Below are 115,343 nucleotides of genomic sequence, written 5' to 3' on the forward strand. Positions count from 1 at the left end.
AGATCTTCGTTAAGAACGGTCTCGTCACCTGGGAAATGCAGCAGACCGACTACCCACGTACTCGCCCGGATATGCCGAACCACGAACCGCGCGGCTGTCCGCGTGGCGCGAGCTACTCCTGGTATTTGTACAGCGCCAACCGCCTGAAATACCCGCTGATGCGCAAACGCCTGATGAAAATGTGGCGCGAAGCGAAAGTGCAGCACAGCGATCCGGTTGATGCCTGGGCCTCCATTATTGAAGACGCGGATAAAGCGAAAAGCTTCAAGCAGGCACGCGGCCGCGGCGGCTTTGTGCGCTCCTCGTGGAAAGAAGTTAACGAGCTGATTGCCGCTTCCAACGTCTATACCGTTAAAACCTACGGTCCGGATCGCGTGGCAGGCTTCTCGCCGATCCCGGCGATGTCGATGGTCTCTTACGCCTCCGGCGCGCGCTACCTGTCGCTGATCGGCGGCACCTGTCTGAGCTTCTACGACTGGTACTGTGACTTACCGCCTGCGTCGCCGCAGACCTGGGGTGAGCAGACCGACGTGCCGGAATCTGCCGACTGGTATAACTCCAGCTATATCATCGCCTGGGGCTCTAACGTTCCGCAGACCCGTACCCCTGACGCCCACTTCTTTACCGAAGTGCGTTACAAAGGCACCAAAACCGTTGCCATTACCCCGGACTACGCCGAAATCGCCAAACTGTGCGACCTGTGGCTGGCCCCGAAACAGGGTACCGATGCCGCAATGGCGCTGGCGATGGGCCACGTGATGCTGCGTGAGTTCCACCTCGATAAGCCAAGCCAGTACTTCACCGACTACGTGCGCAAATACACCGACATGCCAATGCTGGTGATGCTGGAAGAGCGCGACGGTTACTACGCGGCAGGCCGTATGCTGCGTGCAGCGGACCTGGTGGATGCCCTGGGTCAGGAAAACAACCCGGAATGGAAAACCGTTGCCTGTAACAGCAACGGCGACATCGTTGCGCCGAATGGCTCAATCGGCTTCCGCTGGGGTGAGAAAGGCAAATGGAACCTCGAACAGCGTGACGGTACCTCCGGTGATGAGACTGAACTGCGCCTGAGCATGCTCGGCAGCCAGGACGACATCGCCGACGTCGGCTTCCCGTACTTCGGCGGCGAAGGCTCCGAGCACTTCAACAAAGTGGCGCTGGAAAACGTGCTGATGCACAAGCTGCCGGTGAAACGCCTGCAGCTGGCCGACGGTTCTACTGCGCTGGTGACCACCGTTTACGATCTGACGCTGGCCAACTACGGCCTGGAGCGCGGCCTGAACGATGAAAACTGCGCCACCAGCTATGATGATGTGAAAGCGTACACCCCCGCATGGGCAGAGCAGATCACCGGCGTACCGCGCGCCCATATCATCCGTACCGCGCGCGAATTTGCGGATAACGCGGATAAGACGCATGGTCGTTCAATGATCATCGTCGGTGCCGGTCTGAACCACTGGTTCCACCTGGATATGAACTATCGCGGGCTGATTAACATGCTGATCTTCTGCGGCTGCGTCGGTCAGAGCGGCGGCGGCTGGGCACACTATGTTGGCCAGGAAAAACTGCGTCCACAGACCGGCTGGCAGCCGCTGGCGTTTGGCCTTGACTGGCAGCGTCCGGCGCGTCACATGAACAGCACCTCCTATTTCTACAACCACTCCAGCCAGTGGCGTTACGAGACCGTCACCGCACAGGAACTGCTGTCGCCAATGGCGGATAAATCCCGCTACACCGGCCATCTGTTGGATTTCAACGTGCGTGCTGAACGCATGGGCTGGCTGCCGTCTGCACCACAGCTGGGCACTAACCCACTGCGTATCGCAGAGGCTGCGGCCAAAGCAGGTATGTCGCCTGTGGATTACACCGTCAAATCCCTGAAAGACGGCTCTATTCGCTTTGCGGCGGAGCAGCCGGAAAACGGCAAAAACCACCCGCGTAACCTCTTTATCTGGCGCTCTAACCTGCTGGGTTCATCCGGTAAAGGCCACGAGTACATGCTGAAGTACCTGCTCGGGACTGAGCACGGTATTCAGGGTAAAGATCTCGGCCAGCAGGGCGGCGTGAAGCCGGAAGAAGTCGAGTGGGTAGATAACGGTCTCGACGGCAAACTGGATCTGGTGGTGACGCTGGACTTCCGTCTGTCGAGCACCTGTCTCTACTCCGATATCGTGCTGCCAACCGCGACCTGGTACGAGAAAGACGACATGAATACCTCGGACATGCATCCGTTTATTCATCCGCTGTCTGCTGCCGTTGACCCGGCGTGGGAATCGAAAAGCGACTGGGATATCTACAAAGATATCGCGAAGAAATTCTCCGAAGTCTGCGTCGGCCACCTTGGCGTTGAAACTGACGTGGTGACGCTGCCAATCCAGCACGACTCTGCGGCCGAACTGGCCCAGCCGCTGGACGTGAAGGACTGGAAAAAAGGCGAATGCGACCTGATCCCAGGCGTTACCGCACCGCACATTATTCCGGTTGAGCGCGACTATCCGGCGACCTGGGAGCGCTTTACCTCTATCGGTCCACTGCTGGAGAAAATCGGTAATGGCGGGAAGGGCATCTCCTGGAACACCCAGAGCGAGATGGACCTGCTGCGTAAGCTGAACTACACCAAAGCGGACGGCCCGGCGAAAGGTCAGCCGATGCTGAATACCGCCATCGACGCAGCAGAGATGATCCTGACCCTTGCCCCGGAAACTAACGGCCAGGTGTCGGTAAAAGCATGGGCAGCGCTGAGTGAATTCACCGGTCGCGACCATACCCATCTGGCGCTGAACAAAGAAGACGAGAAGATCCGCTTCCGCGATATTCAGGCCCAGCCGCGCAAAATCATCTCCAGCCCGACCTGGTCAGGCCTGGAAGATGAACACGTTTCTTATAACGCCGGTTACACCAACGTTCACGAGCTGATCCCATGGCGTACCCTGTCCGGTCGTCAGTCCCTGTATCAGGATCACCAGTGGATGCGCGACTTCGGCGAAAGCCTGCTGGTCTACCGTCCACCAATCGACACCCGTTCTGTGCAAGCGGTGATGGGCAAGAAATCGAACGGTAATCCGGAGAAGGCGCTGAACTTCCTGACGCCGCACCAGAAATGGGGCATTCACTCCACCTACAGCGACAACCTGCTGATGCTGACGTTGTCCCGTGGCGGCCCGATTGTGTGGATGAGCGAAGCGGATGCGAAGGATCTGGGTATCGAAGATAACGACTGGATCGAAGTGTTTAACAGTAACGGTGCTCTGACGGCGCGTGTGGTTGTCAGCCAGCGTGTGCCAGCCGGGATGACCATGATGTACCACGCGCAGGAACGTATCGTAAACCTGCCGGGCTCAGAAATCACCGAACAGCGTGGCGGTATTCACAACTCCGTGACCCGTATTACGCCAAAACCGACCCATATGATCGGCGGCTACGCGCAGCTGGCCTATAGCTTTAACTATTACGGCACCGTCGGCTCTAACCGCGATGAGTTCGTGGTGGTACGTAAGATGAAGAATATTAACTGGTTAGACGGCGAAGGTAATGACCAGGTACAGGAGAGCGTAAAATGAAAATTCGTTCACAAGTCGGCATGGTGCTGAATCTGGATAAGTGCATCGGCTGTCATACCTGCTCAGTCACCTGTAAAAACGTCTGGACCAGCCGTGAAGGTATGGAATATGCGTGGTTCAACAACGTTGAGAGCAAGCCAGGTGTAGGCTTCCCGAACGACTGGGAAAACCAGGAGAAGTGGAAGGGCGGCTGGATCCGTAAGATCAACGGCAAACTGGTGCCGCGCATGGGTAACAAAGCGCTGCTGCTGGGTAAAATCTTCGCTAACCCGCATCTGCCGGGCATCGACGATTACTACGAGCCGTTTGACTTCGACTACCAGAACCTGCACAACGCACCGGAAAGCAAACACCAGCCGATCGCCCGTCCGCGCTCGCTGATCACCGGTCAGCGGATGGACAAAATTACCAGCGGTCCTAACTGGGAAGAGATTCTGGGCGGCGAGTTTGAAAAACGCGCCAAAGACCAGAACTTCCAGAATATGCAGAAGGCGATGTACGGTCAGTTCGAAAACACCTTCATGATGTATATGCCGCGCCTGTGCGAACACTGCCTGAACCCGGCATGTGTGGCGACCTGCCCGAGCGGTGCCATCTATAAGCGTGAAGAAGACGGCATCGTGCTGATCGACCAGGACAAGTGCCGCGGCTGGCGCATGTGCATTACCGGTTGCCCGTACAAAAAGATCTACTTTAACTGGAAGAGCGGCAAGTCCGAGAAGTGCATCTTCTGCTATCCGCGTATCGAAGCCGGTATGCCAACCGTCTGTTCCGAAAGCTGCGTGGGCCGTATCCGCTACCTCGGCGTGCTGCTGTACGACGCAGACGCGATTGAGACTGCGGCAAGCACCGAGAACGAGAAAGATCTTTATCAGCGTCAGCTGGAGGTGTTCCTCGATCCGAACGATCCAAAAGTGATTGAGCAGGCGCTGGCCGATGGCGTTCCGCAGAGCGTAATTGACGCCGCCCAGCAGTCGCCGGTCTACAAAATGGCGATGGACTGGAAGCTGGCGCTGCCGCTGCACCCGGAATACCGCACCCTGCCAATGGTCTGGTATGTGCCACCTCTGTCACCGATTCAGTCCGCAGCCGATGCGGGTGAACTGGGCAGCAACGGCATTCTGCCGGACGTGGACAGCCTGCGTATCCCGGTTCAGTACCTGGCGAACCTGCTCACCGCAGGCGACACCCAGCCGGTACTGCTGGCGTTGAAACGTATGCTGGCGATGCGCCACTTCAAACGTGCGGAAACCGTTGACGGCGTCATCGACACCCGCGCGCTGGAAGAAGTGGGCCTGAGCGAAGCTCAGGCGCAGGAGATGTACCGTTACCTGGCGATTGCCAACTACGAAGATCGTTTCGTGGTGCCAAGCAGCCACCGTGAGCAGGCGCGTGAAGCCTTCCCGGAAAAAAGCGGTTGCGGCTTCACCTTCGGTGACGGTTGCCACGGTTCAGACAGCAAATTCAACCTGTTCAACAGCCGTCGCATTGACGCGATGGATGTGACCAGCAAAACGGAGCCGCACCAATGATTGAACTTGTCATTGTTTCGCGTCTGCTCGAGTACCCGGATGCTGCGCTTGTGCAGCATCAACAGGAACTTTTCGATGCACTCGCGTCATCTGAAAACCTGGATAAAGAGGATGCCCAGATGCTGGGCGTTTTCCTCCGCGACCTGTTAGCCCGCGATCTGCTGGATGCGCAGTCTGACTACAGCCAGCTGTTTGACCGCGGCCGCGCCACCTCACTGCTGCTGTTTGAGCACGTGCATGGTGAATCCCGCGACCGGGGCCAGGCGATGGTCGACCTGATGAACCAGTATGAGCAGCAAGGCCTGCAGCTCGACAGCCGCGAACTGCCGGATCATCTGCCGCTGTATCTGGAGTATCTGGCGCAGCTGCCAAAAGACGAAGCGCTGGGCGGTCTGCAGGATATCGCCCCGATTCTGGCGTTGCTTAGTGCGCGTCTGCAACAGCGTGAAAGCCGCTACGCGGTGCTGTTCGATCTGCTGGTGAAACTCGCCAAAGCGGCCATCGACAGTGAGAAAGTGGCGGCGAAAATCGCGGATGAAGCCCGCGATGACACGCCGCAGGCGCTGGATGCGGTCTGGGAAGAAGAGCAGGTTAAGTTCTTTGCCGACGAGAGCTGCGGCGAGTCGGAGATCTCCGCTCACCAGCGTCGTTTTGCCGGAGCCGTTGCCCCGCAATATTTGAATATCTCTAACGGAGGACAGCAATAATGCACTTCCTGAATATGTTCTTCTTTGATATCTACCCGTACATTGCGGGCTCGGTATTCCTCGTCGGCAGCTGGCTGCGCTATGACTACGGTCAGTACACCTGGCGCGCAGGCTCCAGCCAGATGCTGGATCGTAAAGGGATGAACCTGGCGTCCAACCTGTTCCACATCGGGATTCTGGGTATTTTCGCCGGGCACTTCCTCGGGATGCTGACCCCGCACTGGATGTATGAATCCTTCCTGCCGATGGACGTGAAGCAGAAGATGGCGATGATCATGGGCGGTGCCAGCGGCGTGATGTGCCTCGTCGGCGGCCTGCTGCTGCTGAAGCGTCGTCTGTTCAGCCCGCGCGTGCGTGCGACCACCACCGGGGCTGATATTCTGATCCTCACCCTGCTGATGGTGCAGTGTGCGCTGGGTCTGCTGACCATTCCGTTCTCCGCTCAACATATGGACGGCAGCGAAATGCTGAAGCTGGTAGGGTGGGCGCAGTCCGTGGTCACTTTCCACGGCGGCGCGTCAGCGCATCTGGACGGCGTAGCGTTTATCTTCCGCATGCACCTGGTGCTTGGGATGACGCTGTTCCTGCTGTTCCCGTTCTCCCGCCTGGTGCATATCTGGAGCGCGCCGGTGGAGTACCTGACGCGCAAATACCAGATTGTGCGTGCGCGTCGCTAAGTTACGCTTGTTTGATTCCAACCCCGCCTTCGCGGGGTTTTTTTTCGCCCCAGCCCAGGTTGTTGCCCGCCGCGGCGAACAGGATCAGCAGGCCGCCTGCAAACTGGGTGGCATTGAGCGAATGGCCAAACACCAGGTTATCGACAATTAGCGCAATTACCGGATAGATAAATGACAGGGAGCCGGTAATGGGCGTCGGCAGTTTCTGAATCGCACTGTACAGCAGCTGATACATGATGCCGGTGTGGACAATGCCCAGCGTCAGCAGGATCCCCCACGGAAAGTCGGCGGAGAAGACCGGCCTGTGCGCCAGCGGCAGCAGCATCACGATCCCGGTCAGCACCTGAATAAAGGCAATATGCTGTGGGGCCAGAGATTTTAGCTGGCGAGTAATAATGGCGGTTAACGCATAGAAGAACGCAGCACCGAGGGCGAGGGCAATTCCGGTCAGCCAGCCGTCAGCGTGCCCCTGCGTCAGCTCGCTGGAGAGTAAAATCACCACCCCGGCAAACGCCAGCGCCAGCCAACCCCATTTCACCACACTGACCCGTTCCCCCAGCAGCATCCCCATCAGCACCAGCATAAACGGCTGGGTGTTATAGACCACCGTGGAGAGGCCGATAGAGATGCGCTCGAAGGCGGCGAACAGCAGCAGCCAGTTGATCACCAGCGCCACGCCGCCCAGCACGGCTAATCCCAGCGTCACGCGGGTAAGCGGGCTAAAGGGCTGTTTGCTCAGGCGGATAAAGATGAAGAGCGCGATGGCGCCAATCAGACAGCGCCAGAACACGACGTCGGTCACCGGCAGGCCGGAGAGCAACACAAAGGCCCCAATGGAGCCAGAAATCAGCATCGCCAGACACATCTGCCAGACGCCTTGTTGAAGTTCACGCATCACACACCTCCTGATTAATGCCCATTATTGTCGAAAAATCCTGTCTGGTTTTACAGGGCTGATCTAAGGTAACAGATGTCTTTGGCTTTTATAAATTAGGTGAATGTGATGGATTACCTTATCGATGAGATCGACCGGCAGATTTTGGCCTGCCTGGTGGAGGATGCGCGGATGTCTTTGAAGGTGCTGAGCAGCCGGGTGGGACTTACCTCGCCCAGCACGGCAGAGCGTTTAAAAAGGCTGGAGGAGCGGGGCGTTATTCAGGGATACAGCGCCCGGGTAAACCTGGCGGCGTTAGGTTACACCCTGCAGGCACTGGTCCGCGTGCGGCCATTGCCGGGTTTATTACATAAGGTGGATAGCTACATCCAGGCGATGCCGGAGTGTATTGAGAGCGACAAAGTGACCGGGGAGGACTGTTTCGTTATTCGGCTGGTGGTGCGATCTATTGAGCAACTGGATACGTTGCTGGACGGGCTGGCAGAGCATGCCCAGTGCAATACGTCGATAGTAAAGAGTTCGCCGGTGAAGCGCCGGTTGCCACCGATGTAGTGGGTGTTGTTCCCGCATGGGCAGAATATGAGCAATTGCGGCTGTTTGAAAGTAGGTATTCTAATGAAGTGATGGTGGTGGGGGAAGGATCACTCGGCTGCGCCTCGCCCTTCGGGTCGTTGCCTGCGGCAACGCTTTCTCGCTACGCTCGAATCGAACCTTGGTCGAAGCTTCTCATCCTTCCCGCATGGGCAGAATATGAGGAAAACAGGTTCTATATATGAGTGTGCCAGTCAGAAGTGATGGTGGTGGGGGAAGGATTCGAACCTTCGAAGTCGATGACGGCAGATTTACAGTCTGCTCCCTTTGGCCGCTCGGGAACCCCACCACGGGGTAATGCTTTTACTGGCCTGCTTCCTTGGGGGAAGCGGGGCGCATCATATCAAATGACGCGCCCCTGTAAAGACTTCCTTTGCGAAAATGAATCGTTTGCCTGAATTTTATCCGGAAAGATGTAAAGCTAATCAATTCATTGCGTGAAGGATTAAAGAATAATCGTTCTGTTACCGTAGACGAAGACGCGCTGCGCAAGGACCTGATACAGCGCACGGCTAAGGACGTTTTTCTCGACGTCGCGCCCGGCACGCATCATGTCTTCCGCTGTGTAGGTATGATCGACATGAATCACGTCCTGCATGATGATCGGGCCTTCATCCAGATTGTCATTCACGTAGTGCGCCGTTGCACCGATGATCTTCACGCCGCGCTCGTACGCCTGGTGATAAGGGCGTGCACCGATAAACGCCGGTAAGAACGAGTGGTGAATATTGATGATTTTATTCGGGAAGCGGGAGACGAATGTCGGCGTGAGAACGCGCATGTATTTTGCCAGTACCACATAATCCGGGTTATGAGCTTCGATAGCCTGCGCCATCAACGTGTCGTGCTCTTCGCGGGTATGACCTTCGTGGCTGACCAGCTCAAATGGAATATCGAAACGTTCAACCAGCGTGCGCAGGGTATCGTGATTACCAATAACGGCGGCAATGTCCACATCCAGACCGCCATAGTTGGCTTTCATCAGCAGATCGCCAAGGCAGTGCGCCTCTTTGGTGACCAGAATCACCACCCGACGACGACCGGCTGGTGTCAGCTCACGCACAGAACCTTCCGGCAGCGCGCCGTCCAGGTCGGCCAGCAGCGTCGCATCGTTGAAAATGCCTTCCAGCTCGGTGCGCATAAAGAAGCGGCCGGTGCGGTGATCAACAAACTCGTTGTTCTGCACAATGTTCAGTTCATGCTTGTAGCAAATATTGGTAATACGGGCGATAAGCCCTTTCTGATCGGGACAAATGGTGCGCAGCACTTTGCGTTGTGTTGATTGCATTGCCGGGAAATCCTGTTAGGTGTTTGCTGGAACGGTGTTTGTCAGGCGCTATTGCCCGCAACACTTTTTAAATTTTTTACCTGAACCGCAGGGGCAGGGGTCATTACGACCAAACTGCGGACGAGTACCGTCAATATAGTACCACTGTCCGCCCTCCTTTAAGAAACGGGAGCGCTCGATTATCGCACCGGCTTTGCCTTGTTCCATAAAGCGCGCGACAAAGCTGACGAACCCTTCGTTCTCATCGCGTCCTGGTGCCGTTTCATATTGGGTCAATCCTGCCCAGGTCGTATTGACGAAACCGGCTTCAATTTCCTGACGAAAATCAGCGGCGTGGCACGACGGATGCCAGGTCTTAATAAGGTAGTCTGCGTCACGCGTCACAAAAGCAGCATATCGGGAGCGCATAAGGGATGACGGGTCCGGCACTACCTGCTCGCCAGTAAGATATCGCTGACAACATAGGCTATACTCGAGTGCGCTACCGCAGGGACAGAGTTGAGACACGATACTCTCTTTCCTGAAACGTAAAATGAATGATGGGGTAGCACCATGTTAACTGAGCGGTTGCAATGACGCTATGCCAGGAATCCAGGGGACGTTAAAAAGGGCTAATGAGAAAGGTTAAAATTGGACTGGCATTGGGCTCAGGTGCAGCCCGGGGCTGGTCGCACATCGGTGTTATTAACGCCTTACAACGTCTTGGTATCGAAATTGATATTGTCGCAGGGTGTTCAATCGGGTCGCTGGTCGGCGCTGCCTATTCCTGCGGCAAACTTCCCGAGCTGGAAACCTGGGTGCGATCCTTCAGCTACTGGGATGTTCTGCGCTTGATGGACTTCTCCTGGCAACGCGGCGGGCTGTTGCGCGGTGAGCGCGTCTTTAACCGCTTCCGCCAGGTGATGCCCCTGTCCGAATTTTCCAGCTGCCAGATGCCCTTTGGCGCCGTTGCCACTAACCTCAGTACCGGCCGCGAACTTTGGTTCACCGAAGGCGATCTCCATCTTGCCGTTCGCGCTTCATGCAGCATGCCAGGCTTAATGGCCCCGGTTCCCCATAACGGCTACTGGCTGGTCGACGGCGGCGTCGTCAATCCTATTCCCGTCTCGCTTACCCGTGCAATGGGCGCCGATATCGTAATTGCTGTCGATTTGCAGCATGACGCCCATCTGATGCAGCACGATCTCATGCCAGTAAATACCCATTCAGAAGATGCCGGGCTTGATGAACTCGCCTGGCATGAACGCCTGCGCGAGCGGATCAGCCGGGCCACGGCGCGCAAGCTGGTCGCTGCGCCGACCGCCCTGGAAATCATGACCACCTCGATTCAGGTTCTGGAAAACCGCCTGAAGCGTAATCGGATGGCGGGTGACCCGCCGGATATTTTGATCCAACCTTTTTGTCCGCAAATTTCAACGCTTGATTTCCACCGTGCAGAAGCGGCTATTTCCGCAGGCGCGCAGGCTGTCGAAAAGAAAATGGATGAATTGTTACCTTTGGTGCGGGCTACTGCCTGAGCACCGTTTTTGAAGACTTCAGCAAAATCTGACAGGCGCTAGTACCGATAGCATGCCACTATTTATTTACTGTCAGCCCCGGGAGAGACCATGACGCAGCCATTAGCCGGAAAACAAATTTTGATTGTCGAAGACGAGCCTGTTTTCCGCTCGCTACTGGATTCATGGCTGTCATCGTTGGGGGCAACAACTTCGCTGGCCAATGATGGCCTCGAGGCGCTGGAGAAACTCGCCAGAATCACCCCTGATCTGATGATCTGCGACATTGCGATGCCGCGCATGAATGGTCTGAAACTGGTGGAGCATTTGCGCAATGCCGGCGATCAGATCCCGATTCTGATTATCTCCGCCACCGAAAATATGGCCGATATCGCCAAAGCGCTGCGCCTGGGGGTGCAGGATGTTCTGCTTAAGCCGGTGAAAGATCTTAATCGCCTGCGTGAAACCGTGCTGGCTTGCCTGTATCCCAATATGTTCAACTCGCGCGTTGAGGAAGAGGAGCGTCTCTTCCAGGACTGGGATGCGTTAGTCAATAATCCCTCTGCTGCGGCAAAGCTGCTGCAGGAGTTGCAGCCGCCGGTTCAGCAGACCCTCTCCGATTGCCGGATTAATTACCGCCAACTGGTGGCGGCAGATCAGTCCGGTCTGGTGCTGGATATCGCGCCGTTATCCGATCATGATTTGGCCTTTTATTGTCTGGATGTCACCCGCGCGGGCGATAATGGCGTCCTGGCGGCGTTATTACTGCGCGCGCTGTTTAATGGCTTACTCCAGGAGCAACTTTCTCACCAGGGTCAGCGTCTGCCGGAGTTAGGCAGTTTACTTAAACAGGTTAATCAGTTACTGCGCCAGGCAAATTTACCGGGTCAATTTCCCCTCTTGGTGGGTTATTACCACAGCGGTTTAAAAAACCTGGTGCTGGTGTCGGCCGGACTCAATGCCACCCTTAATACCGGCGAACATCATATACAGGTGAGTAACGGCGTTCCGTTAGGGACGTTGGGTAATACTTATCTCAATCAAATAAGCCACCGCTGCCCCTCCTGGCAATGCCAAATTTGGGGGGCAGGCGGGCGGCTGCGCTTAATGTTGTCCACGGAATAATCAGTTGGAATTTAAACGGTAGATAGCTTTACCGTCGTTTCGAAGGCAGTGCTACTATCACTGCCAGTTTCAGTCGTATTTATCCTAATTAAACGGTAGCGCGTCCTTTTCAGACCCGGACTTCATCCTGAGACTGATATACTAAACGCGTTATTAATGCAGACTAAAGTTCAAAACGTGAACAGTTCAGGAGAGTTTCAATGGCTGCCCTAAATTCGAAAGTGACAAAGGCCGTTATCCCGGTAGCAGGATTAGGAACCAGGATGTTGCCCGCAACCAAGGCAATTCCGAAAGAGATGCTGCCGCTCGTTGATAAGCCATTAATCCAGTATGTCGTCAACGAATGTATTGCCGCTGGCATTACGGAAATTGTGCTGGTAACGCATTCATCCAAAAACTCTATCGAAAACCATTTCGATACCAGTTTCGAACTGGAAGCGATGCTGGAAAAACGCGTTAAGCGTCAACTTCTGCAGGAAGTGCAATCTATTTGCCCACCGCACGTGACTATTATGCAGGTTCGCCAGGGTCTGGCAAAAGGCCTGGGTCACGCCGTGCTGTGCGCGCATCCGGTTGTGGGTAATGAACCTGTCGCGGTTATTTTACCTGACGTTATTCTCGACGAATTTGAATCAGATTTGTCCCAGGATAACCTGGCCGATATGATTAAACGCTTCGATGACACCGGCAGCAGCCAGATTATGGTTGAACCGGTAGAAGACGTTACCGCCTACGGCGTAGTCGATTGCAAAGGCGTTGGCATGAACCCGGGTGACAGCGTGCCAATGGTTGGCGTGGTCGAGAAGCCTAAAGCCGACGTAGCCCCGTCTAATCTGGCCGTGGTAGGCCGCTATGTCCTGAGCGCAGAGATTTGGCCGCTGCTGGCAAAAACCCCTCCAGGCGCTGGCGATGAAATCCAGCTGACTGATGCTATCGACATGCTGATCGAAAAAGAGACCGTTGAAGCCTACCACATGAAAGGTAAGAGCCACGACTGCGGTAATAAACTCGGTTACATGCAGGCATTCGTTGAATATGGTGTTCGCCACCAGACGCTGGGTGAAGAATTTAAAGTGTGGCTGAAAGAGACGCTGGACATTAAAAACTAAGCCTCTGTTCAGGCGTTAAACGAAACCGGTGAAGCCTTGCGACGCCGGTTTTTTTATGGTTGTGGAACACCATGCGCTCAAGGGTAAAGGCAGATACAGGGTGGGAGGAGAGGTAATATGACAGTATGTAACGGAATGTCACACTGTATAAAATGCAGGCATAAAAAATCCCGCATTAAGCGGGATTTTTCAGTAAATATTCTGGTTTATTCCTGGATCAGGAAATCGTCCAGTTGTTTACCTTGCTCGTCCATCGCTTTTTTGATAACAGCGGGGGTACGGCCCTGGCCGGTCCAGGTTTTAGATTCGCCGTTCTCGTCGATGTAGCTATATTTAGCCGGACGTGCAGCGCGTTTAGCTTTAGCACCGGTTTTAGCGGCAGCCATGCTGTTCAGCAATTCGTTAGGATCAATACCATCAGCGATCAGCATTTCACGATATTGCTGCAGTTTACGCGTACGCTCTTCAACTTCAGCAGCAGCGGCGTTTTCTTCTTCACGGCGCTCATTAACGACAACTTCTAATTTTTCCAGCATTTCTTCAAGCGTTTCGAGAGTACATTCTCTTGCCTGTGCACGAAGAGTACGGATGTTGTTCAGAATTTTAAGTGCTTCGCTCATTGTAGTAATCTCAAACTTATATTGTGGGGTTTGTTGAGGTAATAATAGAGGCTTAAATTGATATGTGCAATAGGTCAGAATGTAAGGAATTCAAAAATTCCTTAATATCGGGGGCTATTATTAATATCACTAACTTAAATTCAGCCGCGTTAAAGCCCATTTTGTTATCAAAAGATGCGCTGTTAACCGGTCGGTGAACTCTTTTTTTCGGACAATTTTCTTCAGAAATATAGTTGCCCAGGATAAATATCAACCTTTTGTATTAGGTCGCTTAACAAGGTTGCCCGTCGAAATTGTTAATTATTATTGAATGAATCCCGGCGTTGCTACTGCAATAAAAAAACATATTTTTCCGCAACTTACCGCGTCTATAACCTCATGGCGTTTCACTTTTCGGTTACCATTCATCATCGCCAACGGTATATCCAGGCGACAACCTAACCGTACCGGAACCGCCATACGCCGCGCGCTAGCGCAGATGACCAGACAAAATATGGTACAATGGCGCATCGGGAATAATACACATTGATTAGGGTTTTACGGCCAATGGCACAACTTTATTTCTACTATTCAGCAATGAACGCCGGTAAGTCGACCGCACTACTGCAATCGTCCTACAATTACCAGGAAAGGGGGATGCGTACCGTGGTGTACACCGCTGAAATTGACGACCGTTTCGGGGCCGGGAAGGTGAGTTCCCGAATTGGCCTCTCGTCGCCGGCAAAACTCTTTAATCCGCAGACTAACCTGCTGGACGAAATTCGCGCCGACGTGGCCGCTGGAGAAGTGCATTGCGTGCTGGTGGATGAATGCCAGTTTTTGACGCGCGAGCAGGTACATGAGCTTTCCGACGTGGTCGATGAACTCGATATCCCCGTGCTCTGCTATGGCCTGCGTACCGATTTTCGCGGCGAGCTATTTATTGGCAGCCAGTATTTACTGGCCTGGTCGGACAAACTGGTGGAATTAAAAACTATCTGTTTCTGCGGGCGTAAGGCAAGCATGGTACTGCGCCTCGATCATGCCGGTAAACCTTATGCAGAAGGCGAGCAGGTGGTGATTGGCGGCAATGAACGCTATATATCGGTCTGTCGTAAGCATTATAAAGAGGCGCTGGTGGTGGGCTCTCTGACCACCATTCAGGAAGCGTATCGTCGCTAGCGGCTTTATTCCTGCTACTGCGCAGCAGACATAATACAACCCGCCTCTCGGTGCTGAGGAATCCCCAGTAATGGGCGAGTACAAAAGAGAGGCACAGCGTTTAGTGAACGACTGAATGCGCTAACACACCCAATGAGATCATCTCTGGCCTGCGCCACCCTTCAGCATGATACCCCACTGATATTTTCAAATATTATTTCTCTTTCTTCGGCGCTTAACCTGCTAAGTGATTGCTGAGGACAAACCAGAATATCCCCTGCCTGCCTGGCGCGTGCTGAATATGCTTAATGCGAGGGGGGCATTTATCTTCATAAAAAAGGGCCTAAAAAACGAAAACACCCTTTCCAGGATGAGGAAGGTGAACGTTTTGGTCTTAGGGACCGTCACTGCAGAATGGAAGGAGGGATAAGTAGCTGAGTGTGCTGACGACGGGGGCTATCACTTCTGACAATAACGGAGAATGTCTTGCGACATTCTCCGTTAATTTTTACGCGAACGGTACTGAGTACCATCTTTACCCACCTTGCCAGCACCCACAGAAAGAGGGTGCTGGCTTATTAGCGCTGATGTTGTGAGGATCTCTCAGCGCCGGAGTGGGTTTTATATTTGCTGTTAATTAAGCGCTTTTCTTCGCTTTCTTATCAGCCTTAACGAGGGTATCTACAGCGGCAGGCGTGGTGACGCCTTCGCTGAATTCACGGCCGTAGTAAGTATCCAGCAGGATCTGTTTCAGTTCGGCAATCAGTGGGTAGCGCGGGTTCGCACCAGTACACTGGTCATCGAAAGCATCTTCAGACAGCTTGTCAACGTGCGCCAGGAAGTCAGCTTCCTGAACACCGGCTTCGCGGATAGATTTTGGAATACCCAGTTCAGCTTTAATGCTGTCCAGCCATGCCAGCAGTTTTTCAATCTTCGCAGCAGTGCGGTCACCAGGAGCGCTCAGGCCCAGGTGGTCAGCGATTTCTGCATAACGACGACGTGCCTGCGGGCGGTCGTACTGGCTGAATGCGGTCTGCTTGGTCGGGTTGTCGTTGGCGTTATAACGGATAACGTTGCTGATCAACAGGGCGTTCGCCAGACCGTGAGGAATATGGAACTGAGAGCCCAGTTTGTGCGCCATTGAGTGACACACACCGAGGAAGGCGTTAGCAAACGCGATACCTGCGATGGTGGCGGCACTGTGTACGCGCTCACGGGCAACCGGGTTTTTAGAGCCTTCGTTGTAAGACGCTGGCAGGTTTTCCTTCAGCAGTTTCAGTGCCTGCAGAGCCTGACCGTCAGAGAATTCAGATGCCAGTACAGAAACGTAAGCTTCCAGGGCGTGCGTTACTGCATCCAGACCACCGAACGCACACAGAGACTTCGGCATCTCCATGACGAGGTTGGCGTCAACGATAGCGACGTCTGGAGTCAGTGCGTAGTCAGCCAGTGGATATTTCTGGCCTGTTGCATCGTCGGTCACAACGGCAAACGGAGTCACTTCAGAACCGGTACCGGAAGTGGTGGTGACGGCGATCATTTTCGCTTTCACGCCCATTTTCGGGAATTTATAGATACGCTTACGGATGTCCATAAAGCGCAGCGCCAGCTCTTCGAAGTGCGTTTCAGGGTGCTCGTACATAACCCACATGATTTTGGCTGCATCCATTGGGGAGCCGCCGCCCAGCGCGATGATTACGTCTGGTTTGAAGGATTTGGCCAGTTCTGCACCTTTGCGAACAATGGTCAGAGTCGGGTCAGCTTCAACTTCGAAGAACACTTCGGTTTCCACGCCACCTGCTTTCAGAACAGAGGTGATCTGGTCTGCGTAGCCGTTGTTGAACAGGAAACGGTCGGTCACGATCAGCGCACGTTTGTGGCCATCGGTAATCACTTCATCCAGCGCGATTGGCAGGGAGCCACGGCGGAAGTAGATAGATTTCGGAAGTTTGTGCCACAACATGTTTTCAGCTCGCTTAGCAACGGTTTTCTTGTTGATCAGGTGCTTAGGACCAACGTTCTCAGAGATGGAGTTACCACCCCATGAACCACAACCCAGAGTCAGGGAAGGCGCGAGTTTAAAGTTATACAGGTCACCGATACCACCCTGGGACGCCGGGGTGTTGATCAGGATACGGGCCGTTTTCATCATCTGACCGAAGTGGGCCACACGTTCCGGCTGGTTGTCCTGGTCGGTGTACAGGCAAGAGGTATGACCGATACCGCCCATGGCAACCAGTTTCTCTGCTTTGATAACCGCGTCGTCAAAATCTTTCGCACGGTACATCGCAAGCGTAGGAGACAGTTTTTCGTGAGCAAACGGCTCGCTTTCGTCAACGACTTTCACTTCACCAATCAGGATCTTAGTGGTCGCTGGAACGGTAAAGCCTGCCAGTTCGGCGATTTTGTATGCTGGCTGACCGACGATGGCGGCATTCAGTGCGCCATTTTTCAGGATGATGTCCTGAACCGCTTTCAGCTCTTTACCTTGCAGCATGTAGCCGCCGTGGCTGGCGAAACGTTCGCGAACCGCGTCGTAGACAGAATCAACAACAACAACGGACTGCTCGGAAGCACAAATGACGCCGTTGTCGAAGGTTTTAGACATCAGAACAGAGGCAACGGCGCGTTTGATATCGGCGGTTTCGTCGATAACAACCGGGGTGTTACCTGCACCCACACCGATAGCCGGTTTACCGGAGCTATACGCTGCTTTAACCATGCCTGGACCGCCGGTCGCGAGGATCAGGTTAATGTCAGGGTGGTGCATCAGTGCGTTAGACAGTTCCACGGAAGGTTGATCGATCCAGCCGATCAGATCTTTCGGCGCGCCAGCGGCGATAGCTGCCTGCAGAACGATATCTGCTGCTTTGTTGGTCGCATCTTTAGCACGTGGATGTGGAGAGAAAATGATTGCGTTGCGGGTCTTCAGGCTAATCAGTGATTTGAAGATCGCAGTAGACGTTGGGTTGGTGGTCGGTACGATACCGCAGATGATGCCGATAGGCTCTGCAATAGTGATAGTACCAAAAGTGTCATCTTCAGACAGGACACCACATGTCTTCTCATCTTTATAGGCGTTGTAGATATACTCAGAAGCAAAGTGGTTTTTGATCACTTTATCTTCTACGATACCCATACCGGATTCGGCAACGGCCATTTTAGCGAGAGGGATACGAGCATCTGCAGCGGCCAGAGCGGCGGCGCGGAAGATTTTATCAACCTGTTCTTGGGTGAAATTGGCATATTCACGCTGGGCTTTTTTTACGCGCTCTACAAGTGCGTTAAGTTCAGCGACATTAGTAACAGCCATAATGCTCTCCTGGATAATGTTAAACTCTTTTAGTAAATCAGCTGCACGATACGGAAACAGTATAGACAGCGCTATTGCCACTTGCGTAACTTACATCAAAACAAGGCGTTAACGTAAAATCGTCCCCCTGATTTACTAAAAGAGCCTCCCATCAGAATCCTGCCTTCAGAAACTGAATCTCCGTGGTGGCGTAATCAAGATTACTCACTTCTGAGTATGGAAAACATGATCTGCATCAATTTATCCATAAGCTGATACCTTTCAGCAGGGGTATTTTGGCTTGTCATATCAAATGTTAAATAATTGCAAAATCAATTGAACCACAACAAACCATTATGTACACAAATATTTTACAGCAATGAGGCCTATGATTTAGCAATATTGTGGTGAAGTATGCCGTCAAAAAGCGTATCTTCTGCGCGGTTATTGGGGTGCTTCTTTTTACATTCAGTCTCGCTTATCGCCGGAGCTAACAGTGAGTTCTTCGCTCTTTGATTTTCCAACCTATTTCAAGTTTTTTATTGGTCTGTTTGCCCTGGTCAACCCAGTGGGCATTATCCCCGTCTTCATCAGTATGACCAGCTATCAGACGGCCCTCGCCAGAAATAAAACTAACCTGACGGCAAACCTGTCGGTAGCGATCATCCTCCTGACGTCGCTCTATCTTGGCGATTCCATATTGCAGATTTTTGGCATCTCGATTGATTCGTTCAGAATTGCAGGTGGGATCCTGGTGGTGACCATCGCAATGTCGATGATCAGCGGCAAGCTGGGTGAAGATAAACAGAACAAACAAGAAAAATCAGAAACCGCCGTTCGTGAAAGCATCGGCGTAGTGCCGTTGGCGTTACCGCTGATGGCCGGGCCAGGGGCAATCAGTTCCACCATCGTCTGGGGAACGCGTTACCACAGTATAATGCACCTGATCGGCTTCTCGGTGGCGATTGCGCTGTTTGCATTCTGCTGTTGGGGCGTATTCCGTATTGCCCCCTGGCTTGTCCGCCTGCTGGGGCAGACCGGCATTAACGTTATTACCCGTATCATGGGTCTACTGCTGATGGCGCTGGGCATTGAATTTATTGTGACCGGGCTCAAATCAATATTTCCGGGTTTATTAGCCTAATCCTTTCATATGAAAAAACGGAGCCTCTGGCTCCGTTTCTTTTGTCATTATCAGCAAATCATATAATGAAAGTTGAAAATCGCTTCAACCATAATAAATTTTACTAATAATTTTGTTTTCTTAACTTTCAATAGCTTGCCTTGTACTGACGTAACGCGCTGTACACATTCCGTGCAGCGAGACTGTTATTTTAATCACACGATACTCTGGGGCTTGCTGAGAGATTAATGAAATGATATTAGTTAATTGATGAATCATATAGACGAATGTGCTAAATAATAGACAGTTGTTAATTTTTTGTACACACAGCCTGTCACCAGCAGAACCGCACAGTCTTCGGCGCAAAAAATTTCACCATCTCATTGAATACTGGCGATTTTGTCCGTATTTAATGCGCGGCAGGGTAGCCCACAGCGTCACGTTCTCTTCCGTAAAAGAGAATTAGTTAACAAATTTGCAAAATGTATTGGCACCGGGGAAAGTCATTTGATACTTTCCGGCCGTATAATTTCTGCAGAAATTATGAAGATGAGAACTTTTTGCATTTGAGGTTCTGGTCTTAATAGAACATACGCGCCTCGACAGGGGAGGCGCGTCACGAATCGACGTAAGACGGCCAGACGAGCCGTTGGTAAAAATAAAGTCGGTGATAGCAAGAAGTAAAAAAAACGCCTGACGGCTGCATAAACTCCTACGTTGTCAGGAAACCCCAAAGGGGAATTAAACAGACTGGTAAATAACCAGTAATTATAAAGAGTGGAGTATCAACACAATGTCCATCATCACAAAAAAAAGTTTGGTAGCAGCGGGAATCTTAACTGCGCTCATCGCAGGTAACGTTGCAATGGCTGCAGACGTTCCTGCTGGCGTTCAGCTGGCTGAGAAGCAAACGCTGGTACGTAACAACGGTGCGGAAGTGCAGTCCCTCGATCCGCACAAAATTGAAGGCGTACCGGAATCCAACATCAACCGCGATCTGTTCGAAGGTCTGCTGGTATCTGACGTCGACGGCCACCCGGTTGCTGGCGTTGCCGAAAAATGGGAAAACAAAGACGGCAAAGTCTGGACTTTCCACCTGCGCAAAGACGCAAAATGGTCTGACGGCTCCCCGGTTACCGCACACGATTTCGTATATAGCTGGCAGCGCCTGGCCGATCCAAATACGGCCTCTCCCTATGCGAGCTATCTGCAGTACGGTCATATTGCCAATATCGATGACATCATCACGGGCAAAAAGCCGATTACTGATCTCGGCGTAAAAGCGATTGATGACAATACATTCGAAGTTACCCTGAGCGAACCTGTTCCGTATTTCTACAAACTGCTGGTTCACCCGTCCGTCTCCCCGGTTCCAAAAGCGGTGATTGAGAAATTTGGCGAGAAGTGGACTCAGCCTGCCAACATCGTTACCAACGGCGCGTACAAGCTCAAATCCTGGGTTGTTAACGAACGTATCGACCTGGAGCGTAATACCAACTACTGGGATAACGCGAAAACCGTTATCAACCAGGTAACCTACCTGCCAATTTCTTCTGAAGTGACTGACGTTAACCGCTATCGTAGCGGTGAGATCGACATGACCTATAACAACATGCCGATCGAACTGTTCCAGAAGCTGAAAAAAGAGATCCCGACGGAAGTGCATGTTGACCCGTACCTGTGTACTTACTACTACGAAATCAACAACCAGAAAGCGCCATTTAATGATGTTCGCGTGCGTACCGCCCTGAAGCTGGCGCTGGACCGCGATATCATCGTCAACAAAGTGAAAAACCAGGGCGATCTGCCAGCATACAGCTACACCCCGCCATACACCGATGGTGCAAAACTGACCCAGCCAGAGTGGTTCGGCTGGTCGCAGGAAAAACGTAACGAAGAAGCGAAGAAACTGCTGGCCGAAGCCGGTTATACCGCTGAGAAGCCGTTGACCTTTAACCTGCTGTACAACACCTCCGATCTGCATAAAAAACTGGCTATCGCGGTCTCTTCTATCTGGAAGAAAAACCTGGGTGCCAACGTGAAGCTGGAAAACCAGGAGTGGAAAACCTTCCTGGACAGCCGTCATCAGGGCACCTTTGACGTGGCGCGTGCTGGCTGGTGTGCGGACTATAACGAACCAACCTCCTTCCTGAACACCATGCTGAGCGACAGCTCTAACAACACCGCGCATTATAAAAGCCCGGCGTTCGATAAGCTGATCGGCGATACCCTGAAAGCCGCGGACGAAGCGCAGCGTGCCGACCTGTATGCGAAAGCAGAACAGCAGCTCGACAAAGACTCTGCCATCGTGCCGGTTTACTACTACGTGAACGCCCGTCTGGTTAAACCGTGGGTAGGTGGCTACACCGGTAAAGACCCGATGGATAACATCTACGTTAAAAACTTGTATATTATCAAGCATTAATGGCAATGAGTGGGGCAGGCAAAGCTTGCCCCACGGTGTCTACTCAACGTAATACTATATAGGCACACGCCAGAAGGTACGGGCAATGTTGAAATTTATCCTACGTCGCTGTCTTGAAGCGATTCCAACGCTATTTATTCTCATAACGATCTCTTTCTTTATGATGCGTCTCGCGCCGGGAAGTCCATTCACCGGTGAACGAACGCTGCCGCCTGAAGTCATGGCGAATATCGAAGCGAAATATCATTTAAACGATCCTATCTCCACCCAGTATTTTCATTATCTTAAGCAGCTGGCTCATGGTGATTTTGGACCATCATTTAAATATAAAGACTATTCCGTAAACGATTTGGTGGCATCCAGCTTCCCCGTTTCGGCTAAATTAGGCGCTGCGGCCTTTTTACTGGCCCTTATTCTTGGCGTCACAGCGGGCGTTATTGCCGCGCTGAATCAAAATACCAAATGGGATTACACCGTTATGGGGGTGGCAATGACCGGTGTGGTAATACCGAGTTTTGTCGTGGCACCCTTACTGGTCATGATATTTGCTATCACCCTCAAATGGCTGCCCGGTGGGGGCTGGAACGGCGGGGCGCTGCAGTACATGATCCTGCCGATGGTGGCGCTGTCGCTGGCCTATATTGCCAGTATTTCACGTATCACCCGTGGTTCGATGATTGAAGTCCTGAACTCTAACTTCATTCGTACCGCAAGGGCGAAAGGGTTGCCAATGCGTCGAATCATCTTCCGCCACGCGTTAAAGCCCGCCCTGCTGCCTGTGCTCTCGTATTTAGGCCCTGCGTTTGTCGGTATCATTACCGGATCCATGGTTATCGAAACCATCTATGGTCTGCCGGGTATCGGCCAGCTGTTCGTTAACGGTGCGCTGAACCGTGACTACTCTCTGGTACTGAGTCTGACCATTCTCGTTGGTGCGCTGACCATCCTCTTTAACGCGATCGTCGATGTGCTGTATGCCGTTATCGATCCGAAAATTCGCTACTGACACTGGAGCTCGCCATGATGGTAAGTAATAAAAATAGCGAGGCGCTGGAAAACTTCAGTGAAAAACTGGACGTCGAAGGACGCAGTCTCTGGCAGGATGCCCGTCGTCGCTTTATGCACAACCGCGCGGCGGTTGCCAGTCTGATTGTGCTGGTGATCATCGCCCTGTTTGTCACTCTGGCACCCATGCTTTCACAGTTTACCTACTTTGATACCGACTGGGGCATGATGTCTAGTGCGCCGGATTCTGCATCCGGTCACTACTTTGGCACTGACTCCTCAGGGCGTGATCTGCTGGTACGTGTGGCCATTGGGGGGCGTATCTCATTGATGGTCGGAATTGCGGCCGCCTTTGTGGCGGTGATTCTGGGCACCTTATATGGATCGCTCTCCGGCTATCTTGGCGGAAAAGTGGATTCAGTGATGATGCGTATCCTCGAAATCCTCAACTCCTTCCCGTTTATGTTCTTTGTTATCCTGCTGGTGACCTTCTTTGGCCAGAACATCCTGCTGATCTTCGTGGCAATCGGGATGGTCTCCTGGCTGGACATGGCGCGTATCGTGCGCGGCCAGACCCTGAGCCTGAAGCGCAAAGAGTTTATCGAAGCGGCGCAGGTAGGCGGAGTCTCTACAGGTAACATTGTGGTTCGCCATATTGTGCCGAACGTGCTGGGTGTGGTGGTGGTGTATGCCTCCCTGCTGGTGCCGAGCATGATCCTGTTTGAATCCTTCCTGAGCTTCCTCGGCCTCGGTACGCAAGAGCCGCTGAGTAGCTGGGGTGCGCTGCTCAGCGATGGCGCAAACTCAATGGAAGTTTCACCGTGGCTGCTGCTGTTCCCGGCGGGTTTCCTGGTAGTGACCCTGTTTTGTTTCAACTTTATCGGCGATGGCCTGCGTGATGCCCTCGACCCGAAAGACCGTTAAGGAGCGCCGTCATGACAATTATTGAAACGGCATCTGCCCCACAGGCACATCAGCAGGGCAATACGCTGCTGGATGTCAAAGATCTGCGCGTCACCTTCAAAACGCCGGATGGCGATGTGACAGCGGTAAACGATCTGAACTTTAGTCTGCGGGCTGGAGAAACCCTGGGTATCGTGGGTGAATCCGGTTCCGGTAAATCCCAGACTGCGTTCGCACTGATGGGCCTGCTGGCAAAAAACGGTGTAATCGGCGGTTCCGCCAGCTTTAACGGCAAAGAGATCCTTAACCTGCCTGAACGCGAGTTGAATACGCTGCGCGCCGAGCAGATTTCAATGATTTTCCAGGATCCGATGACCTCCCTGAACCCGTACATGCGTGTGGGTGAGCAGCTGATGGAAGTGTTAATGCTGCATAAAGGGATGGGCAAAGCCGAAGCCTTTGAAGAGTCAGTTAAAATGCTGGATGCGGTCAAAATGCCAGAAGCGCGTAAGCGCATGCGCATGTACCCGCACGAGTTTTCCGGCGGGATGCGCCAGCGCGTGATGATCGCGATGGCCCTGATGTGTCGCCCGAAACTGCTGATTGCCGATGAACCGACCACCGCGCTGGACGTCACCGTTCAGGCGCAGATCATGACTCTGCTGAACGAGCTTAAGCGCGAGTTCAATACGGCAATCATCATGATTACCCACGATCTCGGGGTGGTTGCCGGGATCTGCGACAAAGTGCTGGTGATGTACGCTGGCCGTACCATGGAATACGGTAAAGCGCGGGATGTGTTCTACAACCCGGCGCACCCGTACTCCATCGGCCTGCTGAATGCCGTACCGCGTCTTGATGCGGAAGGGGAAGCGCTGCTGACCATTCCAGGCAACCCGCCAAACCTGCTGCGACTGCCGAAAGGCTGCCCGTTCCAGCCGCGCTGTCCGCATGCCATGGAGATCTGCAACAGCGCTCCGCCGCTGCAGGAGTTTGCGCCAGGCCGTCTGCGTGCCTGCTTTAAGCCGTACGAGGAGCTGGTATGACCGCCATTGACGAAAAAAGAAATGTTCTGCTCGAAATCGCCGATCTGAAAGTGCACTTTGACATCAAAGATGGCAAACAGTGGTTCTGGCAGCCGTCGAAAACACTGAAGGCCGTAGACGGCGTAACTCTGCGACTGTACGAAGGGGAAACCCTGGGCGTGGTGGGCGAATCGGGTTGCGGTAAGTCCACGTTCGCGCGCGCGATTATCGGGCTGGTGAAAGCGACGGAGGGCAAAGTGGCCTGGCTGGGCAAAGACCTGCTGGGGATGAAACCAGATGAATGGCGCGCCGTGCGCAGCGACATTCAGATGATTTTCCAGGATCCGCTGGCGTCCCTGAACCCGCGGATGACCATTGGGGAGATCATAGCTGAACCACTGCGCACTTATCATCCTAAAATGTCGCGCGTCGAAGTGCGTGACCGCGTCAAAGCGATGATGATGAAGGTGGGTCTACTGCCTAACCTCGTCAACCGTTACCCGCACGAGTTCTCCGGCGGCCAGTGTCAGCGTATCGGAATTGCCCGCGCGCTGATCCTCGAGCCGAAGCTGATTATCTGTGACGAACCGGTATCGGCGCTGGACGTGTCCATTCAGGCGCAGGTGGTTAACCTGCTGCAAAAACTGCAGCGTGAGATGGGGCTGTCGCTGATCTTTATCGCCCACGACCTGGCGGTAGTGAAGCACATTTCCGATCGTGTGCTGGTGATGTATCTCGGCCACGCCGTTGAGCTGGGTACCTATGACGAGGTGTATCACAATCCGCTGCACCCGTACACCAAAGCGCTGATGTCTGCGGTGCCGGTACCCGATCCGGATCTGGAGAAGAATAAAACCATTCAGCTGCTGGAAGGGGAGCTGCCGTCGCCAATCAATCCGCCATCCGGGTGCGTATTCCGTACGCGCTGCCCGATTGCCGGACCGGAATGCGCAAAAACGCGTCCGGTGCTGGAAGGCAGTTTCCGCCATGCGGTCTCCTGCCTGAAAGTTGACCCGCTCTAAGCGAGTGACGCGCATAAAAAAGGCTGCATTCGCAGCCTTTTTTTATTCGCGCCAGAGTATGTGGCACAACTTATGGTCTTTCTCGCGACACAGCAGTACGCGGGCAAAGATGTCGTTAATCTCGCCGCCGTCCGTCTCAGCAAGACCAATCACCACCTCGGCGAAGAAGTCCGGGTTGAGGTCATAATCGACATGTTCGGCCCAGTCTTCAGACGGATCGAACAGCTCAGCGCCGCCGCGTTCCTCAAACTGAAGGTTGAACAGAATGACGTCTGCCGGGTCGAGATTGTCGACGGCCAGTTCGAGAAAAATATCGTAGGCCTGCTCGAGTGTTTCGTCTTCGGTCAGGCGATTATTCAGATCCATTTCCATGATGACTACCTTTTAACAACGTTGGGCACGTTTTACAGCAACGGACTAAAGAAGTAAAACAGTCGTTCGGCAATTCGGTGCCACAGCGGACGTTTCAACCACAAGCGGGCGTCCAGCAGGCGCGAGCGCGAAATATAATCGTCCTGCACCGCGGCTAAATCAGCGCCAAAACCGGCATCATCAATCACCAGTGTGATCTCAAAATTGAGCCACAGGCTGCGCATATCCAGGTTAACCGTTCCCACCAGGCTCAGCTCACCGTCGACCAGCACGCTCTTGGTGTGCAGCAGGCCGCCTTCAAACTGGTAAATCTTTACCCCGGCAGCCAGCAGTTCGCTGAAGAAGGCCCGACTGGCCCAGCCGACCAGCACCGAATCGTTCTTGCGCGGCAGGATAATACTAACATCGACACCGCGCTGTGCGGCAGTGCAAATAGCGTGCAGCAGATCGTCGCTCGGCACAAAATAAGGCGTGGTCATGATCAGGTATTCGCGGGCGGAGTAGGCCGCCGTCAGCAGCGCCTGATGAATGAGATCTTCCGGGAAGCCGGGGCCGGAAGCAATGGTGTGAATGGTGTGCCCGCTGGCCTGCTCGAACGGCATGATATTGGCATCCGGCGGCGGGGGCAGGATACGTTTGCCGGTTTCGATCTCCCAGTCGCAGGAGTAGACAACGCCCATCGCGGTGGTGACCGGGCCTTCCATGCGGGCCATTAAATCAACCCACTGACCGACGCCCGCGTCCTGCTTAAAGAAGCGTGGGTCGACCATGTTCATACTGCCGGTATAGGCGATATAGTTGTCGATCAGCACCATCTTGCGGTGCTGGCGCAGGTCCATCCGGCGCAGGAACACGCGCAGAAGATTGACTTTTAACGCTTCGACCACTTCGACACCGGCGTTGCGCAGCATCGGTGCCCAGTTGCTGCGAAAGAAGGCGACGCTGCCCGCAGAGTCGAGCATCAACCGGCAGTGAATGCCCCGACGTGCTGCCGCCATCAGTGACTCGGCAACCTGATCGGCCATCCCGCCCGGCTGCCAGATATAAAACACCATCTCGATGTTATGGCGGGCCAGTTGAATATCGCGGATCAGAGCCTGCATTACGTCATCGGAGGTGGTCATCAGCTGGAGTTGATTGCCTTTCACCCCACCAATGCCCTGACGGCGTTCGCAGAGCTGAAATAATGACGCCGCCACGCTGCCGTTTTCTTCTGCAAAAATGTGTTTGCAGGATTTAAGATCGTTGAGCCATTTCGCCGTCGAGGGCCACATGGCGCGCGCGCGTTCCGCCCGTCGTTTACCGAGGTGGAGCTCGCCAAAGGATAAATACGCAATAATACCGACCAGCGGCAGAATAAAAATCACTAACAGCCAGGCCATGGCAGAGGGAACCGCCCGACGCTTCATCAGGATACGTAATGTCACCCCCGCGATCAGCAGCCAGTATCCCAGAATGACCAGCCAACTCACCACGGTGTAGAAGGTTGTCATAGTAAAAAATCCTTTTGAAAGCGTATTGTTAAGAGTGTACGCGTCAGGATTGTTCTGGCAAATAAAAACGGTAGATAAAAGCGCTGGTTTGCCGCAGGCAAGGGACTATAATGAGCGCTCCGTTTTGGGAAGAGTTGTAAACATGAAGCGCAGTAGAACAGAAGTAGGGCGCTGGCGCATGTTACGACAGGTTGGTCGTCGTAAAGCGCGTTGGCTGGAGGCTCAATCCCGCCGTAATATGCGTATCCACGCTATCAGAAAATGCAGTTTGAACCGTCATCGCAATGCGTTGCTGTTCGCCGTTCACGATCTTTGAATGGCTTAAGGGCACCCTCAGAGGTGCCCGTTGTTTTTTTGTCGCCCGTATTTCGAAAAGGAGGATGAAATGTTTGCGGATTTGGGTGTACTCAATTTTTGGACCTATGTGGTCGGCGCGATTTTTATTGTGCTGGTACCGGGCCCCAATACCTTATTCGTGTTAAAAACCGGCATTGGGCACGGGGTTAAAAAGGGCTATCTGGCCGCGAGTGGTGTGTTTATCGGCGATGCGGTACTGATGTTCCTGGCGTGGGCAGGGGTCGCGGCGCTGATTCAGACCACGCCGGTGCTGTTTAATATTGTCCGCTATCTCGGCGCGTTCTATCTGTTATGGCTGGGTGGCAAGATGCTCTGGTCGGTGGCGAGACATAGCCAGCAGGGCGAAAGTGGTGGCATGGAGCCGGCAAAAACGATCATGAAACGCTCGTTAGTGCTGAGCATGACCAACCCGAAAGCGATCCTGTTTTATGTGTCGTTCTTTGTGCAGTTTATTGACGTTAATGCCCAGAATACCGGCGTGGCGTTTATGATCCTCGCGGTCACCCTGGAAATCATTAGCTTTATCTACATGAGCTTCCTGATTTTCTCCGGCGCGTTTGTCACCCGCTACCTGAAAACCAAAAAGAAACTGGCGAAGCTGGGGAATGGACTGATAGGGCTGCTGTTTGTGGGCTTTGCGGCAAGGCTGGCGTCGCTGCAATAAACGGCAATATTAAGAAAGGCTCCTGATAAGGAGCCCTTTTTTATCCTAGAAAACTTTCTTATATGGCTTTACCATGACGTTCTCATACACGCCAGCTGCCACGTACGGGTCATCCTGCGCCCAGGCTTGTGCTGTTTCCAGCGATTCGAACTCCGCAATCACCGTGGACCCTGTAAAACCAGCCGCACCGGGATCGTTGCTATCTACAGCAGGCATTGGACCTGCGGTCAGTAATCTGCCTTCATCATGCAGCAGCTGCAAACGCGCCAGATGGGCAGGGCGCACAGAAAGACGTTTTTCCAGGGAATCAGCAACGTCAGTAGCGTAAATTACGTAAAGCACGGCGGAGCTCCTTAAGCGATAAAAGTGCGAATTACGTTATGTGAAAGTGTCGATGACTGCAATGTAAAGATAAACACATTGTTAAGACCCTGTTCATTGCATGCCTTTTTTCACCGGCTGAACGTTTAATTCGGACGAAATTTAACAGCCTTATTGAATATGATTGCTATTTGCATTTAAAATCAGGCCCTGGCTTTTCAACTGAAATGATTATGACTTCAATGACTATTGATCTACCTCGCCGCTTCCCCTGGCCGACGCTGCTTTCCATTGTGGTTCACGGCGCTGTCGTTGCAGGTCTGCTTTATACCTCGGTAAGTCAAGTTATTGAAATGCCTGCTCCTGCGCAGCCGATCTCGGTCACCATGGTCTCCCCGGCCGAACTGGAGCCCGTGCAGGTGGCACCGCCGCCGGAACCGGTTGTTGAACCTGAGCCGGAACCCGAGCCAGAGCCTGTTCCAGAGCCGCCGAAAGAAGCCCCAGTGGTGATCCACAAGCCGGAACCAAAGCCAAAACCGAAGCCGAAACCAAAACCGGTGAAAAAGGTCGAAGAGCGTCCGAAGCGTGAAGAACGTCCGGTAGAGCCACGTGCTACGCAGCCTGCACCTAATACGGCGCCTGCTCGTCCGGTGATGAACACTTCCCCGACCACCGCGAAGCCGGTTGCCACGGCACCGTCTGGCCCTCGTGCGCTGGCCCGTAATCAGCCACAGTACCCGGCGCGTGCGCAGGCATTACGTATCGAAGGGCGCGTGCGCGTGAAGTTTGACGTCACCTCCGACGGCCGCGTGGAGAATGTCGAAGTGCTCTCCGCACAACCGGCAAATATGTTTGAGCGTGAGGTGAAAACGGCCATGCGCAAATGGCGCTATGAGGCCGGGAAGCCGGGCCGCGGACTGATCGTGAATATTGTCTTCCGCCTTAATGGCGGGGCGCAGATGGAATAATGAGAAAAGCCTCCGACAGGAGGCTTTTTTTATGCCTGCGGTAACACGCGTGGTTTGCCGTCGCTATCCACCGCCACGTAAATGAACAGGGCTTCGGTGGCTTTGTAGCGCTGACCGATAGGTTCTGAGGAGACCTTCTTCACCCAGACCTCAATGTTGATCGACACCGAGGTATTGCCGCGCTTGACGCAGCGCGCATAGCAACACACTACATCACCCACCGCAACCGGTCGCAGAAAGGTCATCCCGTCGACTCTCACTGTCACCACGCGGCCCTGGGCAATCTCTTTGGCGAGGATCGCGCCACCCATATCCATCTGCGACATTAACCAGCCGCCAAAAATATCACCGTTTGCATTGGTGTCAGCGGGCATTGCCAGCGTGCGTAATACCAGTTCGCCCTGTGGCGCATCTTGTGTTGTCATTGGTTTGCTCAGCTTATAACGAAGTGGCCCGGGCGAATCCACCCGGGCAAAGGGATCAGTTCTTGTCGTCTTGCGGCATGTGGCGGTAGATGTAGACGCCGCTCAGCAGGGTGAAAATCAGCGTCAGCGCAGTCAGGCCAAACACCTTGAAGTTGACCCAGATATTCTGCGGCAGCCAGAAGGCGATATAGATATTCGCCAGACCGCAGAGAATAAAGAACACCGCCCAGGCGATATTTAAACGCGTCCAGACGGTCTGCGGCAGGGTCAGCTCTTTACCCAGCATGCGCTGAATCAGCGGCTTTTTCATAACCCACTGGCTGAACAGCAGCGCCCCGGCAAACAGGACGTAAATCACGGTGACTTTCCACTTGATGAACTCATCGTTGTGGAAAAAGACGGTCAGTCCGCCAAAAAACGCCACCAGCACAAAGGTGATGAGCGCCATCTTCTCGACTTTACGGTAGCGCACCCAGCTGTAGATCAGCACGATTGCTGTCGCGACGATCAAGGCAGTGGTTGCTGCATAGATGTCATAAAGTTTGTAGAAAGCAAAAAAGACGACCAGGGGTAAAAAATCAAGAAACTGCTTCATTCTTCGATTCCATCATCGGCGATGGCCTGCGCGCATGGCTTAGACCATCAGAAAAATTACTGGCGAATTAAGGTATACAGGCGGAACAAATAGACGAGTAACACTGCGGAGATCAGATTACTCAGCGTATTTGCCACCACCGCGCCGACGTTCGGCGTCAGTACCGCAAGGTTTGGCGCAAACAGCAGCAGTAAGGTTTTTGCCAGCAGCCAGCCCATTACCGCCGGGGCAACCAGACGCATATTAGACCATGCCAGCCGGATGCTGCTACGCATGGCGACAAAAATGCCCATCTTGTCCTGCGCTACCATGACTGGGGCGAAGGCCAGCACAATGGCGAGTAATACGCCCGGTACCACGACCAGCATAATCCCGATCTGGATAAGCATAGTGGTTAAAAAGATGAGGATAAACAGCTTCGGCAGCAGCGGGGCGCTGGCACCAATCGCCCGCAGTGCGCTGATGCGTTGCCCTGCAGAAACCATCTGGATCATCAGCAATACGCCGCCCACCAGGATGGCGTTGCCAATTAACCCGGAGAAGGTTGAGGCAGCAGACGCCCGCAGCAGGATCTGCTGTTGTTCAGGCGTCATGTTTTGCACCATCTCAAACAATCCAACGCTGCTGGCGATGCTATCGCCATCGCTCAGGCTGGCAATTTGCTCCTCACTCGGCGAAAAGGCATGACCAAGTACCACCGTGATAAATGCGCACAATAAGGCGATCAGTAAGAAGGTAACGAACTGATTGCGGAAAAAATTCCCCGTGTCACGGTAGACAGACTTCGCCGTGATAGACATGCACTCTCCTTGAGTATTGCAAGTATTAATTAGCGGGCAATTGTACCCTGGATAACTGCCCGGTGGCAGTATCAAGGCTGGTATGGAAAAGCATATCTTTGTAAAGCCCTCGTAATGCCTTGCGGTAATTTTGCGCAGTTGTTATCGCGCTGCGCTTTGTTTGCCTGAAAAGGCAAAATTGATCCAGACAGTCACTACCATTTTTTGCCAGAGGTTGAAAAAATTAATTTAGATCAATGAATGTTAAATTGTTGAATCTAATGTGATCGCGGTGAGATCACTTAATAATCATTTGTGGGTATATTCCGTCCTTCAATAAAACCATAACGAGGGAATGGATATGAAAAAAGCAGCGCTCGCAGCACTGATTCTGAGCAGTATTTCCGGCGGCGCAATGGCCCATGAAGCAGGGGAATTCTTTTTCCGCCTCGGGTCCGCCACGGTACGCCCCACGGAAGGATCGGACAATGTTCTGGGTTTGGGCGGTTTTAACGTCAGTAACAATACCCAGGCCGGGATGACCTTTACCTGGATGGCCACCGATAACGTTGGCGTTGAACTGCTGGCGGCCACGCCGTTTCGTCACAAGGTCGGTACGGGCCCAACCGGAGATATCGCCACGGTTCACCACCTGCCGCCCACTCTGATGGCCCAGTGGTATTTCGGTGATGCTGGCAGCAAGCTTCGCCCCTATGTTGGCGCCGGGGTCAATTACACCACCTTCTTTGATGAGAAGTTTAACGACACCGGTAAAGCGGCTGGCCTCTCCGACCTGAGTCTGAAAGATTCCTGGGGTGCGGCGGGGCAGGTGGGGCTGGATTATCTGATCAACCGCGACTGGCTGATTAACATGTCGGTCTGGTACATGGATATCGACACCGAGGTGCGCTTCAAAGCTGGAGACCAGCAGCAAAATATCAGCACCCGCCTGGATCCGTGGGTGTTTATGTTCTCGGCGGGGTATCGCTTCTGAAAGGAAGAAGGCCCCGAAGGGCCTTTTTTATTTACGACTCAAAAGCAGGCCGAGGACAATACCTACCGCGCCTGCGGCAATGAGGCCGCTAAGGGGATTATTTTTAACCGCGTCGGTAACATCAGTAACAACGTCACTGGCCTGAGCGGCATATTTGCGCCCGGCACCCTTCAACTGATGTTTTGGAGAATCAACAAATTCGCCAAACTGCTGCTGCGCAGCACCGGCCGCCTCATCCAGTTTGTTCTTCGCTTTTTCACCAGCATATTGTGCATCGTTATCAAAATTAGGGTCTGACATAACGTTCTCCTTTTCTGGTCAATGTAAAGCATAGACTCAATGGGGATATCCTGAAGAAAATGGGATTATTACTAAGACAGGAGCGCGGGACCAGAAGTGGATGAAACAGGCGTGGGAAACCGTTTTGAAAGCGGAAACTGCGAGAAAACTCGATGAGTTCAATTTTTACAGCAAGCCGCCTGGCGACACCAGGCGGCGGGCAGGTTACTGCGGACGGGTTGCCGCTTTCATTTCGCTGACGAACGTTTTCAGCTCGCTCAGCATCTTCTCCGGATGGGCGACATTCTTCTCGATGATCTTGACAATCGCCGAACCGGAAATCGCGCCGGCAGCCCCGGCATCGATCGCGCCCGCGACCTGGGCAGGGGCCGAAATGCCAAAGCCCTGCAGCGGCGGTGCGGCGTTATATTCTGCCAGCTTTTCAACCAGGTGATGCAGCGGCAGTGCGGCCTGGGTCTCGGTACCCGTTACCCCGGCTCGTGACAGCAGGTAAGTATACCCGCGACCGTGAGAGGCAATCTGGCGCAGCAGTTCGTCGTCGGCGTTCGGTGGGCAGATAAAGATCGGCGCAACGTTATGGCGCATCGCCGCCTGGCGGAACGGTGCAGACTCTTCCACCGGGACATCGGCGACCAGCACCGAGTCCACCCCAACGCGCGCGCACTCGGCGTAGAATGCGTCGATCCCGCGGTTGAATACCAGGTTGGCGTACATCAGCAGGCCGATCGGAATGGTCGGGTGCTTCTGGCGAATGGTCGCCAGCATCTCAAAACACTGGGTCGGGGTGACGCCTGCAGCGAAGGCGCGCAGGGTCGCGCTTTGAATAGTCGGGCCGTCGGCCAGCGGATCCGAGAACGGGATACCCAGCTCCAGCGCGTCGGCACCGGCTTGAATCAGGGTATCGATAATTTTCAGCGACTGCTCCGGGGAGGGGTCGCCCAGGGTCACAAAGGGAACAAATGCGCCTTCCTTGCGGGCCTTAAGTTCAGCAAATACGCTATCGTAACGTTCCATCACATTTCCCCTCGTGCTTTCAAAATATCGTGAACGGTGAAGATATCTTTATCACCGCGACCGGAAAGGTTCACCACCAGCAGTTGCTCTTTTTCCGGGTTTTCTTTAATGATTTTCAACGCATGTGCCAGGGCGTGAGACGACTCCAGCGCCGGGATAATCCCTTCTTTACGACACAAGGTTTTAAAGGCTTCCAGCGCTTCGTCATCGGTAATCGAGACATATTCCGCGCGACCAATGCTGTTCAGGTGCGCGTGCTGCGGCCCGACGGACGGGAAATCCAGCCCGGCAGAAATCGAGTAAGATTCTTCAATCTGCCCTTCATCGGTCTGCATCATTGGCGATTTCATGCCGAAGTAGATCCCCACCCGGCCATGCTTCAGCGGTGCGCCATGTTCGCCGGATTCGATACCATGACCGGCAGGCTCAACGCCAATCAGACCCACGCGCTCGTCGTCAATAAAGTCGGCAAACATACCAATGGCGTTGGAACCACCGCCCACGCAGGCGATCACTGCATCTGGCAGGCGTCCTTCTTTTTCGAGGATCTGCGCTTTAGTCTCTTCGCCGATCATGCGCTGGAATTCACGCACAATGGTCGGGAACGGGTGCGGGCCCGCTGCGGTACCCAGCATATAGTGGGCGTTTTCATAGTTGCCAGACCAGTCGCGCAGCGCTTCGTTACAGGCATCTTTCAGCGTTGCAGAGCCGCTGTACACCGGGATCACTTCGGCACCCATCAGACGCATACGGAACACGTTCGGCGACTGACGCTCAACGTCTTTGGCACCCATGTAGATGCGACATTTCAGGCCGAGCAGGGCGCTGGCAAGTGCAGAAGCTACGCCGTGCTGACCGGCACCGGTTTCGGCGATAATTTCCGTTTTGCCCATCCGTTTGGCCAGCAGGGCCTGACCCAGTACCTGGTTGGTTTTGTGCGCGCCACCGTGGAGGAGATCTTCACGCTTCAGATACAGCGTGGTGCGGGTGCCTTCGGTGAGGTTGCGACATTTGGTCAGCGCGGTTGGACGACCGGCGTAGTTTTTCAGCAGGTCGGTAAACTCAGCCTGGAAAAGCGGATCTTTTTGCGCACTGACGAAGGCTTCTTCCAGCTGGCGCAGCGCGGGCATCAGGATCTGCGGCACATACATGCCGCCAAATTCGCCAAAGTACGGATTTAATAATGTGGTCATCTTCTCTTCCTTAATATGCACGCAGCGTTTTAAACACCGAGGCCAGCTTGCTGGCATCTTTAATGCCAGGCTGCGCCTCAACGCCTGAATTGAAATCGAGTCCTGCGCAGCCTGCTTTGGCGGCTTCGACGCAGTTATCCGGGCTTAAACCACCGGCGAGCAGGACATTGTCCAGCTTCTCACCGTTGAGCAGCGACCAGTCAAAACGTTGTCCGCTGCCGCCCTGGCCGTTATCCAGAACATATTTATCCACCTGCTGGAGCGTACGGGACGGCAGAGTGTCGCTGACGCTGAGCGCTTTCCAGATTTGCACCTGCGGGGCCAGGACGGCGCGCAGAGCATCGATATAAGCTTGATCTTCGCTGCCGTGCAGTTGAACGGCGGCAAGTGACAGCGCCTCGGCGCGGGCAGCAACCGCAGCGATTGCCGCGTTGCGGAACACCCCCACATAGCGTAACGGCGCGGCGGCCATCACCTGACGAGCCTGTGGCTCGGTGACGTTGCGCGGGGAGGACTCTACAAAAATAAGTCCACCGTAAATGGCCCCGGCTTCATGTGCCGCGACGGCATCTTCCGGGCGCGTCAGGCCGCACACTTTATTCTCACCCAGCAGCACGCGACGTACCGCAGCACCCAGATCGGCCTGCTCCATCATCGCGGAGCCAATCAGGAAGCCGTTGGCGAAGTGGCTTAGCTCACGAACCTGGGCATAGGTATTAATCCCCGACTCGCTGATCACTGTGACGCCCGCGCCCAGACGCGGCGCCAGCTGGCGGGTGCGATTCAGGTCGATAGAGAGATCGCGCAGGTCACGGTTATTAATACCCACCACCCTGGCCTCTAGCGCGATGGCCCGCTCCAGTTCCTCTTCGTTGCTCACTTCGGTCAGCACGCCCATGTTCAGGCTGTGCGCCACGGCTGCGAGCTGGCGATATTGTCCGTCATCCAACACGGAGAGCATCAGCAGGCAGGCGTCGGCCTGATAAAAGCGCGCCAGCCAGATTTGATACGCGTCGATAATAAAGTCTTTACACAAGATCGGCTGCGGGGCGATCCTGCTAACCACCGGCAGAAAATCGAAACTGCCCTGAAAATACTTCTCATCCGTCAGCACCGAAATCGCCGACGCATGGTGCTTATACACGGCGGCAATCTGCGCCGGGTCGAAATCATCGCGGATCACCCCTTTTGATGGGGAGGCTTTTTTGCACTCCAGGATAAACGCAGTGCGTGCACCCTGCAGGGCATCATAAAAACGGCGGCTGCTCGGCACGACGTCGTTCTGGAAGCTGGCGAGCGGTTGCTGCTGTTTGCGCGCCTCAACCCAGATGGCCTTATCGGCAACGATTTTCGCTAACACGGTCTGCATTTTTTATCCTCTTGCCGCAAGTGCGGTCACCCGGTCGTACGCTGCGCCAGAGCGCAGCACATCCATCACGGTACGCGCGTTTTCCTGTAGATCTTCTTCACCGTGCAGACGCATCAGCATGGCGACGTTGGCGGCCACTGCGGCCTCATGCGCGGGTTCACCTTTACCTTGTAACAGGCGCGTCAGAATGTCACGGTTTTCTTCCGGGGTACCGCCTGCCAGCTCCTGCTGGTGATACGGGGTTAATCCAAAGTCTGCCGCTTCCAGCTGATAACTTTTTATTTCACCGTTGTGCAGCTCGGCCACCAGGGTCGGCGCATGCAGAGACACTTCATCCATGCCACCGCTGTGCACAACCGCAGCGCGCTGATAGCCCAGCACGCGCAGGGTTTCGGCAATCGGCAGTACCAGCTCCGGGCTGTAGACGCCAATCAGCGCCAGCGGCGGGTGAGCCGGATTAATCAGCGGGCCAAGCACGTTAAACAGGGTGCGGGTTTTCAGCTGCTGGCGTACCGGCATCGCATGGCGGAACCCGGTGTGATATTTCGGCGCAAACAGGAAGCAGACGCCCAGATCGTCCAGCGCATCGCGGGATTTCTCGGCATTCATCTCCAGATTGATCCCGAAGGCGGCCAGCAGATCCGATGAGCCGGAACGACTGGACACGCTGCGGTTGCCGTGTTTCGCCACTTTCATGCCACAGGCGGCGGCGACAAAGGCGCTGGCGGTAGAGATGTTGATGCTGTTGCTGCCGTCACCGCCGGTGCCGACGATGTCGGCGAACAGGTAGTCAGGACGCGGGAAGGGGGCGGCGTTTTCCAACAGGGCGGTGGCCGCACCGGCAATCTCCTGCGGTTGTTCACCGCGCACTTTCATGCTCACCAGCGCGGCAGCAAGCTGCTCAGGTTTCAGCTCGCCACGCACCACGGCAGAGAACAGCTGATGGCTCTCCTGCTGGCTCAGGGTCTGCGCCTGGTACAGTTTTTCCAGAATTGGCTGCAGGCTGTTGGTCTGCTCCAGTTTCTGCAGCGCCCAGTTGAGGGTTTGCTCAAGCAGACGCGCGCCTTGCGAGGTCAGAATCGATTCCGGATGAAACTGCAAACCGCACACCCTGTCGGCGTCGTGACGCACGGCCATCACCATTCCGTTGTAGTGGGCATTGATGGTCAGTCCCGCCGGGATATTGCTCCCGACCAGTGAGTGATAGCGTGCCACCGGCAGCGGATTCATCAGCCCAGCAAACATCGCCTGGCCGTCGTGTTCAATGCTGGAGGCTTTGCCGTGGAGGATCTCACCGGCCTGGCCAACATAGCCGCCGTAGGCTTCGACTATGGCCTGGTGACCCAGACAGATGCCAATGATCGGCAGCTTGCCGCGCATGCGGGTGAGGAGTTCCGGCATACAGCCCGCTTCGCTTGGCGCGCCTGGTCCAGGGGAGAGCATCAGCACCGGGTTTTGCATGGTGCCCAGACGCTCAATTAAGGTTTGCGCCGGAACATGGTTACGGTAAATCACCACGTTATGGCCGTTAGCACGCAGCTGATCCGCCAGGTTATAGGTGAATGAGTCGATATTATCGAGCAGCAGAATGTCAGCCATCAGAAAATCTCCTGTGCGTGATGGGCAGTCGCAATGGCGCGCAGTACCGCGCGGGCTTTATTGCGGGTTTCGTCAGCTTCAGACTGCGGAACCGAATCCAGAACGATGCCAGCCCCGGCCTGGACGGTGGCGATCCCCTCTTCAACGTAGGCGGAGCGGATCACGATGCAGGTATCCAGATCGCCGTGCGCCGTGAAGTAGCCGACTGCGCCGCCATAGCTGCCGCGACGACGGCCTTCGGCTTGGGCGATAAGCTGCATGGCGCGCACTTTTGGCGCTCCGCTCAGGGTGCCCATGTTCATGCAGGCGCGGTAAGCGTGCAGCACATCCAGATCGCGACGCAGTTCCCCCACCACGCGGGAGACCAGGTGCATCACGAAGGAGTAGCGGTCCACTTTGGTTAAGTCGGCCACGTAGCGGCTGCCCGGGGTGCAGATGCGCGCCAGATCGTTACGCGCCAGGTCAACCAGCATCAGGTGCTCGGACATCTCTTTCTGGTCGGTGCGCATTTCAAGCTCAATGCGGCTGTCAAGATCGCGATCCAGCGAGCCGTCGGCGTGGCGACCACGTGGGCGGGTGCCGGCAATCGGATAGATTTCAATCTGGCGGCTGGTGGCGTCGTACTTCAGGGAGCTCTCCGGCGAGGCGCCGAACAGCGTAAAATCGTTATCCTGCATAAAGAACATGTACGGGCTGGGATTGCTTTTCTTCAGCACGTCATAGGCTGCCAGCGGGGACGGGCAGGGCAGCGAGAAGCGGCGAGAAGGTACCACCTGGAAAATCTCGCCCGCGCGAATCGCTTTTTGCATCTGGCGGACCACTACGCCAAACTCATCGTCCGTCTGGCTACAGTCGGTGCGCATCTGCTCTACGCGCTGGACCGGCAGCTCTGACGGGGCTTCGTTCATCTGCTCCTGCAACTGCGCGATACGCTGTTCGAGGCGCTGTTTCTCGCCTTGCAGCGGCGTAAACAGGCTGGCCTGAATGCGGGTAGATTTTTTCTGGTGGTCGATCACCAGTAAGGTTTCGGCGAGATAGAAGCAGTAGTCCGGGCAGCGATTTCCCTGCTCCAGTTCAGGCAGCGCTTCAAAACCGGCCACCAGGTCGTAGGCAAACAGCCCGCCAAAGAACATCGCTTCCCGCTCGTTTTCCGGCACGTTGACCAGGTTCTGCAGCAGGCGGAAGGCGTCAAACACCGACAGTGAGCACAAGCGCGCGTCTTCGTCGAGCAGTTGGCTGACCGGTGGGAAGTGCAGAATACGGGCATCCGGACGGGGTTCATTTTCAATGCCTGCCGGCAGGACGCCATCAAGCAATGGAAGCAGCGCCGCACCGTTTTCGGACAGAGCCTGCAGGGTAACGGTGTTGCCAAGCGCAGTGATGCGCAGGGCACTGTCGACCAGCAGCAGACTTTTCAGATCGTCTTTGCTGTCGATATCCGCCGATTCCAGCAGCAGCGTGGCAGGGCGCGCGCCGCAGACCTGATGGAACAGCGCCGTAGGGTTGTGGCGATACGCCGCCTCACGGGTCAGCAATTCGAGGGTAGGTTTGGCTGTTTGCATTATGTTGTTCTCTTTATTCTGTTCAAAAAAAGGCCCGCTCAGTGGCGGGCCAGGTATCTGTATGCTTTACGCAGACGTGCGACACTGCCCGACAATCAGGATGTGCGCCACCAGCTGTGCAGAGTGAATTGTGCGGTCATGGACAGATACCTCGTTGAGTGAACTTGCGTACTAGTTAACTAGTTCGATGGCCTAATGTCAACCCCCCGATTTCAGAATTTCACCACATGCCGCTATTATGGCGGCGCAGATAATGACGATCAGTGACGGGAGCCGCTTTGAGCGACACGAATTACGCAGTGATTTATGATTTACACAGCCACACGCAGGCCTCTGATGGCCTGCTCACACCCGAAGCCCTCGTCCACCGCGCCCATGAGATGCGCGTCGGCACGCTGGCGATCACCGATCACGATACCACCGAGGCGATTGCCCCGGCGCGGGCTGAAATTACCCGTAGCGGTTTGCCGCTTACCCTGATAGCGGGGGTGGAGATTTCGACCGTCTGGGAAAACCACGAAATTCATATCGTCGGGTTGAATATTGATATTGAGAACCCGGCCATGCGCGCATTTCTTGAAAAGCAGAAGGCGCGTCGGACGCTGCGGGCCGAACTTATCGCCGAACGTCTGGACAAAGCCCATATTCCCGGTGCATGGGAAGGGGCCCTGAGTCTGGCAAATGGCGGCGCGGTGACCCGCGCACACTTTGCCCGTTTTCTGGTCGCACAAGGCAAGGCGAATAACATCGCCGACGTGTTTAAAAAGTACCTCGCACGGGGGAAAACCGGATACGTTCCACCCCAGTGGTGTACAATAGAACAAGCTGTTGATGTCATTCATCATTCTGGCGGCAAGGCGGTGCTGGCCCATCCGGCGCGGTATAACCTTTCTGCCAAATGGCTGAAACGTCTGCTGGCGTACTTCGCCGAACAGGGCGGTGACGCGATGGAAGTCGCGCAGTGCCAGCAGGCGCCCAACGAGCGCAGTCAACTGGCTGAGTATGCCCGCCAGTATGGGCTCTTTGCCTCCCAGGGCTCCGATTTCCATCAGCCTTGTCCATGGATCGAGCTGGGACGCAAACTCTGGTTACCCGCAGGTGTAGAGCCGGTGTGGCAACTCTGGGAGCAGCCGACGCCAATTGAAGAGAGGGAAGTATGAGTCAATTTTTCTATATCCATCCTGACAATCCGCAGCCGCGTTTGATCAATCAGGCCGTGGAGATCGTGCGTAAGGGCGGGGTCATTGTCTATCCGACAGATTCTGGCTACGCGCTGGGCTGTAAGATCGAAGATAAAGGCGCGATGGAGCGTATCTGCCGGATCCGTCACATTCCGAACGGGCATAACTTCACCCTGATGTGCCGCGATCTTTCGGAGCTGTCGACATACTCCTACGTGGATAACGTGGCATTTCGCCTGATCAAAAATAATACGCCAGGGAATTACACCTTTATTCTGAAGGGTACCAAAGAGGTACCGCGCCGCCTGCTGCAGGAAAAACGCAAAACCATCGGCATGCGCGTGCCGTCGAACCCGATCGCCCAGGCACTGCTGGAGGTGCTCGGTGAGCCGATGCTGTCGACATCCCTGATGCTGCCGGGCAGCGAATTTACCGAGTCCGATCCGGAAGAGATTAAAGACCGCCTCGAGAAACAGGTGGATTTGATTATTCACGGCGGCTATCTCGGCCAGCAGCCCACCACGGTGATTGATTTAACGGAAGATGCGCCGGTGGTCGTGCGTGAAGGTGTGGGTGACGTTAAACCTTTCTTGTAAAGGTGGAAACGAGGCCATCATTATAGCGGTAATTTCTCCGCTATTATGACCCTATTCGACTCCTGTGAAGGCGCACAAGTAAAATAAAAAAATTGTAAATCAATCTGTTGTAGCACCGCTAAAGCTGTCACGTATGTTGCGTGACAGCTTTAGCGGTGCTTTGTATCATCCCTTTTATGCACATCATTTTCGAGTCTGTAACAGGCTTCACTGTTGACATAACCCTGATGAAATCGCCTAACGATTGTGCACAGTGGTGTCTTACCACCAACGGGCAATAAAACTTCTGTTTTACGAAATCTGGGAAGGAACAGCCGCTGCATGCTGATAGAACAGATGGAAATTTGTAGGATTATGTATCAAATGTAAGCCAGCATGATTGCTGGCTTGTTTTGGGAGCTTATCGGAAGTACAGAACAGATCCGGCGATAACGATTGATAGCAAACCGAGAAGAGAGAAACCGTACTCGGCAATAAACCAGGTTTTGAGATGGGGCGATAATCCCCGAATGAAGGCAACATCATCATTGGTACTGTCTACTGAGCTTTTACCAAAGATCAATGGATTCACGATAAAGTTGATTTTCGCTGCATAACCTGTGCTAAATCCTATGGAATCAGCGTTGTCGAAGATAATCGCCCCAGCCGGGAGATAACCAAACTTTTCTTTATACAGAGCACAGATCGCGGAGAAACGCTTTTTGTTGAGAGATGAAAGCACCGCTACAGCTACACCGCAAACAAGGCTTAACCCTCCAAACCCGCAGATAATCACATCTGATAGAGTGAGCATTTATTTAACAACCTCATAAATTTTCTCACCTGTAAATTCCCCGACGTTGCTACCAACCTCACCGACACCATAACCAACTGCACCTGACACGATTACACCACAAGCTAACGCGCCAACGGCTCCGACTTCTATGGTTAAAGCGCCGAGCACTACCGAACATGCCGCTGTAGCACCACTATACACTGCTGAGGAAGTGTAAATACCCGCAGCAGTACCAACGCTAAATCCGCCGACCTGAGTAAATGCCGCTTTTTCACAATCGTTTCCTACAGTGCAGGCTTCATAAACTTTGTCCAGCCTGTTAGCGCCATCGAGAGCAATACCAACATAGCCAACTGCTTTCATCATCTTCACGTATTTGGCTGCGTTTTCCATAAAGGTGGCGTAGCCCTCAATGTCAGAAACCCCCGTCTGATTCCAGCGATGAGTGATTGAACGGGTTGAAAGCCCTAACGCACGCTTTATATCTGGATAATCTTGCAACGCGAGCTTATGGAGGGTGAAATCGCTAAGGATTCCATTAAGTTCGCTGAATAGTTGCCGTCTCTGAACATAAAACTGCTCACTTATCAGTGATCCGCTGGTTATGTACTGATTTTTGTATGCCTGTTGAATCCTGGTGAGCACACTTTCGATCTTTTCGAAGTATTTCCCCGCAGCATCTGAGGCAATCCCTGCAGTCGTACTGGCGCGAGAAGTAAAGAGATCAATGGTGTCTTTATGTTTATGTAAGAAGGTAGCTTCTTGCATAGTCAGCGGTTCTAATGCTGCATCAACTCGCGCTTTCGCGGCTTTCATGTGTGCAATCTGTTCGTCATCCTGCTTTTTAGGATCAACCAGAAGCATAATAGAACCGGCTTTATAGCTTTTATTTGCACCGTTTAGCGTAGCGAATAGCTCTTTGGCTCCTGCTGGTGGATTCTCAGTGAATAGCAAACGTTGCCAGGCTTCTGTAGTACCGCCATAGGGAAGAACAGCAAAACCTGCATCGATACCTGTTGTCTTCTTCGCTGTCTGTGCGTGCTGTATTGGGTCAGTCTCTGGATGAGCTTTTAGAGTGAGTGAGGTGGATAGTGGAGCCACAGTCGCTGAGCCTGCATTTCCGAATGCCTGTGGTTCTTCTTTTTCATATATGGGGTAAGCATTAGAGGGGCGTATTTTTGACCTACAGGGGCATGAACTGTAGCTATCAAGTGACCCTGCAACACGTCTGTTATCTGCGCCATCCGTAAAAATCGAGATCCCACCAATAATCTTGTATGTGTTGCCATCTTTGCCGCATGTTACAGGGTCGCCCTCTTTCGCTATCGGTTTGCCGAAGGCAATGCCCAATGCGGAGCCTACAACAATCTTGCCTCCGCAGGATGTTCTGTCTCCCTGGCAAAGCACAATTCCTGTCGCCATAAATCCCTCTACTTGTTATGGATATAATCACAGAGGTCATTTTACAAACTCTAACCACATGCACAACAAGTAGTGGACTTAAACAAAACTGCTTTTCGTAACAGAAGGTTATATGGTTAAGCACGCGCAGTAACGCTTTGATAACTCTCACACAGGGGATGTTGACCTGTCCCCCGTTGATTAATACACCGCGATGTGAGAAATGTCTTCATCAGTCACATGAGGACATCACCATCAAGAAGCGATTTTCCGACTAACAGATCATCAGTATCCGCGAGGCTGAAGCCGGGATTTCGGCCCCATAGCCCTGAATTTTGAGTTTGAACTCTCCACGGTTCATCGTTCCATTCTGCACAAGGGGAATGAAAGGGCGGATCTGATTCATGATCACTTCTGCTTGCTTTTTGGCTGTTAGTACCAAGACTCAGATGCAACAAAACTTGTTGAATCATTTAGTCTAAAGTTAGTGTAATATGTGCGCCCACGAATCATTGTGTGTGACAGCTTGTGTAACATATTATTTGCCATGCTGTGTACCATGAAATAGTTACATATCAGTGAGTTAAGCTGCTGTTGATGCTAACTCGTTGTTCTTGAAAGTATACCAGACGCCTGTGAAGGCGACACCTGAAGGAAGCTCAATGAGCGAGAAGTTACAGAAAGTGCTGGCCCGCGCCGGCCACGGTTCACGCCGTGAAATCGAAACCATTATCGAAGCAGGTCGCGTCAGTGTGGACGGCAAAATTGCCACGCTGGGCGATCGTGTGGAAATTGTCGCCGGTCTTAAAATCCGTATCGACGGTCATCTGATCTCAGTGAAAGAATCCGCTGAGCAGATTTGCCGCGTGCTGGCGTACTACAAGCCGGAAGGCGAGCTCTGTACCCGTAACGATCCGGAAGGCCGCCCGACGGTATTTGACCGTCTGCCTAAACTGCGCGGTGCGCGCTGGATCGCCGTTGGCCGTCTGGACGTGAACACCTGCGGCCTGCTGCTGTTCACCACCGACGGTGAGCTGGCAAACCGTCTGATGCACCCAAGTCGTGAAGTGGAACGTGAATACGCCGTGCGCGTGTTCGGCGAAGTGGACGAAAATAAAATCCGCGACCTGTCCCGTGGCGTTCAGCTTGAAGATGGCCCGGCCGCGTTTAAAACCATCAAATTTACTGGTGGTGAAGGTATTAACCAGTGGTACAACGTCACCCTGACCGAAGGGCGTAACCGTGAGGTGCGTCGTCTGTGGGAAGCGGTAGGCGTGCAGGTTAGCCGTCTGATCCGCGTGCGTTACGGTGATATCCTGCTGCCGAAAGGCCTGCCTCGCGGCGGCTATACCGAGCTGGATTTAACCCAGACCAACTATCTGCGTGAGCTGGTGTCGTTGACCCCGGAAACCACGTCGAAAGTGGCGGTTGAAAAAGATCGCCGTCGCATGAAAGCGAACCAGATCCGCCGTGCGGTCAAACGTCACAGCCAGGTTAGCAGCAATAATCGCCGCTCTGGCAGTCGTAACAATAACGGCTAAAACAAAACCCGCCTCGGCGGGTTTTTTGTTAATAGTCGATGCCGATTTGCGCTTTAACGCCTGCATCAAACGCATGCTTGACTGGCCGCAGTTCGCTGACGGTATCGGCCATCTCCATAATATCCCGATGACAGCCGCGCCCGGTGACGATCACCGTCTGATGCGCGGGGCGATTGTTCAGCGCATCCACCACATCCTGCAGCGGTAAGTAGTCGTACGCCACCATATAGGTAATTTCGTCCAGCAGGACCATATTCAGCGCCGGATCTGCCAGCATCCGCTTCGCGTGATCCCACACCGCCAGGCAGGCGGCCGTGTCCGTTTCGCGGTTCTGGGTATCCCAGGTAAACCCGGTCGCCATCACCTGAAATTCCACTCCATGGGGTTCGAGCAGATTGCGCTCACCGTTCGGCCATTCACCTTTAATAAACTGGATCACGCCCACTTTTTGCCCATGCCCGACGGCGCGGGTCGCGGTGCCGAAGGCGGCAGTGGTTTTGCCTTTGCCGTTGCCGGTGAAGACGATAATTATGCCGCGCTCGTCCTTAGCTGCGGCAACGCGGGCATCGACCTGATCTTTCAGGCGCTGCTGGCGCTGCTGATGACGTTCATCACTCATTGAGAAATTCCTGGTTTACGGCCGGGTTGGGCATCAAAGGTCATACCGGTTTTGCGGCGACTGTCATCGCCCATCAGCCACAGATAGAGCGGCATAATGTCGGCGGGGGTTTTCAGTTTGTGCGGATCTTCGCTCGGGAACGCGTTGGCGCGCATTTTGGTGCGCGTGCCGCCGGGGTTGATGCAGTTCACGCGCAGATGGCGGCTTTGGTACTCTTCGGCCAGCACCTGCATCATCCCTTCGGTGGCGAACTTGGATGCCGCATAGGCACCCCAGTTGGCGCGGCCCTGGCGTCCGACGCTGGAGGAGGTAAAGACCAGCGAACCGGATTCGGACTGCAGTAATAAAGGAAGCAGTGCCTGGGTGAGGAAAAAGGTACCGTTGACGTTCACCTGCATCACCTGCTGCCAGATGGCAGGCGTCTGTTGATCCATCGGGCACACTTCCCCGAGCAGGCCTGCATTGTGTAAAACGCCGTCCAGACGCGGGTAGTCGGCGGCGATGCTCTGGGCTAGCGCCTGGCAACCTTCCGGGGTGCAGGTCAGCAGATCGAGAATGTATGCCCGCGCGGTATGGCCTCCTTCATCGCTGATAGTGCGAATAACGTCGTGCAGTTTCTCTTCGTTACGGCCCAGCAGGATGACGTGAGCCCCATGGCGGGCGTAGGTCAGCGCGGCTTCGCGGCCAATGCCGTCGCTGGCGCCGGTGACCAGGATAATACGATTTTGCAGTAGATCTTTTTGCGGTTGATAGTGCAAGGTGACTCCTCTGGCGCGCGTTGGCGCTACCCATGCTGTGCGGGTACTTTTCGGCTTTATGCCCGAAAGCGCGCAGGATTTCAATCAGTCTATCGGAGAGTTCACTGTAAAATTAACAATTTGCAAAACATTTTTCACGTCAGTAAACATTCCTGAAGAGGACTCGCAAGCCTGTTGTCATGGGCGAGACGCCTGGCACAGGCTGATGTACACTGAGTGATAAAACAAGTGGTTAAATCAAGGTGGTCGTGTGGAATTACTTTCTGAATATGGTTTGTTTTTGGCCAAGATCGCGACGGTAGTGATAGCCATCGCAATTGTCGCCTTGCTCATTGTGAATCTGACGCAGCGCAAGCGTCAGCGCGGTGAGTTGCGCATTACCCGTTTGAGCGAGCAGTACACTGAGATGCAGGAAGAGATGTCGGTCGCGCTACTCGACCATCATCAGCAAAAGCAGTGGCACAAAGCGCAGAAGAAAAAGCACAAACTCGAGGCGAAAACCGCGAAGCTGAAAGCCAAACAAGGGCAACGTGAAGAGGTGGCTAAACCGCGCGTCTATGTGCTGGATTTCAAAGGCAGCATGGATGCGCACGAAGTGACCTCCTTGCGTGAAGAAGTGACCGCCGTGCTTGCCGTGGCAAGAGTGGAGGACCAGGTCGTCCTGCGTCTCGAAAGCCCGGGCGGGGTGGTTCATGGTTACGGGCTGGCATCATCCCAGCTGCAGCGCCTGCGCGATAAGAAGATCCCGCTGACCGTGGCGGTAGATAAAGTCGCCGCCAGTGGTGGTTACATGATGGCCTGCGTGGCTGACAAAATCGTCGCTGCGCCGTTCTCTATCATTGGCTCCATCGGCGTGGTTGCGCAGATCCCGAACTTTAATCGCTTCCTGAAGAACAAAGAGATTGATATCGAACTGCATACGGCGGGCCAGTACAAGCGCACGCTGACCCTGCTGGGTGAAAACACCGAAGAAGGGCGGCAGAAATTCCGCGAGGACCTCAATGACACGCATCTGCTGTTCAAAGGTTTTGTGAAGCAAATGCGTCCAACGCTGGATATCGATCAGGTGGCAACCGGTGAGCACTGGTACGGCACGCAGGCGCTGGAAAAAGGGCTGGTGGACCAGGTCGGCACCAGTGATGATTTGCTGCTGGAACTGATGGACGGTCGCGAGCTGGTAGGGGTTCGCTACACGCGGCGGAAAAAACTGATGGATCGGTTTACCAACAGCGCCGCTGAAAGCGCGGATCGTCTACTGCTGCGTTGGTGGCAGCGTGGGCAAAAACCGCTGCTCTGAACAAAACGCGAGGCTTATGCCTCGCGTTTTTCATTAATCGACCAGGTGATACTTCTCTGAGAGCGCGTGCGCCAGGTATTTAAACATGTTAAATACCGCCGTGCTTTTTGGGGTCGGCAGACCTTGCTCATCCAGATAATATTCGCCGCTGAACACCAGCACGCCGTTGCGCTGTTCAACACCGGTGGCATCGATCCCTGCCATCGTGTCCTCATGCTCACGAATGAGTTTATTTGCTTCAACAAGCAATGTTGCTCGGTCGATAGGTTGGGTAGTTTGCTGCATTATCCACTCCTTAAACAGTGACATTAGTCTACGCCGCAGCGGTGGCGGGAGCAAATTTTCCCCGATTTAGCGTACTCAGGGCAACGGGGGCGACGCTGGCGCGATTTGCTTTTGCATGCTAATAAAGTTGCGTAACAGATTTTATCAGGTAGAGTGTGCGCTTTCGTCAATCTGGCAATAGATTTGCTTGACATTCGACCTAAGTCTCGTCGTGAAGTCACAGTGATGCGAGAAAAATCCTGTTATCTCAACCACCTGGGTGAAGCTGTTTTTATACCTGATCCGAAAAGGGGGTTGATATCCACTGATGACGCCGCTATATAAATGTCTCGTCGCCAGTGGAAGGTGAACTCACGCGACGTATTCCTGGAAGAAACAAATTAGGTAAAGGTGAATATGGGTAAAGCTCTCGTTATCGTTGAGTCCCCGGCAAAAGCCAAAACGATCAATAAATATCTGGGTAATGACTACGTGGTTAAATCCAGCGTCGGTCATATCCGCGATCTGCCGACCAGTGGCTCAGCCAGCAAGAAGAGCGCCGACTCTACCTCCACCAAAGGGGCTAAAAAGCCTAAAAAGGATGAACGTAGCGCGCTTGTGAATCGCATGGGGGTTAACCCGTGGGATAACTGGCAGGCACAGTACGAAGTGCTGCCGGGCAAAGAGAAAGTCGTCATCGAGCTAAAACAGCTGGCAGAAAAAGCCGACCACATCTATCTCGCAACTGACCTTGACCGCGAAGGGGAGGCCATTGCATGGCACCTGCGGGAAGTGATCGGGGGTGATGACTCACGCTATAGCCGCGTGGTGTTTAACGAAATTACCAAAAACGCGATCCGCCAGGCGTTCGAAAAGCCGGGTGAGCTGAACATCGATCGCGTTAACGCCCAACAGGCGCGTCGCTTTATGGACCGCGTTGTGGGCTATATGGTCTCTCCGCTGCTGTGGAAAAAGATCGCCCGCGGTCTGTCTGCTGGCCGCGTCCAGTCGGTTGCCGTGCGTCTGGTGGTTGAACGTGAACGCGAAATCAAAGCGTTCGTGCCGGAAGAGTTCTGGGAAATTGACGCCAACGTGACGACGCCAGGTGGCGACATGCTGCCGCTGGAAGTCTCTCACCACAACGATAAGCCGTTCCGTCCTGAAAAACGCGAACAGACGATGGCTGCGGTGGCAATCCTGGAAAAAGCCCGCTATCAGGTGCTGGATCGTGAAGACAAACCGACCAGCAGCAAACCGGGCGCACCGTTTATCACCTCCACCCTGCAGCAGGCGGCAAGTACCCGTCTGGGCTATGGCGTGAAGAAAACCATGATGATGGCGCAGCGTCTATATGAAGCCGGCCACATTACTTACATGCGTACTGACTCCACCAACCTGAGCCAGGACGCTGTAAGCATGGTGCGTGACTACATTGGCGACAACTTTGGCAAAAAATACCTGCCGGAGAGCGCTAATCAGTACAACAGTAAAGAGAACTCACAGGAAGCGCACGAAGCCATTCGTCCTTCTGACGTCTCGGTGCTGGCGGAATCGCTGAAGGATATGGAAGCGGACGCGCAGAAGCTGTACCAGCTGATCTGGCGCCAGTTCGTGGCCTGTCAGATGACGCCTGCGAAGTACGACTCCACCACGCTGACCGTGGGGGCGGGCGAGTACCGCCTGAAAGCGCGCGGACGTATCCTGCGCTTTGATGGCTGGACGAAGGTGATGCCTGCGCTGCGTAAGGGTGATGAAGACAAAACCCTGCCAGCGGTGAACACCGGCGATGAACTGACGCTGGTTGAATTGCTGCCTGCGCAGCACTTCACCAAACCACCGGCGCGCTTCAGCGAAGCATCACTGGTTAAAGAGTTAGAAAAACGCGGTATTGGCCGTCCGTCTACCTATGCGTCGATCATTTCGACCATTCAGGATCGCGGCTATGTGCGTACGGAAAACCGCCGTTTCTACGCGGAAAAAATGGGTGAAATCGTTACCGATCGCCTGGAAGCCAACTTCCGCGAGCTGATGAACTACGACTTTACCGCGCAGATGGAAAACAGCCTTGACCAGGTGGCCAACCATGAAGCCGAGTGGAAGAAGGTGCTCGACAGCTTCTTCGGCGACTTCACCAACCAACTGGAAAAAGCAGAAAAAGACCCTGAAGAGGGCGGCATGCTGCCGAATCAGATGGTGCTGACCAGCATCGACTGTCCGACCTGTAGCCGTCAGATGGGGATCCGTACCGCGACCACCGGCGTCTTCCTCGGTTGCTCGGGCTATGCGCTGTCGCCGAAAGAGCGCTGCAAGACCACCATTAACCTGGTGCCGGAAAACGAAGTCCTGAACGTGCTGGAAGGTGACGATGCGGAAACCAACGCACTGCGCGCCAGGCGCCGCTGTAACAAGTGCGGTACCGCTATGGACAGCTACCTGATCGATCCGAAACGCAAGCTGCATGTCTGTGGTAATAACCCGACCTGCGACGGCTACGAGATTGAAGAGGGCGAGTTCCGCATCAAGGGCTATGACGGCCCAATTGTTGAGTGTGAAAAATGTGGTTCTGAAATGCACCTGAAAATGGGGCGTTTTGGTAAGTACATGGCCTGCACCAACGAAGAGTGTAAGAACACGCGTAAGATCCTGCGTAATGGCGAAGTCGCGCCACCGAAGGAAGATCCGGTGCCATTGCCGGAGCTGCCGTGCGAGAAGTCCGATGCTTACTTCGTTCTGCGTGACGGTGCGGCGGGCGTCTTCCTGGCCGCGAACACGTTCCCGAAATCGCGCGAAACCCGTGCGCCGCTGGTGGAAGAGTTATACCGTTTCCGCGATCGTCTGGCAGAAAAACTGCGTTACCTGGCCGATGCCCCTCAGCAGGATCCAGAGGGCAACAAGACCGTCGTGCGCTTTAGCCGTAAAACCAAGCAGCAGTACGTTGCGGCGGAAAAAGACGGTAAAGCGACCGGATGGTCGGCATTCTACATTGACGGTAAATGGGTTGAAGGCAAAAAATAAGCCTGATTTAGCGTAACTTACCTGTAAAAGGGCCGGATTCCGGCCCTTTTTTATTGCCCGTTATTATTTTTTGTTACGGGCTATACAGCAAAGATATAACTGATATAGTGGTTATAGTTAACCCTCTTCTTATTATTAAATCGTCTTAAGCGATTGCCCGTGTGCGCTAAATCGGATGGTCTGGCATGAAACTACAGCAGCTTCGCTACATCGTTGAGGTGGTCAACCACAACCTCAATGTCTCCTCGACCGCAGAAGGTCTCTATACGTCACAGCCCGGTATCAGTAAGCAGGTTCGCATGCTTGAGGATGAACTGGGGATTCAGATTTTCGCCCGCAGCGGCAAACATCTCACCCAGGTAACACCGGCGGGGCAGGAGATCATTCGCATCGCTCGCGAAGTGCTGTCGAAAGTCGACGCCATTAAATCTGTGGCAGGGGAGCACACCTGGCCCGACAAAGGCTCGTTGTATATCGCGACCACCCACACACAGGCGCGCTATGCCTTGCCAGGTGTGATCAAAGGGTTTATTGAGCGCTATCCTCGTGTGTCCTTGCATATGCATCAGGGGTCGCCGACGCAAATCGCCGAAGCGGTGTCCAAAGGGAATGCTGATTTTGCCATCGCCACCGAAGCGCTGCATCTGTACGATGACCTGGTAATGCTACCGTGCTACCACTGGAACCGTTCGATTGTCGTCACCCCTGAGCACCCGCTGGCGGCCAAAACGTCGGTCTCGATTGAAGAGCTGGCGCAGTATCCGCTGGTGACGTATACCTTTGGCTTTACCGGGCGCTCAGAGCTGGATACAGCCTTTAATCGCGCGGGTCTGACGCCGCGCATTGTCTTTACCGCCACCGACGCGGATGTCATCAAAACCTACGTGCGCCTTGGTCTGGGCGTCGGGGTAATTGCCAGCATGGCGGTAGACCCGATCGCCGACCCGGATCTCGTGCGTCTGGATACGCAGGGCGTATTCAGCCACAGCACAACCAAGATTGGCTTTCGCCGCAGTACCTTCCTGCGCAGTTATATGTATGATTTTATTCAGCGATTCGCACCGCATCTCACCCGCGATGTAGTGGATACGGCCGTGGCGCTGCGTTCAAACGAAGATATCGAAGCGATGTTTAAAGACATTAAGCTTCCGGAAAAATAATCACACCCGGTATCTTTTCGAAGAAAAGATACCGTTATTTCCCACCCGCCCTAAATCAAACCCTTTCATTTGTATTGTTAAATAAGAATATATTAAGTGTTACGGCTGCGTTCGTTAAAACTGTCGTGAACAGGCGACAAAAATAGAAAACAATTTCCCGCAACGCAAATTCCTCGCTTCAATTATTTATTTCCGCTCAAAAGATTAACTATTTCGCCCCAGACGATTCGAAAATTCGCTGGATTTTCGACTAAAGTTTCTTTAGGATTTATCTCAACCATGATTACTTATACCAATTGTTTGGTATCAAAATGATAAGCGATGTCGATTGTATGAGGTTTGCAATGCCGTCAGGAAGTCAAGAACCGCAAAGGGATCCAGGGCTGAAGCGTAAAGCCTGGCTGGCGGTATTTCTCGGTTCCACCCTGTTTTGGGTGGTGGTGGCACTGCTGGTCTGGAAATATTGGGGTTAAGTATGGCGGTTCAGGGGCGTACTGAAGCAGTAAAAACGAAGGGTCAGAAAACTGACACGCCCCGTAAAGACCACAAAGACGCTGCGGACAAAGTCCCGGCCTCCTGGAAGCTGACACCCCAGCAGCAAGCTTTTATTGATGCGTTCGCAGAAGACGAACCTAAAAAACAATAATTATTATTACGCTGCACTGTAGCGATAATAATGCACTGCGCTTTTGTACTCTTTAATAAATACACATCAGCAGTACCGACCTGAGTCTCACTCAGCCGCAACGAATAAACAGATGATGGGTAGTGTAATGCTGAATAATATCCGTGGTATCAAATACTGGTCGTGGATGGGCGCGTTTTCGCTGTCGCTCCTCATCTGGTGTCAGCTCATCTGGCTCGCACTCCACTGAATGATAAAACCTCGCAACCGCGAGGTTTTTTGTTTTTCCCGTCCCGCTTTTCTTCTCCGCATTTAGCTATTTGGGTTGTTATCAAATCGTTACGGCCATGATGTGTTATCTTTAATTACGACCCCGATAAACGTCGGGGTATCGCAATCCCGGTAATTAAGGAGGAGCTTATGTCGTTAACCTTACGCGAAGCCAGTAAGGACACATTGCAGGCTGAGAACAAAACCTATCACTACTACAGCCTGTCGCTGGCCGCCAGGGAGCTTGGGGACATCGCGCGCTTGCCCAAGTCGCTTAAAGTGCTACTGGAAAATCTCCTGCGCTGGCAGGATGGCGATTCGGTAACCGCTGAGGATATCCACGCGCTGGCCGGGTGGCTGCAGAATGCCCATGCCGACCGCGAAATCGCCTATCGTCCTGCCAGGGTGCTGATGCAGGATTTCACCGGTGTCCCGGCGGTTGTCGATCTGGCCGCCATGCGTGAAGCCGTCAAACGTCTCGGCGGCGATACTGATAAAGTGAATCCGCTTTCCCCCGTTGACCTCGTGATTGACCACTCAGTAACCGTGGATCACTTTGGCGATGAGGATGCGTTCGAAGAGAACGTGCGCCTGGAAATGGAGCGTAACCATGAGCGCTATGTGTTCCTGAAATGGGGCCAGCAGGCGTTCAGCCGCTTCAGCGTGGTGCCACCGGGCACCGGAATCTGCCACCAGGTTAACCTGGAGTATCTGGGCAAAGCGGTGTGGAGCGAATTGCAGGATAAAGAGTGGATGGCCTACCCGGATACGCTGGTCGGGACTGACTCGCATACCACCATGATTAACGGCCTCGGTGTGTTGGGCTGGGGCGTCGGCGGGATCGAAGCGGAAGCGGCGATGCTGGGACAGCCGGTGTCGATGCTGATCCCCGACGTGGTCGGTTTTAAACTGACCGGCAAGCTGAGCGAAGGTATTACCGCCACGGATCTGGTGTTAACCGTCACCCAGATGCTGCGTAAGCACGGCGTGGTGGGGAAATTTGTTGAATTCTACGGCGACGGGCTCGACTCGCTGCCGCTGGCTGACCGGGCCACTATCGCCAACATGGCGCCCGAGTATGGCGCGACCTGCGGCTTTTTCCCGATTGACGGCGTGACGCTGGATTATATGCGCCTCAGCGGGCGCAGCAGCGAGCAGGTTGCGCTGGTTGAAGCCTATGCCAAAGCGCAGGGGATGTGGCGCAACACGGGGGATGAACCGGTCTTTACCAGCACGCTGGCGCTGGATATGGGGATTGTTGAAGCGAGTCTGGCCGGGCCAAAACGTCCGCAGGATCGCGTAGCATTGGGCGATGTGCCGAAGGCGTTTGCTGCCAGCAATGAGCTGGAGGTCAACAGCGCGCAGAAAGATCGCCGGCCAATTGATTACGTTATGAACGGGCATCAGTATCAGCTGCCAGACGGCGCTGTTGTTATCGCGGCGATTACCTCCTGCACCAATACCTCAAACCCGAGCGTGCTGATGGCTGCGGGGCTGCTGGCGAAAAAAGCCGTCACCCTTGGGCTGAAACGCCAGCCGTGGGTAAAAGCCTCGCTGGCACCGGGATCCAAAGTGGTATCGGACTATCTGGCGCAGGCCAGACTCACACCGTATCTGGATGAGCTGGGCTTCAACCTCGTCGGCTACGGCTGTACCACCTGTATCGGTAACTCCGGGCCGCTGCCCGACCCGATTGAAACGGCAATCAAGCAGGGCGATTTAACCGTCGGGGCGGTGCTATCAGGCAACCGCAACTTTGAAGGGCGTATTCATCCGCTGGTCAAAACCAACTGGCTGGCCTCGCCGCCGCTGGTGGTGGCCTATGCGCTGGCGGGTAATATGAACATCAATCTGGCGACCGATCCGCTGGGACAGGATCGCAAAGGCGATCCGGTGTATCTGAAAGATATCTGGCCCTCGTCGCAGGAGATCGCCCGTGCGGTTGAGAAGGTCTCCACCGAGATGTTCCGCAAAGAGTATGCCGAAGTGTTTGAAGGGACGCCTGAGTGGAAGGCCATCGAGGTGGCGCGCTCAGACACCTATAGCTGGCAGGATGATTCCACCTACATTCGCCTGTCGCCGTTCTTCGACGAGATGCAGGCCCAGCCCAAACCGTTGGAAGACATTCACGGCGCGCGGGTGCTGGCTATTCTCGGCGACTCGGTGACCACCGACCATATCTCCCCGGCGGGGAGCATCAAAGCGGACAGTCCGGCAGGGCGCTATCTGCAGGGGCGTGGCGTAGAGCGACGCGACTTTAACTCTTACGGTTCGCGGCGCGGTAACCATGAGGTGATGATGCGCGGCACCTTCGCCAACATCCGTATCCGCAATGAGATGGTCCCGGGCGTGGAGGGTGGGATGACCCGCTATTTGCCGGGCACGGAGGTGGTCTCGATCTATGACGCCGCGATGAAATACCAACAGGCCGGCGTGCCGCTGGCGGTCATTGCCGGGAAAGAATACGGCTCAGGCTCCAGTCGCGACTGGGCGGCCAAGGGGCCAAGGCTGCTGGGAGTGCGGGTAGTGATCGCTGAATCCTTCGAGCGTATCCACCGCTCAAACCTGATCGGGATGGGGATACTGCCGCTGGAGTTCCCGCAAGGGGCATCGCGTAAAACGCTGGGGCTGACGGGGGAGGAGCGCATTGATGTGGCGAATCTGCAAAACCTGACGCCGGGGGCCACGGTGCCGGTCAAGCTGACGCGAGCGGATGGGCAAACTGAGATGCTGGACTGTCGCTGTCGTATCGACACGGCAACGGAGCTTACGTACTACCAGAACGACGGCATTCTGCACTACGTGATTCGGAATATGCTGAATTAAGGCTGTTCACACTGCCCGGCGAGCCTGTCGCCGCCGGGCGCAATACGCTTATTCGCTCAGCAGATGCCCAAGCTTCGCCGCTTTGGTATCCAGGTAGTGCGCGTTTTTGGGATTACGGCCAACGATCAGCGGTACGCGCTCAACGATGTTAATGCCCGCCTCGCTCAGGATCTCGACCTTGCGCGGGTTATTGGTCAGAAGACGCACTTCATCCACGCCCAGCAGCTTGAACATATCCGCACACAGGGTGAAATCACGCTCGTCGGCTGCAAAGCCTAACTGGTGATTAGCTTCGACGGTGTCATACCCCTGATCCTGCAGGGCATAGGCGCGGATCTTATTTAGCAGGCCGATATTACGACCCTCCTGGCGGTGATAAAGCAGAATCCCGCGACCCTCTTCAGCGATGTGTGACAGCGCCGCTTCCAGTTGAAAACCGCAATCACAGCGCAGGCTAAACAGCGCATCACCCGTCAGACATTCAGAGTGAACGCGAGCCAGAACCGGCGTCTGCCCCGAGGTATCGCCGAACACCAACGCTACATGATCCTGCCCGGTTGCCAGTTCTTCAAAACCCACCATCAGGAAATCGCCCCATGGGGTTGGCAGATTGGCTTCTGCCACACGTTTAAGCTGCATGTGATTCTCCAGAAAATACTGACACGCGGAGTGTCTTTCGCCTGTTTGGCTGTCGGTATTCTCTTATTTTGCCACAAGCCGCGCGGGTTCACCTAGTTACGGCCACCTATACGAACGTTAAACGCACAATCCGACATTTTTACCCTGATGTTAATTTTCGGTTATGATTGTGAGGCTTATCGAAAAAGGAGACGACATGCTTACTATTGCCCGTCGCACGGCGGTTGGTGCAGGTATCCTGCTCATCATGCCTGCAGCCGTCTGGATCTCGGGCTGGCAATGGCAGCCGGGGCCTGACAGTGGATGGCTCAAAGCGCTGTTCTGGGTAACAGAAACGGTCACCCAGCCCTGGGGGATAATTACGCACACGGTGCTGTGCGGCTGGTTTTTGTGGTGCCTGCGCTTTCGCCTGCGCGCCGCCATCATGCTGTTCGCCATTCTTGGCGCGGCGATCCTTATCGGTCAGGGTGTAAAATCCTGGGTCAAGGATCGGGTTCAGGAGCCGCGGCCCTTTGTCGTGTGGCTGGAAAAAACGCACCATGTCCCGGTTACTGACTTCTACAATTTAAAGCGTAAGGCGCGCGGTGAGCTGGTAAAAGAACAGCTTAGTGAACAACAGACTATTCCGCCGTTTCTGCGCAAGCACTGGCAAAAAGAGACTGGATTTGCCTTCCCGTCCGGGCACACGATGTTCGCCGCAAGCTGGGCGCTGCTGGGTGTAGGGCTGTTGTGGCCGCGCCGACGCACCCTGACTATCGCGGTGCTGCTGGTGTGGGCTACAGGCGTGATGGGAAGCCGCTTACTGCTGGGGATGCACTGGCCGCGGGATTTGATTGTTGCCACACTGATCGCCTGGCTGCTGGTGACGCTGGCGACCTGGCTTGCCCAGCGCGTCTGTGGGCCGCTAATGCCGCCAGCGGAAGAGAACCGCGAAATCGCCAGCCGTGAGCAAGAAAGCTGACCCGGGTTGAAATAATCATATTTAGCCGCAGATCTAAGGCGAGCGCGACGCTTTTTCCGTATCGCGCCCGCCGTGAAAATGGTAATTTATAGGGCTGGCATACGCTATGTTGAACACTCTTTATTCGCTTAAACCACATAACGGGAAGTAATGTGAAATATCTACTCATTTTCTTACTGGTGTTGGCGATTTTTGTCATTTCAGTCACATTGGGTGCGCAAAACGATCAACAGGTAACGTTTAATTACCTGCTGGCACAGGGCGAGTACCGCATTTCCAGCCTGCTGGCGGTATTATTTGCCGCAGGGTTTGTTATCGGCTGGCTTATTTGTGGCCTGTTCTGGCTTAAAGTTCGGGTAACCCTTGCCCGTGCTGAACGTAAAATCAAACGTCTTGAATACCAAATTGCGCCCCCGACCGACGTTCCGGTAAGTTCAGGTGTGCCGGTAGCGAAGGAATAATCGAAGATGCTGGAGTTGTTGTTTCTGCTTTTGCCTGTTGCTGCAGCCTATGGCTGGTATATGGGCCGCAGAAGTGCGCAACAAACAAAACAGGATGAAGCGAACCGTCTCTCGCGCGACTATGTCGCCGGGGTCAACTTCCTCCTGAGCAACCAACAAGATAAAGCGGTAGACCTGTTCCTTGAGATGTTGAAAGAGGATACCGGAACCGTTGAGGCCCATCTTACCCTCGGTAACCTGTTCCGCTCGCGTGGTGAAGTTGATCGCGCTATCCGCATCCACCAGACCTTAATGGAAAGCGCGTCATTAACCTATGAACAGCGCCTGCTAGCCGTGCAGCAGCTCGGCCGCGACTACATGGCGGCGGGGATGTACGATCGTGCCGAAGACATGTTTAACCAGCTGGTGGACGAGACCGATTTTCGTATCAGCGCCCTGCAGCAGCTCCTGCAAATTTATCAGGCAACCAGCGACTGGCAGAAAGCCATCGACGTGGCCGAACGGCTGGTGAAGCTGGGTAAAGACAAGCAGCGTGGCGAAATCGCCCATTTTTACTGCGAGCTGGCGCTCCAGCAGATGGGCAACGATGACATGGATAAAGCCATGGCGCTGTTGAAGAAGGGCGCCGCCGCCGATCGCAGTAGCGCGCGCATCTCCATCATGATGGGGCGCGTCTTTATGGCCAATGGCGAGTATCAGAAAGCAGTGGAAAGCCTGCTGCGGGTCATTGACCAGGATAAAGAGCTGGTCAGTGAAACGCTGGAGATGCTGCAAACCTGCTATCAACAGTTAGGCAAACCGGAGGAGTGGGTTGCCTTCCTGCGCCGCTGCGTGGAAGAGAACACCGGGGCCATGGCGGAGCTGATGCTGGCCGACGTTGTCCAGGAGCACGAAGGCAGCGACACTGCGCAGGTGTATATCACCCGCCAGCTGCAGCGTCATCCGACCATGCGTGTGTTCCATAAGCTGATGGATTATCACCTGCACGATGCCGAAGAAGGGCGTGCCAAAGAGAGCCTGATGGTGCTACGCGACATGGTTGGCGAGCAGGTGCGCAGCAAGCCGCGCTATCGCTGCCAGAAGTGCGGCTTCACCGCCTATACGTTGTACTGGCACTGTCCGTCCTGCCGGGCATGGTCCACCATTAAGCCGATTCGCGGCCTTGATGGGCAGTAGTTTTAAAAAAACGTCCTTTTTAGTTACAACATACTAATGAGTTCTGGCCACGTTTGTCCGTGCGGCCTCTCGCCTGGCAGGAACGGAAATCGAACCTGTTAATTTTGTTGATCCGCAGGTAGAATGCACGCCGTTTATCACTCCCGCGCCGATGCGGCGCCCATCGACGAGAAGGTCCGGTCATGACGTCTGTAGCAACATCATCTTCCCGCGTAGTTACTGAATCTCCTGTAGTAGTCGCACTGGATTACAACAATCGCGATAACGCCCTCGCGTTCGTCGATCGTATCGACCCGCGCGACTGTCGTCTGAAAATCGGTAAAGAGATGTTCACCCTGTTTGGGCCGCAAATCGTTCGCGATATGCAGCAGCGCGGTTTTGACGTGTTTCTCGACCTGAAATTCCACGATATTCCTAACACCACCGCCCATGCAGTAGCCGCAGCCGCCGAGCTGGGAGTATGGATGGTTAACGTCCATGCGTCGGGTGGCGCGCGAATGATGACCGCCGCGCGCGAAGCCTTATTGCCGTTCGGGAAAGATGCGCCCCTGCTGATTGCCGTCACTGTGCTCACCAGCATGGAAGCCAGTGATTTACGCGATCTTGGTGTGACACTGTCACCTGCCGAGCATGCTGAGCGCCTTGCGCGCTTAACACATGCCTGCGGCCTCGACGGGGTGGTGTGTTCTGCGCAGGAAGCGGTGCGTTTCAAAAGCGCAATTGGTCAGGACTTCAAGCTGGTGACCCCGGGTATCCGTCCGCAGGGTAGCGATGCAGGCGATCAACGCCGAATTATGACGCCTGAGCAGGCGCTGGCAGCCGGTGTAGACTATATGGTTATCGGACGTCCGGTGACCCAGTCCGCCGATCCGGCGCAAACGCTGAAAGCCATCAACGCATCACTCAAGGGGGCATAATGGGCGACACCAATAGCCGGCTGGTCTATTCGACCGATACCGGGCGCATCGATGAACCAAAACAGACCGCAGAGCGCCCAAAGGGCGACGGTATAGTGCGCATTCAGCGCCAGACCAGTGGGCGCAAAGGTAAGGGCGTCTGTCTGGTAACGGGCATTGATGCCGATGATGCCATGCTGGTACAGATTGCTGCGGAATTAAAAAAGAAATGCGGCTGCGGCGGGGCGGTTAAAGACGGCGTCATTGAGATCCAGGGCGACAAACGCGAGCTGATCAAATCCCTGCTTGAAGCGAAAGGGATGAAAGTGAAGTTAGCTGGCGGTTGAAATAAATAAGCCACGGTCTGGACCGTGGCTTAATGTCTGGTGCGTCGTTAAGGCCTGAAAAATAGGGGCCTTAAAAATACTGCAGTGGCTACCGGTATAGTCTTTATTTGCCCACCTGATGACCGATAATCCCACCCACTGCGGCACCACCCAAGGTACCCAGCGCACTGCCGTCAGTTAACACTGCGCCACCAATCGCACCCGCACCGGCGCCAATCGCGGTGTTGCGGCTACGTTTATCCCAGCTAGAACATGCGCTCAGAGACATTACTAACGTGGTTGCCAGCAACGCAGCGGCAATTTTTTTGCTATTTAAAGTAAAAGACATAATTCATTCTCCTGAAATTTTGAATCACGGGAAAATTTCACTTTAAGTATAATTTAGAGAAATACTTAAGCGCGGTTTCCCATGAAACCTGTTCGCGCAGGTGTTAACAAGATCACGCAGGTGATAGTCACTTCCTGTTATATCGCTAACATTAATTTTACGTCTTTATTACTGATCCAACAGGTAAATAGTCTTAAAGGATTGCTCAGAATAGTCTCAGACACAATGAGGGGATTTCGCCCGACAGCGCGGGCGTAGAAGCGGATTCAGGCAGGTTTTTTGACGATATCGACGATCAGGCCGTCACGTTGTAATCTCTCGCTGTGCGCCTCTTTCAGCCCCTCATCGGTGATCACCCGGCTAAAGCGGTCGACAGGGCCCAGCGTGTAAGGATGAACCGCGCCAAACTTAGAACTGTCGGTCAGTATGATGGCTTCACAGCCTTTCTCCAGCACCGCATTGACCACGTCTGAGCGCATCATATCCCGGCCGGTAAAGCCGGTGTCTGGCTGCCAGCCGTCGATGCCAATAAACGCCTTGCTGAAATGCACCTGCTGCACGTATTGACGCGTCAGCGGGCCAACCATGCTTTCACTTTTCTTCTGGTAGATGCCGCCCAGCAAAATGACTTCGCTGCGGGTCTCTTTCAGCAGATGGGCAATGTAGCTGCTCACCGTCACGATGGTGACGTCTTTCTGCTCGGCCAGCGTGCGTGCGAGGAGGGCATTACTGCTGCCATTCTCGATAAACACCGTTTCGCCATTGTTAACCAGCGATGCGGCAAACTCCGCCAGCTCGCGCTTCAGGGCGTAGTTGTTCATCATCCGGGTTTCAACGTCTTCACTGTCCAGCGGCACAGCGTAGCCGTGCGCGCGGCGAAGGAAACTCATTTTTTCCAGAAGATTGAGATCCTGGCGGATGGTGACTTCCGACACGCCGGTCGCTTTTGCCAACTCAACGACGCTCACACGTCCTGTGTCGATCACCATCTGGAGAATATTTTGTTGTCGGGAATTCATAGCATCCATATTAAAACGGCAGTACCGTTAGTTGAAGACAGAGATAAAAAAGAGCAGGGCAGACGTTTATACTTCCCACGGCGCCTTAGGCTGTACCGTATCAGGTAATTTCTCTCCACCCGCGTGCGACAGTAATTCTGATTTTAATATCTCAAGATTACGCACCGCCGAATTCACATCACCTGCCACCAGAATATCCAGCACGGTATCAATACGTTGTGCCACTTTCAGTGCATCGATATCAGACATAATCGCGTCCCTAAAACGAAAAGGTAATAATTTCAATGATGCAGAAAATGCGGGCAAAAGAGAAGGGAAAAAGTGTGCTAAGCAAAGTACATTAACGAAAGTGATATTTTCATGCATATTTATACAGCATGCTTTAGTAGTGGATTAGTCTAATTCTGCGCGCAAGGCGCTTTTTTCTATGAGGAAATAGACTATGTCAATTAGCAATCTGGCTACCTGTAAACTCTTTACCGATTCTGCACGATTCACTCAGCTCGCGGGCTATTACGAAGAGGAAAGACGTACCCTGTGGATGATGCTGCGTTCCCAGCCACGTCCTTGTTTCAACCATGCGTTGATCGAGGAGATCATGAATATGTCGTGGCTGGTGCGTCAGTCCGGGTTTGCGGTCGATTTTTGGGTTACCGGCTCGCTGGTACCGGAGATGTACAATGCCGGTGGCGATTTGCGCTTTTTCGTTGAATGTATCCAGAATGGTCGCCGCGAAGCACTGCGTGCCTATGCCCGCGCCTGCGTGGACTGTGTGCACGCGGCCTCACGCGGCTTTGATACCGGGGCGATTTCGCTGTCGATGGTGGAGGGCAGTGCGCTCGGGGGCGGATTCGAAGCCGCGCTGGCGCACCATTTTATCCTCGCACAGCGCGACGCGCGCTTAGGCTTCCCGGAAATTGCCTTCAATCTGTTTCCGGGAATGGGGGGCTACTCGCTGGTGGCTCGACGTTCAGGCATGAAGCTGGCGGAGGAGCTGATCTATAAAGGGGAGTCCCATACCGCGGAATGGCATGAGCAACATGGTCTGGTGGACGTGCTGTTCGAACCGGGACAAGGCTTTGTGGCAACCCGAACCTTCATCGACACCTTACAACCTAAAATGAACGGCGTCAGAGCTATGCTGCGCGCCCGTCAGCGGGTTTTGCAGCTGCCACGCAGCGAGCTGATGGACATCACGGAAGATTGGGTAGATGCCGCATTCTGCCTTCAGCCGAAGGATGTCGCCTACATGCAGCGCCTGGTGATGCTGCAGGATCGCCACACCGCATCCGGCCTGCGGAAAGCCAGTTAACGCGTATTGCGTGCCTGGTAACGTTTTAACCAGCGCTCGAACGCCACAACGGGCATCGGTTTAGCAAACAGAAAACCCTGTCGTTCATTGACGCCGTTCTTAGTCAGAAAGGCGTCTTCTTTCGCACTCTCCACCCCTTCGGCAATGACCTGTAGATTTAGCGCCTGCGCAACCGCAACAATGGCGCGCACCAGCGACTGCGACACGGACTGCTTATGAATATCGCGCACAAATGCCTGATCAAGTTTAATGGCGTCGATAGGAAAGCGGGCCAGCTGTGAGAGTGAGGAGTAGCCGGTACCAAAGTCGTCAAGGTGGATCTGCGCCCCCAGCTTGCTGAACTGCTGAATAACCGACAGCGCCTGCTCTTCGTTTTCAATTAAGCAGCTTTCGGTCAGCTCGACGTCGATCGGGCAATACTCAAAATTGAGATCTTTCAGCGCCTGCTTCAGATCGCTAAAGATCGTCTGATCCGCCAGCTGGCGAGCGGAAACGTTAACCGCCACGCGTAAATTGATGCCTTTATCGCGCCATTTCGCTACCTGACGCACCACATCCAGCATCACCCAGCGCCCCAGCGGTACAATCAGCCCCGACTCTTCGGCGTAGGAGATAAACTCCAGCGGTGGGATCAGCCCACGCTCTGGCGACTGCCAGCGCACCAGCGCCTCCAGGCTGCGAATCTCGCCGCGCCAGGTCACCTTCGGCTGGTAGTGGAGCACCAGCTGATCGTTATCCAACGCCTTACGCAGGTTAGTGTCCAGCCACAGGTATTCAAATACGCGCTGATTCATTTCCGGGGAGAAGACGCAGAACTTGCCGCGCCCGTTCTCTTTGGCGGTGTACATAGCGGTATCGGCGTTGCGAATCACACTTTCCCGATCAACGCCGTGCTGCGGGGCCAGCGAGATACCCAGTGAGCAGCCGGTATAGATCTCAATTAAGCCAATTCGAAACGGTTGACGCAGCCGGGTCAGGATCCGCGAAGCCATCGCTTCAAGCGTGCCCTGCGCGGTGTCGGTTGCCAGCACGATAAATTCATCTCCGCCCAGACGGGCGAGGATCTGGCCCTCCTCGAGGCAGCTCAGGATCGCCAGCGCCACGGCCTGCAGCAGCTGATCACCAAACATATGCCCGTAGGCATCATTGACCTTTTTGAAGTTATCGAGGTCGAGATAGACCACCCCCACCTGGGTATCACCGCGCTTGTCGATGGCGTCGCTGATCAGATCGTGGATCGCATTTCGGTTAGGCAGGCCGGTAATGGTATCGGTATTGGCGAGCACGCGCAGACGCTCCTGCGCGCGGCGTTCTTCAGTAATATCCGTTCCGGAACAGATAAGAAAAATTTCATTTTTTCCGCTGCCGCTGTGTACGAATTTGTTACGAAAGAGAAACAGTCGCTGGCCTTTTCGGGTTTTAATCCAGCGCTCCACTTCATAAGAGCTGCCGTCGCGAAAAAAACTGCTGATATTGCGGCGGGAGGCGGCTGCTTCACCGCGGCTCATAAACAGGCGGAACACATTCTGGCCAATGACCTCCTGCTCCTTCATGCCGGTATATTCTTCGCTGAGGCGATTAAAGCGCTGAATGTTGCCATGGCGGTCGAGGATCACAATCACCGAGTTGGCCTCGGAAACCACCTGCTCGGCAAAGGAGAGCCCCTGGGCCAGATCGCGCGCCACGGACGGGGTATCATTCCAGGCAGAGGCGGTGCCTGCCCACTCTTTCTTGTTGATTTTACGGCCAATAAGATGCACTGGTACATCGGCACCGTACAGGGAAAGGGTCATGGTAATGCTGGAGGTGATCACCGTCATATGACGAATGTTATCGGCCTGGTCATCATTGAGGGCAATGACCTGAGTGGTATCGGCGTTTTCGCTGGCTGCCAGATGGAGCGCATTGCTGTCCACTGTCAATCGCCACCAGGGGCTATGCGTGCCCATGTAACGAAACAGCAAATTTTGCTCCAGATCGTCAATCATGCTTTCTCCCGGGCACGCTTAATTGCACGCAATGTGTGCATTTCCAGTCGGATGATCCGCAACGAGATCATGCGAGTACCGACGTAAAGTTATTGTTTTTTCCAGTAATCTTATATTAGAACGAGAATGACAAAAAAGGATACAGACGAATGAATATTCCGGTAACGGATTATGACTCTCCCCCGACAGTCTTTAATAATTGTGATCGCTTTTCACAATTTCGGGAGGAAAAGATTAAGGATAAGTGATGAATGCGAGGTTTGAAGCGGAATAAAAAATGTCGGCGCTTCCTCAAGGGAAGACACCGACATTTTACGGGCTAACGATTAGACGGCAGGGCGAGCAATGACGCTACGGGTTTCCATGCGAACTTCCGCAATCGTCACGTCGATGACCTCGGTGACTTTATAGACCTGTTCCCCTTTAATCTGGACAGTGCCATTTTCCTGGCTGCAGATTAGCTCGTCGCGCACGGCGTGCAAGAACGGGGCTGGAATAAAGGCCACTGCGCCGTTATCGACCAGACGTACGCGCATACCACCGCGGCTGACGTCGATAATCTCGGCTGCAAAGCGCGTCTCGGTCCCGGCTTTGTCTTTCAGGTAGCGGGCATACAGCCAGTCACCGACATCGCGTTCTGCCATGCGGTTCAGGCGACGACGTTCCGCCATCTGCACGGTGGTTTCATCACCCGGACGCGCAATGGATTCACCTTTAACGATCGCTTTCAGCAGGCGGTGGTTAACCATATCGCCGTACTTACGGATCGGTGAAGTCCAGGTCGCGTACGCTTCCAGGCCCAGGCCAAAGTGCGGACCCGGCTCAGTGCTGATTTCAGCAAAGGACTGGAAGCGACGAATGCGGCTGTCGAGGAAGCCGGAAGGCTGGGCATCCAGCTCGCGACGCAGCTTACAGAAGCCATCGAGGGTCAGCACTTCCTGCGGATCGACATGTACATCATGGGTTTTCAGCAGGGCAGCCAGCGCTTCGCTGTTCGCCGGGTCAAAACCGGTGTGCACGTTATAAATACCAAACCCGAGTTTGTCGCGCAGCACGCGGGCGGCGCAGATGTTAGCCGCAATCATCGACTCTTCGACGATACGGTTCGCAATGCGGCGCGGTTCGGCGACGATTTCCAGCACTTCACCTTTATCACCGAGAATAAAGCGGTAGTCAGGGCGATCTTTAAACACCAGCGCGTGGGTTTTACGCCATTCGCTGCGGCTCAGGCAGATGCGCTGCAGAAGGCGAATCTGATCGGCAATGGCGTCATTATCCGGTTTCCAGCTGCCGCTGTTTTCCAGCCAGTCAGAGACCTCGTCGTACACCAGTTTGGCTTTCGATTCGATATTTGCCGCAAAGAACGTGATGTTCTCTTCGATAGTGCCGTCGGCAGCAACGGTCATCTGGCAGGCCAGCACTGGCCGCACTTCGTTGGCGCGCAGCGAACACAGGTTATCGGACAGCTCACGCGGCAGCATCGGGATGTTAAAGCCCGGCAGATAGTTGGTGAAAGCGCGAATTTTGGCCGAGTCGTCCAGTTTGGTGCCAGCAGCAATCCATGCGGTAGGATCGGCGATCGCCACGGTCAACAGCAGTTTGCCATCTGCCGTTTCTTCCACATACAGCGCATCGTCCATATCTTCGGTGCTGGCGCTGTCGATGGTGACGAAGTTCAGGGCGGTCAGATCGCGACGCGCAAGACCTTCGTCCAGCATCTCAGTCGCTGCGCCTTCTGGTGCCTCTTTTTCCAGATTATGACGTGCCAGCGTCACCCACCACGGCACGAAGTGATCGTCGCCGAAGGTAATAAACTGGGTCAGCTCGGCATAAAAACCACGGTCGCCTTTCAGAGGATGACGGCGCATTTCAGCCACGGCCCAGTCACCCTCTTTAAAATCGTGCTCAACGCCACGTTCGGCGCGGCAGGGAATCGCGTCTCTCAGCAGAGGATGGTCCGGAATGATGGACAGACGGTCATCTTTCTTCACAACCTTACCGACAAAACGGGTCAGGAAGGGTTCAATCAATACTTCAGGTTCGGCCGATTCACGATCCTTTTCAGTATGAATCACCGCGGTAACGCGATCGCCATGCATCACTTTCTTCATCTGCGGAGGCGGGATGAAGTAGCTTTTCTGTGCATCGACTTCAAGGAAGCCAAAGCCTTTTTCCGTGGCTTTTACGACCCCTTCGGCACGCGGCGTCTGGGAATGCAGTTGCTGTTTAAGCTGCGCTAGCAGCGGGTTGTCCTGGAGCATAATGATCTATTTTGGTGGCCATTGAGCGGCTGACAGTTTTACGCGATTCTGCCTGGTACAGCAAGCGCTCTTTAGGCGATTTGTATGGTTATTCGCCCCTGCGGATGGCGATTTTGAGGCGATTAAGCCAGCCGCAAAACGCGCTCCAGGTGAGCAGGTTAATCGCCTGCGCTGCCGGAATGCCTTCATCCGTAAGGGGAGTGAAATGGGCCGCGCTGAACTGATCCGGCGAGCGGGCAAGCTGGTCCACTGCACGCGAAAGTGCGGCATCAACGGCGCCCTGCGGCGGGCTGGTGTAAAGACCGCTGAGCAGAATATCACCCGTCAGGTCGAGCTGGGCAGGCTCGTGGCACAGCACCGGCGCCAGATCCCGTAACCAGGGTTCGGCGTGCCAGCGTGCAAGCGACTCAAGCTGGTGGCTGCTGGCGTAACGTAGCTCGACTTCCGGCACCCCGTATACCCACGCATTCAGCTCGCTATCAGCGTTGTTTATCATGGCGTGCGGCGGAATATGGTGACCCGGTAGCCAGCGAACGGGATGGCCCAGCAACGCCTGACACACCGCCACTACCCGCGCCTGAAAACCAATAAAGCCGATAATCTGGTTGAGGGTGACAATGTCGTACACCGTCAGGCCCACTTCATCGAGCTGCTGCTGGGCTTTGCTGTCGATCACATCGGGGGAGCTGGCAAGCTGGCGGGCGTACTGGGTTATCTGGGCGAGGCGGCGGTTGCTTTCACGGGAAGAGTCAGGACCGGGGAGCGGGGCGAGAAGTGCGGCGTAGTAATTACACAGACGCTGGACCCCACACGCCTGGGCCACGGTCAGCGCGGTGCTGAGCCGATCGTAGGCATTGAGGGTGCGCAGGCGACATACCGGCACGCTGCGCGGGAAAAAGAGCTCACACATCGCCCGGGCCGGATTCATCCAGCGTTCGCAGGCCGTCAGCAGCGAGGCGGGTAACGCCACGTTCAGTAAAAAACGGTCGTCGACGTGTGCGGCTTCGGGAACCAAAGGCAGGACTTCCGTCGGGCTACTGCTGGACTGGGTCTCATGATACCAGTGGCCTTTGCCAGAAATTCGGCGTTGTTCCATGTGCGTTCCTTGATCTCAAAATGGCGATCAATATCCTGGCGTATGGCGGATAAGCAGAAAAATATTGTTAGGTGATAACAAATAGCAGAACGGAATAACGAAAGGGGAGCAGGGCGGAAGGAGCAGGCCCGGCAGGCCATTGCTGCCGGGCAGACTTTCCCGTGATAACGGGAAGGTAACGAACTTATTTGATTTCCAGCTCGTTCATTGCAGCGATGTTGAAACCGCCGTCAACGTGAACCACTTCACCAGAGATACCGGCAGAGAGGTCAGAGCACAGGAATGCTGCAGAGTTACCCACGTCTTCGATAGTCACGGTGCGACGAATTGGGGTGACCGCTTCGCAGTGCGCCAGCATTTTACGGAAGTCTTTGATGCCCGATGCCGCCAGAGTACGGATAGGACCGGCAGAGATACCGTTGACGCGCACGCCTTCCGGACCCATCGCGTTCGCCATGTAGCGTACGTTAGCTTCCAGAGAGGCTTTCGCCAGACCCATCACGTTGTAGTTAGGGATTGCACGCTCAGCACCCAGGTAGGACAGGGTCAGCAGCGCTGAGCCCGGATTCAGCATCTCGCGGCAGGCTTTCGCCATGGCAACGAAGCTGTAGGAGCTGATGTCGTGGGCGATTTTGAAGCCTTCGCGGGTCACGGCGTTCACGTAGTCACCATCCAGCTGATCGCCTGGTGCAAAACCGATCGAGTGAACGAAGCCGTCAAATTTCGGCCAGGTTTTTGCCAGTTCAGCAAACATGCCATCGATGCTTTCATCTTGAGCAACGTCGCATTCCAGAACAATGCTTGAACCCAGCTGCGCGGCAAACTCTTCTACGCGGCCTTTCAGCTTCTCGTTCTGGTAGGTGAATGCCAGCTCAGCGCCTTCGCGATGCATAGCCTGTGCGATGCCGTATGCGATGGACAGTTTGCTGGCAACGCCAGTCACCAGAATGCGCTTACCGGAAAGAAAACCCATAGCTCTTAATCCTTATATTCATTGTTGTGGCGGCTGTCGTCTGTTGGACAACCGTCGTTAAAACGCGGCGATGATAGCATGAGCCGCGTACAGTGTTAATCCGACCACTTCATACAGCGTGGGTCAGCGGTCTTTTCGCCATGCATCGGCGGTTAAGGCTTCGCCAAAATGACCGGCGATTAAACGTTTTGTCAGGTCGTGAAGCGGGGAGGCCAGCACCGAGGCGGTACTGCCGCGCTCCACGACCGCGCCTTCGTGCATCACCAGCACCTGGTCGCTGATGTGCTTCATCATTCCCAGGTGCTGGGTCACATAGATATAGGAGATACCCTGTTTCTCCTGCAACTCCAGCATCAGGTTGATTAACTGTGAACGCATCGACATATCCAGCGAAGCCAGCGCTTCGTCAGCGATAATGACTTTGGGCCGCAGGATCAGCGCGCGGGCGAGGCCCAGACGCTGCTTCTGGCCGGGTGCCAGCATGTGCGGATAATAGCTGACGTGATCGGGCAACAGCCCGACCATGCGCAGGGTTTCGATGATCTGCTTGCGGCGCGCGTCAAACTCGAGGTCAGTGTTCAGCCGCAGGGGGAAATCGAGGATCTGCGAGATGCGCTGGCGCGGATTCAGTGACGTTGACGGGTCCTGGAAAATCATGCGGATCCGCTGGCTGCGGAACGAGTAATCGCCAAACTTCAGCAGATGGTCGTCAATCAGCACTTCGCCATCCGACGGCTCGATCATCCCGGCCAGCATTTTCGCCAGCGTCGATTTCCCCGAACCGTTTTCGCCAATGATCGCCAGGGTCTGCTTTTCGCGCAGGGTAAAGCTCAGGGGTTTAACCGCCTCGACGGTCTGGCGATGGAACAGGCCGGTGCGATAGCGAAAGGTCTTACTCAGGTTGCGCACTTCCAGCAGGGTTTCGACCATGTCACTCTCTCTCCATGTTCAGCGGGAAATGGCAGGCATACAGATGGTTTTTGGCTCCGGCCAGCCGCGGGGTTTCAATACATTCGCGCTGGGCATACGGGCAGCGTGGCCCCAGTCGACAGCCGATCGGCAGCTGTTCCAGCAGCGGGATCGCCCCCGGCAGGGTGTTGAGGCGGCTTTTATGCGGCATCGAGCTACCAAAATCAGGGATCGCACGGATTAACGCCTGGGTATACGGATGATGTGGCGTGGCGATAAGATCTTCGCTGCCGGCGGTTTCAACCGTTTGTCCGCAGTACATAACGTCGATTTTATCCGCCCATTTGCTCAGCATCTGCAGGTCGTGGCTGATCAGCAAAATGGTGGTGTTGTTATTCTGATTCAGCCGCGTCAGCAGACGGAAAATCTGCGCCTGCGTCGTCGGTTCCATGGCGTTCGTCGGTTCATCGGCAATAAGCAGGCGCGGCTGGTTGGCCAGCGCAATAGCGATCATCACTTTCTGACACTCACCGTCGGTCAGTTCGTAGGGGAAGCTGCGCATCGCATCTTTATGATCTTTAATGCCCACCCGGTGCAGCAGTTCGATGGCCCGGCGCTTGCGCCAGCCAAAACGTCGCCACCAGCGGCCTTTGTAGGTCCAACTGGGGATGTTCTGCATCAGCTGTTTGCCCACCCGTTCCGACGGGTCGAGACAGGACTGCGGCTCCTGGAAAATCATCGAGACGTTATGGCCCACCAGCTTGCGACGCTCCCGTGCGGAGAGACGCAGCAGATCGATATCGTCAAAGCGCATGCGGTCGGCGGTGACCCGCCAGTTGTCCTTCGCCACCCCACAGATCGCCTTGGCAATCAGGCTTTTGCCGGAACCTGATTCGCCCACCAGGCCGCGGATCTCACCTTCGCTTAACGTGATGCTCACCCGGTCAACGGCCTTGACCCAGCCTTCGCCGGTTTTAAATTCAATCGTCAGATTGCGAATATCCAGTAACGGCATTATTCCACCCCCGCCACAATGGCGCGACGCACGCCGTCGCCAAGCAGGTTAACCAGCAGGACGCTTACCATAATGGCCGCGCCGGGCAGCATCACCGTCCAGGGGGCGACGTAGATCAGTTCCAGCGCGTCGCCCAGCATGGCGCCCCATTCCGGAGAGGGCAACTGCGCGCCGAGATCGAGAAAGCCAAGCGCGGCGATGTCGAGGATTGCCATCGACAACGCGCGGGTGATTTCGGTGACCATCCCGGAGGCGATATTGGGCAACACGGCAAACCACAGAATATTGGTGGTGGTTGCGCCATCCAGACGGGCGGCGACCACATACTCTTTCTCCAGCTCATCGTGAACCAGGCTGTACACCGAGCGCACCATGCGCGGCAGCAGGGCCAGCCAGACGGCAAACATCGCGTGGGTCAGATGCGGCCCGGCGAACGCCACCACGATGATCGCCAGCAGCAGAGACGGGATCGACAGCAGGGTATCCAGAATGTGGTTCATCACTGCCGAGCGCAGCCCGTGGGTGGCACCCGCGAAAATGCCCAACAGCAGGCCGCACAGGGTGGCGGCCAGGGTGACCACGAATGCGCCACCGACGGTAGGGGCCGCGCCGCTCAACAGGCGGCTTAACACATCCCGGCCCAGATCGTCGGTGCCGAGGAAGAACGACACTTCGCCGTAGCGCGACCATGAAGGCGGCAGCAGCTGATAGCCAAGGAACTGCTGGTCGAGGCCGTACGGCGCAAACCATGAACCTAACACGCACAGCAGCACCAGGCCGCCGCAGCCGTACAGGCCGATCATGGCCGTGGTGTCGCCGTAAAATTTACGCCACACGGTGCGCAGCGCACCGGGCGTGCGCTTTTCACTGTATACGCTATCGTAAGGCATACCATTCCTTATGTTTCAGCGGGTTAGCCATAGCGCCCAGAATATCGGATATCACGTTAACGATGATCACCAGCGCGCCGATGACCATCACCCCGGCGGAGATGGCGGCGTAGTCCTGCTGGCGGATGGCGTTGATCAGCCAGCGCCCCAGACCCGGCCAGCTAAAGACCATTTCGGTGATCATCGCCAGCGTCAGCATGGTGGAGAACTGCAGGCCAAGGCGCGGGATCACCGGCGGCAGGGCGTTGTGCAGCACGTGGCGACGCAGAATGGTCAGGCGCGACAGCCCGCGCGTGGCGGCGGCTTTAACATAGTTCTGATCAAACACCTCAATGGTACTGATGCGCATCAGGCGGATCACCTCGGTGGTGGGTGCCACGGCAAGCGTCAACACCGGCAGCACCATGTGCCGCACCGCGCTGACAATCATCTCGTCCCGCCAGACGGAATCGGACAGCCAGGCGTCAATAATGGCAAAGCCGGTAACGGTTTTCACCGCATACAGCAGATCAAAACGTCCGGAAACCGGCAACCAGCCGAGCGTGAGGGAGAAGAACAGCGTCAGCAGCAGCGCCAGCCAGAACACGGGCACCGAAAAGCCCAGCAGGGCCACGGCGCTGATCAGCTTGTCCTGCCATTTGTTGCGGGTGATCCCGGCGAGCATCCCGACCGGGATCCCCACCATCAGCGCAAAGCTGAACGCCAGGATACACAGCTCCATGGTGGCGGGAAACACCTCTTTAAGCTGCTCGGCAATCGGCTGGCCGTTAATGCTGGAGACGCCAAAATCCCAGTGCAGCAGCCCTTCAAACCAGAACCGCCACGCATTCCACAGCGAGGCGCCCTGCAAGGGGGCATGAGGGGTAAAATAGCTCAAGCTAAAGCCAATAAAGGTCAGACAGAAGAGGGTGACCAGCAGCAGCAGCAGCCGACGTAAGGTAAAAATAATCACGGTTTTTTCACCTCTTCTTGCTCGACGCGGGACACGCCCGCAAACGAGGCGTTACCAAACGGGCTGAGTACCAGCCCTTTAATGTCGTAACGGTACGCCTGCAGACGCAACGACGAGGCCAGCGGCAGCACCGGCAGTTCGTTCGCCAGAATCTGCTGGGCTTCATCGTAAGCATCGATGCGGGCCGAAAGCTGCTGCGTCGAGAGTGCTTTGCGCAGAATGTCGTCGAATTCACGATGGCACCAGTGGGCATAGTTGGTCTGCGAATCGATCGCCGCGCAGCTCAATAATGGCCGGAAGAAGCTGTCCGGATCGTTACTGTCCGTCGCCCAGCCTGACAGGGTTAAATCATGATTCATGTCCATCAGGCGCGCCTCCTGAAAACGGCCCTCTACCGGCACAATCACTACCTTCACACCCACCTGCGCCAGGTCGGCCTGCAGCAGCTCGGCGGTTTTCAGCGGGCTGGGGTTCCAGGCCTGCGAGCTGGTAGGCACCCACAGCTGCAGGGTGAGATTATTCGCCCCCAGCGCCTTAAGCTGTTCGCGTGCTTTATCCGGATTGTATTCCGTAATTTTAGCCTCGCTATCGTAAGCCCACGAGGCCCGAGGCAAGATTGAGGCGGCGGTTTCGGCAGTGCCGTAATAAATGGACTGCATCAGGCGCTGGTTATTGATTGCCAGTGCCAGCGCGTGGCGCACCGCGGGGTTATTCAGCGGCGGCTTATTGGTGTTAAAGGCCAGATACGCGATATTCATACCCGGGCGCAGCGTCAGGCGCAGGCGCGGATCGTCGCGCAGGATGGACAGCTGACTGGCGGCAGGCCAGGCCAGCACATCGCACTCGCCGGTCAGCAGCTTCGACAGGCGACCCGTTCCGCCAGAGCCTAAGTCGACCACCACCTGCGGCATCAGCGGCGTACCGCGCCAGAATTTTTCATGCCGCTGCAGGCGCACATACTGGCCCGCGCGATATTCGGCTATCTGGAAAGGACCGGTGCCCACCGGCTGGCGGTCAATCTGCTCCTGCTTATCCTGCAGCGTCAGCTGGGTCGCGTATTCGTCGGACATCACCGAGGCATAGTGCGTGGCCAGGTGCCACAGGAAAGAGGCATCCGGGCGTGCCAGAGTGAACTCTACCGTGCGGTTATCCAGCTTGCGTACGTTTTTAACCGTATCGGCAAACTGCAGGCTGTCGAAATAGGGGAAGCTGCCGCCGTTGACATAGTGCCATGCATGGTTGCGGTTAAAGATGCGCTGGAAGGTAAACACCACGTCGTCGGCATTGAGCTTGCGGGTCGGTTTAAACCACGGCGTGGTCTGGAAGCTGACATCATCGCGCAGCCGGAAACGGTAGGTGGCCCCGTTGTCTAACACTTCCCAGCTCTCTGCCAGCTCTGGCACCAGGCGATAAGTATAAGGATCCACATCCAGCAGGCGGTCATACAGCTGCGCGGCGAGGGTATCGACGATCAGGCCGCTGCTGGCTTTCTGTGGATTGAAGGTATTAACCTGCCCGCTAACGCAGTAGACAAAGCCGCTGTCGCGAATATCACCGCGGTTTGCTGGCGTGGGCGCGGCAATAGCCTGGCTGCATAACAGACCGAGCGCAATCAGGGACGAGAAAACCAGACGCATAATTTTTAGGGTTTTTAGTGACGATCTGCAAAGTGTATCGCACTTACACCTGCTTCGTAAAAATGTCTGCGGGTAAGTGCCGATAATGTCAGCGCATTTGATGCTTTTTGAGCAATGCCCTTAATTGATGGTAGGTCAGACCCAGCCGTTCAGCCGCGCGTTTCTGATTAAATTTTGCCTCGTTCAGGCTCTTCTCCAGCAGCTGTTTTTCCTGATCCAACTGGAACTGGCGTAAATCCAGCGGCAGGGTCGGTGAACCCGGCGTCCGCGGTGCGTCAGGCTGCGGCTGTGCAGGGCGATGAAACGGGTCGATCACAATCTGATCCAGCTCGGTCTCGCTGCTGCCGTGGCGATACACCGAACGCTCAACCACGTTTTTTAGCTCGCGGATATTGCCCGGCCAGCGATAGTCCAGCAGCGTCTCGCGGGCGCCGTCGCTAAAGCCCGGGAACAGCTGAAGGCCCAGTTCGCGGCACATCTGAATGGCGAACTGCTCAGCCAGCAGCATGATATCGCTGCGCCGCTCGCGCAGGGGCGGGAGCTGCACCACGTCAAACGCCAGCCTGTCGAGCAGGTCTGCACGGAACTTATCGTGCTCGACCATCTCCGGGAGATTGGCGTTGGTGGCGCAGACCAGCCGCACGTTCACCTGCAGGGGCTGACTGCCGCCCACCCGCTCGAGCTCGCCATACTCAATGACGCGCAGCAGTTTTTCCTGCACCAGCATCGGGGCGGTTGCCAGCTCGTCAAGGAACAATGTCCCGCCGTCGGCGCGCTCAAAGCGGCCCGGATGGCGTTTTTGCGCGCCGGTAAACGCGCCAGCCTCATGGCCAAACAGCTCCGTATCAAGCAAGTTCTCGTTCAGGGCGGCGCAGTTCAGGGAGATAAACGGCCCGTCCCAGCGCCCGGACAGGTAGTGAAGCCGGTTAGCGATCAGCTCTTTGCCGGTTCCGCGTTCGCCGATAATCAGCACCGGCTTATTGAGCGGGGCCAGGCGCGATACCTGCTCCAGCACTTCGAGAAAGCTGTTAGCTTCCCCAAGTAAATTGTCTTTAAATTCTGTCATGATGAAATTAACCACTTATTAGTGTGATTCACTAAGCGAGAGTAGAATCGATCGGGCGAAAAAGCAATCACCTTATTGAAAATCAATGACATAAAAAACTGGCACGGAAATTGTATTAGCTACTCAGCAGGGCTTAGCCCGATAACAGAAATGTGAGGATTGAATTATGGGTATTTTTTCTCGTTTTGCCGACATCGTGAACGCCAACATCAACTCTCTGCTGGAAAAGGCCGAAGATCCGCAGAAGCTGGTGCGTCTGATGATTCAGGAAATGGAAGATACGCTGGTCGAAGTGCGTTCCACCTCCGCCCGTGCGCTGGCAGAGAAAAAGCAGTTATCGCGTCGTATCGAACAAGCAACGGCTCAGCAGACCGAATGGCAGGAAAAAGCGGAGCTGGCGCTGCGTAAAGATAAAGACGATCTGGCCCGCTCGGCGCTGATCGAAAAACAGAAAATGACCGACATCGTGGCGACGCTGGAGCAGGAAGTCACGCTGGTAGATGAAACGCTCGTCCGGATGAAAAAAGAGATCGCTGAGCTTGAGAACAAACTGAGCGAAACCCGTGCGCGTCAGCAGGCATTGACCCTGCGTCATCAGGCGGCGAATTCTTCCCGCGACGTGCGTCGTCAGCTCGACAGTGGCAAAATTGATGAGGCGATGGCCCGTTTTGAGTCATTCGAACGCCGTATCGATCAGATGGAAGCCGAAGCGGAAAGCCACGGATTTGGCAAACAGAAATCGCTGGATCAGCAGTTTGCCGACCTGCAGGCCGATGATGCCATTAGCGAACAGCTGGCTGCGCTGAAAGCCAAAATGAAACAAGACAACCAATAATAACACCTGCGGCGTCATGTGCTGGCGCCGCCACTCATCGTAAGACAAGGAGTACACATGAGCGCGCTTTTCCTGGCCATTCCACTGACCATTTTCGTGCTGTTTGTTTTGCCGATCTGGCTGTGGCTGCATTACAGCAACCGTTCTTCCCGGGGCGAGCTGTCGCAAAGCGAACAGCAGCGGCTGGGACAGTTAACCGACGACGCGAAAAAAATGCGTGAACGTATTCAGGCGCTGGAAGCCATCCTGGATGCGGAACATCCGAACTGGAGGGATCGTTAATGGCCGGACTGAATCTGAATAAAAAGCTGTGGCGAATTCCCCAGCAGGGGATGGTACGCGGCGTCTGCGCCGGACTGGCGCACTACCTCGACGTGCCGGTGAAGCTGGTGCGCGTGGTCACGGTGCTCTCCATTTTCTTTGGCCTGGCCTTTATTACCCTGGTGGCCTATATCATTTTATCCTTCGTGCTGGATCCGATGCCGGACAGCGCGATGAATAGTGAAGACGCCCCCACCAGCAGTGAGCTGCTGGATGCGGTCGATGCCGAACTGGCTGCCGGTGAGCAACGTCTGCGCACAATGGAGCGATATGTCACCTCTGATACCTTCTCGCTGCGAAGCCGTTTTCGTCAGCTTTAACTGAGAGAACTGATATGAATCAACGCTGGCAACAAGCCGGGCAACAGGTCAAGCCGGGCCTTAAATTCGCAGGGAAGCTGGTTCTACTCACCGCACTGCGCTACGGCCCGGCTGGCGTGGCGGGCTGGGCGATTAAATCGGTTGCCCGCAAACCCCTCCGGATGCTGCTGGCGGTGGCACTGGAGCCGATGCTGAAAAAGCTGGCAAAACGCGTTTCCCGCCGTTACTTCTCCTGACCTCCCCCTTACCTGAGCCCTTTTCTTTATCCGGAGAGGGCAGGCAACGTTTCACTACTTTTTTCATCTTTCTTTGCGGCAGTTCACAATAATGCGCTGAGCTGCTTTCTGAATCTCTTTTTCTCCTCTCTGGTCCGTTGACAGATATTTTTCATGGGAGTAGATTGCCCTCCGTGGGACCGCTACCATGGAAAATAATGTGAACGCTAAAATTAAAAGTTTAATACGTTTTGTTTACGGAGAGTCTTTTTCTGACGTGCATTGGAAGGTGCTGATTGAGAAAATTGACAACGCTGGGGCTGTAATTACTGAAAAGCGTAAAGCAGGATGGGATGAAAAAGATATTGTCCTGATTACCTATGCAGATCAGTTCTCGGGAAAAGGGGAGAAAGCACTGCCGGTATTTACCCGATTTTATAATGACTGGCTTTCTCACTCCTTTTCTCATGTTCATCTTTTGCCTTTTTATCCCTGGTCTTCTGATGATGGTTTTTCCGTTATTGATTATCACGCCGTCGCACCTGAAAGCGGGACGTGGAATGACATTGCTGACTTAAAAAAGTCAACCAATTTAATGTTTGATTTTGTTTGCAACCATATGTCGGCAAAAAGCCAGTGGTTTGCGCATTACCTTAATCAAACGCCTGGCTATGAAGACTTTTTTATTTCAGTCGATCCTCAAACCGACTTATCGGCAGTAACACGCCCGCGGGCATTGCCTCTTTTGACGCCTTTCACCCTACATGATGGAACCGTCCGGCATCTGTGGACCACCTTCAGCGAGGACCAGGTCGATCTCAATTTCGCCTCGCCTCAGGTGCTGATTGCGATGGTAGACGTGCTGCTTCATTATCTTGTTGAAGGGGCGAACTATATCCGCCTGGATGCCGTCGGATTTATGTGGAAGACTCCTGGAACCAGCTGCATTCATCTTGAGCAAACCCACCGCCTTATCCAGCTCTTTCGCGCCATTACGGATGTTGTGGCGCCGGGCACGGTGCTGATCACCGAGACAAACGTTCCGCATAAAGACAACATCTCTTACTTTGGCGATGGCGAAAATGAAGCGCAGATGGTGTATCAGTTCTCTCTGCCTCCGCTTGTGCTGCACGCCGTTCATTGTCAGGATGTCCAGGCGCTCTGTCGGTGGGCGGCGTCACTGACGCTACCTTCACAACAAACCACCTGGTTTAATTTTTTGGCGTCGCACGATGGTATCGGGCTCAATCCTTTACGCGGTATTTTACCCGAGTCAGAGATCCTCGCCCTGGTAGAAACACTGCAGAGCGAAGGCGCGCTGGTTAACTGGAAAAATAATCCTGATGGCACGCGAAGTCCATATGAAATAAATGTCGCCTACCTTGATGCATTAAGCCCGAAGGCGAGCGACGATAATCAGCGGATTGCCCGCTTTATCCTGGCACATGCCGTACTGTTGAGTTTCCCGGGCGTACCCGCCATCTATATCCAAAGTATTATTGGATCCCGTAATGATTATGCCGGGGTAGAGCGACTGGGATATAACCGTGCCATTAACCGGAAAAAATACAGCGCCGGTGAAATAGATTGCGAGCTCGAGGATAAGAGTAACCTTCGGCATAAAATTTATCATCGATTGAAAAGTTTAATTGCGGTGCGTCGGGCAGAAAAAGCGTTCCATCCAGACAGTCAGTCGATTTTTGAGACATCTGGGGAGCATGTTTTTAAGATTATTCGTACGGCAGATAATGGCGAGCGTATTACTGCATTGTTTAATTTCAGCGATCAAAATCTAAACATTCATTCAAGTATTGAAACCGGCAGGGAATTAATTACCGGAAGCGATATTAATGGTACGACTCTGACCCTTAATCCATGGCAGGTTATGTGGATTAAAGAAAACTAAAAAAGGACCTTAAAAATGAAAATGCCCCGGATAGTGCTGATGTCAGCACTGGTTTCGTGCGCCCTGTTATCAGGCTGCAAGCAAGACAAACAGTCTGCAGTCACCATTGAGTTTATGCACTCGTCAGTCGAACAGGAGCGTCAGGCGGTTATTACGAAACTGATTGAGAAATTCGAAAAAGAGAATCCCACCATCCGGGTGAAGCAGGTGCCGGTGGAAGAGGATGCCTACAACACCAAGGTGATTACCCTGGCCCGAACCGGGGCCCTGCCGGAAGTGATCGAAATCAGTCACGATTACGCCAAAGTCATGGATAAAGAGCAGTTGCTGGACCGTGCCGCTATTAGCGAAGCCATTAACGCCGTAGGTGAAAGCACTTTCTACGACGGGATCTTGCGCGTTGTTCGCACTGAAGATGGCAAAGCCTGGACGGGTGTGCCGATCAGCGCCTGGCTTTCCGGCGTCTGGTACCACAAAGACGTGCTTGCCGCCGCGGGTCTTGAGGAGCCGAAAAACTGGGAACAGTTGCTGAAAGCCAGCCAGACGTTTAACGACCCGGCCAACAAACATTACGGCATTGCCCTGCCTACCGCTGAAAGCGTGATGACTGAGCAAGCGTTCTCGCAGTTTGCCCTGTCGGGTGGCGCAAACGTGTTTGATGTTAAAGGCAATATCGAAATTAATACCCCTGAAATGGCAAAAGCGCTGGCGTTGTATAAACGTCTGGCGGCGACCACCATGCCGGGATCGAACGATGTTATGGAGATCAAGGACGCCTTTATGAACGGCTCTGCGCCAATGGCCGTTTACTCCACCTACATCCTGCCGGCCGTCTTCAAAGACGGAACTCCCGCCAATCTGGGATTTGTCGTCCCGACTGAAAAATCCTCAGCGGTCTACGGCATGGTCACGTCGCTGACCATCACTAGCGGGCAAACCGAAGAAGAAACCAAAGCGGCAGAGAAATTTGTCACCTGGATGGAGCAGGCTCAAAACGCTACCGACTGGGTAATGATGTCCCCGGGTGCCGCGCTGCCAGTGAACAAGCTGGTGGTCGGCACCGAAACCTGGAAAAACAACGAGGTGATCAAAGCCTTTGGACAGTTGCCTTATGAGCTGATCTCTCAGTTCCCGAATATCCAGGTATTTGGCGCCGTGGGCGACAAAAATTTCACCCGCATGGGCGACGTAACAGGTTCCGGCATCATCAGTTCCATGGTGCATAACGTGACGGTGGGGCAACAGGATCTCAGCGCAACGTTAAGCAACAGCCAGAAGCAACTGACTGACCTGATTTCACAACGATAGGAGCGCACTGCGCAAGGGAATTATGAAGACGTTGTTTTCTGGTCGTTCAGATATGCCTTTCGCCATGCTGCTGTTGGCCCCCAGCCTGATTTTGCTGGGGGGCCTGGTAGCCTGGCCGATGATTTCCAACATTGAAATCAGCTTTTTACGCTTGCCCTTAAACCCGCGAGTGAGTGCGGTGTTTGTCGGGCTGGATAACTACATCCGCATCCTGAGTGACGCAGCCTTCTGGCACTCCTTATGGATGACGTTCTGGTATACGGCGCTGGTAGTGCTGGGGAGTACCGGGTTGGGATTGGCCGTCGCCATCTTCTTTAACCGGGAGTTTCGCCTGCGTAAAACGGCGCGTTCTCTGGTGATCCTCTCCTATGTCACACCGTCGATCTCGCTGGTGTTTGCCTGGAAGTACATGTTCAACAACGGCTATGGAATTGTGAACTATCTGGGCGTGGATCTGCTGCATCTCTATGACCAGGCCCCGCTGTGGTTCGACAACCCTGGCAGCAGTTTTGTGCTGGTGGTGCTGTTCGCTATCTGGCGCTATTTCCCGTACGCGTTTATCTCGTTCCTGGCGATTTTGCAGACCATTGATAAGTCGCTGTACGAAGCGGCGGAAATGGACGGGGCGAACGCGTGGCAGCGTTTTCGCATCGTCACGCTGCCCGCGATTATGCCGGTGCTGGCAACGGTCATTACCTTGCGAACCATCTGGATGTTTTACATGTTTGCGGATGTGTATCTGCTGACCACCAAGGTCGATATTCTGGGCGTTTATCTCTACAAAACTGCCTTTGCATTCAACGATCTGGGTAAAGCCGCCGCCATCTCTGTGGTGCTGTTCGTGATCATTTTCGCCGTCATTCTGCTGACCAGAAAAAGGGTAAACCTCAATGGCAACAAATAAACGCGTACTGGGCCGTATTGGTTTTTATCTGGGGCTGGCGGTGTTTCTGATTATCACGCTTTTCCCGTTCTTTGTGATGCTGATGACCTCATTCAAGAGTGCGAAAGAGGCGATATCGCTGCATCCAACGATTCTGCCGCAGGACTGGACGCTGCAGCATTACATCGACATCTTTAATCCGTTGATCTTCCCGTTTGTGGATTATTTCCAGAACAGCATGGTGGTCTCGCTGACCTCGTCAATTATTGCCGTTTTCCTCGGCACGCTTGGGGCGTACGCCCTGTCCAAACTACGTTTCAAAGGGCGGGCGACCATTAATGCGAGCTTTTACACCGTCTACATGTTCTCCGGGATTTTGCTGGTGGTGCCGCTGTTCAAAATTATTACCGCGTTAGGTATCTATGACACCGAACTGGCGCTCATCATCACCATGGTGACTCAGACGTTGCCGACGGCGGTATTTATGCTGCGCAGCTATTTCGACACCATCCCGGATGAAATTGAAGAAGCCGCAATGATGGATGGCCTGAACCGGCTGCAAATCATCTTCCGCATCACCGTGCCGCTGGCCATTTCCGGGCTGGTGTCGGTCTTTGTCTACTGCTTCATGGTGGCGTGGAACGACTATCTTTTTGCCTCCATTTTCCTCTCCAGCGCCAGCAACTTCACGTTGCCGGTTGGGCTGAACACGCTCTTCAGTACGCCAGATTATATCTGGGGTCGGATGATGGCGGCATCGCTGGTGACGGCTCTGCCGGTGGTCATCATGTACGCGCTGTCTGAACGTTTTATTAAAAGTGGTTTGACCGCCGGTGGCGTTAAGGGCTGAGGCGGCCGATTTTAACAAGGAGTCAGTCATGAAGAAGTTAGTTGCGACAGCGCCTCGCGTAGCGGCGCTGGTGGAATATGAAGATCGTCCGGTTGCCGTTCACGAAGTGAAAATTCGCGCCCGTTTTGGTGCGCCAAAACACGGCACCGAAGTGGTGGATTTTCGCGCGGCAAGTCCCTTTATCGATGAAGAGTTTAACGCGGAGTGGCAGATGTTTACCCCGCGTGAAGAGGGGGCAGCTCGCGGGATCGAATTCGGTAAGTTCCAGCTGGGCAATATGATCGTGGGCGACATCGTCGAATGCGGTGCCGATGTGACGGAATACCGGATCGGTGACAGCGTCTGCTGCTACGGGCCCCTTCAGGAGACGGTGATCGTGAATGCCGTCAACAACTACAAACTGCGCAAAATGCCGCAGGGCGCCTCGTGGAAAAATGCCGTCTGCTATGACCCGGCGCAGTTCGCCATGAGTGGCGTGCGCGATGCCAACGTGCGGGTAGGGGATTTCGTCGTCGTTGTTGGTCTGGGGGCCATCGGGCAGATAGCCATTCAACTGGCGAAAAAAGCCGGGGCTTCCGTGGTCATTGGGGTCGATCCTATCGCTCACCGCTGCGATATTGCCCGCCGTCACGGGGCGGATTACTGTCTGAACCCGATGGGTACCGATGTCGGTCTGGAAATCAAAAAACTCACCGGTAAACAGGGTGCCGACGTGATTATTGAAACCAGCGGCTTTGCCGATGCGCTGCAGTCTGCGCTGCGCGGTCTTGCCTATGGTGGCACCATCTCCTATGTTGCCTTTGCAAAACCGTTCGCAGAGGGATTCAACCTCGGTCGCGAAGCGCATTTCAATAATGCGAAGATTGTCTTCTCCCGCGCCAGCAGTGAACCTAATCCGGATTACCCACGCTGGGACCGCAAGCGTATCGAAGAGACCTGCTGGGAACTGCTGATGAACGGTTATCTCAACTGCGAGGATCTGATCGACCCGGTGGTGACGTTTACCACCAGCGCAGAGAACTATATGCAGTATGTCGATCGGCACCCGGAACTGAGCATCAAAATGGGCATCACTTTCTAAGCTAAGGAGAGCAGACAATGAAAATCGCAACGCAAAACCAGGCTTTTTTCCCGACCACCATCCTCGAAAAATTCCAGTACATCAAAGCGATGGGATTTGATGGCTATGAGATTGACGGCAAACTGCTGGTGGAAAATCTGGACGAGGTAAAAGCCGCTATCAAAGCCACCGGCTTACCCGTCACCACCGCATGCGGCGGCTACGACGGCTGGATAGGTGACTTTATCGAAGAGCGTCGCCTGAACGGGTTACAGCAGATTGAACGTATCCTTGAAGCGCTCGCCGAAGTGGGCGGGAAGGGGATTATCGTTCCGGCTGCCTGGGGGATGTTTACCTTCCGCCTGCCGCCAATGACCTCTCCGCGCAGTCTCGAAGGCGATCGCAAAGCGGTAAGCGCTTCGCTGCGCTGGCTGGATGAAGTGGCGGCGCGCACCGGAACCACCGTCTACCTGGAGCCGCTGAACCGCTATCAGGACCATATGATCAACACCCTGGCCGATGCCCGTCGCTATATCGAAGAGAACGCCCTGAAACAGGTGCAAATCATCGGCGATTTCTATCATATGAACATTGAAGAAGATTCGATAACCGACGCGCTGCACCACAACCGGGATCTGCTGGGGCACGTGCATATCGCCGATAACCATCGCTATCAGCCGGGAAGTGGCAGCCTCGACTTTGCCACCCTGTTCGATCGGCTGCGTGCCGACAATTATCAGGGCTATGTGGTTTACGAGTGTCGTGTTCGTGCCGACGATCCTGCGCAGGCTTATCAGGACTCCCTCACTTATTTGCGTGAATGCTAAGGATGACAAGCGTGATGAGTGCTTCAACACTTTTGCCTCTGCGCGTCGCCATCATTGGTGCCGGGCAGGTTGCAGACAAAGTGCATGCCTCGTACTACGCCACGCGCAGTGATGTTCGGATGGTGGCTGTCATGGACAGCCGCCTGGAACAGGCTCAGGCGTTTGCGGAACGTCATGCTATTCCTTCTGCATGGCAGGACGCGCACGAGATGCTGCAGGCAGTAAAACCGGATGTGGTGAGCGTCTGTTCGCCTAACCGCTTTCATTTTGAACATGTTATGGCGGCGCTGGAGTCAGGGTGTCATGTGATGTGTGAAAAACCCCCCGCCATGACGCCACAACAGGCCGATGAAATGCGCGTCGCGGCCCGTAGGGCGGGAAAAGTGCTGGCGTATGATTTTCATCATCGTTTTGCACTTGATACGCAACTGCTGCGTGAAGCCGTGCTGAACGGGACATTCGGTGAAATTTACTTCACCACGGCGCAGGCCCTGCGTCGCTGCGGGGTGCCTGGCTGGGGCGTCTTTACCAATAAATCGCTGCAGGGTGGCGGACCTTTGATTGATATCGGCATTCATATGCTGGATGCCGCGATGTATGTGCTGGGCTTCCCGGCAGTAAAACGGGTGACGGCACACAGTTTCCAGAAGCTGGGAAACCGTAAAAACAGCGGTCAGTTCGGCGAGTGGGATCCCGCTCAGTTCACCGTGGAAGATGCCCTGTTTGGCACCATTGAATTCTGCAATGGCGGCGTGCTGCGTCTGGACACGTCGTTTGCGCTTAATATCCGTGAGCAGTCCATTATGAATGTCGCATTCTGCGGTGAAAAGGCCGGGGCAACGCTGTTCCCGGCGCATATCTACAACGATGAAGGCGGGATTTTACAGACGCTTAGCCAGCGTGAAGAGGCTGACGATCAGCGTCATTTACGCAGCATGGAGGCCTTTGTTCGACACGTGATGGGGGAACCCGTGATGATCGCCGATGCAGAGCAGGGGCTGGTCATCCAGCAATTAGTCGCTGCGCTGTATGAAGCAGCCGAAAAAGGGGAAAGTGTGACGTTATGCTGAACCTGTCTGTATTAACCGATCCGGACTTTTGCCCGCACAGCCTGAATAAATACGCCTCCATTATGGCCTGCGGTAACGGCTTTATGGGCATTCGCGCCACCCATGAAGAAGATTACACTCAGCAAACCCGAGGAATGTACCTTGCTGGTCTGTATCATCGCGCGGGCCATAACGAATCAAGCGAGCTGGTCAATCTTCCGGACATTACCGGCATTGATGTTGAACTGGATGGCGAGAATTTTACCCTGCTGTCAGGGGAGATCCTGAGCTGGCATCGCGAGCTGGCCTTTGCTAATGGCGAGCTACGTCGCAGCGTCGTCTGGCGCTCATCTCAAGGGAGACGCTATCGTCTCGAAAGCCGTCGTTTTGTGTCGCTGGATCAACTCCCGTTAGCGGCTATGCAACTCTCGATCACGCCACTGGATGCCTCCTCGCAGGTTGTTTTAAAAACCGGCATCGATGCGACCCAGACTAACAGCGGCAGGCAGCATCTGGATGAGATCTCGGTCAGGGTGTTTGACCCGCATTATCTGCAGGGGGTGTATGAAACCCAGGATCGCGCTGCTGATGTGGTGATCTCTGCCTGTTGTCGCCTTTCAATGGACAGCGACAGTTGCTTTACCGCTAAAAATCGCTCCATCACCGTTCACCATGCGCTGAATGTCACGCAGGGGGAGACGGTCACCCTGGAGAAACTGGTGTGGCTCACTCACCGCAGAGACAGAGCGCTGTCTATGGAGACCTTCGCGCGTAACGCTCTCACCGAACTCCAGGCCTGTGCGGCACACGGATACGCCGCCTTGCTGGCGCGTTCTGCCTGTGCCTGGGATAAGGTCTGGCACGATAGTCGGGTAGCGGTGTCGTCCACGGAAGAAAGGGATCAGATGGCGTTGGACTATGCCGTCTGGCATTTAACCGCCATGACGCCAGCCCATGACGAGCGAAGCAGTATCGCGGCTAAAGGGCTCACTGGAGAGGGGTATAAAGGGCACATCTTCTGGGATACAGAAATATTCCTGCTGCCTTTCCATCTTTTCACTCGCCCTCAGACAGCGCGCAGTCTACTGCGCTATCGTTGGTTAAACCTGCCGGGAGCACGTGAAAAAGCCCGCAGAAACGGTTGGCCTGGTGCACTTTTCCCGTGGGAGAGTGCGGCAAGCGGGCAGGAAGAGACGCCGGAGTTCGCGGCAATCAATATCCGCACCGGTGTACGCCAGAAGGTGGCATCCGCCCTGGCTGAGCACCACATTGTGGCGGATATCGCCTGGGCCGTCGTCGCTTACTGGCAGGCGACACATGATGACGCCTTCATGCGCAATGAAGGTCTGACGCTGCTGATGGAGACAGCACTGTTCTGGATGGGGCGCGCCACGAAAGTCAACGGGCGTCTGGAAATCCATGACGTGATTGGTCCGGATGAATACACGGAGCACGTCAATAACAACGCTTATACCAACTATCTGGCCTGGCAAAACGTCGCCAGTGCCCGCCAGTTCATGTCGATGTTCGGGCGGGAGGATGCGCACTTTACGGAAAACGCTAATCGCTTCCTGACTCATTTATGGCTGCCGGCGGCGAATGCCGAGGGTGTACTGCCTCAGGATGATAGCTTCATGGCGAAACCGGCTATCGATCTGAGTCGTTATAAAGAGAAAGCGGGTAAACAGACCATCCTGCTGGATTACTCCCGCGCAGAAGTGAACGAGATGCAGATCCTCAAGCAGGCGGATGTGGTGATGCTCAACTACCTGCTGCCGGAACGATTTACACCTCAGCAATGTGTCGCCAATCTGGCGTACTACGAGCCACGCACCATCCATGACTCTTCATTGAGCAAAGCCATTCACGGGATTGTTTTCGCGCGTTGCGGCGATACTGAGCGGGCATACGCCTTCTGGCGGGACGGCATCGCCATCGATCTGGGCAGCGATCCGCACAGCAGTGATGAGGGGATCCATGCTGCCGCGACAGGGGCTATATGGTCGGGGGTGATTCAGGGATTTGCGGGTGTACAGATTGTGGCCGGGGAACTGCATCTGGCGCCGAAACTTCCTGCCCACTGGCGAAAACTCACCTTCCCGTTGCGCTGGCGGAACGCAAGCATGCGCTTCACCTTTGAAAATGAAGTTATAACCATCGAGACCTCAATGCCTGTCACTCTGACGCTGTGGGGCAAAATCCTCAGTGCAGCGGGGCGGCAAAACTTTGCTTACAAGGATTTTATGACGTCCGTTTCTGGGACCGCTACCACAGAGAGGGGCCATGATGCTTAAGGCTGTTGTATTTGACCTTGATGGCGTGATTACCGACACCGCGCATCTCCATTTTCTGGCCTGGCGTGCCGTGGCGCAGGAGATTGGCATCGCCATTGACGAAACCTTCAACGAAGAACTTAAGGGGATAAGCCGCATGGACTCCCTGATGCGGATCCTGCGTCACGGTGGGAAGGAGAAGGCGTTTGACCACCCGCAGCGCCTGGCGCTGGCGAGCAAAAAAAATGCGCTCTATGTGCGGTCTCTGGCCTCGCTGACCCACGAATCACTGCTTCCCGGCATCCCCGAGGTGTTAGCTGAGATCCGCGCCGCGAACGTCAGAACAGGGCTTGCCTCTGTCTCACTGAATGCCCCGGGAATCTTACGCGCGCTGGGGATACAGCAGGCGTTTGATTTTTGCGCCGATGCCTCCCGCATTGCCTGTTCAAAACCGGATCCGGAGATCTTCCTTACGGCCTGTGCAGGGCTGAATGTTCGTCCTCAGGAGGCTATCGGCATTGAAGATGCCGCGGCTGGCGTCGAGGCAATTAACGCAGCGGGGATGCAGTCGGTGGGAATTGGACCTGGGCTGGACCATGCGGGGCTACAACTTCGTTCAACGCGGGAACTGTCCTGGAAATGTCTGACCGATTTCTGGGCCTCCCGGACGGTATTGATAAGGAACTAATAATGGCTCAACTGTCTCTGAAACATATCCAGAAAATCTATGATAACCATGTCCACGTGGTGAAGGATTTCAACCTCGAAATAGAGGATAAAGAGTTTATTGTCTTCGTCGGTCCCTCTGGATGCGGTAAATCGACGACCCTGCGTATGATTGCCGGGCTGGAGGAGATCAGTGCAGGTGAACTGGTGATCGATGGGGTCTGCATGAATGATGTCCCGGCCAAATCCCGGGATATCGCCATGGTTTTCCAGAACTACGCGCTCTACCCGCACATGACGGTCTACGACAACATGGCGTTTGGCCTGAAGATGCAAAAAATTGCGCCAGCAATCATTGAAGAGCGGGTGAACTGGGCGGCGCAAATTCTGGGTCTGCGCGATTACCTTAAGCGCAAACCTGGTGCCCTGTCCGGCGGCCAGCGCCAGCGCGTGGCATTAGGCAGGGCAATCGTGCGCGAAGCCGGGGTATTCCTGATGGATGAACCGCTCTCGAACCTCGACGCCAAGCTCCGGGTGCAGATGCGCGCTGAAATCAGCAAGCTGCACCAGAAGCTTAACACTACCATGATCTACGTGACCCACGATCAGACGGAAGCCATGACCATGGCGACCCGGATTGTGATCCTTAAAGACGGCATCATTCAGCAGGTGGGGGCACCAAAACAGGTGTATAACCAGCCTGCAAATATTTTTGTCGCGGGCTTCATCGGCTCTCCGGCGATGAATTTCATCCGCGGCGCGATAGACGATCGCTATTTCGTCACCGAAACACTGCGGCTTGAGATCCCTGAAGACAAACTCAACGCGCTGAATAGCCAGGGGTACCAGCGTAAAGCCGTGGTATTCGGCATCCGTCCGGAAGATATTGTTACGCCACAGGGCGAGGGTGAAAGCATTACCGCGAAAGTCAGCGTCGCGGAGCTGACAGGCGCCGAATTTATGCTCTACGCCAGCGTTGGGGGGCATGAACTGGTCGTTCGAGCTGGCGCATCAAATGACTATGCAGCAGGGGATAATATCGACATCCGCTTCGATATGAATAAGTGCCATTTCTTCGACGCGGAAACGGAAATGGCAATCCAATAATAAGTTCGTTCGCCGGGAATACCCATTCCCGGCTTTTGTGTTTGTTAATTATATAGGGAATATTTTAATGAGTACTCTACTAAAAAGCGCTGCGCTTGTTCTGTGCGCAGGGGTTAGCTGCGCGCAGGCAACGGAAACCGCAAAACACTGGGATTTTAATATTGGTGCTATGTATGAAATTGAAAATGTCGAAGGTCAGGGTGACGATAAAGATGGGTTATATGAACCCTCCGTGTGGTTTAATGCCACATGGGATGCCTGGACAATTGCCATGGCGATGTATCAGGAAGGGCCGGTTGACTATAGCAGCATGACCCGTGGCACCTATTTCGATCGTCCAGAATTTGAATTGCGTTATCGCATTATCGGTACCGATGACTTTGTTCTTGGCCTGACCGGCGGCTTCCGTAATTACAGTTATCATTTTAAAGATGAACAGGGTGCTAAAGACGGAACTGCAAATATGCAGCGCTACAAAATTCAGCCGGACTGGGATCTGAAACTGACCAACGACTGGCGCTTTAGCGGCTGGTTTGCCATGTATCAGTTTGCCAATGACCTGGAAGAAACCGGCTATTCTGACAGTCGGGTCGAAACTGAAACCGGCTTTACCTGGACTATCAACGAAACGATTTCGGCCAAAATTAACTACTATTTAGAGCGTGGCTTTAATATGGATAGTTCGCGCAATAATGGCGAATTTTCCACGCAGGAAATCCGCGCCTATCTGCCGGTTTCGTTAGGCAGCACCACGCTGACGCCTTATACTCGCCTCGGTCTTGATCGCTGGTCAAACTGGGACTGGCAAGACGATCCTGACCGAGAGGGGCATGACTTTAACCGACTTGGCCTGCTCTATGCCTATGATTTCAGCAATGGTTTATCGATGACCCTGGAATATGCCTATGAATGGGAACACCATGATGAAGGTGAAAGCGATCGCTTCCACTATGCAGGTATCGGGGTAAATTACGCGTTCTGACCGGTTGCACACCAGGGGTTATCGCCCCTGGTGTTAGCGCAGAGACTCAGCACAGGAAAAATGGGTGTCCACCAGCACCTTTCGCGGCGCGGGTTGACCCGCGATACGTCTGAACAGAAGCTCGCAACTCTCTTCACCCAGTTTGCGCGTCGGGATATCAAAGCCAGCGGGCACGGGGGTCAAAATGAGCGACAGCATTGGGTCACTGTAACCCGCCACTGCAACCTGCTCAGGGATCTTAATATTTAACGCATCCGCTGCACGATAGAGGCTAAGCAGCTTCATGCTGTCGGTGGCAAATACCGCATTCGGCGGGATGGGCGAGGACAACAATTGAATGGCCGCCGCGAGCGCACTTTCATGGGTATAACCGCCGTCGATGACCCACTCAGGCTTAATAGTGACCTGATGTTTTTCAAGGCTGGCCTTATAACCTGCAAGACGATCGATCGAAACGTGATAATCGAGGGGGGCATGCAGGCAGGCAATATCATGACGACCCTGTTTAATAAAAGTCTCTGTCAGTGTGGCGCTGTCATGAAAATTATCGGTGTCTACAGAGTAAATGTTCTCAAAATTACCTTCTACTTTACCGATCACAACCACTGGAATACCGTAGGCATCGAGTCTGGAGAAAAAGGACTCATTTGCCGGTGAACTCAGCATGATGATCCCTTTAATCATTTTCTGTTTTATTTTGTTTTCACATTTCAGCAGGTCATCTTCACTGCTTTTTGATGTCTGCAAAATAACGTCAAAACCTTCCTGCTCCGCTTTCGCAGTAATGGCATGCAGCACATCAGAGAAAAAAGGATTGCCGACTGTAGTTTTGGTAGAACGGGTTGAAATAACCATTATGGCATCAAAGCCGGAAGAGGTCAGGGCGCGGGCGAGTTTATTGGGTTCATAATTTAATTCTGCAATTGCCTTGAGCACCTTCTCGCGCGCTTCGGGTGAAATATTTGTTTGCTTATTCAAAACTCTGGACACGGTTGATTTCGAAACGCCTGCAACTCGCGCAATATCATAAATGGTGGGTGACATACACCTTACTCGCTCCTGAAAGACAGCAATTTGGCTCATCTTACTGGAGAGAAAACGGCAATAGCAATAATTATGAATTGATAATCAACGATCTGCCCCCATTTATTGTATTCTGAAGCAAGTGATTTCAGAGTTCCACGCAATGAAGGACGGCGATGAAGCGACTTAAAAATGAACTTAATTCTCTGGTTAATCGCGGGGTTGACCGTCATTTGCGCCTGGCAGTTACCGGACTGAGCCGCAGCGGCAAAACCGCCTTTATTACGGCGATGGTTAATCAGCTGTTGAACCTGCATACGGGGGCGCGCTTGCCGCTATTAAGCGCGGTGCGTGAAGAGCGCCTGCTTGGCGTTAAACGCGTGCCACAGCGCGATTTTGGCATTCCGCGCTTTACCTATGATGAAGGGCTCGCCCAGCTGTATGGCGCGCCGCCCAGCTGGCCAACGCCGACCCGCGGGGTGAGTGAAATCCGTCTGGCGCTGCGATACCGCTCGAACGACTCACTGATGCGCCACTTTCGCGATACCTCTACTTTGTATCTGGAGATCGTCGATTATCCCGGCGAATGGCTGCTCGACCTGCCGATGCTGGCCCAGGATTATTTAAGCTGGTCCCGACAGATGACCGGTTTGCTGCACGGACAGCGGGCGGAGTGGTCGGCCAAATGGCGTGCGCTGTGCGCCGGGCTGGATCCGCTGGCGCCGGCCGACGAAAACCGGCTGGCGGCCATCGCCGATGCCTGGACCGAGTATTTGCACACCTGTAAACACCATGGCCTGCACTTTATCCAGCCGGGCCGTTTTGTGCTACCCGGCGATATGGCAGGTGCTCCGGCGCTACAATTTTTCCCGTGGCCGGATGTGGATGGCGTGGGCGAGTCGAAGCTGGCGCAGGCGGATAAGCACACTAATGCGGGCATGCTGCGCGAGCGTTTTAACTACTACTGCGAGAAAGTGGTGAAGGGCTTTTATAAAAACCACTTCCTGCGCTTCGATCGCCAGATTGTGCTGGTGGACTGTCTGCAGCCGCTTAACGGCGGGCCTCAGGCGTTTAACGACATGCGCCTGGCACTCACCCAACTGATGCAGAGCTTCCATTACGGGCAGCGGACGCTGTTCCGGCGTTTGTTCTCTCCGGTTATCGACAAGCTGCTGTTTGCCGCCACCAAGGCTGACCACGTCACGGTCGATCAGCACGCCAATATGGTTTCTTTGCTGCAACAGCTGGTGCAGGATGCCTGGCAAAACGCCGCCTTTGAAGGCATCAGCATGGACTGCCTGGGGCTTGCCTCAGTGCAGGCTACCCAGAGCGGGCTGATCGACGTCAACGGCGAAAAGATCCCGGCGCTGCGCGGCAACCGTCTGAGTGACGGCGAGCCGCTGACGGTCTATCCGGGAGAAGTGCCCGCCCGGCTGCCGGGCCAGGCGTTCTGGCAAAATCAGGGCTTCCAGTTCGAGGCTTTCCGCCCGCAGATGATGAATGTTGACCAGCCGCTGCCGCATATTCGCCTCGATGCCGCGCTGGAGTTTTTAATTGGAGATAAGTTGCGATGACCGAACCGTTGAAACCGCGCATCGATTTTACCGGCACGCTGGAGCAGGAAAATCGCGAAGCCTTTAAAACCGCGCAAATCTTTGCTGACGCCGAGGCCGAGCATTTTGCCCCGGCGGTCACGGAGATGTTGCCCGCAGAAGAGGGGCAGGCCGAGGCGGTGGTGGACGCCGCGCTGCGCCCAAAACGCAGCCTGTGGCGAAAAATGGTCACCGCAGGGCTGTTACTGTCTGGCGTGACGGTTGTCGGCCAGGGCGTGCAGTGGGCGATGAACGCCTGGCAAACTCAGGACTGGGTGGCGCTGGGCGGCTGTGCAGCCGGGGCATTGATCGTTGGCGCAGGCGTTGGCTCGATTGCCAGCGAATGGCGACGCCTGTGGCGACTGCGCCAGCGGGCCCATGAGCGCGACGAAGCCCGGGATCTGCTCCACAGCCACGGCACCGGTAAAGGACGCGCGTTTTGCGAAAAACTGGCAAAGCAGGCCGGGCTCGATCAATCGCATCCGGCCCTGCAGCGCTGGTATGCCGCGATCCACGAAACGCAAAACGACCGGGAAGTCGTGTCCCTGTATATCCATCTGGTGCAGCCGGTGCTGGATGCCCAGGCCCGGCGCGAGATCAGCCGCTCGGCCGCCGAATCCACCTTGATGATCGCCGTCAGCCCACTGGCGCTGGTGGATATGGCCTTTATCGCGTGGCGCAACTTGCGCCTGATTAACCGCATTGCCACCCTGTATGGCATCGAACTGGGCTATTACAGTCGCCTGCGTCTGTTCCGCCTGGTGCTGCTGAATATCGCCTTCGCGGGGGCCAGCGAGCTGGTGCGTGAAGTGGGGATGGACTGGATGTCGCAGGATCTGGCCGCCAGGCTTTCGGCGCGCGCGGCGCAGGGTATTGGTGCCGGGCTGCTGACGGCCCGACTAGGGATTAAAGCGATGGAGCTGTGCCGTCCACTGCCGTGGACAGAGGACGATAAACCGCGTCTGGGCGATTTTCGTCGTGAATTAATCGGTCAGCTAAAAGAAACCCTGACTAAAAAACCGCAGTAACCTTAATGCCGCGCACAAAACTCCGCCACTAAACGCTCAGGCTGTCAATATTTGTTGACAGCCGTCTTCCCGATTGCCGATATCTGGCTTATCATTTCAGTGTTACCGCCTATAGAGTGATTTTCCCATGCGTCTGGAAGTGTTTTGTAAGGACCGTCTCGGCCTGACTCGCGAGTTACTCGATCTCCTTGTTTTGCGTAGCATTGATCTGCGCGGCATCGAGATTGACCCAATCGGGAAGATTTATCTGAACTTTGCTGAAATTGCCTTCGATACATTCAGCAGTTTAATGGCTGAAATCCGCCGTATCGCTGGCGTTACGGATGTTCGCACCGTGCCCTGGATGCCCTCCGAACGCGAGCATCTGGCCCTGAGCGCGCTGCTCGAAGCGATGCCGGAACCCTTTTTGTCCCTTGATCTGAAAGGCAAAATTGAACGCGCCAACCTGGCGAGCTGCCAGCTGTTTGCCCAGGAGCAGGACAAACTGAGCAGCCACAATGCCGCCCAGCTGATCCCCGGCTTCAATTTCCAGCGCTGGCTGGAGAGCAACCCGCAGTCAACGCACAGCGAACACGTGGTCATCAACGGACAGAACTTCCTGATGGAGATCACGCCGGTCTACCTGCAGGGCGAAAACAACCTCAGCACCCTGACCGGGTCAGTTATCATGCTGCGCTCCACGGTGCGAATGGGGCGTCAGTTGCAAAACCTGGCGAGCCAGGATGTCAGCGCCTTTAGCCAGATTGTGGCGGTGAGTCCGAAAATGCGTCATGTGGTCGATCAGGCGCGCAAGCTGGCGAATCTGGCGGCACCTTTGCTTATCACCGGCGACACCGGAACGGGCAAAGATCTGCTGGCCCATGCGGTCCATCAGGCCGGTCCGCGTGCGGCCAAACCGTATCTGGCGTTAAACTGCGCCTCGATTCCGGAAGATGCGGTGGAAAGCGAGCTATTCGGCCACGCGCCGGAGGGCAAAAAAGGCTTCTTCGAGCAGGCCAACGGGGGCTCGGTGCTGCTGGACGAGATCGGTGAAATGTCACCGCGGATGCAGGCCAAGCTGCTGCGCTTCCTCAACGACGGCACCTTCCGCCGGGTCGGGGAAGATCATGAGGTGCATGTGGATGTGCGCGTGATCTGCGCCACCCAGAAGAATCTGGTCGAGCTGGTGCAAAAGGGCGTCTTCCGGGAAGATCTCTACTATCGTCTGAACGTGTTGACCCTGAATATTCCGCCGCTGCGCGACTGTCCGCAGGACATCATGCCGCTGACCGAACTGTTTGTGGCGCGCTTTGCCGACGAGCAGGGGATCCCGCGACCGAAGTTCTCTGCCGATCTTAATAACGTGCTCACCCGCTACGGCTGGCCGGGAAATATCCGTCAGTTGAAGAATGCAATTTATCGCGCCTTGACCCAGCTGGAAGGCTACGAACTGCGACCGCAGGACATTCTGCTGCCGGATTACGATGCCGGATCGGTGGCGGTAGGCGAAGAGGCGATGGAAGGGTCGCTGGATGATATTACCAGCCGCTTTGAACGTTCGGTGCTGACGCAGCTGTATCGTAACTATCCGAGCACGCGTAAGCTGGCGAAACGGCTTGGGGTTTCACACACCGCGATTGCCAATAAGCTGCGCGAGTATGGTCTGAGCCAGAAGAAGGGCGAGGAGTAAAAACAAGAAAGCCTCCGTCAGGAGGCTTTCTTTATGCACTTACGCTTTCAGTGCTTCCAGCGCGGCAGTGTAGTCTGGCTCGGTGGTGATTTCATTCACCAGGTGGCTGAAGACGACGGTGTCGTTTTCGTCAACCACGACCACGGCACGGGCAGCCAGGCCTTTCAGGGCGCCTTCAGCGATGCCGACGCCATAGTCCTGCAGGAACTCAGGGCTACGCAGGGTGGACAGGGTGATAACGTTGCTCAGGCCTTCTGCACCGCAGAAGCGGGACTGAGCGAACGGCAGGTCGGCAGAGATGCACAGCACAACAGTGTTGTCCATTTCAGTCGCCAGCTGGTTGAATTTACGCACGGAAGCGGCACACACGCCGGTATCGATGCTTGGGAAAATGTTCAGCACTTTACGTTTGCCGGCAAACTGGCTCAGCACGACGTCAGACAGATCTTTTGCTACGAGAGTAAAAGCCTGCGCTTTGCTACCAGCCTGAGGAATGGATCCTGCAACTGAAACCGGGTTGCCCTGGAAATGAACGAGTTGTGACATAGATATCTTCCTGTTTACATATAGTTAACGTCGCCGCTAGTGTATGTCATCAGCTGATAACACGGCAAACGCTATTTACACGAAGTCGCCCTACAGGAGTGAGAGATGAGGACCGTCAAGGTTTACGAAGAGGCCTGGCCATTGCATACGCCGTTTGTCATCTCCCGGGGAACCCGGAGCGAAGCCTGCGTGGTGGTGGTCGAGATCGAAGAAGAGGGTGTGAAAGGGGTTGGCGAATGCACGCCGTATCCTCGCTACGGGGAGAGTATCGCCTCGGTGATGGCCCAGGTGATGTCGCTGGCACCCCAACTGGAGCGCGGGCTGACGCGGGAAGCGCTGCAGGATCTGCTGCCTCCCGGTGCGGCGCGCAATGCTGTTGACAGCGCCCTGTGGGATTTAGCCGCCCGCCAGCAGGGCGTTACGCTTGCCGCACTGACCGGTGCGACGCTGCCGCAGACGGTTGTCACCGCCCAGACGGTGGTGATTGGTGAACCGGCGCAGATGGCGGCCAGTGCCAAAGCGCTGTACGCCGCCGGAGCGCGGCTTCTGAAAGTGAAGCTGGACGATCATTTGATTAGCGAGCGGATGGTAGCCATTCGGGATGCCGTCCCGCAGGCCACGCTGATTGTCGATGCTAACGAATCCTGGCACGGCGAAGGGCTGGCGGCGCGCTGCCAGCTGCTGGCGGATCTGAACGTCGCCATGCTCGAGCAACCCCTGCCAGCCGGGGACGACGCTGCGCTGGAGAATTTCATCCATCCGCTGCCGATCTGTGCCGATGAGAGCTGCCACTCCCGCGCGAGTTTGCCCGCGCTGAAAGGGCGCTACGAGATGGTGAATATTAAGCTGGATAAAACCGGCGGCATCACCGAAGCGCTGGCGCTGGCCACAGAGGCGCGGAGGGGCGGTTTTTCCCTGATGCTCGGCTGCATGCTCTGCACGTCGCGGGCGATTAGTGCTGCCTTACCGCTGGCGGGCGAGGTGATGTTTGCCGATCTCGATGGCCCCACCTGGCTGGCGGTGGATGTCTCCCCCGCGCTGCACTTTACCACCGGCGTGGTTCATCTCTGATGTTCCCAGCGTAACAGCCCGGTCATTGCATTCAGGTACTTCTCGCTGGCCTCGTCTGACGAGATCGGCGGGAACTCGGCGGTAATGCAGTGCAGGCTTAAATCGGCGCACCAGCTGCCAAACGATCCCGGCGTTTCGTATCCGACGCTGGTGACCAGCGGCAGCGAAAACGCATCCGCCAGCCAGCTTCCCAACGGGCTATGGGCGGGATCTTCAATACAGGCCAGCGGATCGTGAAACGACACCACCCAGGCTGGATGCAGCTTATGGATCAATTGACACAGCGCCTGCGTCTCCGGCTCTGAACCGGGCTTTTCCCCCGTCAGCAATACCACATCCCGATCCTGTGCTGCACTGTTCCAGCGGTAGACCGTTTCACCGGCCCGCCAGTTGGCCGCAGGGAAGTTGCGATTTAAATCTACCCCGCGCGCATTCGAACGTAACCCCAGCTGGCAGCCGTCCGGGTTGACGGTCAGCACCACGTGATGGCGCCGCTGTTCCGGGGCCAGGGTTCGCAGCGCGCAGGAGAGGGTTACAATCGATGAGTTCTCGTCGCCGTGGGTGCCCGCGATGATCAGGCCACTGTGGCGATCGGCCTGCGGCGCCGGGAACCAGATTAGCGGCGCACCAAGGAGCGAGCGGCCATAATGTTCTGTTCCCGGCGGAAAAGCGCCGCGTTCCGTTCGTGGGCGGGTAAAGGACATAGAGGTTCCTGAAAAAGAGAGAGTTTAATGGCAGTGTTGTGCAAAACACGCGGTTAATCAAATAGTTTAAGCCCGCAGCGAAATCCGCTATATATCAACTTTTCGACGGAAGATATTTGCATTACCCTGTTCTGAAACAAATAATTACCCTCTGCTCGTTACCCATCCTTTTAAAGGGGATCTCATGAAGCATCCGGTTTCGCTGATTTGTTCTGCCTTGTGGCTCTGCGGCCTCTCTTCTTCCGCCTTTGCGGCTGACGTTCCTGCCGGAACGGAACTGGCGCAAAAGCAGGAGTTGGTGCGCCATATTAAAGATGAACCCGCTTCCCTCGATCCCGCGAAAGCAGTGGGCCTGCCCGAAATTCAGGTGATCCGCGATCTGTTCGAAGGTCTGGTGAATCAGAACGAAAAGGGTGAACTAATGCCCGGCGTCGCCACCCGCTGGCAGAGCAACGATAACCGGGTCTGGACCTTTACCCTGCGCGACAATGCCCAGTGGTCGGACGGCACCCCGGTGACTGCACAAGATTTTGTCTACAGCTGGCAGCGTCTGGTTGATCCTAAAACCACGTCGCCTTTCGCCTGGTTCGCCGCGCTGGCGGGCATCACCAATGCCCAGGCGATTATCGATGGCAAAGCCACGCCGGATAAACTCGGGGTAACGGCGGTCGACAGCCGCACGCTGCGCATCCAGCTTGATAAACCGCTGCCGTGGTTTGCGAACCTGACCGCGAGCTTTGCTTTCTATCCGGTGCAAAAAGCCAACGTCGAGAGCGGCCTCGAGTGGACCCGCCCTGGCGCGCTGGTGGGTAATGGCGCCTATACCCTGAAGGAGCGGGTGGTGAATGAGAAGCTGGTGGTTGAGCGCAACGGCCACTACTGGGATAACGCCAAAACCGTGCTACAGACCGTCACCTTTGTGCCAATTAACCAGGAGTCCTCTGCCACTAAACGCTATCTCGCGGACGGGATCGACATCACCGAATCCTTCCCGAAAAACCTGTACCAGAAGCTGCTGAAAGACATTCCGGGCCAGGTCTATACCCCGCCGCAGCTGGGAACCTACTACTACGCGTTTAATACCCAGAAAGGCCCGACGGCGGATGCCAGGGTACGTCTGGCGCTGAGCATGACCATCGATCGGCGGATCATGGCAGATAAAGTGCTGGGTACCGGCGAGAAGCCTGCATGGCACTTTACCCCTGACGTAACCGCCGGTTTTACCCCGGAGCCGTCGCCATTCGAGCAGATGAGCCAGGAAGAGATGAATGCACAGGCCAAAACCCTGCTGCAGGCGGCGGGCTACAATGCGCAGAAACCGCTGAAGCTGACCCTGCTGTACAACACCTCGGAAAACCACCAGAAGATCGCCATTGCGGTCGCATCGATGTGGAAGAAAAATCTCGGCGTAGAGGTGAAGCTGCAAAATCAGGAGTGGAAAACCTATATCGACAGCCGCAATACCGGCAATTTTGATGTGATCCGCGCCTCGTGGGTCGGGGATTACAACGAGCCGTCAACGTTCCTGTCGTTGCTGACCTCCACCCACACTGGCAACATCTCCCGCTTCAACGATCCGGCGTATGACAAGGTGATTAGCCAGGCGGCGCTGGAGACGACGGTGAAAGCCCGCAATACGGATTACAACATGGCGGAAAAAATTCTCGCCGAAAAAGCGCCGATCGCACCAATCTACCAGTACACCAACGGGCGTTTAATCAAACCCTGGGTGAAGGGGTATCCGATTAATAACCCGGAAGACGTGGCGTACAGCCGCACTATTTATATCGAGAAGCACTAACCGTTAACGCAAAAAAAAGCGCCAGCCTCCGTTGCGAGGCCTGGCGTTTTTTTTATGCCCGATTTACTGCTGCAGCACTTCGGCAAATTTCGCCAGCCATTGGGGATGGGCAGGCCAGGCGGGCGCGGTGACCAGATTACCGTCAACGTGCGCCTGATCGATACCAATGTCGGCATAGTGTCCACCGCTGAGTCGTACCTCTGGCGCGCAGGCCGGGTAGGCGCTGCAGGTGCGGCCTTTCAGGATGCCTGCGGCGGCCAAAAGCTGCGGGCCGTGGCACACGGCGGCAATCGGTTTACCCGCTTTATCAAAGGCCTGTACCAGCTTGATTACATCCTCATTTAAGCGCAGATATTCCGGGGCGCGTCCACCGGGGATTAAGAGAGCGTCATAATCCTGCTCTTTCGCTTCGGCAAAATCGGCGTTGAGAACAAAGCGGTGGCCAGGTTTTTCGCTGTAGGTCTGGGCACCGTCAAAATCATGGATCGCAGTCTGGATGAAATCGCCCTTGGCTTTATCCGGACAGACTGCGTCAACGCGATGGCCAATCATCTGTAGCGCCTGAAAAGGCACCATGGTTTCGTAATCTTCGGCATAATCCCCGACCAGCATCAGAATCTTTTTGCTCATCTAAACCACTCCTCAAGGAATAATACGTAACATACAAAGGATGTTATTACGCGGCCAGCACTCTGTTCCGCCCATCGTTTTTTGCGCGATACAGCGCATCATCTACCCGCTTAAACAGCGCGTCGATATTTTCATCCGGATTATGTCGCGCAACGCCAATACTGACGGTAAAACGCGGCAGGCCCGGGAGTGCAATGTGTGCGACTGCTGCACGCACGGTTTCTGCTACCTGCATGGCCGCCTCCAGCGAGGTGCGGGGCAGCAGCAGCACAAACTCCTCGCCACCCCAGCGGAACACGTAGTCATCTTTTCGACAGGCGCTTTCCAGCATACGCGAGAGGGCGATCAACACCTCATCGCCTTTCTGGTGGCCAAACATATCGTTGATGCGCTTGAAATGATCGGTATCGACCAGCAGCAGGCTGAACTCCTGCTGCACAGGCAGCTGGGATGGCGAGGTTTGATCGGTGAGGTGATAAAACTGGCGGCGATTGAGCAGGCCAGTTAATGAATCGTGCTGGGCGGCGTGCTCCAGCTCCTGCTCGAGCCTTTTTTGTTCGGTGATATCGTGAATGATGCACAGCATCAGCTTGTCGCCGTAAATCTCAATGGGCCCGGCGTAGGTCTGCACGTGGCGGGTACTGCCATCAGCGAGGCGATGGACAAAATTGAGCGGCTTATGTCCGCCTGGCAGACGGGCGATTTCGGCCATTACCGGCAGGATATTGCGGCCCAGGGTGTTTATTTCCCAGGTGTGCTTGCTGCACATCGCATCGTGGGTATAGCCGTAAAAATTGAGCGCGGCGAGGTTAGCATCCACAATCTGCCCGTCGCGGGAGGGGTCGATTAGCAGCATCGGTGCGCTGTTGGTCAGGAAAAACCGGGCGTAAAAACCCTGCTTCTTGCGCTGGTAGGTGGCGGACCGCGTGGCTTTCAGGCCGCCAGGCGGCTGGCGAGCAATCCCTTCGAAGACGATCACCTCGCCGACCCCCTCAAAGGTGGCAAGGGAGAGGCGACAGGTGAGACTAAACTGCTGATTGTGGGGCCCTACCGTCCAGATCTCGACGATATCCTGCTTTATTTTTAAGTCCGGAACGTACATCGACAGGGCATTTTGGGCATGAGCAGAGTTGGGGCCTTTACGCAGGGTATCCAGCGTCGCGTCATGCATTATCTCTTTGGCTGCAGAATTGGCGAACAGCAGATATTCCGTGACCGGCGCGACCAGCCAGACGGGCGTGTTAAGAACATTCAGCGCATCAAACCCTGCTGGCATATGTCGATCCCTTTTATCGGCACAGTGTAAGTGCCAGAGGTCCACGACGGCTCAAGCTCGCGTGGGTTTCTCTGAAACATACTCTACTTCATGCGTTCAGGCAGGATTTTTTTGTGAGATTGCCGGGAAATTCGTATTAATTTTACCAGCTGGAATAGTTTTATTTTCTGCGGTTTTTTGATCGGTTAATACGTGAATTCGGTCGGCGGGGAGCGGGTGAGAAAATAAAAAGCCCTGTAAGTAGCTGCAGCCGAGAGTGGTTAATAGCGCCAGCTGTTCTTGTGTTTCAATACCTTCCGCTACCACATTCATATTCATACTACGGGCAACGTTGATGATGGTCGCTACGACTTTGGCGCTGGTTTCACTGTGACTCATATTTTTAATAAAACTTTTATCAATTTTTAACTCTTTTGCCGGCAGCGTATTTAACATCAACATATTTGAATAGCCAGTGCCGAAATCATCAATAGAAACGGTGATCCCCACTTTGCTGAATTCATCGAGCAGCTGGACGCTGCGGTCGAGGTTTTTAAGGGCGGAGCTTTCGGTCACTTCAACGATCAGGCGTGTGGGTGACAAAGAGTATTTTCGTAAGGCTTCCGTCACCACGAAGAATATATCGGGCTGTTCAAACTGGATGGGCGATAAATTGATCGCCAGTGTCCAGGAATGCCCGGCCTGATCCCAAATCTGCAACTGGCGGCAGGCCTCGTTAATCACCCAGTTGCCTACTGGCATAATCAGACCGGTTTTTTCCAGCGCCGGTAAAAAGGCGGCGGGCGGTAAAATACCCTGTTCCGGATGGCGCCAGCGCAGCAGCGCCTCAAAGCCGATGATATCGTTGCGCTGGGCGCAATACTTGGGCTGATACCAGACTTCAAACTGGCTGCGTGCCAGCGCCAGGGAGAGATCCTGCAGCAGTCCCGGCGTGGCGGAGAGCGCCTGCGACATCCCCACGTGGTAAATGGCCCAGCCGTTACGTCCATCATTTTTGACGTTATACATCGCGGTATCGGCTTTCAGCTTAAGCTCGTGCAGCGTCTGTCCGTGGTCCGGATAGAAGCTGACCCCCGCGCTCAGGGAGATATTCAGCGTATGCCCGCAGAGGTAAAAGGGCTGCTCAATGTCGCTGACCAGGGCAGTGCATAATTCAGTGACCTGGGCAGTGCTGCTGTTGGGACCCAGCACCACAAACTCGTCGCCACCCATCCGGGCGAGGGTCATCTCAGGCGTTAAGTGGGCGTTGATGCGCTGGACGACGTTAATCAGCAGCTCGTCCCCGACAAAATGTCCCCAGGTGTCATTCACGGCCTTAAAGCGATCGAGATCGAGGAAGATAAGCGCGTACATGCTGCCCGCGTCCCTGGCCTGACGCAATCCATCCTGCAGCAGAGAGTCCATCTGATGGCGATTGGCAAGGCCAGTCAGGGCGTCATAGCGCGCCTGGATCTCTAGCTGGTTATTCAGCTGGCGCAGGTTCTCGGTCAGCCGGTGGGTGCGGGTGTGCGAATCGACGAGGGAAATGACCAGCATAATGCCGAGCAACACCAGCGTGGTGGCAGAGACCCAAATCGACAGCCCCGCTTCGCTAACGCCCCCGGCCATCGCGTGCTGACCCGAATGAAAGTTAGCCGCCGCCATGCCGGTATAATGCATGGCGCAGACCGCCGCTCCCATCACCAGCGCGGCAACAATCCGGTTCATCACCGCACCTTTATGATTTTGCCGCAGATGAAAGGCCAGCCACAGACCGACACCCGAGGCGACGATCGAAATAAAAACTGAAAGCAGAACAATTGCGGGGTTCCAGTGGATATCGCTGTGGCTCATCAGGGCGGACATACCGACGTAATGCATCGATACCACCCCTGTACTGAGGATCGCGGTCGCCAGTAACAGGCGCGCAACCGACAGCGAACTGCCTGACACGGCAATATTAATGGCAAGCGTGGTGGCGGCCAGCGAGATGGCAAATGAGAACAGGGTCAGCCCAAGGTCGTAGCTCATCATCACCGGCATGCGCATCGCCAGCATGCCGATAAAATGCATTGACCAGATCCCCACCCCCAGGGTAATCCCGCCGGCGAAACGCCAGAACAGGGACGTATTTTTCCCGGCGAGCAGTACTTTGCCGGCGCTGTCCAGCGCGACAAAAGAGGCAATAAAGGCCACCAGATACGAAATTCCTATCAGAACAGGGTCCCAGGAAATGTACATCATCAGCATTCTCACGCTTAACATTCAGAGAGATAGACAGGCGCCCGCCAGGGACCACGCCGTAAAACGCTATTCTTTATTTCAGGCTTTATCGGATTAATTCCGAGAAAACATTAAGTGTTTTTTACGTGGAACGCCAAGAATATATTCAATATTATAGGGTTTAGCCACACTTAATAATCAGGAGCAGGATGCCGTCTACCGCTTAAGTTAAGATTAATTAATGAGTGTCTTAATCGATATTTACCCGGTTGCATTCAGTAAACAGCGTTAAGCAGTATCTCATGATGATGGTTTTCGCTATCGCGGAGTTAAATCCCACCTTAAGGCAAACTCTTCGCGCTTAACCGCAAAGAAAATACCTATACGAAATGAAGGTGAAAAAATAAATGCCGGGTGCTATAAGTTTTATACCTACTAAGAAAGCGTGTTGCAGGATCTATTATGCTTAGAAACATTAGCGTAAGGACTTTTATTCTGAGTTATCTGGTGATTGTGTTTTTATTAATCGAAGGTCTGGTTCTCTTTTTAGCACAGCGAACATCACTGTTAATTGCACTTAATGTTATTTTTGTCGTTGCCTTTCTTTTCCTGCAGTTTTACATGACTCAATATCTGGTGCGGCCGATCAATACGGTGAAAAAAAGTATTGAAGAGGTGGTCTCCGGCAATCTGGGCGTCACCATTCCTGAATTCGGAAACAACTGTGCGGGCAGGCTGATCCCCGGTATCAACACGCTGTCGGACAACCTTGCGACCCTGGTGCGCGAGATCCGTTCGTCGTCCCAGACGGCGATGACCCTTTCTGAACAACTTGCTGCCCGCAGCACGGCGCTGTCGGCCAAGACGGAATTGCAGTCAGCCTCCCTGATCCAGACCTCCGCCAGCATGGAACAGATGGCGGCCACCACCAAAAATACCGCCGACAACACCCGACTTGCCAACGAACGGGCGAATCTGGCGACCCAGCAGGCGAAAAAAGGGGGCGCGTTGATGGGACAGGTGGCCAACAACATGCACTCGATTACCGAATGTGCCCAACAGATGACCGAAATCATCTCCCTGATTGATGGCATCGCGTTCCAGACCAATATCCTGGCGCTGAATGCCGCCGTTGAAGCCGCGCGCGCAGGCGATCACGGTAAAGGCTTCTCGGTTGTTGCGGGCGAAGTGCGCAGCCTGGCGCACCGCAGCGCGGAAGCGGCCAAAAACATCAAATCCCTGATCGACGTTACCAGCAGCAACGTCAGCCAGGGGGCGACGGTGGTGGCAGAAGCTGAGAAAAATATGCATGAGATCGTCAACGGTTCCGGGCAGGTCAGCAAGCTGATGGACGAAATCTCCACCTCAACGCACGAGCAGGAGAAGGGCATTGCGCAAATCACCGTGGCGCTGAACGATCTGGAGCAGATTACCCAGAGCAACGTGGTGATGGTGGAAGAACTTTCCGGGTCGTCAGCGGTGCTGAAAAGCCAGGTCGTCGAACTGCAGACCCGCACCCGCAACTTCCATCTGGAACCGGGAGGCGCCGTCCAGCCGTTGAGTTATCAAACGCGAGCGGAACACGTCTTCTGATAAAACAGCCTGGTTCGCCAGGCTTTTTTGTCTCTGCAGATTCCGGATTACTCTCTTTTATGAACGAATTCAGCGCGATGCCGGGGTAAATTGTTGATTAACGTCTCAGGGTAGCTAGACTGACAACAATGATTTGCGAATGGTGGAGGCGCTGTGGAAGGCATAAAAGGATCGGAAGTTAACGTTCCTGACGCGGTTTTTGCGTGGTTATTCGATGGCAAAGGCGGAGCCAGACCGCTGACAAACGACGATATTATCGATCAGCAGCATCCCTGCTGGCTGCATCTTAATTATACCCACCCGGAGAGCGCACACTGGCTGGCTACCACGCCGCTGTTACCTAATAACGTGCGCGACGCGCTGGCCGGGGAAAGTCTGCGCCCCCGGGTCACCCGGATGGGCGAAGGCACCTTAATCACTCTGCGCTGTATAAATGGCAGCACCGATGAAAGGCCGGATCAGCTGGTGGCGATGCGCCTCTATATGGATGAGCGCCTGATTGTCTCCACCCGTCAGCGCAAAGTGCTGGCGCTTGATGATGTGGTCGGCGATTTAAGAGAGGGCAGCGGTCCGCAGGATTGCGGTGGCTGGCTGGTGGATGTCTGTGATGCGCTGACCGATCACGCCAGCGAATTTATCGAAGAACTGCACGATAAGATCATTGACCTGGAAGATAACCTGATCGATCAGGTTATCCCGCCTCGCGGATTCCTGGCGCTGCTGCGCAAACAGCTGATCGTGATGCGTCGCTATATGGCCCCCCAGCGCGATGTCTATGCCCGCCTGGCCAGCGAGCGGCTCAGCTGGATGAGTGACGATCAGCGCCGCCTGATGCAGGATATCGCCGACAGGCTGGGGCGAGGTCTTGATGAGATTGACGCCAGTATTGCCCGCACGGCGGTTCTCACCGATGAAATCGCGCAGGTGATGCAAGAATCGCTCTCCCGGCGCACCTATACCATGTCGCTGATGGCGATGGTCTTTTTACCCAGTACCTTCTTAACAGGCCTGTTCGGCGTGAATCTTGGGGGCATCCCCGGTGGAGAGTTCCGCTTTGGCTTCTCGCTGTTTTGTATCATGTTAGTGGTTTTGATTGGGGGTGTTGCGTGGTGGTTGCATCGCAGTAAATGGTTGTAAATTTATACGCTTAGGACTTTCTGAATATCTTAAAACGCCATTTTAATTGAGCGAAGTCAATAAACCGTTTACCCACAAGGTGCACTATCACTCCCGCAGGTGAATGCAACGTCAAGCGATGGGCGTTGCGCTCCATATTGTCTTACTTCCTTTTTTGAATTACTGCATAGCAAAATTGATTCGTACGACGCCGACTTAAATAAGTCGGCTTTTTTTTGCCTGCGACTCAGCAGCGACTACCCTAAAAGAGTCAACCCAGATTGTCTGGAGGGGAATATGTCGATGTTATTATCACTGCTGCTGCAACACACGCGGCAATCGGATCCGGTCCCGACCGACCCGATGCCGATTCCTGAACCGGCTCCGCGTCCACAGCCGATGCCCGATCCGCCGCCCGACGAAGTCCCGATTAAAATGTCGCATCAGAGGCGGAGATCTGCGAGGATACGCGCCTGCTGACTGTGAGCCTTTTACCGCGAGAATAACTGTGACTGCTTTTTCAACGCTGAATGTACTGCCTGCCGCCCAACTCGATAACCTTAACGAGTTGGGTTACCTGACGATGACCCCTGTGCAAGCCGCCGCACTGCCTGCGATCCTTGAAGGACGCGACGTCCGTGTGCAGGCAAAAACCGGCAGTGGTAAAACGGCGGCATTTGGTCTTGGGCTGTTACAGCAGATTGATGCCACCCTGTATCAGACGCAGTCGCTGGTGCTGTGTCCGACGCGCGAGCTGGCCGAACAGGTGGCGGGAGAGTTACGCCGTCTGGCGCGTTTCCTGCCAAATACCAAAATTTTAACCCTGTGCGGCGGACAACCGTTTGGCGCACAGCGTGATTCACTCCAGCACGCGCCGCACATTATTGTCGCCACGCCGGGCCGTTTGCTCGATCACCTGCAGAAGGGTACGGTGTCGCTTGATGCGCTGCAGACACTGGTGCTGGACGAAGCGGACCGCATGCTGGATATGGGCTTTAGCGACGCCATCGATGAAGTGACCCGTTTTGCCCCTCCATCACGTCAAACCTTGCTCTTCTCCGCGACCTGGCCGGAGGCGATTGCCGCCATCAGCGGGCGTGTGCAGCAAAATCCACTGGCGATTGAAATCGACTCCGTGGATGCACTGCCCGCGATTGAGCAGCAATTTTTTGATACCACCCAGCGCGGAAAAATCCCGCTGCTGCAAAAATTACTCAGCCTGCACCAGCCCGCCTCCTGCGTGGTGTTCTGTAATACCAAGAAAGATTGCCAGGCAGTATGCGATGCCCTGACGGAAGCCGGTCAGAGCGTGCTGTCCCTGCATGGCGATCTGGAGCAGCGCGATCGTGACCAGACTCTGGTGCGTTTTGCTAACGGCAGCGCCCGCGTGCTGGTTGCCACTGATGTTGCGGCCCGCGGTCTGGACATCAAATCGCTGGAGCTGGTGGTCAACTTCGAGCTGGCCTGGGATCCGGAGGTTCACGTGCACCGCATCGGGCGTACCGCGCGTGCGGGCAACAGCGGTCTGGCGATCAGCTTCTGTGCTCCGGAAGAGGCGCAGCGTGCTAACATTCTGGCTGAAATGCTGCAGATCAAACTCAATTGGGTAGAGGCGCCTGCCAACGTCGGCATCGTGCCGCTGGCCGCGGAGATGGTAACCCTGTGTATCGACGGCGGTAAAAAAGCCAAAATGCGTCCCGGCGACGTGCTGGGTGCGCTGACCGGTGATATTGGGCTGGACGGTGCGGATATCGGCAAAATTGCCGTACATCCGGCGCACGTGTATGTGGCGGTGCGTCAGTCGGTGGCGAAAAAAGCGTGGAAACAGCTGCAGGACGGCAAGATTAAAGGCAAAAGCTGTAAAGTGCGTCTGCTGAAATAAGCGGGCGGGAAAGCGTCTCAGAGTGACCTCTGAGACGCCTGATAGTTACTTCACTTCAACCACGTTCAGACGCATTTCATCCAGCTGAGTGTCGTCTTCTTCCGGCTGCCAGCCCGCAGGCTGCATCGGGATATCTTCCCGGTCAAACGCCAGATCGCCACCGTCCACGACGGCAGAGCCGTGCTTAATCCCTTTAAAATCAAACAGATTAATATCGCTCAGGTGCGACGGCACCACGTTCTGCATGGCGCTGAACATGGTTTCGATACGTCCCGGGTAGCGTTTATCCCAGTCGCGCAGCATATCGCCAATCACCTGACGCTGCAGGTTTGGCTGCGAACCGCACAGGTTGCATGGAATGATCGGGTAGCCTTTTGCTTCGGCAAAACGCTCAATGTCTTTTTCGCGGCAGTAGGCGAGGGGACGAATAACGATATGCTTCCCGTCGTCGCTCATCAACTTAGGCGGCATGCCTTTCATTTTACCGCCGTAGAACATGTTCAGGAACAGCGTCTGTAAGATGTCGTCACGGTGGTGACCGAGGGCAATCTTGGTCGCGCCCAGTTCAGTCGCCGTGCGGTACAAAATGCCACGACGCAGGCGAGAGCACAGAGAACAGGTGGTTTTGCCTTCCGGGATCTTCTCTTTAACGATGCCGTAGGTGTTCTCTTCGACAATTTTGTACTCAACGCCCAGCTGTTCCAGATATTCCGGCAGGATATGTTCCGGGAAGCCGGGCTGTTTTTGATCCAGGTTGACCGCAACCAGTGAAAAATTGATCGGCGCGCTTTGCTGCAGGTTGCGTAGGATCTCCAGCAGGGTATAGCTGTCTTTGCCACCAGACAGGCAAACCATGATCCGGTCGCCTTCTTCAATCATGTTGTAGTCTGCAATGGCTTCGCCGACGTTGCGGCGCAGACGCTTCTGTAATTTGTTCAGGTTGTACTGGTCTTTCTTGGTAATATCTTGATTTTGCGACATTTAATAATGGCTCAATTCGTTCGTGGCAAACGCCGTGCATGCCGCCCAGCGTTCAGACGGGGGGACTGCAGGTCAACATGAAAAAGTATGGCGTGTATGGTACGGATTACGGCGATGAATGTCAGCACGTTTTATATCTGGCCCGGCATACACCCGCGCAAACTCAGTAACTAGTACGGTGCCCTCATCGCGCAATCATTATAAAGGCTCATGTGTTAATGCCAACGTCGCCTGTACGCTTGAACAGGGGCAGGTACTAAATGTGCCAGGAAATCAAACAGGATTGACACATTGAGGCGATAACTATGAATAAGCGATGGCATTTGATGTTTGGCGTTGTTGTTTTGCTTGCAGGGTACTCATCAGCACAGGCGAACACCACGGCGTTAGGATTGACCCTGGGGCAAACCACACTCAATCAGTTTACGAAAGCCTGGCCGTCGGCTCAGCATGAAGGGCGCAGCAAGTGGGGCGAGGGGGATATCTACTCAATCCCGACAAACGAGCTGGTGCTGGAAGGGATCAAAAACAATGCGGTTATCTTCAATAAAGCGGGGAGAGTGACTGCTGTAGTCATTGATATCGACAAGAATAAATTCGACCAAATGCACCAGATGCTGTCGCAAAAATACACGGTGCGAAAACATAACATCTCAGTGGTAGGGGATAAATACGCCAGGTACGAAAATGATAACGATGTGATTGAGCTCGACGCCCCCCATCTGTCCACAGAAATGACGCTTACCTACTCGGAAAAAATGTTTCAGGAGGCTTATCTTAAAAAGAGCGCCGAACAGTTGGATAAGCGCTGAGTTTTACCGATACTGTTTTGATTTGGTGGAAAAGGACAGGACATGATCGATTTGTCGCCGCTGGGGCATGCTCTCGCGGCTGTTGTACTGCAGTGTATATTTGGTATCACGCGCGGAAGATGGGCGATTGGTGGCGCGATAGGGTGCATCTGGTTCATCGCCAGAGAACACACCCAGGCTGAGTATCGTTGGATCGCCCTGTTTGGCCACGGTAAGCGCGCTAACATGCCGTGGTACGGCGGTTTTGATTACCGGGTATGGAATATAAGCAGTCTGCTGGACTGGCTGGTGCCGGTCGCCGCCTGCATCATCCTTTTTTTGCTGATTCGCGCTCAGAAGAGAATCGCGACTTATCGCGCGCTTAGCAGCCCAGATGATTAATTGTTATCAAGAATAAGAAGGGCTTCACCGAGATGACCGACAATATTGGCAACATCGAAAATGAGCGCAAACCACAGGCAGGTGAGTAAGGTCAGCGCGGCCAGCGCAATGTGATTAAACATACCAGGCATCCTAAGGATATTTCAGGCAATTTTGGTTTCTTTAAATTTGCCTTTAACTACCCCGTCATAGAAGCGACCCTTAGAAACCACGTTCAAAAAATCGTTAAAAATCCGTACCGGGACGCTCTGATATTGCCAGGCGCTCCGATCGCGAAAGCGGATCTCAAGCGTCTCGCTACATTTATCGTAAGCAATAGAGGCGATACGGGAAGATTTAACAGCGTGGTGGATCACAATAGCGGGTCCTTTACAGCAGTGCAGACATGCGATTTATCTTGTATCAAATGGCCAGGGTGGCGCAACAAAAAGTGTGAAAAAGATGGCATGTCAGCGCGAAAGGATATGAACAAAAATTCATCAGGCGGATGGGGAAATAAGCAAACTATTTTAAGAATAAAAAGAGAAAGCCCGCGTCGTTACGCGGGCTAATATCATCAGAACTGGTAAACCAGACCGAGTGCGACGATGTCATCGGTACCGATGCCATTATCTTTGTAGAACTGATCGTCTTCATCCAGCAGGTTAATTTTATAATCAACGTAGGTGGACATATTTTTGTTGAAGTAGTAAACCGCGCCCACTTCAGCATATTTAACCAGATCCTGATCGCCTTGACCGTTGCCGAGATCTTTACCTTTAGACTGCAGATAAGAAACAACCGGACGCAGACCGAAGTCGAACTGGTACTGTGCCGTCACTTCAAAGTTCTGCGTTTTATTCGCTACCGCGTCATCGTTATCACCGTAAGGGGTCATGTTACGGGTTTCAGAATACATGGTCGCCAGGTAGATATTATTGGCATCGTATTTCAGGCCGGTGGTCCATGCATCGGCTTTATCGCCACCCGCTGTGGTCTGATTTATCTGCTGGTTAGTACGGTCAGAAGAGGTATATGCCGCACCTGCACTGAAGCCCATGCCGAAATCATACGTTGAGGAGATACCAAAACCGTCGCCGTTCTGATTGCGTGCGCCGCGACCGTTGTTGGTGCCTTCGTTACCGTTACCGGCACTTTCGTTATTGCCCTGATACTGCAATGCGAAGTTCAGGCCCTCAACCAGACCATAGAAGTCAGAATTACGGTAGGTCGCTACGCCGTTCGCACGGCCGGTCATGAAGTTGTCAGCCTTGGTATAGGTGTCGCCGCCGAACTCTGGCAGCATATCGGTCCAGCCTTCAACGTCGTACAGAACGCCGTAGTTACGACCATAATCGAATGAACCGTACTGGTCGAATTTCAGGCCAGCAAATGCCAGACGGGTCCAGGACTGGTTACCGGAACCTTCGGTGTTGTTAGCCTGGATGTTATATTCCCACTGGCCGTAACCGGTCATCATGTCGTTAATCTGGGTTTCGCCTTTAAAGCCCAGACGCACATAGGTCTGATCGCCATCAGCGCCGCTGTCGTCAGAGAAATAGTGCAGGCCATCAACCTTGCCGTACAGATCTAATTTATTACCGTCTTTATTATAAACTTCAGCGGCATTTACTGCACCCGCCATCAGCAGGGCTGGGATCATCAGAGCCAGTACTTTTCTTTGCATTGTGACTATTCCTTATGCTGTTTTTATAGTTAATAAGTTTAAAACTTTCCATTGAACTTTCTGCGATGGAAAGATGTCACATGCTAAATCACTCCCTCCTACTCCTTATAAAGTATAATTGTTACTAATTAAGTGAAATCTAAAGAATTTGCTGCAAATGAAATGATCATAAGTTTGATGAATGAGTTTGGCTGGTTTATATAAAATAAAAATTATTCTTTACCCGATGAGCGCAGTAAACTCTGGTCCGTTATATGCCTGAGGACGTCTTATCCATTTATTGAATAAATGCATTTTAAGAAATTAACCTGTTATTTATTTCTTTTAGGACCAGCCCAGCGTTAATTCGTTGGGCTTTTTTTATGCAGAAATATACGCCCGGGCATAATGCGCCGGGCGAAGGGGTTATTCGCCGACCGGTTTTTCGGCTTTACCGGCCATTTGTGCCAGGAAGTCGTAGCGCTTTTGCAGATCGGCAGCAGCATCTTTCCATAACTGCTCTGCTACCTCAGGCTGCTGGGCATTAAGACGACGGAAGCGTTGCTCCTGCATCAGCGTCTCCGCCAGCGCATCGGACGGCGGACGCGAGTCCAGCGCCAGCGGCAGTTTACCTTCATCAGCGCGACGCGGATCGAAGCGATACAGCGGCCAGAAGCCGGTTGCCGTCAGTTGGCGCATCTGATCGTGGCTGAGCGCCAGATCGTAACCATGCTCTTCGCAAGGGCTATAGGCGATGATCAGCGACGGGCCCGGATAGGATTCCGCTTCCTGGATGGCTTTCACGGTCTGGTTAAGCTGTGCCCCCAGCGAAATCTGCGCCACATACACATGGCCGTACATCATCATGCTGACGCCCAGATCTTTGCGCGATTTACGTTTACCGTGCTCACCGAACTTGGTTACCGCGCCCAGCGGCGTTGCTTTCGATGCCTGGCCACCGGTGTTGGAATAACACTGGGTATCCAGCACCAGAATGTTCACGTTCTCGGTCAGGCTGAGGACGTGGTCCAGGCCGCCAAAGCCGATGTCATAGGCCCAGCCGTCACCGCCAATCAGCCAGATCGATTTCTCGACCAGCGCATCAGCATCGGTTAACAGCTGCTGTGCGCCTTCGACGCCCGCCAGCGCCTGACGCAGCTCCGCCACCTGCTGGCGACGCACGTCCGGTGTGGCTTCGCTGTGCAGGGCCTCGTTTAACGCGGCTGGGATCTGGTCCGCAAACTGTGCCAGCAGACGCATCACCCGCACGCGGTGCTGATCGACCGTCAGGCGGAAGCCCAGGCCAAATTCGGCGTTATCTTCGAACAAGGAGTTTGCCCACGCCGGACCGCGACCGTTAGCGTCGGTGGTGTACGGCGTCGAGGGCAGGTTACCGCCATAAATCGACGAACAGCCGGTGGCGTTAGCGATCAACATTCTGTCACCGTACAGCTGGGTCAGCAGCTTGATGTACGGCGTTTCACCGCAGCCGGAACAGGCACCAGAGTATTCAAACAGCGGGGTGATCAGCTGCGAAGTCCGGATATCGATACGCTCAAGGGCATTGCGATCGATTTCCGGCAGGTCGAGGAAGAAGTCGTAATTCACTTTCTCCTCTTCCACATGCTCAAGGCGCGACATCATATTGATGGCCTTGATTTCCGGGTTCTGCCTGTCTTTCGCCGGGCACACTTCCACGCACAGGTTACAGCCGGTGCAGTCTTCCGGCGCGACCTGCAGAACATATTTCTGTCCGCGCATATCGCGGGATTTCACATCCAGCGAGTGCAGGCTGGCTGGCGCGTTTTCCATGGCCTCCGGGGAAACCACTTTAGCGCGAATCGCAGAGTGCGGGCAGGCCGCCACGCAGTGGTTACACTGGGTACACAGTTCCTCTTTCCAGATCGGGATGGCTTCGGCGATGTTGCGTTTTTCCCAGCGGGTGGTGCCCATTGGCCAGGTGCCGTCCGGCGGCAGGGCGGAGACGGGCAGGGCGTCCCCCAGTCCGGCCAGCATGGCGGCAGTAACGGTTTTGACAAAATCGGGTGCGGCGTCGGAGACCACCGGCGGACGGTTCGGGCTGTGCGCATTTACCGGCTGGAGTGGCACTTCGGCCAGCGACTCGCGAGCCAGCGCCAGCGCCTGCCAGTTACGTTCAACCAGCTCCTGCCCTTTGCTGCTGTAGCTTTTGGCGATCGCGCCCTGCAGCTCCATCAGGGCGCTGTCCCCCGGCAGGATCTTCGTCAGGTGGAAAAACGCCATCTGCATGACGGTGTTGATACGCGCCGCCAGGCCGCACTCGCGGGCGATTTTCGCCGCGTTGACCACGAAGAGCTTCGCTTTTTTCTGGTTCAGCACCGCCTGCACTTCCTGCGGCAGTCGGGCCCAGACTTCGTCGGCGCTGTACGGGGTGTTCAGCAGGAAAATACCGCCCGGTTTCAGGCGCTCGGCCATCTGATATTTATCGATAAACTGCAGCTGGTGGCAGCCAACGAAATCAGCCTGCGAAATCAGGTACGCTGAGCGGATCGGTTGTTCGCTGACGCGCAGGTGAGACACGGTCAGGCCGCCGGCTTTTTTCGAGTCATAGACGAAATAACCCTGCGCATACCACGGCGTCGAGTTACCAATAATTTTGATGTTGTTTTTGGTGGCCGACACGCTGCCGTCGCTGCCCAGACCGTAGAACAGCGCTTCGAGCTTAGCTTTCGAAGGCAGGGTGTTTTCCGGTAACGACAGAGAGAGAGTGGTCACATCGTCATAAATACCGACGGTAAAGCGCGGTTTAGGTTTTGCGGTGCTGAGCTCGTTGAAGATGGCCAACACGCAGTCCGGGCCAAACTCCTTAGACGACAGTCCGTAACGCCCGCCAATCACTCGCGGCAGCGTCTCGCGCTCGCCGCTGTTAAAGGCTTCGGCCAGGGCGGTCATCACGTCCAGATACAGCGGTTCGGCATGCGCGCCAGGCTCTTTGGTACGATCCAGTACGGCG

The 115,343-nt window shown here is 54.6% G+C and carries 107 protein-coding genes, 1 tRNA gene, 1 other RNA gene, 2 pseudogenes and 1 other annotated feature (1 of these 112 running past the window's edge); of the genes and pseudogenes, 61 read left to right on the top strand and 50 right to left on the bottom strand.

Annotated elements, in window-relative coordinates; translation table 11 throughout:
- The 4 genes from ACRDD5_RS04340 to narI all read left to right on the top strand — a co-directional run.
- A partial coding sequence (locus ACRDD5_RS04340) for a nitrate reductase subunit alpha (RefSeq protein WP_438676044.1) occupies positions 1-3,563 on the top strand: 3,563 nt, incomplete at its 5' end.
- Positions 3,560-5,095, top strand: coding sequence for a nitrate reductase subunit beta (gene narH / locus ACRDD5_RS04345; RefSeq protein WP_438676045.1), 1,536 nt, complete (start codon positions 3,560-3,562; stop codon positions 5,093-5,095). The genes ACRDD5_RS04340 and narH, both read left to right, overlap by 4 nt.
- Positions 5,092-5,802: a nitrate reductase molybdenum cofactor assembly chaperone gene (gene narJ, locus ACRDD5_RS04350; RefSeq protein WP_271284137.1), complete on the top strand. Its 711-nt coding sequence runs from the start codon at positions 5,092-5,094 to the stop codon at positions 5,800-5,802. The genes narH and narJ overlap by 4 nt, the downstream gene beginning before the upstream one ends.
- Complete coding sequence (narI, locus tag ACRDD5_RS04355; RefSeq protein ID WP_271284138.1) at positions 5,802-6,479, top strand: respiratory nitrate reductase subunit gamma; 678 nt, start codon at positions 5,802-5,804, stop codon at positions 6,477-6,479. The genes narJ and narI overlap by 1 nt, the downstream gene beginning before the upstream one ends.
- Position 6,480: 1 nt before the next feature.
- Here narI and ACRDD5_RS04360 read toward each other — a convergent pair whose 3' ends face one another.
- Positions 6,481-7,374: a DMT family transporter gene (locus ACRDD5_RS04360; protein ID WP_271284139.1), complete on the bottom strand. Its 894-nt coding sequence runs from the start codon at positions 7,372-7,374 to the stop codon at positions 6,481-6,483.
- A gap of 108 nt (positions 7,375-7,482) precedes the next feature.
- Here ACRDD5_RS04360 and ACRDD5_RS04365 point away from each other — a divergent pair, with 108 nt between their 5' ends.
- A complete protein-coding gene (locus ACRDD5_RS04365) occupies positions 7,483-7,926 on the top strand; it encodes an Lrp/AsnC family transcriptional regulator (RefSeq protein ID WP_438676046.1) in 444 nt (147 codons plus the stop codon).
- A 72-nt stretch (positions 7,927-7,998) separates the two neighbouring features.
- Here the strand turns inward: ACRDD5_RS04365 and ACRDD5_RS04370 are convergent.
- The 4 genes from ACRDD5_RS04370 to ACRDD5_RS04385 form a co-directional block, all read right to left on the bottom strand.
- A non-coding RNA gene (locus ACRDD5_RS04370) (RtT sRNA) lies at positions 7,999-8,125 on the bottom strand.
- Positions 8,126-8,169: 44 nt separating this feature from the next.
- A tRNA-Tyr gene (locus ACRDD5_RS04375) sits at positions 8,170-8,254 on the bottom strand.
- 156 nt (positions 8,255-8,410) lie between these two features.
- Complete coding sequence (purU, locus tag ACRDD5_RS04380; RefSeq protein WP_271284141.1) at positions 8,411-9,253, bottom strand: formyltetrahydrofolate deformylase; 843 nt, start codon at positions 9,251-9,253, stop codon at positions 8,411-8,413.
- Positions 9,254-9,301: 48 nt separating this feature from the next.
- On the bottom strand, positions 9,302-9,760 hold the full coding sequence (locus tag ACRDD5_RS04385; RefSeq protein ID WP_438676047.1) for a YchJ family protein: 459 nt from the start codon (positions 9,758-9,760) through the stop codon (positions 9,302-9,304).
- 107 nt (positions 9,761-9,867) lie between these two features.
- Between ACRDD5_RS04385 and rssA the strand changes: the two genes are divergently transcribed.
- The 3 genes from rssA (at position 9,868) to galU (ending at position 12,983) form a co-directional block, all read left to right on the top strand.
- Positions 9,868-10,770 carry a patatin-like phospholipase RssA gene (gene rssA, locus ACRDD5_RS04390; protein WP_271284143.1) on the top strand — a complete coding sequence of 301 codons (903 nt, stop codon included), beginning with the start codon at positions 9,868-9,870 and terminating at the stop codon, positions 10,768-10,770.
- 90 nt (positions 10,771-10,860) lie between these two features.
- Entirely contained in the window at positions 10,861-11,874 is a 1,014-nt protein-coding gene (rssB, locus tag ACRDD5_RS04395) for a two-component system response regulator RssB (RefSeq protein ID WP_271284144.1), read from the top strand.
- 200 nt (positions 11,875-12,074) lie between these two features.
- Positions 12,075-12,983 (top strand): UTP--glucose-1-phosphate uridylyltransferase GalU, encoded by a 909-nt coding sequence (galU, locus tag ACRDD5_RS04400; RefSeq protein ID WP_271284145.1) that lies wholly within the window; start codon positions 12,075-12,077, stop codon positions 12,981-12,983.
- Between the two features lie 206 nt (positions 12,984-13,189).
- Here the strand turns inward: galU and hns are convergent, their stop codons facing one another.
- Positions 13,190-13,603 (bottom strand): histone-like nucleoid-structuring protein H-NS, encoded by a 414-nt coding sequence (hns, locus tag ACRDD5_RS04405; RefSeq protein ID WP_271284146.1) that lies wholly within the window; start codon positions 13,601-13,603, stop codon positions 13,190-13,192.
- A gap of 546 nt (positions 13,604-14,149) precedes the next feature.
- Here hns and tdk point away from each other — a divergent pair.
- Complete coding sequence (gene tdk / locus ACRDD5_RS04410; protein ID WP_271284147.1) at positions 14,150-14,764, top strand: thymidine kinase; 615 nt, start codon at positions 14,150-14,152, stop codon at positions 14,762-14,764.
- Positions 14,765-15,190: 426 nt separating this feature from the next.
- Positions 15,191-15,325: pseudogene (locus ACRDD5_RS04415) on the top strand (IS4 family transposase); the annotation flags it as partial.
- A 55-nt stretch (positions 15,326-15,380) separates the two neighbouring features.
- Here the strand turns inward: ACRDD5_RS04415 and adhE are convergent.
- Positions 15,381-18,056 carry a bifunctional acetaldehyde-CoA/alcohol dehydrogenase gene (gene adhE / locus ACRDD5_RS04420; RefSeq protein WP_271284148.1) on the bottom strand — a complete coding sequence of 892 codons (2,676 nt, stop codon included), beginning with the start codon at positions 18,054-18,056 and terminating at the stop codon, positions 15,381-15,383.
- Positions 18,057-18,531: 475 nt separating this feature from the next.
- Here adhE and ACRDD5_RS04425 point away from each other — a divergent pair, with 475 nt between their 5' ends.
- From ACRDD5_RS04425 to oppF, 6 genes are all read left to right on the top strand, one after another.
- Positions 18,532-19,179 (top strand): YchE family NAAT transporter, encoded by a 648-nt coding sequence (locus ACRDD5_RS04425; RefSeq protein WP_271284149.1) that lies wholly within the window; start codon positions 18,532-18,534, stop codon positions 19,177-19,179.
- Positions 19,180-19,951: 772 nt separating this feature from the next.
- Positions 19,952-21,583, top strand: a complete 1,632-nt coding sequence (gene oppA / locus ACRDD5_RS04430; RefSeq protein WP_271284150.1) for an oligopeptide ABC transporter substrate-binding protein OppA — start codon at positions 19,952-19,954, stop codon at positions 21,581-21,583.
- A gap of 85 nt (positions 21,584-21,668) precedes the next feature.
- Positions 21,669-22,589, top strand: coding sequence for an oligopeptide ABC transporter permease OppB (gene oppB / locus ACRDD5_RS04435; RefSeq protein WP_271284151.1), 921 nt, complete (start codon positions 21,669-21,671; stop codon positions 22,587-22,589).
- A gap of 14 nt (positions 22,590-22,603) precedes the next feature.
- Positions 22,604-23,512: an oligopeptide ABC transporter permease OppC gene (gene oppC / locus ACRDD5_RS04440; protein ID WP_271284152.1), complete on the top strand. Its 909-nt coding sequence runs from the start codon at positions 22,604-22,606 to the stop codon at positions 23,510-23,512.
- Positions 23,513-23,523: 11 nt separating this feature from the next.
- Positions 23,524-24,537, top strand: a complete 1,014-nt coding sequence (locus ACRDD5_RS04445; protein ID WP_271284153.1) for an ABC transporter ATP-binding protein — start codon at positions 23,524-23,526, stop codon at positions 24,535-24,537.
- A complete protein-coding gene (oppF, locus tag ACRDD5_RS04450; protein ID WP_271284154.1) occupies positions 24,534-25,538 on the top strand; it encodes a murein tripeptide/oligopeptide ABC transporter ATP-binding protein OppF in 1,005 nt (334 codons plus the stop codon). Before ACRDD5_RS04445 ends, oppF begins: the two co-directional genes overlap by 4 nt.
- Positions 25,539-25,580: 42 nt before the next feature.
- Here oppF and ACRDD5_RS04455 read toward each other — a convergent pair whose 3' ends face one another.
- Entirely contained in the window at positions 25,581-25,910 is a 330-nt protein-coding gene (locus ACRDD5_RS04455; RefSeq protein WP_103179912.1) for an HI1450 family dsDNA-mimic protein, read from the bottom strand.
- Between the two features lie 32 nt (positions 25,911-25,942).
- Positions 25,943-27,403, bottom strand: coding sequence for a cardiolipin synthase (gene cls / locus ACRDD5_RS04460; RefSeq protein ID WP_438676048.1), 1,461 nt, complete (start codon positions 27,401-27,403; stop codon positions 25,943-25,945).
- A 142-nt stretch (positions 27,404-27,545) separates the two neighbouring features.
- Between cls and ACRDD5_RS04465 the strand changes: the two genes are divergently transcribed.
- On the top strand, positions 27,546-27,719 hold the full coding sequence (locus ACRDD5_RS04465) for a YciY family protein (RefSeq protein ID WP_271284156.1): 174 nt from the start codon (positions 27,546-27,548) through the stop codon (positions 27,717-27,719).
- A 69-nt stretch (positions 27,720-27,788) separates the two neighbouring features.
- Positions 27,789-28,424, top strand: a complete 636-nt coding sequence (leuE, locus tag ACRDD5_RS04470; RefSeq protein ID WP_271284157.1) for a leucine efflux protein LeuE — start codon at positions 27,789-27,791, stop codon at positions 28,422-28,424.
- 45 nt (positions 28,425-28,469) lie between these two features.
- Here leuE and ACRDD5_RS04475 read toward each other — a convergent pair whose 3' ends face one another.
- Positions 28,470-28,766, bottom strand: coding sequence for a YciI family protein (locus ACRDD5_RS04475; RefSeq protein WP_271284158.1), 297 nt, complete (start codon positions 28,764-28,766; stop codon positions 28,470-28,472).
- Between the two features lie 221 nt (positions 28,767-28,987).
- On the opposite strand from ACRDD5_RS04475, the gene tonB reads away from it, so the two are divergent.
- Positions 28,988-29,713 (top strand): TonB system transport protein TonB, encoded by a 726-nt coding sequence (tonB, locus tag ACRDD5_RS04480; protein ID WP_438676092.1) that lies wholly within the window; start codon positions 28,988-28,990, stop codon positions 29,711-29,713.
- Positions 29,714-29,742: 29 nt separating this feature from the next.
- Here tonB and yciA read toward each other — a convergent pair whose 3' ends face one another.
- The 4 genes and pseudogenes from yciA to ACRDD5_RS04500 all read right to left on the bottom strand — a co-directional run.
- Complete coding sequence (yciA, locus tag ACRDD5_RS04485; RefSeq protein ID WP_271284159.1) at positions 29,743-30,138, bottom strand: acyl-CoA thioester hydrolase YciA; 396 nt, start codon at positions 30,136-30,138, stop codon at positions 29,743-29,745.
- A gap of 55 nt (positions 30,139-30,193) precedes the next feature.
- Positions 30,194-30,733, bottom strand: a complete 540-nt coding sequence (locus ACRDD5_RS04490; protein ID WP_438676049.1) for a septation protein A — start codon at positions 30,731-30,733, stop codon at positions 30,194-30,196.
- Between the two features lie 56 nt (positions 30,734-30,789).
- Positions 30,790-31,533, bottom strand: a complete 744-nt coding sequence (locus ACRDD5_RS04495; protein WP_271284161.1) for a YciC family protein — start codon at positions 31,531-31,533, stop codon at positions 30,790-30,792.
- Between the two features lie 25 nt (positions 31,534-31,558).
- Positions 31,559-31,657 (bottom strand): annotated as a pseudogene (locus ACRDD5_RS04500) (YkgJ family cysteine cluster protein); the annotation flags it as partial.
- Between the two features lie 216 nt (positions 31,658-31,873).
- Between ACRDD5_RS04500 and ompW the strand changes: the two are divergent.
- Positions 31,874-32,506 (top strand): outer membrane protein OmpW, encoded by a 633-nt coding sequence (ompW, locus tag ACRDD5_RS04505; RefSeq protein WP_438676050.1) that lies wholly within the window; start codon positions 31,874-31,876, stop codon positions 32,504-32,506.
- A gap of 27 nt (positions 32,507-32,533) precedes the next feature.
- Here the strand turns inward: ompW and ACRDD5_RS04510 are convergent, their stop codons facing one another.
- The 6 genes from ACRDD5_RS04510 to ACRDD5_RS04535 all read right to left on the bottom strand — a co-directional run bounded on the left by ACRDD5_RS04510 (position 32,534) and on the right by ACRDD5_RS04535 (position 39,543).
- Positions 32,534-32,806: a DUF883 family protein gene (locus ACRDD5_RS04510; protein ID WP_271284163.1), complete on the bottom strand. Its 273-nt coding sequence runs from the start codon at positions 32,804-32,806 to the stop codon at positions 32,534-32,536.
- A 204-nt stretch (positions 32,807-33,010) separates the two neighbouring features.
- Positions 33,011-33,820: a tryptophan synthase subunit alpha gene (trpA, locus tag ACRDD5_RS04515; protein WP_438676051.1), complete on the bottom strand. Its 810-nt coding sequence runs from the start codon at positions 33,818-33,820 to the stop codon at positions 33,011-33,013.
- On the bottom strand, positions 33,820-35,013 hold the full coding sequence (gene trpB / locus ACRDD5_RS04520; protein WP_438676052.1) for a tryptophan synthase subunit beta: 1,194 nt from the start codon (positions 35,011-35,013) through the stop codon (positions 33,820-33,822). The genes trpA and trpB overlap by 1 nt, the downstream gene beginning before the upstream one ends.
- 10 nt (positions 35,014-35,023) lie before the next feature.
- Positions 35,024-36,382 carry a bifunctional indole-3-glycerol-phosphate synthase TrpC/phosphoribosylanthranilate isomerase TrpF gene (gene trpCF / locus ACRDD5_RS04525; RefSeq protein ID WP_438676053.1) on the bottom strand — a complete coding sequence of 453 codons (1,359 nt, stop codon included), beginning with the start codon at positions 36,380-36,382 and terminating at the stop codon, positions 35,024-35,026.
- A gap of 3 nt (positions 36,383-36,385) precedes the next feature.
- On the bottom strand, positions 36,386-37,981 hold the full coding sequence (gene trpD / locus ACRDD5_RS04530) for a bifunctional anthranilate synthase glutamate amidotransferase component TrpG/anthranilate phosphoribosyltransferase TrpD (protein ID WP_271284167.1): 1,596 nt from the start codon (positions 37,979-37,981) through the stop codon (positions 36,386-36,388).
- Positions 37,981-39,543: an anthranilate synthase component 1 gene (locus ACRDD5_RS04535; protein ID WP_271284168.1), complete on the bottom strand. Its 1,563-nt coding sequence runs from the start codon at positions 39,541-39,543 to the stop codon at positions 37,981-37,983. The genes trpD and ACRDD5_RS04535 overlap by 1 nt, the downstream gene beginning before the upstream one ends.
- 24 nt (positions 39,544-39,567) lie before the next feature.
- Positions 39,568-39,662, bottom strand: a sequence feature (Trp leader region).
- 144 nt (positions 39,663-39,806) lie between these two features.
- Here ACRDD5_RS04535 and rnm point away from each other — a divergent pair.
- Entirely contained in the window at positions 39,807-40,703 is an 897-nt protein-coding gene (gene rnm / locus ACRDD5_RS04540) for an RNase RNM (protein ID WP_438676054.1), read from the top strand.
- On the top strand, positions 40,700-41,320 hold the full coding sequence (locus tag ACRDD5_RS04545) for an L-threonylcarbamoyladenylate synthase (protein ID WP_438676055.1): 621 nt from the start codon (positions 40,700-40,702) through the stop codon (positions 41,318-41,320). The genes rnm and ACRDD5_RS04545 overlap by 4 nt, the downstream gene beginning before the upstream one ends.
- Before the next feature lie 400 nt (positions 41,321-41,720).
- On the opposite strand, the gene ACRDD5_RS04550 is transcribed toward ACRDD5_RS04545, so the two are convergent.
- Positions 41,721-42,113, bottom strand: coding sequence for a hypothetical protein (locus tag ACRDD5_RS04550; RefSeq protein ID WP_271284171.1), 393 nt, complete (start codon positions 42,111-42,113; stop codon positions 41,721-41,723).
- Positions 42,114-43,517, bottom strand: a complete 1,404-nt coding sequence (locus ACRDD5_RS04555; RefSeq protein WP_438676056.1) for a PAAR domain-containing protein — start codon at positions 43,515-43,517, stop codon at positions 42,114-42,116. It abuts the gene before it with no gap.
- A 641-nt stretch (positions 43,518-44,158) separates the two neighbouring features.
- Here ACRDD5_RS04555 and rluB point away from each other — a divergent pair.
- The gene (gene rluB, locus ACRDD5_RS04560) at positions 44,159-45,037 is read left to right on the top strand and encodes a 23S rRNA pseudouridine(2605) synthase RluB (RefSeq protein ID WP_271284173.1); all 879 of its coding nucleotides are present in this window, start codon (positions 44,159-44,161) and stop codon (positions 45,035-45,037) included.
- Between the two features lie 28 nt (positions 45,038-45,065).
- Here rluB and cobO read toward each other — a convergent pair whose 3' ends face one another.
- On the bottom strand, positions 45,066-45,656 hold the full coding sequence (cobO, locus tag ACRDD5_RS04565; RefSeq protein WP_271284174.1) for a cob(I)yrinic acid a,c-diamide adenosyltransferase: 591 nt from the start codon (positions 45,654-45,656) through the stop codon (positions 45,066-45,068).
- Positions 45,653-46,414, bottom strand: coding sequence for a YciK family oxidoreductase (locus ACRDD5_RS04570; RefSeq protein WP_438676057.1), 762 nt, complete (start codon positions 46,412-46,414; stop codon positions 45,653-45,655). Before ACRDD5_RS04570 ends, cobO begins: the two co-directional genes overlap by 4 nt.
- Before the next feature lie 250 nt (positions 46,415-46,664).
- Between ACRDD5_RS04570 and sohB the strand changes: the two genes are divergently transcribed.
- Positions 46,665-47,711 carry a protease SohB gene (gene sohB / locus ACRDD5_RS04575; RefSeq protein ID WP_271284176.1) on the top strand — a complete coding sequence of 349 codons (1,047 nt, stop codon included), beginning with the start codon at positions 46,665-46,667 and terminating at the stop codon, positions 47,709-47,711.
- Between the two features lie 33 nt (positions 47,712-47,744).
- Here the strand turns inward: sohB and ACRDD5_RS04580 are convergent, their stop codons facing one another.
- On the bottom strand, positions 47,745-47,996 hold the full coding sequence (locus ACRDD5_RS04580) for a YciN family protein (protein WP_271284177.1): 252 nt from the start codon (positions 47,994-47,996) through the stop codon (positions 47,745-47,747).
- 396 nt (positions 47,997-48,392) lie between these two features.
- On the opposite strand from ACRDD5_RS04580, the gene topA reads away from it, so the two are divergent.
- The 5 genes from topA (at position 48,393) to acnA (ending at position 55,871) form a co-directional block, all read left to right on the top strand.
- Complete coding sequence (gene topA / locus ACRDD5_RS04585; RefSeq protein ID WP_438676058.1) at positions 48,393-50,990, top strand: type I DNA topoisomerase; 2,598 nt, start codon at positions 48,393-48,395, stop codon at positions 50,988-50,990.
- A 185-nt stretch (positions 50,991-51,175) separates the two neighbouring features.
- The gene (gene cysB, locus ACRDD5_RS04590) at positions 51,176-52,150 is read left to right on the top strand and encodes an HTH-type transcriptional regulator CysB (protein WP_271284179.1); all 975 of its coding nucleotides are present in this window, start codon (positions 51,176-51,178) and stop codon (positions 52,148-52,150) included.
- 332 nt (positions 52,151-52,482) lie between these two features.
- A complete protein-coding gene (locus ACRDD5_RS04595; RefSeq protein ID WP_271284180.1) occupies positions 52,483-52,623 on the top strand; it encodes a YmiA family putative membrane protein in 141 nt (46 codons plus the stop codon).
- A 300-nt stretch (positions 52,624-52,923) separates the two neighbouring features.
- Positions 52,924-53,025: a small membrane protein YmiC gene (gene ymiC, locus ACRDD5_RS04600; RefSeq protein WP_271284182.1), complete on the top strand. Its 102-nt coding sequence runs from the start codon at positions 52,924-52,926 to the stop codon at positions 53,023-53,025.
- Positions 53,026-53,195: 170 nt separating this feature from the next.
- Positions 53,196-55,871 carry an aconitate hydratase AcnA gene (acnA, locus tag ACRDD5_RS04605; protein WP_438676059.1) on the top strand — a complete coding sequence of 892 codons (2,676 nt, stop codon included), beginning with the start codon at positions 53,196-53,198 and terminating at the stop codon, positions 55,869-55,871.
- 48 nt (positions 55,872-55,919) lie between these two features.
- Here acnA and ribA read toward each other — a convergent pair whose 3' ends face one another.
- Positions 55,920-56,510 carry a GTP cyclohydrolase II gene (ribA, locus tag ACRDD5_RS04610; RefSeq protein WP_271284184.1) on the bottom strand — a complete coding sequence of 197 codons (591 nt, stop codon included), beginning with the start codon at positions 56,508-56,510 and terminating at the stop codon, positions 55,920-55,922.
- 196 nt (positions 56,511-56,706) lie between these two features.
- Between ribA and pgpB the strand changes: the two genes are divergently transcribed.
- From pgpB to yciH, 5 genes are all read left to right on the top strand, one after another.
- Positions 56,707-57,471, top strand: a complete 765-nt coding sequence (gene pgpB / locus ACRDD5_RS04615; RefSeq protein ID WP_271284185.1) for a phosphatidylglycerophosphatase B — start codon at positions 56,707-56,709, stop codon at positions 57,469-57,471.
- Between the two features lie 152 nt (positions 57,472-57,623).
- Positions 57,624-57,932 carry a LapA family protein gene (locus ACRDD5_RS04620; RefSeq protein ID WP_271284186.1) on the top strand — a complete coding sequence of 103 codons (309 nt, stop codon included), beginning with the start codon at positions 57,624-57,626 and terminating at the stop codon, positions 57,930-57,932.
- Between the two features lie 6 nt (positions 57,933-57,938).
- On the top strand, positions 57,939-59,108 hold the full coding sequence (gene lapB, locus ACRDD5_RS04625) for a lipopolysaccharide assembly protein LapB (protein ID WP_271284187.1): 1,170 nt from the start codon (positions 57,939-57,941) through the stop codon (positions 59,106-59,108).
- 182 nt (positions 59,109-59,290) lie between these two features.
- Positions 59,291-60,025 (top strand): orotidine-5'-phosphate decarboxylase, encoded by a 735-nt coding sequence (gene pyrF, locus ACRDD5_RS04630; RefSeq protein WP_271284188.1) that lies wholly within the window; start codon positions 59,291-59,293, stop codon positions 60,023-60,025.
- Positions 60,025-60,351 (top strand): stress response translation initiation inhibitor YciH, encoded by a 327-nt coding sequence (yciH, locus tag ACRDD5_RS04635; protein ID WP_438676060.1) that lies wholly within the window; start codon positions 60,025-60,027, stop codon positions 60,349-60,351. The genes pyrF and yciH overlap by 1 nt, the downstream gene beginning before the upstream one ends.
- Positions 60,352-60,454: 103 nt before the next feature.
- Here yciH and osmB read toward each other — a convergent pair whose 3' ends face one another.
- From osmB to yciZ, 3 genes are all read right to left on the bottom strand, one after another.
- Positions 60,455-60,679, bottom strand: coding sequence for an osmotically-inducible lipoprotein OsmB (gene osmB, locus ACRDD5_RS04640; protein WP_438676061.1), 225 nt, complete (start codon positions 60,677-60,679; stop codon positions 60,455-60,457).
- 266 nt (positions 60,680-60,945) lie between these two features.
- Positions 60,946-61,698, bottom strand: a complete 753-nt coding sequence (gene yciT, locus ACRDD5_RS04645; RefSeq protein ID WP_271284191.1) for a DNA-binding transcriptional regulator YciT — start codon at positions 61,696-61,698, stop codon at positions 60,946-60,948.
- A gap of 66 nt (positions 61,699-61,764) precedes the next feature.
- Positions 61,765-61,947: a protein YciZ/DeoL gene (gene yciZ, locus ACRDD5_RS04650; RefSeq protein ID WP_271284192.1), complete on the bottom strand. Its 183-nt coding sequence runs from the start codon at positions 61,945-61,947 to the stop codon at positions 61,765-61,767.
- A 193-nt stretch (positions 61,948-62,140) separates the two neighbouring features.
- Between yciZ and ACRDD5_RS04655 the strand changes: the two genes are divergently transcribed.
- Positions 62,141-63,010 (top strand): crotonase/enoyl-CoA hydratase family protein, encoded by an 870-nt coding sequence (locus tag ACRDD5_RS04655; protein WP_271284193.1) that lies wholly within the window; start codon positions 62,141-62,143, stop codon positions 63,008-63,010.
- Here ACRDD5_RS04655 and pdeR read toward each other — a convergent pair.
- From pdeR to pspF, 10 genes are all read right to left on the bottom strand, one after another.
- A complete protein-coding gene (gene pdeR / locus ACRDD5_RS04660; protein ID WP_271284194.1) occupies positions 63,007-64,998 on the bottom strand; it encodes a cyclic di-GMP phosphodiesterase in 1,992 nt (663 codons plus the stop codon). The two genes, ACRDD5_RS04655 and pdeR, sit on opposite strands and share 4 nt — an antisense overlap.
- A gap of 326 nt (positions 64,999-65,324) precedes the next feature.
- Positions 65,325-67,259: an exoribonuclease II gene (locus tag ACRDD5_RS04665; protein WP_271284195.1), complete on the bottom strand. Its 1,935-nt coding sequence runs from the start codon at positions 67,257-67,259 to the stop codon at positions 65,325-65,327.
- Between the two features lie 88 nt (positions 67,260-67,347).
- A complete protein-coding gene (locus ACRDD5_RS04670) occupies positions 67,348-68,355 on the bottom strand; it encodes a CMD domain-containing protein (protein WP_438676062.1) in 1,008 nt (335 codons plus the stop codon).
- A 184-nt stretch (positions 68,356-68,539) separates the two neighbouring features.
- Positions 68,540-69,328: an enoyl-ACP reductase FabI gene (gene fabI, locus ACRDD5_RS04675; RefSeq protein ID WP_271284197.1), complete on the bottom strand. Its 789-nt coding sequence runs from the start codon at positions 69,326-69,328 to the stop codon at positions 68,540-68,542.
- Positions 69,329-69,451: 123 nt separating this feature from the next.
- Complete coding sequence (gene sapF / locus ACRDD5_RS04680) at positions 69,452-70,258, bottom strand: putrescine export ABC transporter ATP-binding protein SapF (protein ID WP_438676063.1); 807 nt, start codon at positions 70,256-70,258, stop codon at positions 69,452-69,454.
- Between the two features lies 1 nt (position 70,259).
- On the bottom strand, positions 70,260-71,252 hold the full coding sequence (gene sapD / locus ACRDD5_RS04685; RefSeq protein WP_271284199.1) for a putrescine export ABC transporter ATP-binding protein SapD: 993 nt from the start codon (positions 71,250-71,252) through the stop codon (positions 70,260-70,262).
- A complete protein-coding gene (sapC, locus tag ACRDD5_RS04690; RefSeq protein ID WP_271284200.1) occupies positions 71,252-72,142 on the bottom strand; it encodes a putrescine export ABC transporter permease SapC in 891 nt (296 codons plus the stop codon). Before sapC ends, sapD begins: the two co-directional genes overlap by 1 nt.
- On the bottom strand, positions 72,129-73,094 hold the full coding sequence (gene sapB / locus ACRDD5_RS04695; RefSeq protein ID WP_271284201.1) for a putrescine export ABC transporter permease SapB: 966 nt from the start codon (positions 73,092-73,094) through the stop codon (positions 72,129-72,131). Before sapB ends, sapC begins: the two co-directional genes overlap by 14 nt.
- Positions 73,091-74,731, bottom strand: coding sequence for an ABC transporter substrate-binding protein SapA (sapA, locus tag ACRDD5_RS04700; RefSeq protein ID WP_271284202.1), 1,641 nt, complete (start codon positions 74,729-74,731; stop codon positions 73,091-73,093). The genes sapB and sapA overlap by 4 nt, the downstream gene beginning before the upstream one ends.
- A gap of 88 nt (positions 74,732-74,819) precedes the next feature.
- Positions 74,820-75,797: a phage shock protein operon transcriptional activator gene (gene pspF / locus ACRDD5_RS04705; protein ID WP_438676064.1), complete on the bottom strand. Its 978-nt coding sequence runs from the start codon at positions 75,795-75,797 to the stop codon at positions 74,820-74,822.
- A 166-nt stretch (positions 75,798-75,963) separates the two neighbouring features.
- Between pspF and pspA the strand changes: the two genes are divergently transcribed.
- From pspA to ACRDD5_RS04780, 15 genes are all read left to right on the top strand, one after another.
- The gene (gene pspA, locus ACRDD5_RS04710) at positions 75,964-76,632 is read left to right on the top strand and encodes a phage shock protein PspA (protein WP_438676065.1); all 669 of its coding nucleotides are present in this window, start codon (positions 75,964-75,966) and stop codon (positions 76,630-76,632) included.
- A gap of 57 nt (positions 76,633-76,689) precedes the next feature.
- Positions 76,690-76,914, top strand: a complete 225-nt coding sequence (pspB, locus tag ACRDD5_RS04715) for an envelope stress response membrane protein PspB (protein ID WP_271267480.1) — start codon at positions 76,690-76,692, stop codon at positions 76,912-76,914.
- A complete protein-coding gene (gene pspC, locus ACRDD5_RS04720) occupies positions 76,914-77,273 on the top strand; it encodes an envelope stress response membrane protein PspC (RefSeq protein ID WP_438676066.1) in 360 nt (119 codons plus the stop codon). Before pspB ends, pspC begins: the two co-directional genes overlap by 1 nt.
- A 14-nt stretch (positions 77,274-77,287) precedes the next feature.
- A complete protein-coding gene (pspD, locus tag ACRDD5_RS04725; RefSeq protein ID WP_271284207.1) occupies positions 77,288-77,509 on the top strand; it encodes a phage shock protein PspD in 222 nt (73 codons plus the stop codon).
- Positions 77,510-77,696: 187 nt separating this feature from the next.
- Complete coding sequence (locus ACRDD5_RS04730) at positions 77,697-79,394, top strand: alpha-amylase family glycosyl hydrolase (RefSeq protein ID WP_438676067.1); 1,698 nt, start codon at positions 77,697-77,699, stop codon at positions 79,392-79,394.
- A gap of 15 nt (positions 79,395-79,409) precedes the next feature.
- Positions 79,410-80,702 (top strand): ABC transporter substrate-binding protein, encoded by a 1,293-nt coding sequence (locus ACRDD5_RS04735; RefSeq protein ID WP_438676068.1) that lies wholly within the window; start codon positions 79,410-79,412, stop codon positions 80,700-80,702.
- Positions 80,703-80,724: 22 nt separating this feature from the next.
- Positions 80,725-81,606 (top strand): carbohydrate ABC transporter permease, encoded by an 882-nt coding sequence (locus ACRDD5_RS04740; protein WP_271284210.1) that lies wholly within the window; start codon positions 80,725-80,727, stop codon positions 81,604-81,606.
- Positions 81,593-82,435, top strand: coding sequence for a carbohydrate ABC transporter permease (locus ACRDD5_RS04745; RefSeq protein WP_438676069.1), 843 nt, complete (start codon positions 81,593-81,595; stop codon positions 82,433-82,435). The genes ACRDD5_RS04740 and ACRDD5_RS04745 overlap by 14 nt, the downstream gene beginning before the upstream one ends.
- A 28-nt stretch (positions 82,436-82,463) precedes the next feature.
- Positions 82,464-83,516 (top strand): zinc-dependent alcohol dehydrogenase, encoded by a 1,053-nt coding sequence (locus tag ACRDD5_RS04750; protein WP_438676070.1) that lies wholly within the window; start codon positions 82,464-82,466, stop codon positions 83,514-83,516.
- A gap of 17 nt (positions 83,517-83,533) precedes the next feature.
- The gene (locus ACRDD5_RS04755; protein WP_271284213.1) at positions 83,534-84,322 is read left to right on the top strand and encodes a sugar phosphate isomerase/epimerase family protein; all 789 of its coding nucleotides are present in this window, start codon (positions 83,534-83,536) and stop codon (positions 84,320-84,322) included.
- Positions 84,323-84,333: 11 nt separating this feature from the next.
- Positions 84,334-85,392 carry a Gfo/Idh/MocA family protein gene (locus ACRDD5_RS04760; RefSeq protein ID WP_271284214.1) on the top strand — a complete coding sequence of 353 codons (1,059 nt, stop codon included), beginning with the start codon at positions 84,334-84,336 and terminating at the stop codon, positions 85,390-85,392.
- Positions 85,386-87,665, top strand: a complete 2,280-nt coding sequence (locus ACRDD5_RS04765) for a glycoside hydrolase family 65 protein (protein WP_438676071.1) — start codon at positions 85,386-85,388, stop codon at positions 87,663-87,665. Before ACRDD5_RS04760 ends, ACRDD5_RS04765 begins: the two co-directional genes overlap by 7 nt.
- The gene (gene pgmB / locus ACRDD5_RS04770; RefSeq protein ID WP_438676072.1) at positions 87,655-88,332 is read left to right on the top strand and encodes a beta-phosphoglucomutase; all 678 of its coding nucleotides are present in this window, start codon (positions 87,655-87,657) and stop codon (positions 88,330-88,332) included. Before ACRDD5_RS04765 ends, pgmB begins: the two co-directional genes overlap by 11 nt.
- A gap of 2 nt (positions 88,333-88,334) precedes the next feature.
- Positions 88,335-89,417: an ABC transporter ATP-binding protein gene (locus tag ACRDD5_RS04775; RefSeq protein WP_438676073.1), complete on the top strand. Its 1,083-nt coding sequence runs from the start codon at positions 88,335-88,337 to the stop codon at positions 89,415-89,417.
- A gap of 67 nt (positions 89,418-89,484) precedes the next feature.
- A complete protein-coding gene (locus ACRDD5_RS04780; RefSeq protein ID WP_438676074.1) occupies positions 89,485-90,399 on the top strand; it encodes an OmpG family monomeric porin in 915 nt (304 codons plus the stop codon).
- Positions 90,400-90,432: 33 nt separating this feature from the next.
- Here the strand turns inward: ACRDD5_RS04780 and ACRDD5_RS04785 are convergent, their stop codons facing one another.
- The gene (locus tag ACRDD5_RS04785) at positions 90,433-91,443 is read right to left on the bottom strand and encodes a LacI family DNA-binding transcriptional regulator (protein ID WP_438676075.1); all 1,011 of its coding nucleotides are present in this window, start codon (positions 91,441-91,443) and stop codon (positions 90,433-90,435) included.
- Positions 91,444-91,598: 155 nt separating this feature from the next.
- Between ACRDD5_RS04785 and ACRDD5_RS04790 the strand changes: the two genes are divergently transcribed.
- The 3 genes from ACRDD5_RS04790 to tyrR all read left to right on the top strand — a co-directional run bounded on the left by ACRDD5_RS04790 (position 91,599) and on the right by tyrR (position 95,711).
- The gene (locus ACRDD5_RS04790) at positions 91,599-92,996 is read left to right on the top strand and encodes a YcjX family protein (RefSeq protein WP_438676076.1); all 1,398 of its coding nucleotides are present in this window, start codon (positions 91,599-91,601) and stop codon (positions 92,994-92,996) included.
- Positions 92,993-94,042 (top strand): YcjF family protein, encoded by a 1,050-nt coding sequence (locus tag ACRDD5_RS04795; protein ID WP_271284221.1) that lies wholly within the window; start codon positions 92,993-92,995, stop codon positions 94,040-94,042. The genes ACRDD5_RS04790 and ACRDD5_RS04795 overlap by 4 nt, the downstream gene beginning before the upstream one ends.
- A 127-nt stretch (positions 94,043-94,169) precedes the next feature.
- Positions 94,170-95,711, top strand: a complete 1,542-nt coding sequence (gene tyrR / locus ACRDD5_RS04800) for a transcriptional regulator TyrR (RefSeq protein ID WP_438676077.1) — start codon at positions 94,170-94,172, stop codon at positions 95,709-95,711.
- Between the two features lie 39 nt (positions 95,712-95,750).
- Here the strand turns inward: tyrR and tpx are convergent, their stop codons facing one another.
- Positions 95,751-96,257 carry a thiol peroxidase gene (gene tpx / locus ACRDD5_RS04805; protein WP_271284223.1) on the bottom strand — a complete coding sequence of 169 codons (507 nt, stop codon included), beginning with the start codon at positions 96,255-96,257 and terminating at the stop codon, positions 95,751-95,753.
- 105 nt (positions 96,258-96,362) lie between these two features.
- Here tpx and ycjG point away from each other — a divergent pair, with 105 nt between their 5' ends.
- The gene (ycjG, locus tag ACRDD5_RS04810; RefSeq protein ID WP_438676078.1) at positions 96,363-97,328 is read left to right on the top strand and encodes an L-Ala-D/L-Glu epimerase; all 966 of its coding nucleotides are present in this window, start codon (positions 96,363-96,365) and stop codon (positions 97,326-97,328) included.
- Here ycjG and mpaA read toward each other — a convergent pair.
- On the bottom strand, positions 97,319-98,032 hold the full coding sequence (mpaA, locus tag ACRDD5_RS04815) for a murein tripeptide amidase MpaA (protein WP_438676079.1): 714 nt from the start codon (positions 98,030-98,032) through the stop codon (positions 97,319-97,321). The two genes, ycjG and mpaA, sit on opposite strands and share 10 nt — an antisense overlap.
- Before the next feature lie 184 nt (positions 98,033-98,216).
- Here mpaA and ACRDD5_RS04820 point away from each other — a divergent pair, with 184 nt between their 5' ends.
- Complete coding sequence (locus ACRDD5_RS04820; RefSeq protein WP_438676080.1) at positions 98,217-99,833, top strand: peptide ABC transporter substrate-binding protein; 1,617 nt, start codon at positions 98,217-98,219, stop codon at positions 99,831-99,833.
- A 63-nt stretch (positions 99,834-99,896) separates the two neighbouring features.
- Here ACRDD5_RS04820 and ACRDD5_RS04825 read toward each other — a convergent pair whose 3' ends face one another.
- The 3 genes from ACRDD5_RS04825 to ACRDD5_RS04835 form a co-directional block, all read right to left on the bottom strand.
- Positions 99,897-100,463 carry a DJ-1/PfpI family protein gene (locus ACRDD5_RS04825; protein ID WP_438676081.1) on the bottom strand — a complete coding sequence of 189 codons (567 nt, stop codon included), beginning with the start codon at positions 100,461-100,463 and terminating at the stop codon, positions 99,897-99,899.
- 46 nt (positions 100,464-100,509) lie between these two features.
- The gene (locus ACRDD5_RS04830) at positions 100,510-101,739 is read right to left on the bottom strand and encodes a sensor domain-containing diguanylate cyclase (RefSeq protein ID WP_271284228.1); all 1,230 of its coding nucleotides are present in this window, start codon (positions 101,737-101,739) and stop codon (positions 100,510-100,512) included.
- Positions 101,740-101,835: 96 nt separating this feature from the next.
- The gene (locus tag ACRDD5_RS04835; RefSeq protein WP_438676082.1) at positions 101,836-103,962 is read right to left on the bottom strand and encodes a putative bifunctional diguanylate cyclase/phosphodiesterase; all 2,127 of its coding nucleotides are present in this window, start codon (positions 103,960-103,962) and stop codon (positions 101,836-101,838) included.
- Between the two features lie 441 nt (positions 103,963-104,403).
- Between ACRDD5_RS04835 and ACRDD5_RS04840 the strand changes: the two genes are divergently transcribed.
- The 4 genes from ACRDD5_RS04840 to dbpA all read left to right on the top strand — a co-directional run bounded on the left by ACRDD5_RS04840 (position 104,404) and on the right by dbpA (position 108,532).
- On the top strand, positions 104,404-105,534 hold the full coding sequence (locus tag ACRDD5_RS04840) for a methyl-accepting chemotaxis protein (RefSeq protein WP_438676083.1): 1,131 nt from the start codon (positions 104,404-104,406) through the stop codon (positions 105,532-105,534).
- Between the two features lie 153 nt (positions 105,535-105,687).
- Positions 105,688-106,671: a zinc transporter ZntB gene (zntB, locus tag ACRDD5_RS04845; RefSeq protein WP_271284230.1), complete on the top strand. Its 984-nt coding sequence runs from the start codon at positions 105,688-105,690 to the stop codon at positions 106,669-106,671.
- Between the two features lie 276 nt (positions 106,672-106,947).
- The gene (ynaL, locus tag ACRDD5_RS04850; protein WP_438676084.1) at positions 106,948-107,130 is read left to right on the top strand and encodes a proline-rich small protein YnaL; all 183 of its coding nucleotides are present in this window, start codon (positions 106,948-106,950) and stop codon (positions 107,128-107,130) included.
- A gap of 28 nt (positions 107,131-107,158) precedes the next feature.
- A complete protein-coding gene (dbpA, locus tag ACRDD5_RS04855) occupies positions 107,159-108,532 on the top strand; it encodes an ATP-dependent RNA helicase DbpA (RefSeq protein ID WP_271284231.1) in 1,374 nt (457 codons plus the stop codon).
- 45 nt (positions 108,533-108,577) lie between these two features.
- Here dbpA and ttcA read toward each other — a convergent pair whose 3' ends face one another.
- Positions 108,578-109,513, bottom strand: coding sequence for a tRNA 2-thiocytidine(32) synthetase TtcA (ttcA, locus tag ACRDD5_RS04860; protein ID WP_271284232.1), 936 nt, complete (start codon positions 109,511-109,513; stop codon positions 108,578-108,580).
- A 305-nt stretch (positions 109,514-109,818) separates the two neighbouring features.
- On the opposite strand from ttcA, the gene ACRDD5_RS04865 reads away from it, so the two are divergent.
- Positions 109,819-110,325, top strand: coding sequence for a hypothetical protein (locus ACRDD5_RS04865; RefSeq protein WP_438676085.1), 507 nt, complete (start codon positions 109,819-109,821; stop codon positions 110,323-110,325).
- A gap of 45 nt (positions 110,326-110,370) precedes the next feature.
- Entirely contained in the window at positions 110,371-110,706 is a 336-nt protein-coding gene (locus ACRDD5_RS04870) for a hypothetical protein (protein ID WP_438676093.1), read from the top strand.
- Here ACRDD5_RS04870 and ACRDD5_RS04875 read toward each other — a convergent pair.
- The 4 genes from ACRDD5_RS04875 to nifJ form a co-directional block, all read right to left on the bottom strand.
- On the bottom strand, positions 110,703-110,828 hold the full coding sequence (locus ACRDD5_RS04875) for a hypothetical protein (protein WP_438676086.1): 126 nt from the start codon (positions 110,826-110,828) through the stop codon (positions 110,703-110,705). The genes ACRDD5_RS04870 and ACRDD5_RS04875 overlap by 4 nt on opposite strands.
- A gap of 21 nt (positions 110,829-110,849) precedes the next feature.
- Positions 110,850-111,062, bottom strand: coding sequence for a KTSC domain-containing protein (locus ACRDD5_RS04880; RefSeq protein WP_271284235.1), 213 nt, complete (start codon positions 111,060-111,062; stop codon positions 110,850-110,852).
- 200 nt (positions 111,063-111,262) lie between these two features.
- Complete coding sequence (gene ompC, locus ACRDD5_RS04885; RefSeq protein WP_271284236.1) at positions 111,263-112,372, bottom strand: porin OmpC; 1,110 nt, start codon at positions 112,370-112,372, stop codon at positions 111,263-111,265.
- A gap of 405 nt (positions 112,373-112,777) precedes the next feature.
- On the bottom strand, positions 112,778-115,343 hold the 3' portion of the coding sequence (gene nifJ, locus ACRDD5_RS04890) for a pyruvate:ferredoxin (flavodoxin) oxidoreductase (RefSeq protein ID WP_438676087.1). 959 nt of this gene lie beyond the right edge of the window; the window shows 2,566 of its 3,525 coding nt (coding positions 960-3,525); its start codon lies off the right edge, out of view; the stop codon is at positions 112,778-112,780.

It is taken from the genome of Silvania sp., assembly GCF_051656365.1.
Taxonomy (GTDB): domain Bacteria; phylum Pseudomonadota; class Gammaproteobacteria; order Enterobacterales; family Enterobacteriaceae; genus Enterobacter; species Enterobacter hatchlandensis.

Coding starts and splice junctions, on each gene's coding strand:
- narH (WP_438676045.1), top strand. CDS start 3,560: ATGAAAATTCGTTCACAAGTCGGCATGGTGCTGAATCTGGATAAGTGC.
- narJ (WP_271284137.1), top strand. CDS start 5,092: ATGATTGAACTTGTCATTGTTTCGCGTCTGCTCGAGTACCCGGATGCT.
- narI (WP_271284138.1), top strand. CDS start 5,802: ATGCACTTCCTGAATATGTTCTTCTTTGATATCTACCCGTACATTGCG.
- ACRDD5_RS04360 (WP_271284139.1), bottom strand. CDS start 7,374: ATGCGTGAACTTCAACAAGGCGTCTGGCAGATGTGTCTGGCGATGCTG.
- ACRDD5_RS04365 (WP_438676046.1), top strand. CDS start 7,483: ATGGATTACCTTATCGATGAGATCGACCGGCAGATTTTGGCCTGCCTG.
- purU (WP_271284141.1), bottom strand. CDS start 9,253: ATGCAATCAACACAACGCAAAGTGCTGCGCACCATTTGTCCCGATCAG.
- rssA (WP_271284143.1), top strand. CDS start 9,868: ATGAGAAAGGTTAAAATTGGACTGGCATTGGGCTCAGGTGCAGCCCGG.
- rssB (WP_271284144.1), top strand. CDS start 10,861: ATGACGCAGCCATTAGCCGGAAAACAAATTTTGATTGTCGAAGACGAG.
- galU (WP_271284145.1), top strand. CDS start 12,075: ATGGCTGCCCTAAATTCGAAAGTGACAAAGGCCGTTATCCCGGTAGCA.
- hns (WP_271284146.1), bottom strand. CDS start 13,603: ATGAGCGAAGCACTTAAAATTCTGAACAACATCCGTACTCTTCGTGCA.
- tdk (WP_271284147.1), top strand. CDS start 14,150: ATGGCACAACTTTATTTCTACTATTCAGCAATGAACGCCGGTAAGTCG.
- adhE (WP_271284148.1), bottom strand. CDS start 18,056: ATGGCTGTTACTAATGTCGCTGAACTTAACGCACTTGTAGAGCGCGTA.
- oppA (WP_271284150.1), top strand. CDS start 19,952: ATGTCCATCATCACAAAAAAAAGTTTGGTAGCAGCGGGAATCTTAACT.
- oppB (WP_271284151.1), top strand. CDS start 21,669: ATGTTGAAATTTATCCTACGTCGCTGTCTTGAAGCGATTCCAACGCTA.
- oppC (WP_271284152.1), top strand. CDS start 22,604: ATGATGGTAAGTAATAAAAATAGCGAGGCGCTGGAAAACTTCAGTGAA.
- ACRDD5_RS04445 (WP_271284153.1), top strand. CDS start 23,524: ATGACAATTATTGAAACGGCATCTGCCCCACAGGCACATCAGCAGGGC.
- oppF (WP_271284154.1), top strand. CDS start 24,534: ATGACCGCCATTGACGAAAAAAGAAATGTTCTGCTCGAAATCGCCGAT.
- ACRDD5_RS04455 (WP_103179912.1), bottom strand. CDS start 25,910: ATGGAAATGGATCTGAATAATCGCCTGACCGAAGACGAAACACTCGAG.
- cls (WP_438676048.1), bottom strand. CDS start 27,403: ATGACAACCTTCTACACCGTGGTGAGTTGGCTGGTCATTCTGGGATAC.
- ACRDD5_RS04465 (WP_271284156.1), top strand. CDS start 27,546: ATGAAGCGCAGTAGAACAGAAGTAGGGCGCTGGCGCATGTTACGACAG.
- leuE (WP_271284157.1), top strand. CDS start 27,789: ATGTTTGCGGATTTGGGTGTACTCAATTTTTGGACCTATGTGGTCGGC.
- tonB (WP_438676092.1), top strand. CDS start 28,988: ATGACTATTGATCTACCTCGCCGCTTCCCCTGGCCGACGCTGCTTTCC.
- yciA (WP_271284159.1), bottom strand. CDS start 30,138: ATGACAACACAAGATGCGCCACAGGGCGAACTGGTATTACGCACGCTG.
- ACRDD5_RS04490 (WP_438676049.1), bottom strand. CDS start 30,733: ATGAAGCAGTTTCTTGATTTTTTACCCCTGGTCGTCTTTTTTGCTTTC.
- ACRDD5_RS04495 (WP_271284161.1), bottom strand. CDS start 31,533: ATGTCTATCACGGCGAAGTCTGTCTACCGTGACACGGGGAATTTTTTC.
- ompW (WP_438676050.1), top strand. CDS start 31,874: ATGAAAAAAGCAGCGCTCGCAGCACTGATTCTGAGCAGTATTTCCGGC.
- ACRDD5_RS04510 (WP_271284163.1), bottom strand. CDS start 32,806: ATGTCAGACCCTAATTTTGATAACGATGCACAATATGCTGGTGAAAAA.
- trpA (WP_438676051.1), bottom strand. CDS start 33,820: ATGGAACGTTACGATAGCGTATTTGCTGAACTTAAGGCCCGCAAGGAA.
- trpB (WP_438676052.1), bottom strand. CDS start 35,013: ATGACCACATTATTAAATCCGTACTTTGGCGAATTTGGCGGCATGTAT.
- trpCF (WP_438676053.1), bottom strand. CDS start 36,382: ATGCAGACCGTGTTAGCGAAAATCGTTGCCGATAAGGCCATCTGGGTT.
- trpD (WP_271284167.1), bottom strand. CDS start 37,981: ATGGCTGACATTCTGCTGCTCGATAATATCGACTCATTCACCTATAAC.
- ACRDD5_RS04535 (WP_271284168.1), bottom strand. CDS start 39,543: ATGCAAACAGCCAAACCTACCCTCGAATTGCTGACCCGTGAGGCGGCG.
- ACRDD5_RS04545 (WP_438676055.1), top strand. CDS start 40,700: ATGAGTCAATTTTTCTATATCCATCCTGACAATCCGCAGCCGCGTTTG.
- ACRDD5_RS04550 (WP_271284171.1), bottom strand. CDS start 42,113: ATGCTCACTCTATCAGATGTGATTATCTGCGGGTTTGGAGGGTTAAGC.
- ACRDD5_RS04555 (WP_438676056.1), bottom strand. CDS start 43,517: ATGGCGACAGGAATTGTGCTTTGCCAGGGAGACAGAACATCCTGCGGA.
- rluB (WP_271284173.1), top strand. CDS start 44,159: ATGAGCGAGAAGTTACAGAAAGTGCTGGCCCGCGCCGGCCACGGTTCA.
- cobO (WP_271284174.1), bottom strand. CDS start 45,656: ATGAGTGATGAACGTCATCAGCAGCGCCAGCAGCGCCTGAAAGATCAG.
- ACRDD5_RS04580 (WP_271284177.1), bottom strand. CDS start 47,996: ATGCAGCAAACTACCCAACCTATCGACCGAGCAACATTGCTTGTTGAA.
- topA (WP_438676058.1), top strand. CDS start 48,393: ATGGGTAAAGCTCTCGTTATCGTTGAGTCCCCGGCAAAAGCCAAAACG.
- cysB (WP_271284179.1), top strand. CDS start 51,176: ATGAAACTACAGCAGCTTCGCTACATCGTTGAGGTGGTCAACCACAAC.
- ACRDD5_RS04595 (WP_271284180.1), top strand. CDS start 52,483: ATGAGGTTTGCAATGCCGTCAGGAAGTCAAGAACCGCAAAGGGATCCA.
- ymiC (WP_271284182.1), top strand. CDS start 52,924: ATGCTGAATAATATCCGTGGTATCAAATACTGGTCGTGGATGGGCGCG.
- acnA (WP_438676059.1), top strand. CDS start 53,196: ATGTCGTTAACCTTACGCGAAGCCAGTAAGGACACATTGCAGGCTGAG.
- ribA (WP_271284184.1), bottom strand. CDS start 56,510: ATGCAGCTTAAACGTGTGGCAGAAGCCAATCTGCCAACCCCATGGGGC.
- pgpB (WP_271284185.1), top strand. CDS start 56,707: ATGCTTACTATTGCCCGTCGCACGGCGGTTGGTGCAGGTATCCTGCTC.
- lapB (WP_271284187.1), top strand. CDS start 57,939: ATGCTGGAGTTGTTGTTTCTGCTTTTGCCTGTTGCTGCAGCCTATGGC.
- pyrF (WP_271284188.1), top strand. CDS start 59,291: ATGACGTCTGTAGCAACATCATCTTCCCGCGTAGTTACTGAATCTCCT.
- yciH (WP_438676060.1), top strand. CDS start 60,025: ATGGGCGACACCAATAGCCGGCTGGTCTATTCGACCGATACCGGGCGC.
- osmB (WP_438676061.1), bottom strand. CDS start 60,679: ATGTCTTTTACTTTAAATAGCAAAAAAATTGCCGCTGCGTTGCTGGCA.
- yciT (WP_271284191.1), bottom strand. CDS start 61,698: ATGAATTCCCGACAACAAAATATTCTCCAGATGGTGATCGACACAGGA.
- yciZ (WP_271284192.1), bottom strand. CDS start 61,947: ATGTCTGATATCGATGCACTGAAAGTGGCACAACGTATTGATACCGTG.
- ACRDD5_RS04655 (WP_271284193.1), top strand. CDS start 62,141: ATGTCAATTAGCAATCTGGCTACCTGTAAACTCTTTACCGATTCTGCA.
- pdeR (WP_271284194.1), bottom strand. CDS start 64,998: ATGATTGACGATCTGGAGCAAAATTTGCTGTTTCGTTACATGGGCACG.
- ACRDD5_RS04665 (WP_271284195.1), bottom strand. CDS start 67,259: ATGCTCCAGGACAACCCGCTGCTAGCGCAGCTTAAACAGCAACTGCAT.
- ACRDD5_RS04670 (WP_438676062.1), bottom strand. CDS start 68,355: ATGGAACAACGCCGAATTTCTGGCAAAGGCCACTGGTATCATGAGACC.
- fabI (WP_271284197.1), bottom strand. CDS start 69,328: ATGGGTTTTCTTTCCGGTAAGCGCATTCTGGTGACTGGCGTTGCCAGC.
- sapF (WP_438676063.1), bottom strand. CDS start 70,258: ATGGTCGAAACCCTGCTGGAAGTGCGCAACCTGAGTAAGACCTTTCGC.
- sapD (WP_271284199.1), bottom strand. CDS start 71,252: ATGCCGTTACTGGATATTCGCAATCTGACGATTGAATTTAAAACCGGC.
- sapC (WP_271284200.1), bottom strand. CDS start 72,142: ATGCCTTACGATAGCGTATACAGTGAAAAGCGCACGCCCGGTGCGCTG.
- sapA (WP_271284202.1), bottom strand. CDS start 74,731: ATGCGTCTGGTTTTCTCGTCCCTGATTGCGCTCGGTCTGTTATGCAGC.
- pspF (WP_438676064.1), bottom strand. CDS start 75,797: ATGACAGAATTTAAAGACAATTTACTTGGGGAAGCTAACAGCTTTCTC.
- pspA (WP_438676065.1), top strand. CDS start 75,964: ATGGGTATTTTTTCTCGTTTTGCCGACATCGTGAACGCCAACATCAAC.
- pspB (WP_271267480.1), top strand. CDS start 76,690: ATGAGCGCGCTTTTCCTGGCCATTCCACTGACCATTTTCGTGCTGTTT.
- pspC (WP_438676066.1), top strand. CDS start 76,914: ATGGCCGGACTGAATCTGAATAAAAAGCTGTGGCGAATTCCCCAGCAG.
- pspD (WP_271284207.1), top strand. CDS start 77,288: ATGAATCAACGCTGGCAACAAGCCGGGCAACAGGTCAAGCCGGGCCTT.
- ACRDD5_RS04730 (WP_438676067.1), top strand. CDS start 77,697: ATGGAAAATAATGTGAACGCTAAAATTAAAAGTTTAATACGTTTTGTT.
- ACRDD5_RS04735 (WP_438676068.1), top strand. CDS start 79,410: ATGAAAATGCCCCGGATAGTGCTGATGTCAGCACTGGTTTCGTGCGCC.
- ACRDD5_RS04740 (WP_271284210.1), top strand. CDS start 80,725: ATGAAGACGTTGTTTTCTGGTCGTTCAGATATGCCTTTCGCCATGCTG.
- ACRDD5_RS04745 (WP_438676069.1), top strand. CDS start 81,593: ATGGCAACAAATAAACGCGTACTGGGCCGTATTGGTTTTTATCTGGGG.
- ACRDD5_RS04750 (WP_438676070.1), top strand. CDS start 82,464: ATGAAGAAGTTAGTTGCGACAGCGCCTCGCGTAGCGGCGCTGGTGGAA.
- ACRDD5_RS04755 (WP_271284213.1), top strand. CDS start 83,534: ATGAAAATCGCAACGCAAAACCAGGCTTTTTTCCCGACCACCATCCTC.
- ACRDD5_RS04765 (WP_438676071.1), top strand. CDS start 85,386: ATGCTGAACCTGTCTGTATTAACCGATCCGGACTTTTGCCCGCACAGC.
- pgmB (WP_438676072.1), top strand. CDS start 87,655: ATGATGCTTAAGGCTGTTGTATTTGACCTTGATGGCGTGATTACCGAC.
- ACRDD5_RS04775 (WP_438676073.1), top strand. CDS start 88,335: ATGGCTCAACTGTCTCTGAAACATATCCAGAAAATCTATGATAACCAT.
- ACRDD5_RS04780 (WP_438676074.1), top strand. CDS start 89,485: ATGAGTACTCTACTAAAAAGCGCTGCGCTTGTTCTGTGCGCAGGGGTT.
- ACRDD5_RS04785 (WP_438676075.1), bottom strand. CDS start 91,443: ATGTCACCCACCATTTATGATATTGCGCGAGTTGCAGGCGTTTCGAAA.
- ACRDD5_RS04790 (WP_438676076.1), top strand. CDS start 91,599: ATGAAGCGACTTAAAAATGAACTTAATTCTCTGGTTAATCGCGGGGTT.
- ACRDD5_RS04795 (WP_271284221.1), top strand. CDS start 92,993: ATGACCGAACCGTTGAAACCGCGCATCGATTTTACCGGCACGCTGGAG.
- tyrR (WP_438676077.1), top strand. CDS start 94,170: ATGCGTCTGGAAGTGTTTTGTAAGGACCGTCTCGGCCTGACTCGCGAG.
- tpx (WP_271284223.1), bottom strand. CDS start 96,257: ATGTCACAACTCGTTCATTTCCAGGGCAACCCGGTTTCAGTTGCAGGA.
- ycjG (WP_438676078.1), top strand. CDS start 96,363: ATGAGGACCGTCAAGGTTTACGAAGAGGCCTGGCCATTGCATACGCCG.
- mpaA (WP_438676079.1), bottom strand. CDS start 98,032: ATGTCCTTTACCCGCCCACGAACGGAACGCGGCGCTTTTCCGCCGGGA.
- ACRDD5_RS04820 (WP_438676080.1), top strand. CDS start 98,217: ATGAAGCATCCGGTTTCGCTGATTTGTTCTGCCTTGTGGCTCTGCGGC.
- ACRDD5_RS04825 (WP_438676081.1), bottom strand. CDS start 100,463: ATGAGCAAAAAGATTCTGATGCTGGTCGGGGATTATGCCGAAGATTAC.
- ACRDD5_RS04830 (WP_271284228.1), bottom strand. CDS start 101,739: ATGCCAGCAGGGTTTGATGCGCTGAATGTTCTTAACACGCCCGTCTGG.
- ACRDD5_RS04835 (WP_438676082.1), bottom strand. CDS start 103,962: ATGATGTACATTTCCTGGGACCCTGTTCTGATAGGAATTTCGTATCTG.
- ACRDD5_RS04840 (WP_438676083.1), top strand. CDS start 104,404: ATGCTTAGAAACATTAGCGTAAGGACTTTTATTCTGAGTTATCTGGTG.
- ynaL (WP_438676084.1), top strand. CDS start 106,948: ATGTCGATGTTATTATCACTGCTGCTGCAACACACGCGGCAATCGGAT.
- ttcA (WP_271284232.1), bottom strand. CDS start 109,513: ATGTCGCAAAATCAAGATATTACCAAGAAAGACCAGTACAACCTGAAC.
- ACRDD5_RS04865 (WP_438676085.1), top strand. CDS start 109,819: ATGAATAAGCGATGGCATTTGATGTTTGGCGTTGTTGTTTTGCTTGCA.
- ACRDD5_RS04875 (WP_438676086.1), bottom strand. CDS start 110,828: ATGTTTAATCACATTGCGCTGGCCGCGCTGACCTTACTCACCTGCCTG.
- ompC (WP_271284236.1), bottom strand. CDS start 112,372: ATGCAAAGAAAAGTACTGGCTCTGATGATCCCAGCCCTGCTGATGGCG.